This is a genomic window from Actinoplanes sp. NPDC019969 (assembly GCF_055562375.1).
On record NZ_JBVHFK010000001.1, the window covers coordinates 511,057 to 623,070 of the forward strand.

Sequence of the window (112,014 nt, forward strand, 5' to 3'; positions counted from 1 at the left end):
CGGGACAGGGGCAACCGCCTCGGCGCCGACGGTGAACGCCCCGGCGGCGTCGTCGCGGGCCGCCGGGATCCGCGTCTCGTCGTCGGCGCGCAGCTCCAGCAGCACGTCACCGGCCTTGACCCGGTCGCCCGGGCGGACCTTGAGCTGGACGCCGGCGCCGAAGCTGACCGGGTCCTCCTTGCGGGCGCGGCCGGCGCCGAGACGCCAGGCGGCGATGCCGATCCCGTACGCGTCGATCGCGGTCACCACCCCGTCCTCGGTGGCCCGCAGCACCTCGGTGTGCGCTGCCGTCGGCAGTGCCGCCTCCGGGTCGCCGCCCTGGGCGCGGATCATGTCGCGCCAGGTGTCCATCGCCTTGCCGGACGCCAGGACCTTCTCCGGGTCGGCGTCCACGCCGGCCGCGGCCAGCATCTCCCGGGCCAGGGCCAGGGTGAGCTCGACGACGTCGGCCGGGCCGCCGCCGGCCAGCACCTCGACCGACTCGGCCACCTCGTTGGCGTTGCCGACGGCCAGGCCGAGCGGGGTGCTCATGTCGGTGAGCAGCGCGACCGTGGTGACGCCGCTGTCCTTGCCGAGCTGGACCATGGTGCGGGCCAGCTCCTGCGCGTTCGCCAGGTCTTTCATGAACGCGCCGGTGCCGACCTTCACGTCGAGGACCAGCGCGCCGGTGCCCTCGGCGATCTTCTTGCTCATGATCGAGCTGGCGATCAGCGGGATCGCCTCGACCGTGCCGGTGACGTCGCGCAGCGCGTAGAGCTTGCGGTCGGCCGGGGCCAGGCCCTCGCCGGCGGCGCAGATGACCGCGCCGATCTCCTGCAGCTGGCTCTTGAACTGGTCGTTGCTGATCCGGGCCTGCCAGCCGGCGATCGACTCCAGCTTGTCCAGGGTGCCGCCGGTGTGGCCGAGGCCGCGGCCGGACAGCTGCGGCACGGCCACCCCGCACGCGGCGACCAGCGGGGTCAGCGGCAGGGTGATCTTGTCGCCGACACCGCCGGTGGAGTGCTTGTCGGCGGTCGGCCGGGTCACCGAGGACAGGTCGAGGCGCTCGCCGCTGGCGATCATCGCGGCGGTCCAGCGGGCGATCTCGGCGCTCGTCATGCCGCGCAGCAGGATCGCCATGGCCAGCGCCGACATCTGCTCGTCGGCGACGATGCCCTTGGTGTACGCGTCGACGACCCAGTCGATCTGGGCGTCGGTGAGGACATGCCCGTCCCGCTTGGCCCGGATGACGTCCACTGCGGTAAAGGCGCTCACGCCCGGTCCTCCCAACGCTGCGGGATCCCCTCGGGAGCCTCGCCCTCACCAGCCCAGGACAGTGCGCCCTCGGCGTCCACCACCACGACCCGCGGAGTGCGGACCAGTCCCCAGGCCACCGCGGCGGACGCGCTGGCCAGGTTCGGCCCTTCCTCCAGGATCCCCTTCTCCTCGGTCGAGCCGGGCTCGCCGGACGACCGTTCCCAGTACCCGGTCCATATCGTCTCGCCCCCGGACAGGTCCGGGTGGACGAACACGGTTCCGCGGCCACGCCATCGGGCCAGGTCGGCCGGCACGTCGGCGCCGCCGACCGGGCCGGTGACCCGTTCCATGTCCTCGTAGCCGAAGGCGTGCGGCAGCAGCTCGGTCATCCGCAGCGGCCGGGGCAGCGCCTCGACCAGCAGCTCCGGGCCGCCGTGCTCCCAGAGGAGCTGCCGGCAGCGGCCGCACGGCATCAGCGGGGCGCCGGTGGCGTCCACGCACGAGATCGCCACCAGGCGGCCCCCGCCGGTCGCGTGCAGCGAGCTGACCAGGCCGCACTCGGCGCACAGGGTCATCCCGATGGACGCGTTCTCCACGTTGCAGCCGACGACCACGCGGCCGTCGTCGACCAGGCCGGCCACCCCGACCGGAAAGTCGGATATCGGCGTGTACGCCCGCCGCATCGTCTCGATGGCGGCGGCACGCAGGGCCGCCCAGTCGATCTCCATGACACCGATTCTGCCGTAGCGATATGTTTCGTCAGCCGGGGCTCCGGCCGCTTCAGCTCTTGATGTACGGCTGTCCCGACGCGGCCGGCCCACGGACCCGGCCGACCAGACCGGCCACCGCGATCAGCGTCGCGAGGTACGGCAGCATGTTGAGGAACTGGCTGGGTACCGGGCTGTCGATGGCGCTCAGGTACGTCGCCAGCTTCTGCGCGAAGCCGAAGAACAGCGCCGCCCCGAACGCCCCGATCGGGGTGAACCGGCCGAAGATGAGCGCGGCCAGGGCGATGAAGCCGGCGCCCGCGGTCATGTTCTTGGTGAAGCTGCCGGTCGCCACGAGGGTGAAATACGCCCCGCCGATACCGGCGACCACTCCGCCGAGGAGCACGTTCAGGTAACGCAGGCCGCGTACCCGGATGCCGACCGTGTCGGCAGCGGTCGGGTGCTCGCCGACGGCCCGGGTCCGCAGGCCCCACCGGGTCCGGCCGAGCCCGAAGTGGATCACGATCACCAGGCCCAGCGCGATCCAGACCAGCAGGTTGGCCTCGAACAGCACCGGCCCGATGACCGGGATGTCGGCCAGGCCGGGCACCCGCCACTCCGGCATCTGCGGCGGCTGGTTGTAGGTCTGCGAGTTCGGCTGCATCAGCCGCTCGTAGAGGAAGCCGGTGATGCCGAGGGCGAACAGGTTCAGCACCATGCCGACGACCGTCTGGTCGACCAGGTAGCGGATCGACAGCACGGCCAGGATCGCCGCGATGATCACGCCGCCGACGGCCGCGCTGATCAGACCGGCCCAGACGCTGCCGGCCATGGTCCCGACCAGGGCGCCGGCGAAGGCGCCCATCAGGAACTGGCCCTCGATCGCCACGTTGACCACACCGGAACGCTCGCCGAGCACACCGGCCAGCGCGCCCAGGATCAGCGGCAGGGCCAGTTGCAGCGTGCCGTCGGTGGTGTCCACCAACGGCATGAACTCGCCCGCCACCTGCCAGCACAGGAAGGACAGGACGAAGGTGAGGATGCCCAGGCTGAGCCACACGTTGGCGTACCGCTTGAGCACGCCGGCGAACAGCGCCCCACCGGCGGCCGCGGTCAGCACCCCGAAGAGCACCGCGCCGAACTGGCCGTCGATGGAGAGGGCCGCGCCCTCGGCGTTCTCGGTCAGGGTGAACCGGGCGTCCTCACCGGGGGCCAGCGCGCCGAACACCACGGCGGCCAGGCCGCCGAGCAGGATCAGGGCCAGGCCGAGACGGCGGTACCGGGTCCAGAACGGCTCCGGCGCGGTGACCTCGGCCAGGTCCTCCACAGTCGCGGTCGACATGTCTCAGCCCTTCGCCAGGTTGGCGCCGAGCCCGGTGGCCCGGGCGGCACGCAGTCGGAAGATCGCCTTCACCAGGGCGGGGGCGGCGATGAAGATGACGATGAGCGCCTGCAGGACGGTGACCAGCTCCAGCGAGATACCGGCGTACGACTGGATCCGGTTGCCGCCGGCCCGCAGCGCGCCGAACAGCAGCGCGGCGAAGAAGGTGCCCCACGGCCGGTTGCGGCCGAGCAGGGCGACCAGCAGGCCGTCGAAGCCGATGTTGCCGGCGACCGAGGGGGTGAGGGCGTGCGCGGTGCCGAGCACCTGGGTGGCGCCACCGAGACCGGCCAGGCCACCGGCGACCGCCATCAGCAGCACGTACGTCTTGCCCACGCTGATCCCAGCGGTCTTCGCGGCGTGCGGGTTGGCGCCCACCGCGCGGATCTCGAAACCGAACGCGGACCGGTTCAGCAGCCAGGCAACCGCGATCGTGACCAGCACCGCCAGGATGATGCCGAGGTGCACCCGGAGCACCCCGCCGGGCGAGGGCAGCTGCGCCGTCTCGGCGACCGTCTTGCTGATCGCGTCGCTGCGGCCGGGGGCCTGGATGCCCGACTGGATGACCAGCCAGGACAGGAACAGCGCGGCCGTGTAGTTGAGCATGATCGTGGTGATCACCTCGTGCGCCCCGGTACGCGCCTTGAGCAGGCCCGGGATGAACCCCCAGAGCGCGCCGCCGAGGATGCCGGCGATCAGCGCGACGATCAGGTTCAGCACGAGCGGCAGGCCGAACGAGAAGCCCGCGACCCCCGCGACGATGCAGCCGAGCACGGCCTGGCCCTGGGCGCCGATGTTGAACAGGCCGCCGCGGAACGCGAGCGCCACCGACAGGCCGGTGAAGACCAGCGGCGCGGCGTAGGTCAGCGTCTCGGACAGCGGCGTGAACGCCTGCTGCCAGGTGGCGGTGCCGTTGAACCAGGCCTGGAACACCGCCGGGTCGCCGAACGCGCCCTTCAACAGGTCGGCGTAGGCCGAGCTGACCAGCAGCCAGCTCGCCTCCAGCGCGTCACTCGGACGGGCGGTGAAGTAGGTGAACTTCTCCAGCACCTCCTCGTCCGAGATGATGATCAGAACCGCGCCGATCAGCACCGCGAGCAGGATCGACAGTGTGGTCAGCACGAAGTTGTTGGCGGACCAGAGGTACCGCAGGAAGGCGGGCGCTCCGGGCGTCTTCGGCGCCTTGGTGATCTCGGCGGTCACTTCTCCCCCTCCGCCGTCGCGCCGGTGATGCCGGCCATGAGCAGGCCGAGCTCTTCGCGCGGCGTGTCGGGCGAGACGATGGCCAGGACCCGGCCGCGGTACATCACCGCGATCCGGTCCGCGAGGCCGACCACCTCGTCCAGCTCGCTGGAGACCACGAGCACGGCGGTGCCCTGGTCCCGTTCGTGGATGATCCGGCTGTGGATGAACTCGATCGAGCCGACGTCCACACCCCGGGTGGGCTGCGACGCGATGAACAGACGCAGCGGGCGGGACATCTCCCGGGCCACCACGACCTTCTGCTGGTTGCCGCCGGACAGGGTGCCGACGGCGGTCTCCGCCGACTGGCACCGGATGTCGAACTGGCTGATCCGCTCCTCCGCGTTCACCGTCACGGTGCTGCCGTTGATGGCGAAGGCGTTGCCGTACGGGGCGCGGTCGTACATGTCGAGGATCAGGTTCTCGGCGACGGAGAACTCCTTGACCACGCCGTCGTGGCTGCGGTCCTCCGGGACGTAGCCGACCCCGGCACGCAGGATCTTCTTGGTGCTCAGCCCGATCAGGTCGTCGTCCTGCAGCTTGACGGAGCCGGCCCGGGCCGCGCGCAGGCCCATCACGGCCTCGACCAGTTCGGTCTGCCCGTTGCCCTGCACGCCCGCGATGCCGAGCACCTCGCCGGCCCGGACCTCCAGGTCCACGCCGTCGACCGCGCGGATGCCCCGGTCGTCGTCGACCACCAGGCCGTCGATCCTCAGGACGGCGGCGCCCGGCTCGGCCGGCCCCTTCTCCACCTCGAGGCTGACCGCACGGCCGACCATCAGGGCGGCCAGTTCGTCCTCGCTGGTGTCCGGGCTCGCGGTGCCGACGATCTTGCCGCGACGGACCACGGTGATCCGGTCGGCGATCGCCTTGACCTCTTTGAGTTTGTGCGTGATGAAGACGATCGACTTGCCCATCGCGGTCAGGGACCGCATGACGGCGAGCAGTTCCTCGGTCTCCTGAGGGGTGAGCACGGCGGTCGGCTCGTCCAGGATCAGCAGGTCGACCTCGCGGGTCAGCGCCTTGACGATCTCGACGCGCTGCTGGGCGCCGACCGGCAGGTCCTCGATCAGGGCGTCCGGGTCGACCGGCAGGCCGTATTTCCGGGAGGTCTCCAGGACGTCGCGACGGGAGCGGCGCCGGTCCAGCCAGCCGAGCGGGCCGCCGCGCACCTCCTCCGCGCCGAGCGCGATGTTCTCCGCGACGGTGAAGACGGGCACCAGCATGAAGTGCTGGTGCACCATGCCGATGCCGGCCGCGATGGCGTCGCGGGGGCTCTTGAAGACGACCGGCTCGTCGTTGACGACGATCTGGCCCTCGTCCGGCTGCAACAGGCCGTAGAGCTGGTTCATCAGCGTCGACTTGCCGGCGCCGTTCTCGCCGAGCAGGGCGTGTACCTCGCCCGGTTCGACGGTGATGTCGATGTGGTCGTTGGCCACCAGGTCGCCGAAGCGCTTGGTGATGCCGCGCAGTTCCAGTTTCAGCGGAATCTCCCCCGACGTCGGGTAGCTGCCTGGTGGACGGTGTAATGCGAGCCGCCGCTCGGCCACGGGTGCGGAACCCGTGGCCGGGCGGCGGCCAGATGTTACCTACCCGAGGGTCACTTCGGCGCGTTGGCCGACTCGACCTTCACGGTGCCGGCGATGATGTCCTCGCGCAGCTTGGTGAGCTCGGTCTTCAGACCGGCGTCGACCTTGCTGTCGAAGCTGTGGAACTCGGCGAGCGAGACGCCGTCGTTCTTGAGGTCACCGACGTAGCCCGGGGCGGCTTCGAGCTTCTCGCCCTTGGCGCCCTTGACCACGGCCTCCTTGACGGCCTCCTTGATGTTCTTCACGACGGTGCTCAGGAACACGTCGCAGTACTGCGCGGCGCTGGTGCAGCCGTCCTGGTCGACCCAGATGACCGAGACCTTGCCGGCCGAGTCCTTGGCGACCTGCGCGGTGCCCAGGCCGGTGCCGCCGGCGACCGGCATGACGATGTCGGCACCCTGCGAGACCAGGGTGTTGGTGATGCTCTTGCCCTTGTTCTGGTCGATGAAGCTCTCGGCGAAGGTGCCGTTCTGGGCCTTCTTGTCCCAGCCCAGGACCTCGACCTTCTTGCCCTTGACGGTGTTGTAGTGCGCGACACCGTCGGCGAAGCCGTCCATGAAGATGGTCACCGGCGGGATCTTCATGCCGCCGTAGGTCGCGACCTTGCCCGACTTCGAGTAGCCCGCGGCCAGGTAGCCGGCCAGGAACGCCGCCTGGTGGGTGGCGAACTGCATCGGGTACACGTTGGTGTTGCCGCTGTTGCTGTCGACGATGGCGAACTGGGAGTCCGCGCTCTCCTTGGCGACCTTGGTGGTCACCTCGCCCATCAGCCCGCCGACGGCGAGGATGAAGCTGCAGTCCTGCTGCACGTAACTGCGCAGGCCCGGCTCGTAGTCGGCCTCGGAGGAGGACGCCGTGACCTTCGCCTCGACGTTGCTGGCCTCGGCCTTGGCAGCCTCCATGCCGGCCCAGGCGGAGGCGTTGAACGACTTGTCGTCGATGCCCCCGGTGTCGGTGACCATGCAGGCCTTGTAGGCGGCCGTCGCGGCGCCGCTGCTACCGGTCGTCGGGGTCTCCGCCGGGGCCTCACCACAGGCGGCGGCAGCGAGCGTCAGCCCACCTGCCGCGAGAATCGCCACGATCCGCTTCCCACGTACTGGGCGCAAGACGCCCTCCTTCCGCTGCACACCGAGGTCTCTGTAACTCGGGTGAATCTCAGGTCGGGAGCGTATGCCTCGCGCGCGGAGGACGTCAGGACATCGGTACGGACTGTTGGCGCACTGTTATCCCACCGCAATCACCTGGCGGCTCCCGCGCCGCTTTCGGCTGGTTAAGGAGGGAATCGCGTCTGTCCGGGGAAACAGATAGTTAATCTTCCGCGCCCCGCGAGGCCCGCCGCCAGCACCGTACGCCGAGCACGCCCACGGTGGTCCCGATCGCCAGCGAGGCGGCGATCAGCAGCGCGTGCACCCACAGAAACGAGGTCGGTGAACCGTCCGCGAAGGACCGCTCGTCCTTCCAGATGGCCAGCCCGAACCGGGGCCAGATCAGCCAGGTCCACACCCCGACCGCGATCAGGAACGCCGCCCACCGCTTGTTGATCACCACGGGACGAGTATCTCAGCCGGTCAGCCGGGCCGTTATCCGCCGCCATCCGGCCCGCACCTCGACCGGCTCCGGCGGGATCTCCGGGTACTCCCCGGCCGGCTGCGCCGGGAAGTCCTCCTCCTGCCGGGTCCGCGCGGCCTCGATCTCCCGGCGGATCGCGTCCACCCCGTCCAGCGGCAGCAGCGGCTCGACCACGGCCATCAGGTCGTCGTCGGCGACCACGGCACGGGCCAGCGCGAGCGCGTGGGCGCGCTCGTACGGCCCGCAGACGACGGGCTCCCAGTCCTCCCTGTCGCCGAGCGAGGCGATGGTGATCACCCACGGCTGCTCGGCGATCGGCGAGCCGGGTGGCAGATGCAGCGTCACGAGTGTGCCCACTCCGCCATCATCGCGGGCGGGCATGCCGGATCCAGAGGTTTTGGCCCACCGGGGCGGTCTTGTCGTCGGCGGAGAGGTCGACCACCCGGCCGTGCGGGCTGGTCGCCGCCCAGGCCGCGCCGAACAGCAGCAGCTGGTTGAAGACGTAGAGGTAGACCAGGGCGCCGACGGCCGAGCCGACCAGGCCGTACGCCGGGTTGCGCTGGACGATCTCGACGAACGTCTTGCCGATCGTGTTGAGCAGCATGATGCCGATCCCGACCTGCAGCACCGGCGGGGTCATCCGCCGGGCGGTCATCCGCAGCCGGGGCACCGCGGCCAGCAGCGCGGCGGCCAGCAGCATGTTGACTCCCAGCGTCAGCGCCCAGCTGACCAGTGACAGGATCGTCGGGAAGCCGCCGCCGGCCAGCCAGTTCAGCAGCCGCTCCAGGCCGTAGACGGCGAGCTGGGTGAGCGCCAGCAGGAGCAGCAGCCCGATCAGCACCATCAGGTCGACGGCCTGGCGCACGCCGATGTAGCCGGGCTGCTCCCGCAGCTGCCAGATGAGCCGCTGCGAGGACCGGATCGCCTCGACCCAGCCGATGCCGGTGAAGGTCAGGCCGATCAGGCCGACGATGCCGACGCTCGCCTTGCTCTCGAGGATCGCCTGCACGTCGAGGAAGGGCAGGTTGGCGTGCAGGAAGTCCTGGACCAGGTCGAGCAGCTCGACGTTGTTGGTCAGCAGGAAGCCGAAGACCGAGTAGCCGATCAGCAGCAGGGCGAAGATCGCGAAGAAGCCGTAGTACGCGATGGCGGCGGCCAACCGGCCACCCTGGACGCTCTCGTACCGCAGGATCGTCCGGCACAGGTGGTCGAAGTACGGGGACCGGTACCGAAGGGCCATGATCCGGGCTTCGGTCGCGTCGTAAGCCCGGTCGATCGGATTCACCGGCCGACCGTATCGGACACGTCAGCTCCCGAGTGGGAAGTCCCGGCGTGGCTGCCACGGTCCTTCGCCACCGTGCGAGAAGAGCGTGAAGGAGGAGACCTCGAACCGGGCGGAGAAACCGGCCAGGTCCTCGAACACCGCGTCCAGCGCGGCCGCGGGAACGTCCTGGGCGACCGTCACATGCGGATGGTAGGGGAACCGGGTGTCCCGGTTGATCTCCTCGGACCGGGTGATCGCCGCGGCGAGCAGCTCGCACTCGCTGATGCCCTGCGCCAGGGTCACGAACACCACCTCGGTGACCGGCCGGAACGTGCCGGTCCCGCGCAGGTGGATGGTGAACGGCTGCTGGGCGGTCGCGATCTCGCCGAGGTGCTTCTCCACCGCCGGCAGCGCGTCGGCCGCCACCTCGGTCGGGCCGAGGAGCGTGACGTGCGCCGGCGTGTAGGCGGCCTGCGGGTCGCCGGCCTCCGCGCGCCGGCGGGTGAGCTCCGATCCCCACGGCTCGGGGATGTCGATCGCCACGCCGATGCGCACGATGGAGGGCTGGTCCATCCCGGGTCAGGCCCCGCGGGCGGGGCTGAGGAAACCCACGTTCCGGTACGCCGTGGCGAGGGTCGCCGCGGAGACCGCGCGGGCCTTCTCCGCCCCGATGGCGAGGACCTTGTCGAGCTGGGCCGGGTCGTCCAGGTAGAGCTTGGTGCGCTCCTGGATCGGCTTGACGAATGCGACGAGCACCTCGGCCAGGTCCTTCTTCAGGTCGCCGTAGCCACGGCCGTCGTACGCCTCCAGCAGTTCGTCGATCGCCCGGTTGGTGAGCGCCGCGTAGATCGTCAGCAGGTTGCTGATGCCGGGCTTGTTCACCTCGTCGTAGAGGATCTCCCGCCCGGTGTCGGTGACCGCGGACTTGATCTTCTTGGCCGAGCGGGCCGGGTCCTCGAGCAGCTCGATGATCCCGTTCGGCGCGGAGGCCGACTTGGACATCTTGATCGCCGGGTCCTGCAGGTCGAAGATCTTCGCAGTGTCCTTGACGATGTATGCCGAGGGGATGTTGAAGGTCTTGCCGAACCGGGAGTTGAACCGCTGCGCCAGGTCGCGGGTCAGCTCCAGGTGCTGCCGCTGGTCCTCCCCGACCGGGACCTGGTCGGCCTGGTAGAGCAGGATGTCGGCGGCCTGCAGGATCGGGTAGGAGAACAGGCCGACGGTGGTGCTGTCCTGCCCGGCCTTGGCCGACTTGTCCTTGAACTGCACCATGCGCCCGGCCTCGCCGAACCCGGTGATGCAGCTGAGCACCCAGCCGAGCTGCGCGTGCTCGGGCACGTGGGACTGCACGAAGAGGGTGCATCGCTCCGGGTCCAGGCCCACGGCGAGCAGCTGCGCCGCGGAAATCCGGCTCCGATTGCGGAGGATTGCCGGATCATGGCCCATGGTGATCGCGTGCAGGTCGACCACGCAGTAGAACGCGTCGTGCGTCTCCTGCATCGACACCCAGTTGCGCACCGCACCCAGGTAGTTGCCGAGGTGGAAGGAGTCTGCGGTCGGCTGGATGCCGGAGAGCACACGCGGGCGGCGGGCAACGTCGGACATGGCCGCCATTGTGTCAGCCCCGGCCCGGAATTCGCGAATCCCCTACCCGGGAGCGGCGATGTTCGAACCTGTTGACCTATGAGCGATTCTGGGGGATTCTATGGCCGTATTGACTAGGGAAAGGTCCTGAGCCGTGAAATTGCTCGTCACCGGCGGCGCCGGCTACGTCGGCAGCGTGACCAGCAGGCTGCTGCTCGACGCCGGCCACGAGGTCGTCGTGCTGGACAGCCTGCGCACCGGCTTCCGTGAGGCAGTCGCCCCCGACGCCACGTTCGTCCACGCCGACATCGCCGACGCCGCGCAGGTCCTCACCCCGGACGCCGGGTTCGACGCCGTCCTGCACTTCGCCGGGCTGATCGCGGCCGGCGAGTCGATGGCCCAGCCGGGCCTCTACTGGCACGAGAACATGGTCAAGTCGCTGGCCCTGCTCGACGCGGTGCGCGCCGCGAAGGTGCCCCGGATGATCTTCTCGTCCACCGCCGCGGTCTACGGCAACCCGGTCGAGCTGCCCATCACCGAGTCCGCGGCCAAGGCCCCCACCAGCACGTACGGGTCGACGAAGCTCGCCTTCGACCTGGCTCTCACCTCCGAGACCTTCGCGCACGGCCTGGCCGCGATCTCGCTGCGCTACTTCAACGTGGCCGGCGCCTACATCAGCGACAGCCATGAGATCGGCGAGCGGCACGACCCGGAGACCCACCTGATCCCGATCACCCTGCAGGCCGCCGCCGGCAAGCGGGCGAAGCTCCAGCTGTTCGGCGACGACTATCCCACGGTCGACGGCACCTGTGTGCGCGACTACATCCACGTGGCCGACCTGGCCCGGGCGCACCTGCTGGCGCTGGACAAGACGGTCGCCGGCGAGCACCGCATCTACAACCTGGGCAACGGCAACGGCTTCTCCAACCGGCAGGTCGTCGAGGCGGCCCGCGAGGTCACCGGGGCGGCGATCCCGGTCGAGATCGCCCCGCGCCGCGACGGCGACCCGGCCACCCTGGTCGCGTCGTCGGCCCTGGCCCGCGAGGAGCTGGGCTGGGTCCCGGAGAAGAACACCCTCCCGGACATGATCGGCGACGCGTGGACCTTCTACCGGAAGCACGTGGCGTGAGCATGAGCATTCCCGAGGCCGCCAGGGCGGCTTTTCTCGAGGCGTACGGGGAGGAGCCGGCCGGGCTGTGGGCGGCTCCCGGACGGGTCAACCTGATCGGCGAGCACACCGACTACAACGACGGTTTCGTGCTGCCCTTCGCGCTGCCGCAGCGCACCGTCGCGGCGGCCGGGCCCGCGCCGGACGGCAGGTGGTCGGTCTGCTCGACGCTGGGCGGCGAGCCGGTGACCTTCGGCGTCACCGAGCCGGGTGAGGTGACCGGCTGGGGCGCGTACGTCGCCGGGGTGGTCTGGGCCCTGCAGGACGCCGGCTTCGAGGTGCCGCCGGCCCGCATCGCTCTCGCCTCGGACGTGCCGCTCGGCTCCGGGCTGTCGTCGTCGGCCGCGCTGGAGTCGGCCGTCCTGACCGCGCTGGTCGACCTGGGCGGCCTGGACGTCGCCCTGGAACGCCGGCCGGCCATCGCGCAGCGCGCCGAGAACGTGTACGTCGGCGCGCCCACCGGCATCCTCGACCAGTCCGCGTCGATCCGCTGCCAGGAGGGCCGGGCACTGTTCCTGGACTGCCGCAGCTACGCGATCGAGCAGATCCCGTTCGACCTGGCCGCCGCGGGCCTGGCCATCCTGGTGATCAACAGCAACGCCCCGCACCAGCACGTCGACGGCGAGTACGGCGAGCGCCGCAAGAGCTGCGAGGCGGCCGCGGCGGCCCTGGGCGTCCCGGCCCTGCGCGACGTCTCCACCGCGGAACTGCCGGCAGCCCTGGACCGGCTCGGTGACGACGTGCTGCGCCGCCGGGCCCGGCACATCGTCACCGAGAACCAGCGCGTCCTGGACACCGTCGCGCTGCTGCGCTCCGGCCGGGTCCGCGAGATCGGCCCGCTGCTGACCGCCTCGCACGCCTCGATGCGCGACGACTTCGAGATCACCGTGGACCAGGTGGACGTGGCGGTGCAGGCGGCGCTGGACGCCGGGGCGTACGGCGCCCGGATGACCGGTGGCGGCTTCGGTGGCTGCGTGCTGGCACTGATCGACGCCGGGCGGGCCGAGGTGACCGCGGCCGCGGTCGCGGACGCGTACCGGGAAAAGGGTTTCACCGCTCCCACCAGCTGGGTCGCGACCGCCGGGCCGGGCGCCACCCGGATCTGACGCTTCGGATCGTTCTGCTGCGGGTATGCCCGGTTTCATGACCACCGAACAGCACCCGCAGCAGAACGAGCCCAACGAGTTCGGCTTCGCCGGTGAGGGCACCGGACCGGAGCCGCGCCCGGAGCACACCGGCGACGCCGAGGACATCGCGGTGCCCGCCGACGACCTCACCGGCCCGTTCACGACCGCGATCGAGGACGCCACCGATCGGGACAACGGCTGACCGGAGGACACCCGTCCGGGGTAGGAGATCAGCCGTTCGCCGGACCACCGGCGCCTTTCGCCTGATCACCCGCAGGAGCGAGACCAGGGCCCGGGGAGCGGGCACGGGACTATGGTAACGGCATGGGGGTAAGCCCACCGTATCTTCACGATCACACCGAGCAAGGTGTCAGTGTCAGCGCCGACACTGCCGCGGACGCCGCGGTCTCGCTCCTCACGGTCCGCGGGCCGTGGGACGCGCAGTTGCGCCTGAACGCGTCCGTCTCGCTGCGCCGCTGCTTCACCGACCACCCGGACGGCCTGATCGTCGACCTGTCCGGGCTGCTCGACCCGCGCAGCGAGAGCGCGCCGACCTGGACCACCGCCCGGCAGTTCGCCGCCGACCTGCAGCCGCCGGTCCACATGGCCCTCTGCGTGCCACCGGACCTGCCGCTCGCCGATCGCATGCAGGGGCTGAGCGCCGGCCGTTTCCTGCCGGTCTACGCCAAGGTCGGTCAGGCCCGGGTGGCGCTGGCCGGCCGGATCCCCGGCGACGAACGGCTCACCGCGACGCTGTGCCCCGATCCGGAGGCTCCCAGCCTGGCCCGTGACCTGGTCAGCGACGCTTGCCTGTCGTGGGGCCTGGCGCGGTTGCTGCATCCCAGCCGGCTGGTGATGTCCGAGCTGGTGACGAACGCGGTCGAGCACGCCGGCACCGAGATCCGGGTGACGGTGGCCCGGCGCGGCAACGGGCTGCAGCTCACGGTGGCCGACGGGAACCCGTCGCTGCCCCGGATCGTGCGCCCGTCCCGTCCGCGCCCGGGCGTGCCGCTCGACGAGCGGGGCCGCGGGCTGCGGACGGTGGAGCAGACCGCCGCCCAGTGGGGCGCCGTGCCGGCCGAGACCGGCAAGGTCGTCTGGGCGACGGTCAGGCCCGCTTCCTAGCGGGCCTCGATGATCATTCCGGCGCCGACCGTACGGTTGGTGCTCTCGTCGATCAGGATGAAGCCACCGGTGGTCCGGTTGCGCCGGTACTCGTCGGCCAGCAGCGGCACGGTGGTCCGCAGCTTCACCCGGCCGATCTCGTTGAGCTTGAGCTCACCGGCCGAGTCGTCGCGGTGCAGCGTGTTCACGTCGAGGCGGTACTGCAGGCCGCGGACCACGGTCCGGGCGGTCCGGGTGGTGTGCTTGATCGCGTACTTGCCGCCGACCCGCAGCGGGGCCGACTCGTCCATCCAGCAGACCATCGCCTCGATGTCCTGGGCGACCGCCGGCGCGTTGTTCGGCCGGCAGATCATGTCACCACGCGAGATGTCGATCTCGTCGTTCAGCCGGACCGTCACCGACATCGGGGGGAACGCCTCACCGACCGGGCCGTCGGCGGTCTCGATCGACGCGATCGTGCTGGTCAGGCCGGAGGGCAGGACCATCACGTCGTCGCCGGGCTTGAGGATGCCAGAGGCGACCTGACCGGCGTAGCCGCGGTAGTCGGTGACCGTGGTCGACTGCGGGCGGATCACGTACTGCACCGGGAAGCGCACGTCGACCAGGTTGCGGTCGCTGGCGATGTGCACGTGCTCCAGGTGGTGCAGCAGCGACGGGCCCTCGTACCACGGGCTGTTCTCCGAGCGGGAGGCGATGTTGTCGCCGTTCAGCGCGGAGATCGGGATGATCGTCAGGTCCGGGGCGTCCAGCTTGGCCGCGAACGAGGTGAACTCGTCGGCGATCCGCTCGAACACCTTCTGGTCCCAGTCGACCAGGTCCATCTTGTTGACACACAGGACCAGGTGCGGCACCCGCAGCAGGCTGGTCAGGAACGCGTGCCGGCGGGACTGCTCGACCAGGCCCTTGCGCGCGTCGACCAGGATCAGCGCCAGGTCGGCGGTGGACGCGCCGGTGACCATGTTCCGGGTGTACTGGATGTGCCCGGGGGTGTCGGCGATGATGAACTTGCGCCGCGGCGTCGCGAAGTACCGGTACGCCACGTCGATCGTGATGCCCTGCTCCCGCTCGGCGCGCAGGCCGTCGGTGAGCAGCGCGAGGTTGGTGTACTCGTCGCCGCGGGACGCGCTGGCGCTCTCCACCGCCTCGAGCTGGTCCTCGAAGATCGTCTTGGTGTCGTACAGCAGCCGGCCGATGAGCGTGGACTTGCCGTCGTCGACGCTTCCGGCGGTGGCGAACCGCAGCAGGTCCATGCCGCGGGAGGCGGCGGCGTCAGGCTCGAGAACTGCCTGGCTCATCAGAAGTAACCCTCTCGCTTACGGTCTTCCATCGCGGCTTCGCTGACCCTGTCGTCGCCGCGGGTCGCGCCACGCTCGGTGATCCGGGTGGCGGCGACCTCGTCGATCACCTTCTCCACCGTGTCGGCCTCGGAGAGCACGGCAGCGGTCTGCGAGGCGTCGCCGACCGTCCGGTAACGCACCCGGCGGACCTCCGACGTCTCGCCGTCACGCAGCTGGATGAACTCGTTGACCGCGTAGAACATCCCGTTCCGCTCGACGACCTCACGGTCGTGGGCGTAGTAGATGCTCGGCAGCGGGATCCGCTCCTTGGCGATGTAGTGCCACACGTCCAGCTCGGTCCAGTTGGACAGCGGGAAGACACGGATCGACTCGCCCGGGTGGTGCCGCCCGTTGTACAGCGCCCACAGCTCGGGCCGCTGATTCTTCGGGTCCCACTGGCCGAACTCGTCACGGAAGCTGAACATCCGCTCCTTGGCCCGGGCCTTCTCCTCGTCCCGGCGGGCGCCGCCGAACAGGGCGTCGAACCGGTACTTCTCCACGGCGGCGAGCAGCACCGGCGTCTGGATCCGGTTGCGGGTGCCGTCCGGCAGCTCCCGCACCTGACCGGCGTCGATCGCCTCCTGCACGCTGGCGACCACCAGGTTCAGGCCGAGCGAGGCGACCCGGGAGTCCCGGTACTCCAGGACCTCGGGGAAGTTGTGACCGGTGTCGACGTGCATCACCGGGAACGGGATGCGCGCCGGCGCGAACGCCTTCTCCGCGAGGCGCAGCATCACGATCGAGTCCTTGCCGCCGGAGAAGAGCAGCACCGGGCGCTCGAACTCGGCCATGACCTCACGCATGACGAAGATGCTCTCCGCTTCGAGAGCATCGAGATGTGATACGCGATAGGGCTTCGTCTGGCTCATGGGTTCTGTCCCAGACCTTTCTCCGGTGTCAGCCGGGCAGGGCAGACGTCATTGTGACGGAAGGTGCCTCTGCAGTGCAGCAAGCAACCGAGGAGCGAGATCTTTACGACAAACGACCAGGTCAGGCAACTTGGTGTCGGCCTGGTTGTAGGTCAGCGGAGAGCCGTCGATGCGGGACGCGTGCAGGCCGGTGGCGAGCGCCACAGCGACCGGCGCGGCCGAATCCCACTCGTACTGGCCCCCGGCGTGCACGTACGCGTCCGCCTCGCCGTTGATCACCGCGGCGATCTTCACCCCGGCCGAGCCCATCGGCACCAGCTCCGCGCCGATGTCCTCGGCGAGCGCGGTGACGAAAGCCGGCGGCCGGGTCCGGCTCGCGGCGATCCGGATCGCCCCGCCGGTCGCCGACTCCAGCGGCATCGGCGGGTAGGCGGGCGGATTGTCGGTGGCGAGCGTGCAGTGCCGGGCCGGCATGGCCACCGCCCCCGCGGTCAGCCGGGCCGGCGCCGACGAGTCGGCGGTCCACAGCGCCACATGCACCGCCCAGTCGTCGCGGCCCTCCTCGGAGAACTCGCGGGTGCCGTCCAGCGGGTCGACGATCCAGACCCGGTTGGCACCGAGCCGGTCCGGGCGGGCCAGCGCCGTGTCGCCCTCGGTCCACGCCACCCGGGCGTGCTCGTCCTCCTCGGACAGCACCGCGTCCGCCGGGCGCCAGCGCGCCAGCTCGGCCCGCAGCAACTGGTGGGCGGCCTGGTCACCGGCGGCCTTGAGCGCCTTGCCGTCGGCGTGACCCATCTCGGCACGGACCTGGAGAAGCACCTGACCGGCCCGGTCGGCCAGCCAGCGGGCGAACGCGGCGTCGATGACCGGTGGAGCGCCACCCTCGTGCGGCTCCCGCTGCCCGGCTACGCGTGCGGACTCCTTCGTCTGCTCGCCCATCGTCTCGCTCCTCACTTCTGCACGTCAGTACGCTCCCGACGACCGCACCACCGCGGTCACGGTCCTGAGCAGGATCACCAGATCCAGGCTCAGCGACCAGTTCTCGACATAGCGCAGATCCAGCCGGACCGCCTCCTCCCAGGAGAGGTCCGACCGGCCCGACACCTGCCAGAGACCGGTCATGCCCGGCTTCACGGCCAGGCGGCGCCGCACGTCGTCGGCGTAGGCGGCCACCTCCGTCGGCAGTGGCGGCCTCGGACCGACCAGCGACATCCGACCCGACAGGACGTTGAGCAGTTGCGGCAGCTCATCCAGGGAGAACCGGCGCAACCAGCGCCCGACCGGGGTGACACGCGGGTCGTCGCGGATTTTGAAGAGCACACCGTCGTGCTCGTTGAGGTGCCTCAGCTCGGCAAGCCGGGCCTCGGCGTCGACGTACATGCTGCGGAACTTGAAGATCCGGAAAAGACGGCCATCTCGTCCCACACGCACTTGGCGAAAGAGTACCGGGCCACGGGACGTAAGGCCCACGCAGAGCGCCACGGCGAGAAGCACCGGACCGAGAAGGATCAGCAGCACGGCCGCCCCGATTCGATCGACCAGGTCCTTCACCAACCGCGACCCGCCATGCAGCCGCGGATGCTCGACATGCAGCATCGGCAGGCCGTCGAACGGCCGGATCGTGGTCCGCGCGCCGGCCACGTCGACGAGCGCGCTGGCCACCACCAGATCCACCTCGTCCCGCTCCAGCCGCCACGCCAGCCGGCGCACCGCCGCGCCGTCCAGCTCCGGGCAGCTCAACACGACGACGGTGTCGGCGTCGGCGCGTTCCACGGCGTTCGCCACATCCTCGAACGTGCCGTACACCGGCGGATCGGTCACCCCGATCCCGTCCGCGCCCGGCGGCAGGCACGCGCCCACCACCTCCAGCCCGTGGTACCGCTCCCGGCGCAGCTGCCGGGTGATCCCGATGACAGACAGCTCATGACCGACGACGATCACCCGGCGGAGGTTCTCCCCCCGCGACCGGGCCAGATGCAGCCGCTTCCGCAGGACGAACCGCAACACCACGATCGCGGCAATCGCCAACGGGAACGCGACAAGGACATACGACCGGGCAAGATCCAGATTGAGGGCGTACGACACCACGGCCGCCCCGCCGATCAACCCGGTGCCGCCCCGCAGCACCCGCTGATACTCGTCCGAACCGACGAACAGATAGCGCCGCTCGTACGCCCGGGCCGCCACCAGCACCAGCAACAGGACCACCGGCAGCAGCGCCGACCAGATCAGGTACATCCGGTTCCACTCGGTGACCACATCACCGAACCGGACAGCGAACGTGCCCGCCCCCGCCGCCACCCCGGCGCCCAGATCGGCGAGGACGAGAGCCCGCACGTACCGGCGCTCCCAGTCCTGCCGCCGCGACATCGCCGCGTGCCGGCCCGGGACCCGGACGAACGGCCGGTTCGCCGGGCGGGTCGCCATCGACCGGTTACGGGCCCTGGTCAGATGCCGGTCGACGGCCTGGTTCCGGGCCGGCTCCGGGCTCTCCCGCACGACCCGGGGCGGCGCGTTCTCCACGCCCCCCGCCGGGCCGGGGATCCTGCTGTTACGGCCACTGCGATGAGCGGCCGGCCGGCGCTGCGGCCCCGAGTTCAGTGGACGGTCGCCGGTGAACGCGTCCGTCCGATTCTCGGACACGTCCTGCGACATCCCTGATCCCCCGTCACCTCGGCCCGCGCACCGCTCTCGGGCGCCCGTGTGACCAACGGACGGATGGCAGCCGCGTCACGGGATGGACAGATCAGACCCCGTGGTACTTGTTCTGCGCCCACTCGACGCCCTCGAGAACAACCGCCTCGACCACGTCCGCCGCCCGGTCCACCAGGAAGTCCAGCTCCTTGCGCTCCACCGCGGAGAAGTCGGAGAGCACATAGTCGGCCGGGTCCTGGCGGCCCGGAGGCCGGCTGATCCCGAACCGGACGCGCGCGTACTCCTTGCTCGCCAGCGACTTCGACATCGAACGGAGCCCGTTGTGGCCGCCTTCGCCTCCGCCCCGTTTGGCACGAACCTGCCCGAACGGCACATCCAGCTCATCATGCACGGCGATCACCTGAGCCACCGGCACTTTGAAGAACTGTGACAACGCCACCACCGGCGCCCCCGACAGGTTCATGTAGGTCAGCGGCTTGAGCAGGATCAACTTCGGCCCGCCGAAGCCCAGCCGACCCTCGGCAACCTCGGTCTGCGCCCGCTTCGCCCGGCCGAACTTCCCGCCGATCCGCGACGCCAGCAGATCAGCCACCATGAAACCCACGTTGTGCCGGTTACCGGCATACTCCCGGCCCGGGTTGCCCAGCCCGACAACCAGCCAGGGCGACTCGTCGCTCAACCCTCTCGCCTCCACATACACATCAGGGAAAGTGCCGGACGGCACTTTCCCTGATATCTGGCTTACCGCTGCTGCGCGACAGAATTACTCCGCGCTGTCACCCTCGGCCGGAGCCTCGTCCTCAGCCGGAGCCTCGTTCGACTGGGCCGCGTTGATGACCGCGAGCACGGTCTCCGCGTCGACCGCCAGCTCGACACCCTTCGGCAGCTTCACGTCGCCGGCGGTGATGTGCGAACCGGCCTCCAGGCCCTCGATCGACACCTCCAGCTCACCCGGCAGGTGCAGCGCCTCGGCGACCACCGCGACAGTGTTCGACTCGTGCACGATCAGGGTGTTCTTGGCGGCCTCACCGGTCAGCACGACGGTGATGTCCACCTGGATGCGCTCGCCACGCTTCACGATGAGCAGGTCGACGTGCTCGAAGGTGTCGCGGATCGGGTCACGCTGAATCGCCTTCGGCAGGGCCAGGGTGGCCGCCGCGTTGCCGGCGATGTCGATCGTGAAGATCTGGTTGATGCCGCCGTGGCGGATGGCGGCAGCGAACTCACGGGCCGGGAGGGCGATGTGCTGCGGCGCCTCGCCGTGGCCGTACAGCACGGCGGGCACGAGGCCGGCCCGGCGCGTGCGGCGGGCACCACCCTTGCCGAACTCGGTACGGGGCTCGGCGCTGATCTTTACCTCGGACACGGGGAAACTCCTGAAACTCTTCGATGCGGGCTGCGGCTTAAGTCTGCGGCTGCGGTATCCGGCAGTGCTGCGGTGGACCTTCGACGGCAGTGAATACCTTCGAGGGTGACGGTGTTTCTGGCGCTGCCGGGCAAGGGGGCGCGCTGGGCACAGGCCCGGAGCACCGCGTCGATGACGGCACCTCGAGTGGACTGCGAACCTCAGCAGACCACGAGGCACCCTCGCCGTGGCAACCGCACTAGCTTACCTGCCACGATCGTGCATCGGTCAGCGGGTCCGCCCGGCAAGCGACGCCTGCGAAAAAATCACCCTACTGGTGCAAGTTGCACCAGTAGGGCAGGGACGTCCGGAGAACTACACCGATCAGCTCAAGCCACCGAACAGGGTGGTCACCGAACCGTCGTCGAACACCTCACGAATCGCCCGCGCCAAAAGCGGAGCAATCGACAACACCGTGATCTTGTCCAGCCGCTTCTCCGGCGAGAGCGGCAACGTGTTCGTCACCACCAGCTCGCTGATCCGGCTGTTCTTCAACCGCTCCGTCGCCGGATCCGACAACAGCGCGTGCGTCGACGCCACGATCACATCCGCCGCACCCTCCTGGAACAGGATGTCGGCAGCCTTCGCGATCGTGCCACCGGTGTCGATCATGTCGTCGACGATCAGGCACACCCGGCCCTCGACCTCACCGACCACCCGGTTCGCCACCACCTGATTCGGCTTCAGCGGATCACGCGTCTTGTGAATGAAAGCCAGCGGGCAACCACCCAGCCGGTCCGTCCAGCGCTCCGCCACCCGCACCCGGCCGGAATCCGGCGCCACCACCGTCATCGGACGACCCGCGTACTTCTTCTGCACGTAGTCCGCCAGGATGTCCATCGCGAACAGGTGATCCACCGGCCCGTCGAAGAAACCCTGAATCTGCGCGGTGTGCAGGTCGACCGTGAGAATCCGGTTCGCACCGGCAGTCTTCAACAGGTCAGCGACCAGCCGGGCGGAGATCGGCTCCCGGCCACGGTGCTTCTTGTCCTGACGCGAATACGGATAGAACGGCAGAACCACGGTGATCCGCTTCGCCGACCCCCGCTTCAAGGCGTCGATCATGATCAGGGTCTCCATGACCCACCGGTTCACACCCTCGGTCACCGACTGGACGACAAAAGCGTCCGAGCCACGCACCGAATCCTTGAACCGGACGAAAATCTCCCCGTTGGCGAACTCGTACGAATCCGCCGGCGTCGGCGCGACGCCGAGCACCTGACCGATCTCCTCCGCCAGCTCGGGGAAACCCCGGCCGGAGAAAAGCATCAGACTCTTACGGTTCTCGGCGACGATGCTGCCCATCGGCTCGCTGCTCCCGTGGTTAGGGGGTAGGGGGTTCGCATGAAGTATCCCTTGCGGCAACGTAACCGCCACGTTTCCAGGCCCCCAGGTGGGATGCCTCACCCCGGCTGGATCACTCCAGCTCAGGGGTGATATTCGCGGCCTCGGCAGCCGCCGCCGACACCGTCCCCGGACGCTTCCGGGCCACCCAGCCCTCGATGTTGCGCTGCTGCGCCCGCGTCACCCCCAGGTGACCCGCCGGGACATCCTTCTGCACAGCGCTACCAGCGGCCACGTACGCCCCCGGGCCGATCTCCACCGGCGCGATCAACACCGTGTCCGACCCGACGAACGCCGCCTCACCGACCGTGGTGTGACTCTTGTTCACCCCGTCGTAATTCGCGAAGATCGTGCCCGCGCCGATATTGGCCTTCGCCCCGATCGTCGCGTCACCCACATAGGTCAGATGCGGCACCTTCGCACCCTCACCCAACTCGGCGTTCTTCGTCTCCACGAAACCGCCGACCTTCGACTTGCGGGCCAACCGGGTCCCCGGGCGCAGGTACGAGAACGGGCCCACCGTCGCCTCCGGCCCGATCTCCGCACCGATCGAGTGAGTCCGCAGCACCGTCGCACCCGCCGCGACAGTCGTGTCGACAAGCGTGGTGTCCGGGCCGATCACCGCACCCGTCGCCACCGAACTGACACCCAGGATCTGCGTGTTCTGATCGACCACCGCATCCGGCTCCAGAGTGGCCGTCACATCGATCCACGCCGTCGCCGGGTCCAGGATCAACACACCCGACCGCATCCAGCCCGCATTCACCCGATCGCGCATCAGCACCCGCAACTGCGCCAGCTCGGCCCGGTCGTTGCAGCCCAACGTCTCGTACGCGAACTCGGCCACCTCGATCGCCACCGGATGTCCCTCGGACGCCAGAATCCCGAAGACGTCGGTCAGGTATTCCTCGCCCTGCGCATTGTCCGTCGACAACTTGCCCAGAGCCGCCCGCAGCAACTCGGCGTCGAACGCGTAGATCCCCGAGTTGATCTCCCGGATCCGCCGCTGCTCGTCGCTCGCGTCCTTGGCCTCGACGATCCGCTCAAGATTGCCGTCAGCGCCCCGGACGATGCGGCCCAGCCCGCCCGGCTCGGCCACCTCCGCACTCAACACGGTCGCCGCCGCGCCGGCCCGCTCGTGCCGGGCCAGCAGCGCCTCCACCGTCTCCGGGCGCAGCAGCGGCACGTCACCACTGAGCACCACCACGGTGCCGGTCAGGTCGGGGGTGGCGTCCAGCGCGATCCGCACGGCGTGGCCGGTCCCGTTCTGCTCGGCCTGCAGCACCGGCGTGGCAGCCGGGGCCGCCTCGGCCAGGAACGCGCCGACCTGGTCGGCCTTGTGCCCGACGACGACCACGGTGCGATCGGTGTTGATCGCCGACGCGACGTGCAGGACGTGACCGAGCAGGGTGCGGCCGAGCAGCGGCTGCAGAACCTTGGGCGTCGCGGACTTCATCCGCTTGCCCTCACCGGCGGCGAGGACGACGACGGTACGGCTGGGGGCCTGGCTCACGCTGGACTCCATGGGTCGCGGTGGCATCGTGCATGCGGCGTCACATCAACCGCCCGGCCAACTGAGGGGCCTATATCATAAATTTGCTCGGCTGTCAGGACTCGAACCTGAAATGAGCGAGTCAAAGTCGCTAGTGTTGCCAATTACACCACAGCCGAATAGTGCTGAAGACAGACTAGCGCCCCTCCTCCCCGACACCGAAAGCGGACGCTGCCTGCCGGGCGATGGCCCGGGCCACGCCCTCCATCCGCCAATACAACAAGCGGGACTTGGGCGCCTCGATGACCAGACAGCCGTGGTAGTCCGCGCCAACGTTGCCCCGCCTGGTCAGCGGCTTGTGCTTCTTGATCGTCGGCGACCGGAAGCGCTCGAGGGGGATCGCCAGCCGCTCGGCCCACCATTCGGCAGCCGCCCCCGCGTCGGCTGTCTCATGGATGTGCACGCGGTAGTTGAGGCCGTCCGGCCTGAATCCACCCAGTTGCAGGAAGCGCAGATGCAGCTGGAGCAGGCCAGGATCGCTGTTGATGATGACCAGCCGATCGTTACGTGCCCACGGCTTGGATTTCGAGCCCTCACACCAGTAGGCGACGGCCCCCAGCAGCAACACGTCCCGCTCCGAAAGCCGGCCGACATCATGGGCAGCCTCTTCCCACACCTCGGCCTGCCGCCGATCGCGATCAGTCCGGTAATCGTCCCAGCGCCCGGCGATCCGCTTCTCCGCCTGCTCACGTTTCTCCCGGGCCCGTTCCGTGTCTTGATCGAGCGGAATGTGACCGGCCCACCTGAACGCTGTCGATTTTGCGACACCCAGCTTGGCAGCGATGTCGTTGATCGACCATCCGGCCTCGCGCAGCGCGGCAGCTTCGCGCCGCACATCGTCCTTCGCGTTCGGCCGGCGGGTCCACTCCGGCGGCTCGATGCCGCGCAACCAGTCCGTCAGCGTCCCGTTGCTCACCCCGAAGATCTTCATCAGTTGTGATCGCGACAGCCCCGGGTCGACCCGCAGCCGGCGCGCCTCGTCACGCATCTCTTTCTTGTCCACAAGAGCCCCCGCTCTCTAGCTGTGCAGAATCTGAACACTCAGCACCTAGCTGCATATCAGCTAGGCGCATAGCTAGGTTACAAGGGGCGTGATTCGGTTGGCAAGTCGATCGATGTGCCGCTGCTGGCAGGATGGGCCGGTGACTGAGCGCGGGGACTCCATCGACAGGCAACGACGGATCAGGATGCCGGCTGCCCAGCGCCGCGAGCAGCTGATCACCGTCGGTCGTCAGCTGTTCGCCGAGCGGGGCTATGACGCGACCAGCGTGGAGGAGGTCGCGGCCCGGGCGAAGGTGTCGAAGCCGGTGGTCTACGAGCACTTCGGCGGCAAGGAGGGCCTGTACGCGGTGGTCGTGGACCGTGAGGTGCGCGCGCTGCTGGATCGGATCGCCGCGGCGCTCACCGCGGGTCATCCGCGGGAGCTGCTGGAGCAGGCGACGTTGGCGCTGCTGGATTACATCGACGAGGAGCCGCACGGTTTTCAGGTGCTGGTCCGTAATTCGCCGTTGTTGTCGGCGTCGGGCAGCTTCTCGAGCGTGATGAACGACGTGGCTCATCAGGCGGAGCACATTCTGGGCGCCGAGTTCAAGAGCCGGGGTCTGGACGCGAAGCTCGCGGAGCTCTACTCACAGGCGCTGGTGGGGATGGTGGCGCTGGTGGGGCAGTGGTGGCGGGAGGCGCGTAAGCCGAAGAAGGAGGTGGTGGCCGCGCATCTGGTGAATCTGGCCTGGAACGGCCTGTCGCACTTGGAGCCGAAGCCGGAGCCGCTGACCCGCCGGGTCCGCTGAGGGACCCGGCGACGGATCAGTGGTCAGGCGGTGCGGCCTTCGCGTACCTGGCGCGGGGCGCCGGCCTGCGATTGCGGCGCCGACTTGCTGTAGAGGCTGACGGTGATCAGCAGCAGGCCGACGAGGTAGGTGACGATCACCGTGGACATGGTGAATCCGAAGAAGTTCACGTTGTCGGTGCGGAGCACGCACAGTTCGTAGCTGCCGAGGACCAGGAGGCCCCAGCCCAGGTACTGGTCGATGGCCACGTCGATGTTGCGGCCGACGGCGGTGCCGAGCAGGACGATCGCGCCGAGTGCGAGCGAGACGATCGACCAGGCCATGTTGCTGCCCTGGCCGAGGACGCGCGCGCCGGGCCCGGTGAAGGCCTCACCCGAGGTGGTGATGAACCCGATGATGCCGAACGCCACCAGGTAGGCCCCGGTGATGAAGCCGACGATCCGGTAGATCGGCCGAAGCGGGTGATTGACCGGGGTGTGCGCCATGGTTCCGTCTCCAAGGTCAGGTGTCTTCGCGTCGATTCTCGCGTATCCCCGACAAGCGGCGCAGGCACACCCCCCGGATCACGAATTACGACAACTGTTCCGCGAGTTCGAGCCAGGCTTCTTCGGTGTCGGCCTTCTCCTGTTGCACGGCTTTGAGCTGAGCTTCCAGTTCGACGAGCTTGTCGTAGTCGCTGCCGTGCACGGCCAGGCTCTCGTTGATCTTGGCTTCTTTCTCGGAGAGCTTCTCCATCTGGCGTTCGAGCTTCGCCAGATCCTTCTTGGCCTGGCGCAACTCACCGGAGGTGAGGCCGTTTCCGGTCTGCGCCGCTTGCGGCGCACCCTTGGGGGGTACGCCCGGAGCAGCCGGCGTGGCCACCCGGGCCAGGTATTCGTCGACGCCGCCGACGAGGTGGACCATCTTCCCGTCGCCGAACATGCCGTAGACGGTGTCGGTGACCCGCTCGACCAGGTATCGGTCGTGGCTGGCCACGACCATCGTGCCGGGCCAGGAGTCGAGCAGGTCTTCCAGCGCGGCCAGGGTGTCGGTGTCGAGGTCGTTGGTGGGCTCGTCGAGGAGGAGCACGTTGGGTTCGGTGGCGAGCAGGCGCAGCATCTGCAGTCGCCGCCGTTCGCCGCCGGACAGGTCGCTGACGGGTGTCCAGATCCGCTTGTCGGTGAATCCGAAGACTTCGGCGAGCTGGCCGGCGGAGAGTTCCCGGTCGCCGAGTTTCACCCGTTTGGCGACTTCCTCGACGGCTTCGAGCAGGCGCAGGTGCCCGGGCAGCTCTTTGAGCTCCTGGGAGAGGAAGGCGGGCCGCACCGTCGATCCGGTGATCAGGCGGCCGCCGTCGGGGGTGGTGACGCCGGCGAGCATGCGCAGCAGGGTGGTCTTGCCGGCCCCGTTGGCGCCGAGGATGGCGATCCGGTCGCCGGGCCCGACCTGCCAGGTCAGGTCCTGGAAGATCGGTTTGGGTCCGGCTTTCAGTTCGACGCGTTCCAGGTCGTAGACCTGTTTGCCGAGCCGGGTGGTGGCCAGGCGCTGGAGGCTGACCTGGTCGCGGGCGGGGGGCACGTCGGCGATCAGCGCGTTGGCCGCGTCGATGCGGAATTTCGGTTTCGACGTGCGGGCCGGTGGGCCGCGGCGCAGCCAGGCGATCTCTTTGCGGAGCAGGTTCTGCCGGCGGGCCTCGACGGAGGCGGCGATGCGCTGGCGTTCGGCGCGCGCGAGGATCCAGGCGGCGTATCCGCCTTCGTAGGTGTGCACCTGCTCGTCCACGACCTCCCAGGTCATGGTGCAGACGGCGTCGAGGAACCAGCGGTCGTGGGTGACGACGAGCAGGGCGCCCCGGCGGGTCAGCAGGTGTTTGGCGAGCCAGTCGACGCCGGCCACGTCGAGGTGGTTGGTGGGCTCGTCGAGGATCAGCAGGTCGCTCTCGCGGACGAGCAGGGCGGCGAGGGCGACGCGGCGGCGTTCGCCGCCGGACATCGGCCCGACGGGGGTGTCCAGGCCGAGGTGGCCCATGCCGAGCCCGTCGAGGATGGTGCGCACCCCGGCGTCGCCGGCCCACTCGTGTTCGGCGCCCATGCTCTGCGGCAGCCAGGCGGTGCCGAGCACGACGTCGCGGACGGTGAGTTCGCCGGCGAGGTCGAGCGTCTGGGGCAGGGTCGCGACGCGGAGGTCACGGCGGTGGGTGACCCGGCCGGAGTCGGGCTCCTCGGTTTTGGCGAGCATGCGGAGCAGAGTCGATTTGCCGGCGCCGTTGAGGCCGACGATGCCGATGCGGGCGTCGTCGTCCAGGCCGAGCGAAACGTCGGTGAGCAACTGGCCGGCGGCGCCGTAACCTTTGCTGACCCGGTCCAGGTTGATGATGTTGGCCACGATGCCTCTAGGTTACCCGCGCGCCGGGCTGGGGTCCGCGGGCGGTGACGGCGGCCCGGCAGACGCGTGCCGCGGTGAGCCCGTCGGCGATCTCCTGGGCGTGTGCGGCGTCGGCGGCGAGGAAGACGCAGGTCGGACCGGAGCCGGAGACGATGCCGGCGATCGCGCCGGCCTCGTGGCCGGCTTTGAGCACGTCGGCCAGTTGCGGGCGGAGGGAGAGGGCGGCGGCTTGCAGGTCGTTGCCGAGGGCTTCGCCGAGCACTTCGGGGTCGCGCTGGCGCATCGCGGCCATGAGCCGGTCGGTGCCGCCGAGGGGGACGGGCGGCGCGGGCTGGTCGGTGGCGCGGAGCCGGTCGAGTTCGCGGTAGACGGCGGGGGTGGACAGGCCGCCGTCGGCGATCGCCACCACCCAGTGCCAGACGGTGGGGCGGGCCAGGATGGGACTGACCGCCTCGCCGTGGCCGGTGCCCAGGGCGGTGCCGCCGTGCAGCAGGAACGGCACGTCGGAGCCGAGTTCGGCGCCGACCTCGGCCAGTTCGTCGCGGGACATGCCGAGGCCCCACAGCAGGTCGCAGGCGATGAGGGTGGCGGCGGCGTCGGCGCTGCCTCCGGCCAGGCCGCCGGCCAGCGGGATGCTCTTGCGCAGGTGCAGCCGGGCGTAGGCGGGCACGCGCCGGCGGGCGGCGAGCGCCCGGGCGGCCCGGATGATCAGGTTTGACTCGTCGAGTTCGAGTTCGCCGGTGCCCTCGCCTTCCATGGTGAGGGTGAGGGTGTCGCCGCGGCGGGCGGTGAGCTCGTCGAACAGGCTGATCGCGTGGTAGACGGTGTTGAGCTCGTGGTAGCCGTCGGGTCGTAGCGGGCCGACCCCGAGGTGCAGGTTGATCTTGGCCGGGACGCGCACCTTGACCGGGCCGCGGTGCGGGCGGGGCTCGTCGTCGTCCGGTCCCCACGCCTCCGTCACGGAGTGCTGTCCCGGGTCGCGAACGGCTTGCTCAACACCAGCTCCGTATCGGATTCGCCGGGCGGCACGGCTGTCATGAGTCGACCTCCTCGGGCTCTGCGCGGGACGGGGTGAGCTTACCGCCGTACCCCGACAGTTTTGCCTCCGCCGCGATCGCGGCGAACTCGCCGACCGTGAGGGACTCGCCGCGCGCCTGTGGGCTCACGCCGGCCGCCCGCAGCACGGACTCGGCCTTGTCGGGGCCGCCGGCCCAGCCGGCCAGTGCGGCCCGCAGGGTCTTGCGCCGTTGCGCGAACGCGGCGTCCACCACGGCGAACACGGCGGCCCGGCCGGCGGCTGCGGCGGGCTGTTCCCGGCGGGCGAAGAAGACCAGGCCGGAGTCCACGTTGGGCACCGGCCAGAACACCGCCGGCGGCACCTTCCCGGCCGGTTTGGCGGCGGCGTACCAGGCGAGTTTCACCGACGGGACGCCGTACACCTTCGAACCCGGGCCGGCGGTGAGCCGGTCGGCGACCTCTTTCTGCACCATCACCAGGCCGCCGCGGAGCGTGGGCAGTTCGGCGAGCAGGTGCAGCACCACGGGGACCGCCACGTTGTACGGCAGGTTCGCCACGAGCATCGTCGGCGCCGGGTCGAACCGGTCGCCGGTGACCTTGAGCGCGTCGGCGAGGTGGACCGTGAGGTGCGGCGCGGCGACGGTCTCCGGCAGCGCTTTCGCGAGGGTGGGGTCGATCTCCACGGCGTGCACGTGCCGGACCGCGCCGACCAGGCCGAGGGTGAGCGAGCCGAGCCCGGGGCCGATCTCCAGCGCCACGTCGTCGGGTCGGAGCTGGGCGGCGGCGACGATGCGCCGGATGGTGTTCGGGTCGTGCAGGAAGTTCTGGCCGAGCTTCTTGGTCGGCGCGACTCCGAGGCGCGCGGCCAGGTCCCGGATCTCCGCCGGGCCGAGAAGTGAATCAGCCATGTCGCAGAGCCTACGGTGGCCGGCCCGGGCGGCTGGACACCGCCGGGTAGGAATGGAGTGATGGTGGAGTTGCTGGAACTGCGTGGAGTGGTGGAAGCGACACCGGACGAGGTCGCCGCGGTGCTGCTGGACGCCCGGCCCGGCGGGCGGTCACCGCTGGCGGCGCCCGGCCCGACCGAGCTGACCGAGGACGGCGGCGACGAGTTCGTGATGATCCGGGAGGGCAGCCGGGTCACCGTTTCGATCGATCACCAGGCCCGTTCGGTGACGCTGCAGGGCGAATGGTGGTATCGCGGGGTCACCTCGATCGAGCCGGATCCGCGTGGCGCGCTGGTGGTCCACCGGATCTACAACGTCGCCCCGGGTCATCGCTGGGCGGTGCGGATGGTGGCCCGTGGCCCGCTGCACGCTGCGCCGACCGGTTTCGCCACCCAGCTCGAGCAGCTCAGCCGCGAGCTGGGCACCGCCGCCTGGGTCGAACCCGACTGACGCAGCGTGTGGAGTTGCGGCGCGCATAGCGGCCGAACTCCACACACGGGCAGGAGGCCGGAACCGGTGTGTGGAGTTGCGGCGTGTAGGACGGCCGAACTCCACACGCGGGGTCAGCGCCAGCTGCCGAAGACGGTGTCGCCGTTGGCGGAGATGGTGGCGCAGAGGGTGTCCAGGTCGGCGCCGGTGGTCTCGGCGAGCAGCCGCATGGTCAGCGGGACGAGGTAGGACGCGTTGGGGCGGCCCCGGTACGGGATCGGCGTCAGGTACGGCGCGTCGGTCTCCACCATCATCTGCCCGGGCGGGGTGATCGCGGCCGCTTCGCGCAGGTTGGCGGCGCTGGCGAAGGTGACCGTCCCGGCGAAGCTCAGGTAGTAGCCGCGGCGTACGCATTCGGCGGCGAACTCGGCGTCGCCGGAGAAGCAGTGCAGCACCACCCGGTCCGGGGCGCCCTCGGAGTCCAGGACGCGCAGCACGTCGGCGTGGGCGTCCCGGTCGTGGATGACGAGGGCCTTGCCGTACCGCTTGGCGATGGCGATGTGCGCGCGGAAGCTCTCCTCCTGCGCGGCCCGCCCGTCCTCGCCGGTCCGGAAGGTGTCCAGTCCGGTCTCGCCGACGCCGCGGACCCGGGGCCGGGCCGCCAGCGATTCGATCTCGCGCAGTGCCTCGTCCAGGTCGGACAGCCGGGGCGCCTCGTTCGGGTGCAGGGCGACCGTGGCGAGCACGGCGTTGTTCGCCTCGGCCAGGTCGGCGCCCCACCGTGACGAGGTGACGTCGACTCCGACCTGGACCAGCCGGTCCACTCCGCTCTTGGCGGCTGCCGCGATCAGCGCCTCGACCGGGTCGCCGGCGGCGTCGCCGGGCACTCCGGCCTCCTGGACGGTCAGGTCGAGGTGGGTGTGGCTGTCGAAGACCGGGACGGCGAGCGGCTCGGGCGCGGGCGGGAACTCCCCGGAACGGCGGGAGTCCTTCTTGCGGCGCGATTCCGATGGCGAAGGCATGTGAGACATTGTGCACGCCCCGTTTTTCGGTAACCGGCCGTTCATCCGATATCCACCGCCGTCACTTACGTTGCGCCCCGTGACCGTGACCGGTGAGGACAGTGAGCTGGGTTCGGACCCGCTCGACCCACCCCTGATGGCGCCGCTGCGCCGGGACATCAGCTGGCAGCAGGTGCAGTCGATGAGCCAGTCGGTGGGGTACCGCGACGATCCGGTGCTGCGCGGCATCCGGGCCACGGCGGCGATCCGCCGGGGCACCCGGATGACCAAGGTGCTCTCCCCGGCCCAGGTCGCCGGTCATCTCGGGGGCTGGCTGCCGTACGGCTTCTGCTACCGCTCCAGCGACATCGCGCACCTGCGCGAACCCGACCAACTGGGCCTGCTGCGGACCGACGGCGCGACCGACGGGCAGGTGACGTTCGCGTTGCGCTGGCGGGCGATCGACCCGCTGGACTACGAGGTGCCGGCGGCGCCCGCGCACCCGGGGCTGGCCGCGTTGCCCGGTCATTCGCGGATCGGGGCGATGGTGCTCGGCACCGGTTTCACGCCGAGCACCGACGATCTGATCCCGGAGTATGTGACGGCCGGGTTCGCCGATCTGCCGCTGCCGGCGAACGCGCAGATCCTGGCGTACGTTCCGGGCGGTGACGAGGTGGTGCTCTACACCTTCCAGCCGGAGCAGAACGGCTGGCTGCGGCTGGCCGGGCCCCGGTGGCGCGGCCTGCTGTCGGAGATCCCCGGCGGCAGCCCGGACCGCGAGTACGTGCCGTGCACGGCCCCGGGTTCGGCGCGTCTGGTGGGCCGGATCAACGATCAGGAGTACGAGGCGGTCGCCGATCCGCCGGGCGAGTTCCGGGTACGGGCGCTGACCCGTGCCGCCCGCTATCCGGTGCAGACCCTGAGCCGCCGCGCCGAGCAGGCCCGCTGGCGTGGCGCGGCCTGCTGGGTGCTGCAGCGCGACGAGACGTGGGCCCGGCTGCGGCTGCTGCGCCCGGACGCCGACGCGATCAACGCGACCGGCGCCCGGTGCTACGAGCGGGGTATCTACGAGTCCTGGGCGCCGGTCGACGAACTGGCCGATCACCACATCGCGGAGATCGCGTACCAGATCTGATCAGTTGCCTTCGCCGAGGCGGGCCAGTTCCTCCTCGACGACCGACGGCTCGAGCTTGCGGAAGACCGGTTTCGGGGCGGCCAGCGGGGTGCCCGGCACCACCGGCACCGACTCCCAGCGGGCGCCGACCTTGTAGTCGCCGGTCAGCACCGGGTAGGACGGGCCGCCGTCGAGGTCCTCGACCTCTTCGATCCGCGGCATCGGGGCGTGCACGCCCTCACCGCCGAGCAGCTCGAACACCTTCTGCGCGGAGTGCGGCAGGAACGGGGTGAGCAGCGTGTTGGCGTCGCTGATCACCTGCAGGGCGACGAACAGGACGGTGGCCTGGCGGGGCTTGTCCTCGTCGGACTTCAGCTTCCACGGGGCCTGCTCGGACAGGTACTTGTTGGCCTCGGCGACGACCCGCATCGCCTCGCCGATCGCGGCTTTCTGCCGGTGTTTGCCGATCAGCTCGCCGACCGTACCGAAACCGGCCTTGGCGACGGCGAGCACCGCCTCGTCCTCGGGTGTCAGCGGACCCGGTGCGGGGATCGCGCCGAAGTTCTTCGCCGCCATCGAGATGGACCGGTTGACCAGGTTGCCCCAGCCGGCGACCAGCTCGTCGTTGTTGCGGCGGACGAACTCGGCCCAGGTGAAGTCGGTGTCGTTGGACTCCGGGCCGGCGGCGGCGATGAAGTAGCGCAGCGCGTCGGCGTCGTAGCGCTCCAGGAAGTCGCGCACGTAGATGACCACCCGGCGCGACGAGGAGAACTTCTTGCCCTCCATCGTCAGGTACTCGCTGGAGACGACCTCGGTCGGCAGGTTCAGCCTGCCGAAGCCGCCGGCCGTGCCGCCCTTGTCGCCCTCGCCGGAGTAGCCGAGCAGCAGGGCCGGCCAGATCACCGAGTGGAAGACGATGTTGTCCTTGCCCATGAAGTAGTAGCCGAGCGCGTCCTTGCCCTGCGCGTCGGCGGACCACCACTGCCGCCACGCCTCCGGGTCGCCGGTGCGCCGCGCCCACTCGATGGACGCCGACAGGTAGCCGATGACGGCGTCGAACCAGACGTAGATCCGCTTGTCGTTGCGGTCGCGCCAGCCGTCCAGCGGGATCGGGACGCCCCACTCCAGGTCCCGGGTGATCGCGCGGGGCTGCAGGTCGTCGAGCAGGTTGCGGGAGAACTTGAGGACGTTGGGCCGCCAGTTCTCCCGCTGGTCGAGCCAGCCGCCGATCGCCTCGGCGAAGGCCGGCAGGTCGAGGAAGAAGTGCTCGGTCTCGACGAACTGGGGGGTCTCGCCGTTGATCCGGGAGCGCGGGTTGACCAGCTGCTCCGGGTCGAGCTGGTTGCCGCAGTTGTCGCACTGGTCGCCGCGGGCGCCCTCGTAGCCGCAGATCGGGCAGGTGCCCTCGATGTAGCGGTCGGGCAGGGTGCGGCCGGTGGACGGGGAGATCGCGCCGAGGGTGGTGCGGGCGACGATGTACCCGTTGGCGTGCAGGCCCTCGAACAGCTCCTGGACGATCGCGTAGTGGTTGCGGGTGGTGGTGCGGGTGAACAGGTCGTAGGAGAGACCGAGCCCGTGCAGATCCTCGACGATGACCCGGTTGTAGCGGTCGGCGAGCTGGCGCGGGGTGACCCCGTCGGCGTCGGCCTGGACCTGGATCGGGGTGCCGTGCTCGTCGGTGCCGGACACCATGAGCACGTCGTGGCCGGCCATCCGCATGTACCGGCTGAAAACGTCGGACGGAACGCCGAAGCCGGAAACATGGCCGATGTGGCGCGGGCCGTTGGCGTAGGGCCAGGCAACCGCGGCGAGAACGTGACTCATGACGTACAAGCGTAGTGACCGCCCGGCGGAGCCCGCCAACGGATCGTCCGTGTGCCGATTTGTCCCGACACGCCCGATCAGTGACGTGCTCCCGGCGGGACCGCGTCGTTCAATGGGCGGGTGACCGGAAACGTGCCGCAGCCAGGGGAAACGCCCCGCAGTCAGGGCAACCCGTGGACCCTCTCCGACCCTGACGTCACCTGGTGGCGCAACGACGGCCGGGACGGTCCCGTCATGGACGGCCTGCCCGCCGTCGCCCACGCCGCCGGGGCCCGCGACCTGACCGGGCACCTGAACAACGAGCGGCTGGCCACCGTCGACGAGCTGATGATCATCGACGCGGAGCCGGTTGCGGAGAAGCCGGCGCAGGCGACGCCGCTGCCGGAGGTGACCGGGTCACCGGTGGTCGAGGCCCGGCTGGAACGGATGGAGAACTCGCCGTTCTGGCTCAGCGAGGAGGAACGCGCCGCGACCGAGGTCGCCGTGGTCGACCGGCCGCCCGGCCGGCGCCGTCGCCGGCCGGCCCACAACCCGCTGTCCGCGCTGCTCTCCCTGGTGCTGCTGAGCCTGGTGGCCGCGTTCTTCGGCTGGGTCAGCGCGGAGCCGTTCTGGCTGGCGGTGGGACACGGCGACACCGGGTACGCGACCACCACCCGCTGCCACGGCGACGGCCTGACCCAGCGCTGCACCGGGCGGTTCGCCACCGCCGACGGCGGCTTCACCGTCTCCCGGGTGACCCTGCTGGGCATCGCCGGCCCGGCCCGGCAGCCGGGCGCGATCTCCCCGGCCCGGATGGTGAGCCCGGGCAGCACCCAGGCCTACACCGCCCCGGCCGGCCCGCTAATGCACCTGCGCTGGGGGCTGGGCTTCCTGCTCGTGCTGATCTGCGGGTACGGCATCGCGGAGACGACCGGGGCACGCCGGCTGCCGACCAGGGCCCGGCGCACCGCGGTGATCGCCAGCTTCCTCGGGCCACTGCTGCTGCTGGGCGGGTTCCTCGTGGCCGCGTACTGACTCAGCTCTTGTCGTGGACCAGGGCGTAGACCTCGCGTCTGCGCAGACCGTACGCGTCGGCGACCTCCTGGATCGCGTCCCGCCGGGACGTCCCGGCCGCCTCCCGCCGGGCCACCTCGGCCCGCAGCTCGGCGTCGTCCGGCGCGGCCGCCGGCCCGGCCGGCGCACCCGCCACCACCAGGGTGATCTCGCCGCGCGGTGGATCCGCGGCAGCGCCCGCCGCCAGCGCGCCGAGGGTGTCCCGGCGGATCTCCTCGTACGTCTTGGTCAGCTCCCGGCAGATCGCGGCCGGCCGGTCGGCGCCGAAGATCGCCGTGAGGTCCTCCAGCGCGCCGGCGATCCGGTGCGGGGCCTCGAAGAAGACCAGGGTGCGCGGTTCGGCGGCGAGTTCACGCAGGCGGGAGCGCCGGTTCGAGCCGGAGCGGGGCAGGAAGCCCTCGAAGACGAACCGGTCGCTGGGCAGCCCGGAGAGGGCCAGCGCGGTGGTCACCGCGCTGGGGCCGGGCGCCGCGGTGACCGGGAAGCCGGCGTCGAGCGCGGCCCGGACCAGACGGAAGCCGGGATCGGAGACGCTCGGCATGCCGCCGTCGGTGACCACGGCGACCACGGCGCCCTCTTTCAAGGCCTCGACCAGTTCGGGCGTACGCCGCTCGTCGTTGCCCTCGAAGTAGGAGACCACCCGGCCGCCCACCGTGACGCCGAGGTCCTTGGCGAGCCGGCTCAGCCGCCGGGTGTCCTCCGCGGCGATCACGTCCGCCGAGGCCAGGACCTCACGGAGGCGGGCCGAGGCGTCGCCGGTGTTGCCCAGCGGGGCCCCCGCCAGGATCACCCGGCCGCCGGCTTCTTCTGCATCTGGCATCGCAAAAGTCCATCACATGGCAGGACGCGCCGACGGCGGGCATCGGTTCTCAGAGTCGCAGCCTACGATCGCGGGGTGACGACGGCGGCGACAGCTGAGACAGACACCACCACCGCGGACTCCCCCGCCGGGGCGGGGTCGCCGGGCGTGCGTGCCATCCCCCAGATCGTCCGGCGTCGCCTGTCGACGCTGGACCGGCGCTTCGACCCCTATTCCTGGCTGGTGACGCTGGCCATCACGGCGGCCGCCGGCATCCTGCGGTTCTCCGGCCTGGACCGGATCAAGGGCCACATCTTCGACGAGGTCTACTACCCCACCGACGCCTGGGACATGCTGCAGCACGGCGTGGAGTGGGACGAGAAGGTGGACGGCGCGGCCTATGTCGTGCACCCGCCGCTGGGCAAGTGGCTGATCGCGTTCGGCGAGCACTTCTTCGGCGACAACGAGTTCGGCTGGCGGTTCTCCACGGCGGTGGCCGGCACTCTGATGGTGCTGATCCTGATCCGGGTCGCTTACCGGATGTTCCACTCCATCGTGCTGGCCGGGACCGCCGGCCTGCTGATGACGCTGGACGGCTTCCAGCTGGTCCTGTCCCGCACGTCGCTGCTGGACATCTTCATCGGCCTGTTCATCCTGATGACGTTCGCCGCGATGGTGCTCGACCGGGACCATTACCGGCGCAGCTGGCAGCGCGCGCTGGAGAGGGGTTTCGACCCGGACGCCACCCCGCACATCCCGCGGATCGTGCCGTGGTGGCTGCTGGTCTCCGGGATCACCTTCGGCATGGCCTGCGGGGTCAAGTGGAGCGCGCTGTTCTTCGCCCCGTTCTTCGCCGGCCTGGTGCTGGTCTGGCGGGTGCAGGCGCGGCGTTCCGCCGGGGTCCGCGGGCCGATCGTCGCCGGCATCCTCGGCGACCTGGGCTGGCTGATCCTCAGCTTCGTGCTGACCGTCCTGGTCTACCTGGCGACCTGGACCGGCTGGTTCGTGACCGACGTCGGCTACTTCCGGCACTACCGGGCGGACAACGGGTGGAGCGAGCCGCCGGTCATCGGCCCGCTGCTCAACCTGATCCACTATCACCAGGAAGCGTTCAACTTCCACACCGGACTGACCCAGAAGCACACCTACCAGTCGTGGCCGTGGCAGTGGCTGCTGCTGGGCCGGCCGGTGGCGTTCTACTGGAGCTCGGCCGGCGGGTGCGGCACGGCCAGCTGCGCGGCCGAGATCCTGCTCCTGGGTACGCCGATCCTGTGGTGGGCGTTCATCCCCGCGACGTTCGTGGTGGCATGGTTCGGCATCGCCCGGCGCGACTGGCGGGCCTACGCGATCATCACCGGGGTGGTCGGCGGCCTGCTGCCGTGGTTCTACTTCGCGGTCAAGGACGGCCGGACCATGTTCTCGTTCTACGCGATGCCGGCGCTGCCGTTCCTCATCCTGGCGGTCGTCTACGCCCTCGGGGCGATCATGACGCCGCCGGACGGGATGGTGTCGGGGGCGGCGCGCTCGGACCGGCAGATCGTCGGCACCGTCGTGGCGGCGACCTTCGTCATCCTGGTTGCGCTGTGTTTCGCCTACTTCCACCCGATTTTTGTGGGCACGCTCATGCCGTACGACGACTGGTCGGTTCGCATGTGGCTGGGCGGCCGCTGGATCTGAGATCGGGCCCGCAAACGAAAGGGCGCGCCCCGATCGCCTGCCACGGGGGAAGCGGGCGATTGGGGCGCGCAGGAGAAGCTTAACGAGGCGGGATGGCGTGCACAACGGGTCACGGCGCGAGATTGTCGTGTCGCTGCCTCCATCCCAGCGATTCGGACATTATGCTCTTACCTCGCTTATAGGTTTTATCGTTTTGCGAGAATCGCTCGGTAAATGAGTCGGGAATGCGACAGCAAATTGCTGCCGATCAGGGCGTAACGTCTTTTGGTTTCCCCTCGCGCCGCAGCTCAGCGAAACGGTCTCCGGGAACCGGCGCACCTGTCCCCACCGGGTCGAACAGCCCAGCTCACCATTTCGTCCTATTTCAGGTGATCAGTCGGCTGTCCCCCTTGTGAGTGATGTGTGACAAGATCGCGATAAATGTTCTTAGGCTTCGCCGCGTGACTTCGCAGGAGCCAAAGAACTCGCACCACGTCGACCCCGCCGGTCCGACCGAGGTGATCGCCGTCCCGGCGCCCGCACCGGTGTTCGTGGACTCCACCGGACGACGCAGCCGATTCCTCCGGCGCCTCGCGTTGGCCTTCGGTGTCGTCCTCCTCGGGTACGGCGCGCTGATCAGCGTCAGCCTGGCCGGCGGTCCGGTGAGCATGAGCGCCGTACTGCCGCTGCCCGGCATCGAGGACGACCGCGACGAGAAGAAACCTCAGCCCGCGCCCAAGACCACACCCACCCCCGACCCGGCGCCGAGCACCACCCCGGCCCGCCGGATCGTGGAGTCGGCGAACCGCGGCGAATCCGTGCCGCGCCGGCCGGTCACCACCGCGACCTCCCGCAAGGCGCCCGCCACACCGTCGAGGTCGGCCAGTCCGACGCCGTCGAAGTCGACGTCGTCCACCCCGGTGGTCACCAAGCCGGTCGAGTCCGGCACCGTCAGCCAGCCGCCCAAGCCGAACCCCGGCACCAGCACCACCACCACGCCGCCACCCGGCCCGGTCCCGCCCCCGGCGGGAACCAACGACGGCGGCACCGGCGGCGGCGGACCGGTGGCCCCGGTCCCGCCGCCCGTCACCGACAAGCCCGTGGCCGACAAGCCCGTCGCCGACAAGCCCGTCGCCGACAAGCCCGTCGCGGAGGAGAAGCCCACGACCAGCGGCGGATCGGGCGGAGGCGGGCCGGCGCCGGAGAGCACCGCGCGGCCCGAGCCGGCGGTGACCACCCCGCCGGCCCCGGCCCCCTCCCCGGAGGTGGCGGAACCCGCCGGCAGCGCCGCCCCGCCGACCCGGGCGGCGCCGTGACGGCCGCCCCCGCGCCGACGCCCGGCCGCCGGGCCCGCGGCCGCAGCCGGCGGCGGCTCCTGCCCCGCCCGCGCGTGCTCCTCGGCTCGCTGCTGGTCCTCTCGTTCGTCGCGGTCCTGGTCGTGCAGGCGTACATCAACGCCGAGTTCACCAACGACCACGTGCAGACCGAGGTCGGCGACCAGGCCGGGGTGCCCGCCCAGATCCTCAAGGGCGGCCCGATCATCAACACCACCGGCGGCCAGGAGAGCACCACCCGGCTGCCGGCCAAGACGATCGCGCTCACCTTCGACGACGGCCCGGACCCGGAGTGGACCCCCAAGGTGCTCGAGGTGCTGCGCAAACACGACGCCCGCGGCACGTTCTTCGTGGTCGGGTCGCAGGTGGCCCGCAACCCGGAGGTGGCCGGCCGGATCGTCGAGGGCGGCAACGAGCTCGGGCTGCACACCTTCACGCACCCGAACATGCAGCGGCTGGCGCCGTGGCGGCGGGCGCTGGAGCTGTCCCAGACGCAGATGGCGATCGCGAAGGCGACCGGCGTGCGCACCAACCTGGCCCGGTTCCCCTACTCGTCGAAGAACGCCGCGATCGACGAGGAGAACTGGAAGCTGGTCAAGGAGGCCGGCGCGCTCGGCTACCTGGTCGTCGTCAACGACACCGACAGCGAGGACTGGAAGCGCCCCGGCGTCGACCGGATCGTCGCGAGCGCGACCCCACCCGGTGGCCAGTCCGCGGTGATGCTGTTCCACGACGCCGGCGGCGACCGTTCGCAGACCGTCGCGGCGCTGGACGAGTTCATCCCGAAGATGAAGGCCCAGGGCTACCGGTTCACCACGATCACCGAGGGCCTGAACCTGAGCATCGCCGAACAGGCCGCGCGGGCCGGCAGCGACCGGCTGGAGAGCACCGAGGCGCTCACCCCGCTGCCGCTGAACCCGGCGGCGCCGGCGCACGACGAGTGGCGGGGCCTCGCGCTGATCTGGACCGTGGACCTGGCCGACGGGATGGTCACGGTGATCGCCGGGCTGTTCCTGGTGGTCGGGACGCTGACGATCGGCCGTACCCTGATGCTCCTCCTGCTCGCCACCCGGCACGCCCGGCAGCGCCGCAAGCCCGGCTGGAGCTGGGGCCCGCCGGTCACCGAGCCGGTGTCGGTGATCGTGCCCGCCTACAACGAGAAGGAGGGCATCGAGGCCGCCGTCCGGTCGCTGGCCTGCGGCGACCACACCGAGATCGAGGTGGTGGTGGTCGACGACGGCTCCACAGACGGCACGGCCGACATCGTCGACCGGATGCGGATGCCGAACGTACGGGTGGTCCGGGTCCCCAACGGCGGCAAGCCGAACGCCCTCAACACCGGTGTCGCGATGGCCCGGCACGACCTGATCGTCATGGTCGACGGCGACACCATCTTCGAGCCGGAGGCGCTGCGGCTGCTGGTCCAGCCGTTCGCCGACCCGGAGGTCGGGGCGGTCGCCGGCAACGTCAAGGTCGGCAACCGGGAGACCACCGTCGCACTGTGGCAGCACATCGAGTACGTGATCGGCTTCAACCTGGACCGCCGCCTCTACGAGGTGATGAACTGCATGCCGACCGTGCCCGGCGCGATCGGCGCGTTCCGGCGCAAGGCTCTCGCCCAGGTCGGCGGGGTCAGCGACGAGACGCTCGCCGAGGACACCGACGTCACGATGGCGATGTGCCGGGCCGGATGGCGGGTCGTCTACGAGGAGAACGCGCGCGCCTGGACCGAGGCGCCGGCCACCCTGGAGCAGCTGTACCGGCAGCGGTACCGGTGGAGCTACGGGACCATGCAGGCGATGTGGAAGCACCGGAAGTCGCTGTGGGACTCCGGGCCCTCGGGACGTTTCGGGCGGGTCGGGCTGCCGTTCCTGGCCCTGTTCGGGGTGGCGCTGCCGATGCTCGCCCCGGTCGTCGACATCATGCTCGTCTACGGCCTGGTCTTCTGGGAGCTGGGCGAGACGGTCACTGCCTGGCTCGGCATGCTGGCGCTGCAACTGTTCACCGCGGCCGTCGCGTTCCGGCTGGACCGGGAGTCGTACAAGCCGCTGCTGCGGTTGCCCTTGCAGCAGTTCGCCTACCGGCAGCTGATGTACCTGGTGCTGCTGCAGTCGGCGACCACCGCCCTGACCGGCGGCCGGCTGCGCTGGCACAAACTCAACCGGGCCGGCCTGACACCCCGGTCACCGTCCCCGGCGCCGCCGCCACCCGGGCCCGCCGTGGCCCCGCTGGTCGACACCTGGCCACCGGCGCTGGACGACCGGCCGCCGGCGCCGCACGGCATCGGCCGGGCCGTCGCGCCGCCGGTCGTGCCCACCCAGCAGACGCACCAGGACCTCCACGAGAGGTTGTGAGACGGACCCGCCCTCGATCGAACTGCAGCCGATCGAGGGCGGGTTTCCCGTTGTCAGGCGACGGCCAGATCCCGGATCAGCTCGGCCGGGGTCAGTTCGGCGTACGGGAAGACCACGTGCAGCGAGGTCCCGTCACCGGGCCGGTCGGAGAGCGCCACCGTGGCGTGGTGCGCGTCCAGGATCCGCTTGGCCACGGCCAGTCCCCGGTCCGGGCCGGGCACGTCGGCCGGATTGGCGATGGCGCCGTAGTACAGGTGCGGGAACAGGTCGGGCCGTATGCCGTCGGGCAGGTCCATGTCGTCCAGCCGTACCGTCGGCCCGGACTCCATCTCCGTGCCGACCCGCACCCGGCCGCCCTCCGGGGTGTACTTCACCGCCGCGAACAGCAGGTGCGTCAGCACCTGTTCGAGGCGCACCGGGTCGGCGATGATCGGCAGCGACGGCCCGCCGGCCTGGTTCAGGATCCAGATGTGCTTGCTGGCAGCGATCGGCCGGACCGCCTCCACCGCCCGCTGGGTGACCCGGGTCAGGTCGCACTGGCGCATGTGCAGGCTGTCCCCGCCGAGCCCGGCGTCGGCCATCGTGGTCAGGTGGTCGATCAGCTCCCGGAAGCCGCGCACGTGCGCCGCGGTGGCCCGGGCGACCAGGTCGGCCATCTCCACGTCGTGGTAACCGGTGTCGCCGAGCCGGTCCAGGTACGCCGACATGAGCCGCAGCGACGACCGCAGCTCCCCGCCGACCAGCCCGGCCAGGTCGTCCTTGCGGCGTTCCAGCTCCTGCAGCCGGGCCGTGGTGTTGGCCAGTGCGAAGGCGTACCGCCGCAGTTCCAGCTGGGCGGTGACCTGGCGGGCCAGCGCGCGCAGCGCCTGCTGCTGCTCCACGTCCAGCCGCCGGGGCACGGTGTCCATCACGCAGAGCGTGCCGAGGGCGAACCCGTCGGTGGTCATCAGCGGCGCGCCCGCGTAGAACCGGATGCCGTTCTCCGCTGTCACCGACGGATTGTCGGCGAACCTGCCGTCCTCCCGGGCGTCCGGCACCACCAGCAGGTCCCGGCCGAGGATGGCGTGGGCGCAGAACGAGACGTCCCGTGCCGTCTCGGCCACCTCCGACCCGGTCCGGGCCTTGGCCCACTGACGGTCCGCGTCGACCAGGCTGACCGAGGCGATCGGCGCCTCGCAGACACCGGCGGCCAGCGCGACGATGTCGTCGAAGTCCTTCTCCGGTGGACTGTCCAGGATGTCGAGCGAGTACAGCGCGGCCAACCGCTCGATCTCGTTGTCGGGCAGTGGAGCTTTCATGGGGCGTCACCTCCGAGACTTGCTTCAGAGGTACCACTCAAAAGTAGCAATTCTCGCATTTCCCCCAGATCCGGTGGCCGGGGAAGGGCCGCTGACAAGCCGTTATGCTTCCCGCCCATGAGCACCGAGCAGTTCGCCTGCGGCACGTGCGGCGCCATCCACGACGGCCCGCCGCTCAGCTTCGCCGCCCCGGCCCCGGACTACTGGCTGCCGGAGATGGCGAACCGGGAGGACTGCCTGCTCGACGCCGACCTGTGCGTGATCGGCGGCGAACAGTTCTTCATCCGCGGCATGATCGAACTGCCGGTCTGGGACACCGGCGACGTCTTCACGTACAGCATGTGGGTGTCCCTGAGCCGCGCCAACTTCACCCGCGCCGTCGACGTCTGGGAACACCCGGGCCGGGAGTCCGAGCCGCCCTACTTCGGGTGGCTCTCCAACGTCATCGCCGGTTACGAGCCCTCCACCCTGAACCTGCGAACCAACGTGCACACCCGCCCGGTCGGCCGCCTCCCGTACATCGAGCTGGAGCCCACCGGCCATCCCCTCGCGGTCGAGCAGCTCGCCGGCGTCACCCGGGCGCGGGTGGAGGAGATCGCCTCCTTCCACCTGCACCGCTAGGCGCCTACCACTCGTCCTCGTCGTACGGATAGCCCTCGTCGGAGTCGCTCCCCTGGTCCTCGCCGGGGTCGCCCTCGACCGGAACCCACTCCTGCCCGTCGCCCTCGGTGCCACCGGTTCCCGAACCGTTCCCCTTACCGGTCCCGGACAGCGCCTCCTTGGCCGCTTCCCGCAGCCGCTCCTCGAGATAGTCCGAAGCCCAGTCGCCGGCGTCGTCCCGGACCCGCTGCGCCGTCTTCGAGCCGTCCTCCCAGGCGTCGTCCGCGGCCTGCAGAACGCTGTCCCGCACCTTCTGCGAGCCGTCCTCGACGTACTTCACGGCGTCATCCACCGGCGCCGCCGCAGCCGCAGCCGCCGCGGTGGCAGCCGCTGCAGCCGCCGCAGCCGCCGGCCCGGACAGCGGCGATCCCCCGCCCCCGGTCCCCCCGAGAACGGTGTCCCGGGCGTTCTTCAGCTCCCGCGAGATGTCCCCACCGGCCTTCTCACCGGCTTCGACCACATCCCCGACACCGGGCAGCTTGCAACATTCCGCCGCCACCGCCGGCCCCGCGCCGATCATCGCCCCGGTCACCAGCCCGATCCCCAGCCCAAGCGCGCGCGTCATTCTCCGGCTCATCGCTCCCCCTCGACTCGGCGTTCCTCGGGACAGCCGACCACCGCCGACCAGCAACGAGCCGAAGTTCCACCACCCACGAGCCGATCATCGGCGCCATCGAGCCGGACAGCCCGAAAACCGGGAATCAACCCCGCAAACCCCATTCCCGGGGTACGCGGCCGGCCGTCCCCGACCGCACACCCTCCGGGCGCCCGCCCCGGCTCTCGTGGGGCGTCAACGCCGAGTCAGGGACTGGTCGTCACCGATGGCGCGACGCCGGTGAGCATCGCGCCGATCCCGCCCATCGCGAAGATCGCCACTGCCGGGAGGACACACACGTACCCGAGGATCAGCCCGGACACCGCCAGGCCCCGCCCGCCCTTGACCCCGGTCCGCGTCTCGGACATGCCGATGTGCCCAGCGATGATCGCGAGAATGCACGGGATCCCGACCAGGCACCATCCACCCAGGATCCCGAGGATCCCCAGCACGAGCGACGCCGTCGCCCACCCTGACGTGGGCACCGCCTGAATGATCACCGGCTGCGGGTAGGCATACACCGGAGGCGGCGGAGACACCTGCCGGTAGTGCCCGTGGTACTGCGGCGGGTACGGCTGCTGCGGGTTCTGGTGGTACTGCTGCCCATACGGGTCGTAGCTCATCGTCATCCTTCACGATCGTCAGGAAAGCGTCATACCGCACCGCTTCTCCCCGCGCGATCCCGTACGGATGTTCGTCCCACTGATCCACCCGAAAAGCCGATGCCTGTGCTCCTAATCAACCGGCGTCGTACAGCATGAGGGAACTGCGAGCCGGAGCGCTCACCCACGCCGCCCGCAGCGCCGGGTGCTGAGGCTGATACCGGCCCTTCTCAGCACCCACGTCGACGGCGAACTCCCGGGTGAAGCTGAGACTGGACAACCGGTCGTTCCAGCCGTACCGGCCCCACTGCACCATGAAACCGTCGGCGTTGTGCTCCAGCGGCTCCAGGCCGTCGACCGGCAACGCCAGGAACTCGGTGAACGCCTGCCATGCCGCCGCGACGTCGTGCACACAGTCGGGGTCCACGCCACGCCGGCGGAGCAACCCGGCCAGCATCTGCGCCGCGTCACGCCACACGAGTCCCACAGCGGGCAACGCTACCGAACCCGGACCGCGCCACGGCATTCCCGGCTGCGGGCCCAACGAATAACGGCCAGCGTTTCCGCTGGCCGTCGTAAATAAGGGTGGAGCTGTGGGGATTTGAACCCCAGACCCCCTCGATGCGAACGGGGATTCCAGGGATTTTTATCGATGTACCTGATCCTGATTCTGCCGCTAAAGTGCAGTTCAGGGCATCGAACGTCATGTTGACCAGTGATGGCTGATACCGGCCGGTAGCGCTCAGTCCACGGTCAAACGACGGTCAAACGATCTTGATCGGGTACGGGGTGATCGCGATGGGGTTCTCACGGAAGCGAACCGGCCGCGACGGCAAAGCGCGGTACACCGCCTACTACTTGGACATCCGGGGCATCGAGCGCTCGGCCGGAACCTTCCCCAATAAGAAGGAGTCCGACAAGGCCTGGCAGCGAGCCGAGACGAAGGTCGCCGAGGGCCGCGCCGGTGATCCTCGACGTGGGCGGCAGACCTTCGCGACGTACGTGGCCGACGAGTGGCTGCCCAACCACATGATCGAGCTGCGCACCCGCGAGAACTACACCTACTACCTGGACAAGGTCATCGTCCCTCACTTCGGGCCGATGAAGATGGTGGAGATCCTCCCGTCGCACGTCCGCGAGTGGATCGCCGATCTGGTCATCCAGGGCGTAAAGCCGCCGACCATCCGCTACTGCATGACCATCCTCAGCGCCATCTTCACGACCGCCCTGAACGACCAGGTCACCTTCCTCCACCCGTGCAAGGGCGTCCGCACGCCGGCCATCCCGAAGAAGATCCGCGAGATCGTCACCCCGGAACAGTTCGACACCCTGTACGCGGTCCTGCCGGAGAACGAGTTCCGGCTCCTGATCGAGACCGACATCGAGACCGGCCTCCGCTGGGGCGAACTCACCGAGTTGCGCCCCAAAGACATCAACTTCGCCAGCCGTACGCTCGTCGTGAGCCGAGTCGCCGTCGAGTTGAGCAAGCGGTTCCATCCCTCAAATGACCGCTTCCTGGTGAAGGAGTATCCGAAGGACGAGGAGCACCGGCGTTTGAAGCTGAGTCCTCAGATGTCCACCAAGCTCCAGGCTCATGTGACCGAGAACGGCCTCCGCCCGGATGATCTCCTGTTCGCCATCCGTGATCCGGAGAACGTGTCGGCCCCGCGGCTGCGCGCCGTCCCCGACCCCGACTCCCTTGGCCTCACCGACCCGAACGAGCAGGGCCGCCAGTATCGGCACGGCACCCTGAGCGCCTACACCGCCGGAAAGTGCCGCTGCCAGCACTGCAAAGACGCCTTCTCCATCTACCGCGCCCAGCGCCGCGCCAACGGCAAGGACTCCCCGCGAGGCAAACGCGGCCTGACCACCGACGGCCACATCCCGCGCTCCTGGTTCCGCACCGCCATCTGGTACCCCGCCCTGGAGAAGGCCCAGATCGGCAAGGTCCGCATCCACGACCTCCGCCACGCCCACGCCTCATGGCTCCTGGCCGGCGGCGCCGACCTCCAGGTAGTGAAGGAGCGCCTCGGCCACGCCAACATCTCCACCACCCAGAAGTACCTCCACACCCTCCCCGAAGCCGACGACGCCGCCGTGGACGCCTTCGCTCGGATCCGCAACCGCTAAGCTCGAATCGCGAATCTTGCAGTATTCAGCCCAAACCGACCGGGCAAACCACGCACCGCAACAACTCACCTGGCAAGACTTCCAATCGTTGCATCGCTCCGCGACTATGAACGTGTGTCCAAGCGGAAAATCGCAACGATCGCCGGCCCTATTCTGATCTTGATTGCTTCAGCGGCTTTCTCGATCATGCTCCGCAGCCAAGACAAGACGACTTCAGCAACTTGGGTTGCCGTCGCTGGCCTCATAGTCGCCACTCTTGCCCTCATCGTGACGTGGTTGACCTGGGTTAACCCCCAACCCCCGGTCCGAACGCCTACTGCGACTACAACCCCTGCTAGTACGGTGATCAAAGTGAAAGGCAACGGATCAATCGGATCCGCTCAAAACAGCTTCATCATCACGGGCGAAACGGGCGCAACCGACGAAAGTGCCCGCTCGTGACAGGTAGAGACAATTCGACTCAGCGGCCGAACAAGATAAAGGTAGAAGGCGACGGCAGTATCGGAAATGCGCAGGGCTCTTTTATCAATCAGGGCATTTTCACCGTATGGAACACTCCGGAGGGATCACCCGCCGACAACTCCAGCAGTGAAGACGACGAGAGCGACACGCCGCCAACCCCTTTGCCCGACATCAAAAAGATCTTCGCAGGCATAGCCATTGTCATCGCGGGCCTTTGCTTTCTAGTGAATATCATCCCAGAAGCCAAACCTTCGCTACCCGAAGAGAACGGTGTCAGGCCAGCGGGATCGAACGATGCAGCAGTGCTTCAAGCTACAATATCAACTCTCAAGAATTGCGCTAAATCGGTCGTCCTCGAGCCCGTCAATTGCCCGCAGCGTGTGAGCGACTGGAGCGGTGGCGCGGACGACGTAAAATGGAACATACACGGAAATCCGAGTGAAGGCGCGATCGTCAGATACAACGGCGAAGAAGGCCGTTTCCACGTACTCGGCACCGCGCCGATGTCGGCCACCTACCGAACAGCTTCAGGACCACAGATATCCCTGACAGTAATCGACTATTGGGCTAGGGTCGAATGGGTAAACGGTAAAGCTGTAGTCGCCGAGCTCGGCAACTACGACGAATCACCGAAGCCGGACACGCTGAAAACGGAGCCATCGATCGACCCAAACGAGCTTCGCTACCTAGTGGGAACTACGTTCAAGAAGTGCGCTGCTGCCAAGCGTTCCCCGCTGCCGCCAGAATGCCCGCCGGGAAGTGCCGCAACACCGTCCGATAAAGCGAGTTGGACACTTCATGGCGATCCAACACTGAACTCCGAAGACACTTTCGATAAGACTACCGGCCTATTTCATGTAGTCGGCGACTACTCGATGACGCTCGTCTACGACGTATTTCTCCTCGGATCGACTACCGAAAAGCACAGGGGAAGGTATGACGCCGTAATTTCTGTCGACGATGGAAAGCCACGCCTGCTGCTCATCACCGAAAAGGACTGAAATACGTCTCGAGGCTACGGCGCCAGAAGCGAACAGAGACATTGCTGGTAGCCACGCCAAAGGGAAAATAGCAGCCGCGCTGCTTCTCTGCCGGAGACGCACGATAGATTGCCATGAGCAATCTCCGAATGGTCTAACCCAAACGCGGGCCGCTCTGTTGCGCCGAACTCGCTGGAGGCCGGGAACTGATGGCGTCGTCCGAGGTGAACGAGCCGGCACCTGCCTGGCGAGTCCATGGCGAGAAGAGGATCTACGAGAACCGGTGGGTGACCCTGTCTCGCGTCGACATCGAACCCCCTGGTGTCGATCGATTCGAGCACCATGTCGTCCGTCTGAACAGCGCCGCTATCGCTGCGGTCGTTGACAGCCAGGATCGGGTGCTTATGCTGCGCCAGTACCGCTTCGTGCCGGACAAGTGGGCTTGGGAGCTACCCGGCGGTCTCCTGGATCCTGGCGAAGATGCAGCCGTTACAGCCGCCCGGGAAGTCGAGGAGGAGACCGGGTGGCGGCCTCATGCTCTTCGGAGAGTCCTCGCCTATCAACCGATCATCGGCATGGTCGACGCACCCCACGTGATCTTCGTCGGCCGGGGTGCCGACCTGGTGGGCGAGCCTGAGCGTGGCGAAGAGTCCGGCGAGGTTGCCTGGATCCCGCTGGCAGTTGTCCGTGACCTGATCGCGAAGGGCGAGATCCTCAGCTCTGGAACGCTGCTGGCGCTGCTCCACATCCTGGCCTTCGGCATCGAGCCGGGACGGCCTTAAACCGCCCGCATCAACCGCTCTACCCGGCGGCGATGCCGCACCGACCCGGTCTGGCCGGCCAGACGTCGTGCCGTGAGTAGGCACGATCGTGCGTCTTCGGCTTCCTCTCGAACGAGGTGAGCCTGGGCCAGGTGGCTGTACACCCCGGCACGAGCCCGGACAAAGGTCGGGTCCATCGTCTCGAGCACCCCGTATAGCTCTCCGACGGCGTTGTCGTCGCCGATGAGAGCCAGCGTATTGCCGCGCCATCGATCGAAATGGCTTCGGTTCAGGAAGATGCTGACCATCTCCGGGTCTCGATCGTCGCTGTCCGGCGGCAGGTCAGCTACGGCGCGATCAACGGCGCGCCGGCAGTCCTCCGGAAGACCAGCCAGCGCGCACAGCTCCCCTTCCACCGCGTTCAACCATGCGGAAAGTCGGCTCGATACTCGGCTGCCCCCGGTTCGCTGTGCTTCCCGTGCCAGCGAGACAGCCAGATCGTGCCTTCCGGCCTCGACGAGGACGTATGCCTGCTCCGCCATAGCGTGCGCCAGGTATGCGATCTCATCGGCGTCTCGGGCCGCCGTCTTCGCAAGCTCGTAGTGGCGCCAGGCTCTATCCGCCGCACCGACGTCCAGCGCTTGCCAAGCCGCCAGGGTGGCGGCCCCGGCGAGCGCGATCGCAACAGGCCTCCGGGCGTCCGGCAGAACGGCGAAAGTCAAGACCTCTTGCAGAGCGGCCAGATGTGAGCCCATCTGATCGACGAGGGATGCGGCTCCGGCTTGCCGGTCCATGGTGCGCAGCAACTCCGTCTGGGCGAGCAGGGTGCCAACCATCCCCCGGCCCACGCTACGCGCGGAGTCGATCGACTCAAGCAGCTGGACGTAGCCGTCCGAACTGAGTGGCACCGGACCGGGGTCATCGCCGAACAACTCTCCGTCGGTGACTCCGAGAACGGCGCGAAGGATTACGGCATAGGAATCGGACAGCGCCCTCCGCCCGTTCTCCCATTCCGATACATAGACGATGAGGCTCGGAGTGGACGCGATTCCGAGGCCTCGGCGTCGTGCATACTCTTCGATTCCAGCCACGAGACGGCGCTGGGACCATCCACGCGCGTTGCGCGCCTCCCGTAAGCCGATCGAGTACATCCCGCCCTCCTGAACTCGCGAGACTGCCAGGTCTCAGGATGCCGAGACTTCCTGCTCAAGCCCAGGGGTTAACCCTGATCTGTTAATAGCTATTGGCTTTCACGGTCTCCCGGCAGGAGCTTGCCTTGGTTGATGCCCAACCCGCCTGAAGCGCAAATGATCAAGTAATTCGTCTCAATCGACGGCAGGCGCAGGGATTGGAAACGGCACGTCCCCGAGGTCTTGGAGGCCCTGCATGTCCGGGAACACGTACTACGCGACATCGGCGGAGCGGCAGCTCAGCGAGGCACAGGCGATTCTCGACGAGCATGTGACATCGAGCGCGACCGGACGCTGTCTGGCCTGCGATTCGCTGGGTCCGTGCTGGCGGCGGGAGAACGCGGTGGTGATCTTCTCGCGCACGCTGAGGTTGCCGACCCGGCAGCCTGGCGCGACACGCCCTGAACTGGTCGGTGCCGTCCGCGTCGGTGCTCCGGGCCTGCTGGCCGGGCAGTCATGATCGCGAGCACCTGCGTGGCCCTGTCGCAAGCGGGGAGAGAGCAACGATGACGACGCTCCCGGTAGACGGCCCCGCGGTGGTTGGCGACGGTCCCCCGAGGCTGCGCGTGGTGACGAGGGCTGCCGCAGCGTGGGACGCCGCGGTGATCGGGGCCGAACAACGTCGGCAGTGGGCACGAGCTGATCAGGCACGGGTGCACTGGGTGTTGGCCTTGCATGGCCTTGGCTGCTGTGAAGACGCGGTGGCGGTTCTCCGGCAAGCGTGGGACGGCACGATCATCGGACAGCGCGACGGCGTCGTGATGGCGGCGATCCTGTGTCTGAGACTGCTGGAGCGGTGCGGCCGTCACGACGAGGCAGGCTTGCTGTGGGCGGAGATGGAGACCAGCACGACAGGAGAGATGCGGCGGCGGGCACTCGACGTCCTGACGGGTCCTCGGAACAAGTGGCTGAACGAGGACGACGCTCGATCGCACCGCGCGGTTTGCGCCTATCGCCGGCACAAAGAGGCGACTGAGACCTGCTGACCCACCCAGATCACACTCATCAGTGGCAAGCCGGGCTCGCCCGGCGCGGCAGCACCTCAGAGCGCACCCCGACGCCTCCCGGCCCGTGCCGATGATTTAGACGTTTCCGCGCATGGCGTCAGAGTTCTCAGGACTCGGAAGCACCGGCGCGGACTGCCCAACACGAGTCATCACGCGCGAGCACCGACCCGGATCCGCGGCCGCCTCGGGATCATTTCCATTCACTTGCATCATTACCTGTGGCTCGTACTTTTGAAGGCAGCGGCCGAGCGACCCCTCGCATGGGTCAGAGCGTCGCGGGAAGGGGGTTCTCGATGATGCATGGTGGCAACACCCCGTAGCACTCAACCGCGGTAGCACCGAGGCATTCTCTCCTCTGAAAAGCTCACGACGGCGTAATCGGCCGCCTGGTGCCGGGTTGCGGGCGGCCGGTCATGGCGGTTCGGCCCGGCACCGGTCGTCCGGATCCGGTCGTCGGAACGGTCCACCGGAAGCCTCCTGCTGTCGCGCCTGCCTGCGCCCTGCCCCTACGGGCGGGAGGGGGACCGGCCGAAGGCCGCAGGCCCCTCCCCGCACCCACACCCCTTCCCTTCTCCCGGTCTGACCTCCTTGACCAAGTAGGGAAAGTTGTACGCACTCCGACGGTCCCGTTCCGTCTCCAGCGATCAGGCGGGCACCTTCCCGTACCGCTGATCAGCGCATCCGGGGATTCGGACCCCTGCACCCGGTCAAGGGCCTGCCACTGCCTCCAGCCGGTGACCTCACGCCCTCCGTGGCGTCAAACGACGGACCCATCCAACACAGGAGTTGATCAACGTATGCAGAGCAACATCCCGATCGACATGACACGCCTGACCGGCCTGATGTGCGTCTCCGCGCCGGAGCAGCGCACCGACATGGATGGTCAGGTCCGCAAGGACCGCGACGGCAACACCCTCTGGGTGACCGGTGTAGCGCTCCGGCGCACCGGCACCCGGAAGGCGTCTGTCATCGACGTACAGACCGCTGCCGAGCCCGTCGGCGTCACCGAGGGCACCATGGTCGGCCTCACCGAACTGGACGTGTCGCTGTGGGAGATCGAGGGCCGGCACGGCCTCTCCTACCGCGCCGCGTCGATCTACGCCCGGCAGCCCGAGACGACCCGATCGGCTCGGGGCGCCAAGGCGGAGGCTTGATGGCCCCACCGAACCCCGTCACTGGCCCTGCGCTGCAGCTGGATCACCTGGCCGAGCTGGGGCGCACGCTGATTCCGTACGCAACCATCGCCGTAGGCCTCTGGGCCCTCACCGGGGTGCTCCTGGCGTGGAAGGCTCGCCGAGCCTGGTGGTACCTCTACGGCTTCTGGTTCCTACGGCTACGTATGGCCCGGTCATGGCGCCGACTGTGCCTGAACGCCGGGCTGACCGCCATCGCCACCGGAGTCCCTCATCGCGCGGGCTACGGCATTAACAGCCGGCCGATCATGCCGCTGTTGTTCAAGGTCCGGCCACGTTCCCACGGCGCAAACGCACTGATCAGCTTCAATGCGGGTCAGACTCCCACTCAGTTCATCGAAGCGGCCGACGCGATGGCGCACGCATGGCGGGTCCACGCGGTCCGCGTCCTCGCCTCCGGGCGAGGCCGGGTCAAGGTGACCATCCTCAAGGAGGATCCGCTGCAGGGCCTCCCGGAGAGCCTCGGCCACTACCTGCATCGAGCCTCGCTCAAGCAACCGGGCGAGGTGCCGACCATGGACGACCTGATCGCCACGGTCGGTGCCCGTGAGGACGGCGAGCCCTGGACCATCGACCTCGGCGTCTTCCCGCACTGGCTGATCACCGGGGCCACCCAGTCCGGCAAGTCCACGCTGATCAACGCTGCGGTGTCGCAGTGGGCGACCCGGCCGATCGCCCTGATCGGCATCGACTGCAAGGGCGGCATGGAACTCGGTCCGCACGCGCCACGACTATCGGCTCTCGCCACCGACCGTCAGCAGGCGGCGTTCCTGCTCGAACGGCTACGCGAGGAGGCCACGCGCCGGATGCAACTGTGCAGGGAACATCGGCAGCGCAGCATCTGGCTCCTGCCGAATCCGATACGTCCCGTACCGATCATCGTCATCGTCGACGAGCTCGCTGAGCTGTACCTGGTCGCCTCCCGGCAGGAGAAGGAGACGGCCGCGAACGCTACGGCGAACCTGCTGCGCCTGGCCCAGCTCGGCGCCGCACTCGGGATCCACCTCGTCGTCGCCGGCCAGCGGGTCGGCTCCGACTTCGGCAACGGCGTGACGGCGCTGCGCGCCCAGCTCGGTGGCCGGGTCTGTCTCGCGGTCAACGACAAGGAGACCGCGGTCATGACCCTCGGCGACCTCTACCCGGACGCCGTCGAGGCCGCCCAGCAGATCAGTCCGGCCGAGAAGGGTGTCGCGATCACCACCGCCGACGTCTTCGGCTGGGTCCGCGCCCGCTCGATCAAGTTTCCACCCGAGGTCCTCGACACCGCGATCGAGGCCACCGCACATCTCACGCCGGATCTGCCCGGCATCGACCATCCAGCCCTGTTCTGACACCTGAGAAAGGAGGCTCCATGCCGCTGAGCAGCCACGCCCGACAGCAAGGAGCACGACTATGCGAGAACACTACGACGGGATGTCGTTCACCGATCATGAAGTCCTGACCACCGCCACCCACCCTGACTTCCGCGCCTGGCTCGCCCGCATCAAGCACATCGGCGGCTGCCAGCACCCGATCCACCTCGTCGGCCACACCTTCGTTCTGGAGGCCGGCACCGGTCGGCTGCTGTCCGCGCTCACCTCGGAGTCGCAGCCCCACAAGCGGCTCACCATCGCCTGCGGCAACCGGCGTATCTCCCGCTGCGAGCCGTGCGGACGACTCCACCAGGGCGACACCTACCACCTCATCGCCGCTGGCCTGGCAGGCGGCAAGAACGTCCCGGGCACCGTGCGCACCCACCCGCGCGTCTTCGCCACCTTCACCGCACCCAGCTTCGGCGCGGTCCACCGGCACAGCGCCGGCGGCCCCTGCCGTCCCCGCAAGATCACTGTCACTTGCTCGCACGGTCAGCCCTTGGCCTGCACCGACCGGCACACCTCCGAGGACCCGATCATCGGCTCGCCGTTGTGCTCCGGCTGCTACCACTATCGGGCCGCGGTCCTGTTCAACGCCCACACCCGCGACCTGTGGCAGCGCCTCAACCGCAACCTCTACGAAGACCTCGCCCGTACGATCGGCGTCTCCCGCAGCGTCATGCGCCGCAGCGTCCGGGTCTCCTACGCCAAGGTCGCCGAGTGGCAACGGCGCGGCACGATCCACTTCCACGCCGTGATCCGCTTCGACGGCCCGGAGGGTCACGCCGACCCTCCACCGGCCTGGGCCTCGACCGGGCTCCTCATCAGCACGATCCGGGCTGCCACCCGGCGAGTCTCCTTCACCGTTCCCGGCACCTCGACGGTGCTGCGTTTGGGTGCACAGCTCGACATCCGGCCCATCGCACCCGGTAGCACCGGCGAGGACCTGACCGAACGAGCGGTCGCCTCCTACATCGCCAAGTACGTCAGCAAACCCGACATCACCGGGGTCACCGTCGACCGGCCCGTCCGCGACCTCGCCACCATCGCGATCCTCCCGGTCACCCAACACACCCGCACCATGATCCGAACCTGCTGGCTCCTCGGCGGCTTGCCCGAGCACCGGCCGGCCAACCTCCGCCGTTGGGCACATCAGCTCGGCTACCGCGGCCACACCGCCACCAAGAGTCGCCGCTACTCCACCACCTACACCGCACTCCGCGCCGCCCGTGCCGATCACCGCCGGACTAGCAACGGCGAAGTGGGGCACGGCGACGACGACGTCACCGAGAAGCACTGGCGCTACAGCCACACCGGACACACCGCCGGGCAAGCCATGTTCGCGGAGGACATCGCCGCGGACCTCAAGGCCTCGCGGGAGGGCGGTGAGGGGTCCTGAGGCGGAGGCATTGGACCGAGGAGGCGGTCCGCGAACTCGGGCTCACCACCGACATCGAAACAGCGGCGTCCGTCCTGGGAATCGGTCGGAGTAAGGCCTACACACTCGCCAGGGAGGGTGAATTTCCCGTACGGATCATCCGGGTCGGCCGGAACTATCTCGTGCCTGTCCCGGCGATTCTGGAGCTTCTCGGCGTCCCGGGCGGTCGATCCACGCCGGGGAGCGGTGATTTCCGCCACGGTCAAATGGCGGTCAAATGATCAACGGGCTGGTTGCCAGATTCGGCTACCAGCCCGTTTACCAGGTGTTTCTTGTGGAGCTGTGGGGATTTGAACCCCAGACCCCCTCGATGCGAACGAGGTGCGCTACCAGACTGCGCCACAGCCCCTTGGAACTGATGAAAGGCTAACAGGTCGGCTGGGCGGCCCGCGAACCACCCCCACCCCGTACCCCGAAGATCAGGAAGCGTGGTGGTGACGCCCACCGGCTTCGTAGGGGCGACCGCGCAGCCCGCCCCGCCGGCGGTAGGAGACGGAGCCGCCGTTGGCGGCGACCGGAAGGTCGGAGGGCTCCCGGTCCAGGCCCATCGCCGCACGCCGTACCGCTTCGCGCTGGGCGGCGAGGCGGCGCTGGGCTTCCCGGCGGGCGGCGGCGCGGCGGGCCTGTTCACGGCGGACCTCGGCCTGGCGGGCGGCGAGCCAGGCCGCTTCCCGGGCCTGGACGCGCCGGCGGCGGCGGTCGGCGATGGCGTGGTTGCGCAGGTGTACGAGGTACAGCCCGAGCAGGCTCCCGGTGACCGCGAAGCTGATCCAGAACCCGGGCCCGACGGCCACGACACCGACCAGTTCGATCGCGTTGAGCAGCACGAGCGCGGCGAAGACCCGGCGGCGGCGGACGACGGCGGGTGCGCCGCGGCGTTGCGGTGCCCGGCGGGGCGGGCGTTTGCCCGTGACCAGCCGAAGCCGGCGTTCGGGCGCCGCACCCACGCCGGGGTCACCCTTTGGAGCGGGGACCGTAACCGTGACCTGGCGGGCGGGGTTGATCGGTCGGCGTCCGGGCACGGTGCGGCGACGGCGCCGGCGCTGGAGCACCCGAGCCGTCGACGACGCCCGCTCCGCGGCGAGTCGCTCGGTGGCGTCGTACCGGCGTACCAGCGCCGGGGCGAGGGCGAGCAATCCGGCCGCGGCGAGGACGGCGAGGAGCACCGAGGTCGGCACCCTCACCCCTCCGATCCGCCACGGAAAAAGACACGACGAAGGCGAGGTTACGGGCGGTAGCGGTGATATCTCGCGCGCCGCGCCGGTAGCGTTCTGACCTACAAGATCAATTCGCCTTGCGTACGCGTCTCCAGCGCGCCATCAGGCCACCCTCGGCGGCGACCTCTTCGCTGGTCATCGCATAACCGAGGTGATCGCGCCAGCCGCCGTCGATGTGCATGTAGCGCTGGTGGTACGCCTCCTCGCGGAACCCCAGCTTCTCCACCACCCGGCGGCTCGGCCCGTTCTCCGGCCGGATGTTGACCTCGATGCGGTGCAGCCCGCCCGGCCCGAACGCATGGTCGACAGCGAGCGCCAGCGCCGTCGGGATCACCCCGCGCCCGGCGACCCGGTGATCGACCCAGTAGCCGGCGTACGCCGACGCGAACGCCCGCCGCACGATGTTGCCCAGGTTGACGTGGCCGACCAGCCGTTCCGTGCCGTCCTCGACCAGGCAGACGGCGAACGGCATGCTGTCACCGGACCGGGCGGCCCGTTTCATGTCGCGGTACACGTAGCCGTACGCCCGGGGTGAGTTCATCTCGGCCCACGGCCCGGGCGGCGCCGACTCCCACGGGGCCAGCCAGGCCTGATTCGCGATCCGCACCTCGGACCAGGCCCGCGCGTCACCCCGCTGGTACGGCCGTAACAGCACAGCCCCGTCCGCCAGCACAGCGGGCCAGCCGGGCGTGGCAGCCCCCAGCATTCATCGCCTCCGGTCGAGCAACAGCACGTCGACGGTCGAGCCCGCGGCCGCTGTGGTGACTCGTTCGCCGAGCACCAGCAGGCCGTTCGCCTCGGCCAAACCGGAGAGAGTGTACGGCCCGCCCGCCAGTGGCTGCACCGTGTAACCGCCGCCACGTCGTTCCGCGACGTGCGCGGGCCGGAACTCGCGCAGCCCGCCGGGCGACGACACCGTCTCCAGCAGGTGCGCCTTGACCCCGGGCCGGAACACCGGCTCCGCCCCGGCGAGCACCTGGATCACCGGCCGGGCCAGCACCTCGAACCCGATCAGCGCGGCGCCCGGCTCGCCCGGCAGGCAGACGACCGGCACCTCCTCGCCACCGACGGTGCCGAAGCCGAGGGCGGTGCCGGGGCAGAGCGCGACGTCGGTGAACTCGACGGTCCCGCGGCCGGAGCCGGGCCGGGACAGCACCCGGCGCAGCATGTCACCGGGCCCGGTGCCGGTGCCGCCGGTCGTGATGATCAGGTCGGCCCGCAGCGTCTGGTCCTCGAGCAGGCCGCGGAGTCCTTCCGGGTCGTCGTCGCAGATGCCGATCCGGTACGCCAGGGCGCCCGCCTCCACCGCGGCCGCGGTCAGGGCGTGCGAGTTGGCGTCGACGACCTGGCCGGGCTGGCTGGGCCGGCCGACGTCGACGAGTTCGTCGCCGGTGGCCACGACGACCACCCGCGGGCTGGGCCGGACCAGGACGTGCCCGATGCCGGCGGCGGCGAAGACGGCCACCATCGGCGGGGTGACGTACGAGCCGGCCGGGGCGAGCATCTGCCCGACGGCGAGTTCCTCACCGGCGCGGCGTACCCCCGAACCGCGTTTCGGGGCGTGCAGGATCTCCACCGCGGCCATGCCCTGGTCGGTCCAGTGCACCGGGACGACCACGTCGGCGCCGATCGGCAGCGGCGCCCCGGCCGCCACCGAGAAACAGGTGCCCGGCGTGATCCGGACCGGGCGCCAGTGCGCGGCGCCCATGTCACCGACCACGTTGAGCCGGACGCTGCGGGCGCCCGGCTCGAACTGCCCGAACGACGGGTGCGACCCGATGCGCCCGGCGCCGGCCAGGTCTTCCCATCGGGCCGCGTACCCGTCGATCGCGGCCTGGTCGAACGCCGGGAACGGGTGCGGGGCGACCACGTCGGCCGCCAGCACGTTCCCGTGCGCCTGCGTGAGATCGAGGTCGAGCGGAGGCAGCGCGCGGAGCCTGCGCAGCACGCTGCCCAGGTACTCGGCGAGAGGCATCAGCTCGTTGGCGGCCGCCTCACGATCGGCCGTCGCGGTCATCCCTTCCGGCCGCCGACGAATTCGGTGAGCCAGGCCAGGAACTCCTCACCGAGGTCGGGCCGCTTCACCGCGAGCTGGACGACGGCCTGCAGGTAGCCCAGCGGCATGCCGGTGTCGTACCGGTGGCCGCGGTAGACGATGCCGTGCACCGGCACGCCGTCGGCGAGCATCGTCGCCATCGCGTCGGTCAGCTGGATCTCGCCGCCGGCGCCGGGCTTGGTGTCGGCGATGACGTCGAAGATCTTGCCGGGCAGCACGTACCGGCCGAGGACCGCCAGGTTGCTCGGAGCCTCCTCCGGGGACGGCTTCTCGACCAGCCCGGTGACCTCGACGACGTCCGGGTCGCCGGTCTCCTTCACCGAGGCGATGCCGTAGCGGGAGGTCTCGTGCGGGGCGACCTCCATGAAGGCGAGGACGATGCCGCCGGTCTTGGCCTGCAGGTCGAGCATGGCCGGGAGCAGGGGCTTGTCCTCCTCCACGAACTCGTCGCCGAGCAGCACCGCGAACGGCTCGTCGCCGACGTGCGCGGCGGCGCGGCCGACGGCGTGCCCGAGGCCGAGGGCCTCACCCTGCCGGACCGTGTAGACGTCGGCGATCTCGCTGGAGCGGCGCACCGCGGCGAGACGCTCCTGGTCGCCCTTCTTCTCCAGCCGGTCCTCGATGTCGGGCCGGCGGTCGAAGTGGTCCACCATCGCGGTCTTGCCACGGCCGGTGACCAGCAGGACGTCGGTGATGCCGGCGGCGGCCGCCTCCTCGACGATGTACTGCAGAACCGGCCGGTCCACGACCGGCAGCAGCTCCTTGGGAACGGCCTTGGTAGCCGGCAGGAAGCGGGTGGCGAGTCCCGCTGCCGGGATCACCGCTTTGACGGCGCGCTTCGTCGTCATTCGTCACTTCACCTTCGCTGTTTCATGCCCGGACATGCGCCGAGACTAGCGGCCTCGGCCGTGTCTCGGCGGTTGCGGCCCACCGGTGACAGCGGGCGCGGCATCCAGATGCCCCCCGGGCACGGCTTCAGAAACCCGTTCGGCGAGACGGTACGTGTCCCGGCCGGCGTTCTTCGCCGCGTACAGCGCCTCGTCGGCGGCGTCGAGCACCTCCTGGGCGGTCGCCCCGTGCTCCGGGAACACCGCTATCCCGATCGAGACGCTGATCGAGATCCGGTCGTCGAGGTCCGGCCGGCGAGGATCGACCGGCACCGGCCAGTCCCGTACCGCGGCGCCCAGCCGCTCGGCGACTATCACTCCGCCGTACGCGTCCGTCTCCGGCAGCAGCACCACGAACTCCTCACCGCCCTGACGGAACGCCACGTCGACCTCACGCAGGCCGATCCGGATCCGCCGGGCGAACTCGCCCAGCACCTGGTCACCCGCCGTGTGCCCGTACGTGTCGTTCACCTCCTTGAAGTGATCCAGGTCGAGGACCAGGACGGTGAGCATCCGGCCGAACCGGCTGGCCCGCTCCACCTCGCGGCGCAGCACCTCGCGCAGATAACGGTAGTTCCACAGACCGGTCAGCGGGTCGGTCAACGACAGACGCTGCGCCTCCTCGTGCACCCGCACGTTGTGCACCGCCACCCCGGCCTGCCCGGCGAACGTCCGCAGGGTCCGCAGGTCGCTGTCCTCGAAACCCGGCCCGCCCAGCCGGTCGTAGAGGGCCAGCACGCCGAGCACGCCCGGCTCCGGGTCGGCGTCCTCGTTCGGCGGGGCACAGATCGGCACAGCGAGATACGACTCACATCGTGGCTCGTCCGGGGCGGCGCCGCTCGTACCCCGCAAGGGTGACCCGGTCGCCGCGACCGTCCCCAGCACGCCGCGGCCCGGCGCCAGCCGCCGCTGCGACAGCTCGGCGGCCGGCACGTCCCAGTCCCCGGTCAGCCCGGAGCCGCAACGGACGGCCAGCCTGCCGTCCGCCGGATCGGCCAGCACGATCAGCCCGGCCCGGGCGCCGGTGGCGGTCATCGCGGTCCGCAGGATCACCGGCAGGATCCGGTCCAGATCGTGGGTGCTGGACAGGGTGTCGCCGAGGATCGCCAGATGCCGCCGGAGCTGGTCCCGGCTGGCGGTCAGCGCCTGCACGTAGGACTGCAGCTCCCGGGTCATCCGGTTGAAGGTGCCGGCCAGCCGGCCCAGCTCGTCCGGGCGCGGGATCGGCACACGGGTGTCCAGGTCGCCGTTGGCCACCCGGTCCGCGGCCCAGGCCAGGTCACCGAGCGGGCGGGTGGTGGAACGGGCCAGCCAGCGCGCGGCCAGGATCGCCACGGCGGCGGTGACCAGCACGATCAGCGGCAGCAGCGCGAACCGCAGCGGGGACTCGCGGGCCGGCACGCTCAGGCTCAGGGCGAGCGGGCGGCCGGGGGCGGCGGCCAGGTGGCGGTGGGTGGCTCCGGCGGCGTCCGGCGGTCCCGCGCCGAGCGCGACGCCCGCGCCGGCGATCTCCCCCAGCCGGTTCAGCAATGCGGCGTCGATCCGCTGGGCTGCGGTCACTGTCGCTTCTGCGGCGTACGCCGACGCAGCGATCGCCGTGGCCCTCTCCCCTGTTCCCGCGGCCGTCTGCCCGTTTCCTCCCGCGGCTGCCGGCCCGGTTTCGCCCGTTCCCCCTTGCTCGTCAACTCCCGTGGCCGCGCGCCCGTCCTCCCCCGCCGCGGCCTGGCCGGGGTCTGCCGGAGATGCCTGGCCCGCCGCTGCTGTCGGCGCCGGGTCCGTGCAGTTCTGCCAGCCGGGTGTGCCGGAGTCGCCGAAGGTGCCGGAACGGCCCATGATCGGCTGATCTGGATCGGTCACGGTGATCGCGGTGGCCAGCCCTCGGGCGACCAGCTGATCAACGACCGCGGCCCGGCTCTCGGCCGGGACAACGGCAACGGCGTCAGCGGCGGCCTGCAACTGGCGGCAGATCGCGCCGACCGAGGCGTTCACCGTCGCCTCCGCGTGATCGAGACGCTCTGTGGTCCGCTCCCGGTTCACAGCCCCGACGGTCAGCGCGACGAAGATGGACCCCAGCAGGACCGGACCGAGCACGACCACCAGGAATGCGCTGGTCAGCCGGCCACGTAGTGTCACACATCCTCCCGGGAGTGGCCCTCTCTTCCAGCGATGCTGACATAGTGTGTGCCGTTTGCCGGTTTCCGTAAGGGGGTGTTGCATGTCGGATTTAACCGCTGATGCGGAAAAATCACGGCAAATCAAGATCGCGCTCCGCACTCGCCTACTCACGGCGCGTCGATCACTTTCCGCCAGCGTCCGACTCGCGGCTGCCGCCCAACTGCAGGATCAAACCCTTGCCCTGGTACGCCGTACCCGCCCCCGCATCATCGCCGCCTACGTCCCCGTCGGCTCCGAACCCGGCGGCCCCGACCTGCCCTTCCTCCTCGCCGCCGAACTTCCGCCGGACGGCCGCCTCCTGCTGCCCGTCCTGCTCCCCGACAACGACCTGGACTGGGCCGCCTTCACCGGAACCCTGGCCGACGCCCCTCGCGCCCTCCGCGAACCGACCGGCCCCCACCTCGGCCCCGACGCGATCCGCTCCGCCGACCTGGTTCTCGTGCCCGCCTTGGCCGTCTCCCACAACGGCACCCGAATGGGCCGGGGCGGCGGCTCGTACGACCGCGCCCTCTCCCGCCTCCTCCCCTCACCCCCGTCCGACCTCTCTCCTTCCGGCCCGCCAACCGCGACGCACTTGCCCGGCCGACCTTTCTCAGGCCCGCTGACCGTGGCGCTTCTCCATGACGGCGAGGACGTCGAGACCGTCCCCGCCGAGCCGCACGACCGCCGCGTCCAGGCCGTGATCACCCCCAGCGGCGGTTTCTCCCCGCGCCCGCTGTGACGACAGCCACCGGCCGCTTCTCCCTCAGGCTGGGCGTCGAGTGGACGAATTGACCTCCGATGCCGCAACATTGGCACTCGGAGTTGGCGAGTGCCAGCAGCCGAATGATCCGGAGGAGCCGTGCCTACCTACCAGTACGCCTGCACCGAATGCGGTGAGCAGCTCGAAGCCGTGCAGTCGTTCTCCGACCCGGCGCTCACCGAGTGCCCGAACTGCCAGGGCAAGCTCCGCAAGGTCTTCAACTCGGTCGGCATCGTCTTCAAGGGTTCGGGTTTCTACCGCAACGACTCCCGCGCCGGCAGTGTGAGCGCCGAGAAGTCCTCGACCAGCGAGCCCGCCAAGAAGGCCGACTCCACTTCGTCGTCTTCGTCCGCATCCTCGTCGACGCCTTCGTCGAGTTCGACCACCTCGTCGTCCTCGTCGTCTTCCAGCGGCGGAGCGAAGACGCCGGCGTCTTCTTGACGCCCCTTCGGGACGCGGCCCCCGCTGCTCAGTGATCGCGTGCCGCCCCGGCGCACGGGCTTGAGCTCCAACTGCCCCGGCCACTTGATCGAAATGGCCCGGCCAACTGGCCGGGCCATTCTCATGGGGCGCCGCCGCGGCCGGCCCTGGCCACGCCCATCCGCCTCTTCCTCAACGCCCCTCCTACGCCTTCCCGCGGCCCTCGACGCTCCTTCCAGGCGTGGCCCGCGCGCTTCCCGATGCTCCTTCACGCGTCGCCTGCACCTACCAAGATCCGCTGATCGCTCGCTGGTTCTCCACAGCACCTGGCTGCCCACAGGGACGGATCCATAGCCGGACGGCGGCTGCCTAATCTCGGCGCGTTCGCTCCCGCAGCGCCCCGAGCAGCCGCCCCTTCCGGAAAGCCCGGTTCGGCAATTGGATCCTGGAGGTCAGATGCCTCGCCCCGACACGGCACCACCCGACGAGCGCCTCGACCCGGTGCGCTGGCGTCGACCGGGTCGCGGCACCCTGCTTCGCCTGGCTTCGGTGGCCGTGCTGTTGGTCACGGCCGCAGGTGTCCTCTGGATCGAGCCGACCGGCTGCACACCGCTCTCGACGCCATCGCCGCTCTCCGTGTCCGCCGGCAGCCCTTCGGCGCCGCCGCCTGGCGCGGCCCGGCCCGCACGCGCGATCCCACCGGGCAGCGTCGGAGTTCCGGTGCGGCTCGCCGATCCGACCGCGCTGACCGTGGTACGCCCCGGCAACCGCGTCGACCTGCTGCGCATCGACAACGACCGGGACCGGAGCGTCCCGGTCGCGAGCGGCGCCCTGGTCCTGGAGGTCACCGGCGCCGACGATCCCGTCACCGGTGGCCTGCTGCTCGCATTGGCCCCGGCCGAGGCCGACCGCGCGATCTCCACCGCGGGCCGCGGCTTCGCCATCGTGATCCGCCCGAGCTGACCCCCGGTGCAGCGGGAACTCTCCGCCCGGGCGGCGGAAGGCCAGTCCCAGTGCGGCGGAAGGCGCCGGTCCCGGCTCGGCAAGGGGTATCGATTCCATCACCGGGCGGTGGGTATCGGTGCCAACACCAGGCGCAGGCGGATGTCAGCCCTCACCCGGCGCGAGGCATCGATCCCAGGGCGGGACGAATGGTTCCAGCCTCGACACGGCGAGAGGGGTCAGTCCCAGTGCGGCGGGCGGTCCTCCAGCAGCCGGTCGTCATTGGAGTAGGAGCGCTCGCCCCAGCCCCGCTCGGTGTCGTCGCGGGTCTGCTCGGGCAACACCGGCGCCCCTTCGGACTCGAAGTCCACCTCACGCTCGGCGTCGTTGTCCCGTTCAGGGCCCTCCAGGATGTCCACGACTACGAGGGTAAGCCGACAGCGGCGCAGCCGTCGTCCCCCTCCGGCTGTACCGTCGGTGAACGTGAGTTCCCCCACCGGTCTTCCGGACGACGACGCCTACTGGCAGCGGCCCGATTCTGCCGCCGAGTCACTGGGCCGCCCCGATCCCGCGCCGCCGGCTCCCGAGCCCCCCGGCTACCAGGGGCCGCCACGCGCCGCGCCGCCCCCGGCCGACTGGCGCCCGCCGACGATCGCGCATCCGCCGCCGCCGCGCCGGATGCCGGTGCAGGACAACATCGCTCTCGACGAGGCGGAGGGCTCGGCCCGGACCGTCACCTACGGCATCGGCCTGGTCGCCGGCGCCATCGCCCTCGTCGTCATGTGCCTGCTCTGCGCCCGCCTCGTCTTCTGACCACACCCTGGTGGGGCCCACCTCGGCCGATCGCCGCAGACCACCCGGATCGTCCTCGCGGCCACGTCCGGTCGACCCCGAGCGCGGTATGACCGCCTCCAGAGCATCCCGCCCACATCCGGACCTGCCCGGACCACCCCAGCCCAGTCCGACCACATCCGGACCACCCCGCGCACTCTCGACCATGCCCGAATCGCCCGGCACCGTCCGACCACGTCCGAACCGCCGGAGACCCACCAGTGACAGCGCCCGAACCGCCTTCGAAAAAACAGGCCCGCCCGCGCCCTGACGGTGCCCAGCGCACCGGTCAGTAGCTGCCCCACACCGCCGTCGCGCCCGAGTCGCCGGTCTCGTAGAGGTAGTACACGCTGACGGCGGCGAGCACCACCAGCACGAGAGCGATACCCAGGTCGGCGAACTTGGGCAGGGCCCGCGGGTTCCGGGCGGTCAGGACGACCAGGATCAGGCTGACGACGCCGAGCGCCAGGGTCAGCCAGAAGGTGACCGTCCCGTTCTCCATGTGCCCGTCGAGGATGATCTTGCCTTTGGGGGAGACCCGGTTCTCGCTGAGCAGCCGGTTGTAGAACTCGGTACCGGAGAGCTTGGTGATCAGGGCGGCGATCGGCGCGGTGACGGACAGCAGCGCCACAGCCCAGCCGATCTTGGGTCGCCAGGACGCCACGAGGCCGTAGACGATCGCGCCCAACGCCAGCAAAGGCACGAAGATGACCGCGGCGTGAAGCACGAGCACATGTACCGGCAAACCGTTGAACTGGTCTAACACCATTCCTCCTCGATCCGGGCGAAACGATCCGGGCGAAACGATCCGGTAGAACGATCCGGGAGATCCCGGTCCGGGGTGACCGCCAGCTTAGGAGTCTTCTGACGGCGCAAACATCCCCTGCGACCCAAGTCGTGATCGAACCGCGCCGTACCGGTTGGTGAATCCGTGCTGTCATGGACGCATGTCGACCGGTACGGAACTGCTGCGTGAACACGGGTTGCGGGTCACCCGTCCGCGGCTCGCCGTGCTGGAGGTTCTCACCGGCGGCGGTCACCTGGAGGTCGACGAGATCGCCCAGCGGGTGCGCGGGCGTCTCGACTCCGTCTCGACCCAGGCGGTGTACGACGTACTGGGCGCACTGACCCGGGCCGGCCTGGCCCGCCGCATCGAGCCGGCCGGCAGTCCCGCCCGTTTCGAGGCCCGGGTCGGCGACAACCACCACCACATCGTGTGCCGTGGCTGTGGCGTGATCGCCGACGTCGACTGCGCGGTGGGCCGGCGGCCCTGTCTGACCCCGGTCGAGACGCACGGTTTCGAGCTGGACGAGGCCGAGATCACCTTCTGGGGGCTGTGCCCCTCCTGCCGTGTCCGCCGCGACGGCGACCGGTTCGCGCCGCCGGGGTGACCGCGACGGGCACGCATGAGTGGCACCCGGCGACGGTCGTGAGGGAACGCCTGCGGCGGCTCGGGAGTGCCACGGGACCTCGCGTGGCCCGTACCGGGAAGAAAGCGTGATCGGCGAGGGCGTGGCACGCTGGAGGTATGACGGGAGACGTGGGGCTGTTCGGACCGGATTCGGTCACCTGGAAGCTGCACCGCGAACCCATCCTGATGCTGGGTGGTCTGCGGTCGCTGTACCTGCAGGCGCTTCACCCCCGCGCGGTCGCCGGCGTGGCACAGAACTCGGGTTATCAGGCCGACCCGTGGGGCCGGCTGCTCCGCACGTCGCACTACGTCGGCACGGTGATCTTCGGCAGCACCGCGGAGGCGGAGCAGGCCGCGAGCCGGTTGCGGCGGCTGCACGCCACGATGACGGCGGTCGACCCGCGGACCGGCGAGCGGTTCCGCATCGACGAGCCGGACCTGCTGCGCTGGGTGCACGTGGCCGAGGTCGAGTCGTTCCTGACCACGGCCGTGCGTGCCGGGGTGAGCCTGACCCCGGACGAGGTGGACGGCTATTACGCCGAGCAGCTGCGGTCCGCCGCGCTGGTCGGCCTGGACCCGGCGACCGTGCCGTCGACCGCCGCCGAGGTCGCCGCCTATTACGAGGCGATCCGGCCGGAGCTGGGCCTGACCCGGGACGGCGCGGAGGCCGCCCTCTTCCTGACCGTGCCACCGGTCCCGGAGCGCTGGGGCGGGCTGCCGCTGCGGCTCAGCCTGACTCTCGGCCCGACCCGATGGGCGTACCTCGGGATCGCCGCGACGGCTGCGGGTCTGCTGCCGCCATGGGCGCGGAAGATGTACGGCGGGCTCGGCTGGCCGACCACCGACCTGGCCGCCGACCTCTCCACCCGCAGCCTCCGCGCCCTGATCTCGGGCGTCCTGGCCGCGCTGCCGCAGCAGTACCGCATCGCCCCGCTGCACCGCGCCGCCCTGGAACGCGCCGGCCTGGCCTGACCGGTCAGGCGCTGAGGTGCTCGACCGCCGTCCACGGATCCTTCGCCGGCGCCGAGGCTCCGGCCGGGCACACCTTGCGGAAGTCGCACCAGCCGCAGAGCGACCCCGGGTTGACCGGGAACTGCTCGTCGGGGTCGGCGCCCGCGGCGACCGCTTTCTCCGCCGCCATGATGTCGAGGGCGGTCTCCTCGGCCCGTCGCACCTGCCGGGCCAGGGACTCCTCGGTGTGCTCGTGCGCGACGACGGTGCCGGTCGGCAGATGGTGCAGCTCGACCCGGCGGCATGGTCGGCGGAAGACCCGCTGGGCGGCGAACGCGTAGAGCGCGAGGGCCTGGGAACCGCGGGCGTCGTCGGCGGAGAGCCCGGACCGGCCGGTCTTGTAATCGACGATCACGCTCTCCGGGCCCTCCGGTCCGACGCGCTCGTCGATCCGGTCGGCCCGCCCGTTGAGCGCGAGGACGCTGGTCTTGGCGGCGACCACCCGCTCGACGCCGAGTGGCTGCTCCTCCGGGTCGAGCCCGGTGAGGTAGGTCTCGAGCCAGTCGAGGGCCCGGCCATAGGTGGCCCGCTCCTGCTCGACGTCGCGATATCCCTCTCGCACCCAGGTGGCTTTGAGCAGGGTCGGCGCCGCGCTGGGGTCACGCCGCTCGGGCGGGAGCATGTACCAGTTCTTCATGGCGGTGTGCACGCTCGCACCCAGCGAGTTGTGCGCCCACGGTGGGCCCTTCGGCGGGGTGGGCCGGTCGACATACGAATATCGATATCGGCGGGGGCAGTCGGTGTAAGCCCCGAGCTTGCTCGGCGTGCAGACGAACAGTCTCTCGGGCATGCCGGTGAACCCGAGCTGCTCGGGAACCGCGGCCTTGCTGGTGGCACGTGATCGAGTGGGGGGCACAGACCCATGGTGCCAGCACCCCCCGACAGAAACCTCAGCCCCGCCCGGTGTAGAACTCCACGAAATCGAAGATCGCATCGGCCATCAGCTGCACCGCGATGGCCGCCAGCAGCAGGCCGGCGATCCGGGTGAGCACCTCGATGCCGGCCGGGCGCAGCAGCTTGACGATGACCCCGGAGAAGCGCAGCACGAGCCACACGCAGAACATCACGGCGAGGATCGCGGCGGCCAGGACGAGGTATTCGTCGAGGCTCTCGGCCCGCTGCACGAACAGCATGGTGGCGACGATGGCGCCCGGGCCGGCCAGCAGTGGCGTACCGATCGGCACGAGCGCGACGTTGCTGGTCCCGGCCTGTTCCGACGGTTCGTCGGTCTTGCCGGTGAGCAGCTGCAACGCGACCAGGATCAGCAGCAGGCCACCGGCCGCCTGCAGGGCCGGCAACTGGACGTGCAGGTAGTCGAGCAGGGTCTGCCCGGCCACGGCGAAGCCGACGATGACCCCGAGGGCCAGCAGCACGGCCTGGGTGCCGGCCCGGTTGCGGGCCTTCGCCGGCATGGATCCGGTGAGCGCGAGGAACACCGGGACCATGCCGGGCGGGTCGACGATCACCAGCAGCGTCACGAAGAACTCACCGAACAGCTTGACGTTCACCCGAGCAGGTTAGGTGGCGTCACCCGGCGGCGCAGGCGGGTGCGGCGAGCGTCACCCGCCGAGGACGGGCACTCCGGTGGCGGCGGCGACGATCTTCTCGTACGCCGCAGGGTCTGTGGTGAAAGCACCGAGCTGGACAGTCTTGTGCGTACCGTGGAAATCGGACGATCCGGTCGCCACCAGCCCGAGCCGTTCCGCCAGCGCCCGCACCTGGGCCCGCTCGGCGGGCGTGTGATCCTCGTGGTCGGCCTCCAGGCCGAAGAGGCCGGCCCGCGCGAGGTCCACGATCAGCTCGTCGGGCACCACCCGGCCGCGCACGGTGGCCCGGGGATGGGCGAAGACGGCGACACCACCGGCTTCCCGGACGGCCCGGACCGCATCGAAAACATCAAGATCTTGCTTGGGTACGAGATAACGCGCGCCCAGCCACGCCGAAGCGAAGGCCTCGCTCGTGGTCGTGACCAGGCCGGCCCGGATCAGCGCCTGCGCGATGTGCGGCCGGCCCACCGAGCCGCCGGCCGCGTACCCTCGCACCTCGTCCCAGGTGATCGGCACCCCGTCGGCGCGCAGCTTGGCCACGATCATCTCGCCACGCCGCTCCCGGTCCTCCCGCAGCCGGGTCAGCTCCGCCGCGAGCACCGGCTCGGCCGGATCGAAGAGGTACGCCAGCAGATGCAGCGGGATCGCCGGCTCGACGCCGTGCCAGCGGCAGGACAGCTCGGCGCCACGAACCAGCCGCAGACCCTCGGGCCGGGCGGCGGCCGCCTCGGCCCAGCCGCCGGTGGTGTCGTGGTCGGTGATGGCCATGACGCCGAGCCCGGCAGCGGCGCCCGCCCGGACCAGCTCGGCCGGGGTCAGCGTGCCGTCGCTGGCGGTCGAGTGGCAGTGCAGGTCGATATCGGTCACCGCTGCAACGCTACCGTCAGGCGTCGTCGCCTTCCTCTTCCTTGCCGAGCCGGGCCTCGACGGCCTGCGGCTCATACATCTCCTCGACCACGCGGAGGTAGAGCTCGTTGGGGTTGGGCAGGTGCTTGACCTCGCGGAGCGCCTGATCCTGACCGGCCGACTCGAGGACGAACGTGCCATAGCTGAGCATCCGGCCGAGGGCGGACTGCTCGTACTTCATATCGGTCACCCGGGCGAGCGGCATCATCGCGACCTTGCGCGTGACGATGCCGTTGACGACCATCACCCGCTTGTTGGTGAGGATGAACCGGTCGAAGTACCAGTCGAAGACCTCCCACGCCACCCAGCCGATCACGCCGAGCCAGATCAGCACGGCAACGGTGACCAGGCCGTCGATCTCCTGCCGGGTCAGGAAGCCGGCGAGATAGCCGAGGACGAGCGTGGCGCCGGCGCCGATGGCGAGGGGCCTGGACAGGTGGATCCAGTGCCGCTTCCACTCGCCGCGATACCGCTCGGTGGGGAACAGGTAGCGGGCGACCAGTGTGGTCGGTTCGTCCTCGAGCGGCAGGAACCGGCGCGGACCGCCGCCACGGTCGAGCCCTTCGAGCTCCTCCGCGGTGAAGGTGGGCGCCTGGTACTCGTCGGTCTCGTCGAAGGAGTCGCCGGTCGAGTGGCGGCGAGCGCGCGCGAACGCCGGATCCTCCCCATAGGGGTCGGCGTCCGGGTAATCAGGATCGTCGTCGAAGGCCGGGTCTCTGTACCCATAGCTCTCATCGTCGTCCCGAGGGCGACGAGCGCCCTCACCTCGCGGGTCGCGCGGCTCACCAGGATCCATAGAGAGATGCTATGCGACGAGGTCGGTGAAGAAGGTGCCGAAGCCCCGCGCGATGTCCGCGATCGTGCCACCGAGTGACTCGAACACCGCCGCCGCCGAAGACGGGTTGAAGGCGATGAAGAAGATCAAGAATGCGATACCAAGCCAGGTGAGGACCTTCTTGACCATGGGGGCCTTCTCCTCCGGTGCGAGTTACGTTCTGCGCCGCAGCAGTACTGACGGTATCAGCTTCGTCGCTTCGTGTGAACAAAGTGGCCAGAAAGTCGATTGCCAAAACCGCAGGTCACACCTAGGAGTTAGGCGCGTCCATGCAGGTAGGGCGACGGTGCTCCGAACAAGAGCTCGGGTGGCACGCCCTCGGAGAGGTCGTGCAGGACGACATGCTCCGCGAGAAGATAGCCCGCGCTCGCGGGCCACGCTACCGCATAGAGCCACATTCCCTTGGCCTCACTCACGTACGCGCTCCGATCCTCGGGTGATTTGACACACCACAATGGAGTGGGATGCCCGGCCGCCCGGATCTTCGCATGTGGACCGGCATGTGCCCCCCGCTCGCCGAGCGCCTCGGAGAGCAGGTGGCCCGGGTCGATCCCGGGGATGCCGGCGAACCGCGTGCCCAGACCGACGCCGGGTTGCTCGGCGATCAGCACCAGGTCCGCGGGCCCGCCGCCGAGCGGCTCCGGACCGCTGCAGGCGAGCGCCGTCGCCCGGACCCCGAAACGATCGTCGCCGGACCACCCCGCCCCGGTGACCATCCACCCGGACGGCAGCGGCCAGGGACACCAGAGCGGTATCCGCTCCGCGCTCGACGCCGACTCCCGCAGCACCGTTCCGACGATCTCCGCGCTGATGTGCTCGGCGACGTGGAACGGCGGAACGTCACCACAGTTGTCGCACCGCCAACTGCTGTGCATCAGGTCCGGCTTCCGAACCTGAGCCGCACACCTGGGGCAACTCACCGTGACACCCACACTCCATACCGTGCTGGTCGGGCGGGCTCGCGTCAAGCGAATCGGCAGAAGACGGGCCGATCCAGGCAACAGGTCAGTCCGGCGGCGGACCCGCGTGCGAGCGGATCCAGGCATGCATGGCGATTCCGCTGGCGACCCCGGCGTTGATCGAACGGGTGGAGCCGTACTGGGCGATCGAGAACAACTCCGTGCAGGCCTTACGGGCCGGCTCGGACAGCCCGGGACCCTCCTGGCCGAAGAGCAGGACACACCGGCGCGGCAGCACCGTCGTCTCCATCGGGCGCGAGCCGGGCAGGTTGTCGATCCCGATGACCGGCAGGCCCGCGGCCTCCGCCCAGGCGACGAACTCCTCGATCGTCGGGTGGTGGCGCACGTGCTGGTACCGGTCGGTGACCATGGCGCCCCGCCGGTTCCACCGGCGCTGGCCGACGATGTGGACCTCGGCGGCCAGGAAGGCGTTGGCGTTGCGTACCACCGTGCCGATGTTGAAGTCGTGCTGCCAGTTCTCGATGGCGACGTGGAAACCGTGCCGGCGGGTGTCCAGGTCGGCGACGACGGCTTCCCGGGTCCAGTACCGGTAGCGGTCCACCACGTTGCGCCGATCGCCGTGCGCCAGCAGCTCCGGATCCCAGTGATCGCCGCTCGGCGGGTCGCCCACCCAGGGGCCCACGCCGACCTCGGTGGATTCGTCCTCGCCCGCCGTCATGAGGCGTTAGGCTACCCATCCGGCTGCGGACCGCGATCAGGTGATCGAGCGGGCAACCTTCAGGAGACGCAATGAGCGGCGGGGCCCTCCCCGGCACCCGCCGCCCACGCTCTGTTGGGAAAGAGTTTGCCTTACCGTCCGTATCCATGTGAAGGACTTTCAGATGTGAGCCAGCTCACATTTAACTAAGTTTACTAATACTTCGGCCGACCGGGATCGCTCCCACAGCCGTCGCACAGCCAGGGCAAATCACCTAGATCACACGATCTTGGAAGTAAACGGCAACCCGATCGTGTCAGCAACCGGACACTAAGCGCCTACTTTCAGTTACCATGAGTTGCCCATGGTCGTTTGACGGTTCAGACCCGGAGGGTGCCGCACGCCACGTGTCACGGCCCTCAGCGCGGGAATGAGGAGTGGGTGCCCGGAGTTTCACCCGACGAAAGCGATTCCCGCAGACGGAGGCATCATGGCGACAGTTGCGCTGACCGCAGCGAACTTCGACGAGGTCACCAATAAGGACGGCATCGTCCTGGTCGACTTCTGGGCCAGTTGGTGCGGGCCCTGCGTCCGCTTCGCGCCGACCTACGAGCGCTCCTCGGAGAAGCACCCGGAGATCACCTTCGGCAAGGTCGACACCGAGGCCGAGCAGTTGCTGGCGGCGAAGTTCGACATCCGCTCGATCCCCACGATCATGGCCGTCCGCGACGGCGTGGTGGTCTTCGCCCAGCCCGGCGCGCTTCCCGAGTCGGCTCTGGAGAGCCTGATCGAGAAGGTGCAGGAGCTCGACATGGACGAGGTGCGCGAGCAGATGTCGGCGCACCGCAAGTCCGCCCACGGCGACACCGCCGCCGAGGCGCCGGCCAAGGACGAGCCGGCCGCCGCACGCGGCTGACCAGCCAGGACGAGAGGCCCGCGGACCGGTTCGGTCCGCGGGCCTTTTGCATGCCGGAATTTCTCGTACGCTCGTTCGAGAAGAGCCATGGACAGGCTCTCGAACGTGTGTACGATTCCTGCCATGCGATGGTCCACTCTGTCGGCTCGGCCCGGCGGCGACCCGCTCCAGGACGGGGCGGCGCCGGCCGCCGCGCCTCTGCCGCTGGCGCTTCCCGGGGCGACGGTCCGCACCTTCTCCACGCCCGGCTTCGCCGGCATGACGTTCTACGAGGTGCGGGCCAAATCCCTGATCAACCGGGTGCCGGGCACGTCCCGGGTGCCGTTCCAGTGGACCGTCAACCCCTATCGGGGCTGTTCCCACGCCTGCACCTACTGCCTGGCCGGTGACACGCCGATCCTGCTCGCCGACGGGTCCACCCGGCCGCTGGCCCAGCTCCGGCCCGGCGACGCCGTGATGGGCACCATGGGCGCGGGCGCAAGCCGCCGCTATGTGCCGACCACCGTCCTCGACCACTGGGCGACCACGAAACCGGCCTTCCGGGTCACCCTGGCCGACGGCACCCGGCTCGTCGCCAGCGGCGATCACCGGTTCCTCACCGACCGCGGCTGGCGGCATGTCAGCCCCACCGAGCCGCATCTGCCGGCGCTGGCCGTCGGTGACCTGATGTTCGGGGTGGGCCGGTTCGCCGAGCCGCCCAAGGAGTCCCCCGACTATCAGTCCGGGTTCGTCTGCGGCCTGATCCGGGGCGACGCCGCCGGTGACGGCACCGCCGTCGAGAGCGACGCCTGGATCCGCGCCGACGGCTACCTCGACGACGTCTCCCTCACCGAGGCGGTCCGCTGGCCGGAGCTGCCGACCGGCGACTGGTTCCGCGGGTTCCTCGCCGGCGCGTTCGGCGCCGCCGGCCGCACCGACCGGCTGGCCGTCGTCTTCGAGAGCGGTGACACCGCCTATCTGCACCGGATCGTCCAGGCGCTCACCCACCTGGGACTGGTCGCCCGCGGGCCCGGCCGGGTCCGTCCCGGCGCCGTCGGCCGGGTGGAGACCGAGCGGCACCTCGAGGCGGCGCTCCGCTTCCGGCACCTCACCGGCGCCACGATGACCCCGCTGGACGCCTCCGGGGTCGGGGTGCGCCGCGAGCGGCGGCTCGCCGTCGCCGACATCGAGGACCTCGGGCTCACCCTGCCGCTCTTCGACATCTCCACCGGCACCGGCGACTTCATCGCCGACGGCGTGGTCAGCCACAACTGCTTCGCCCGCAACACGCACACCTACCTCGACCTCGACTCCGGCCACGACTTCGACAGCCGCGTCGTGGTGAAGGTGAACGCCGGCGAGCTCCTGCGCCGCGAGCTGGCCGCCCCACGCTGGTCCGGCGACGCCATCGCGATGGGCACCAACGTCGACGTCTACCAGCGCGCCGAGGGCCGTTACCGGTTGATGCCGGAGATCCTCGCCGCCCTGCGCGACCACGCCAACCCGTTCTCCATCCTCACCAAGGGCACGCTGATCCTGCGCGATCTCGACCTGCTCCGGCAGGCCGCCGAGGTGACCCGCGTCGGCCTGTCCTTCTCGGTCGGCTTCGTCGACGAGACGGTCTGGCGCTCCGCCGAGCCCGGCACGCCCAGCCCACACCGCCGCCTCGACGCGATCCGCCGGCTCACCGACGCGGGCTTCGCCGTCAGCGTCCTGATGGCCCCGATCCTGCCCGGCCTGACCGACACCGAGGAGTCCATCGACGAGACCGTGGCCGGCATCGCCGCCGCCGGGGCCACCAGCGTGTCTCCCCTCGCGCTGCACCTGCGCCCCGGCGCCCGCGAGTGGTATGCGGCATGGATCGCCCGCGAGCATCCCCAGCTGCGACCTCGTTACCGCGAGCTCTTCGGCAACGGGTCGTACGTGCCCCGCGCCTACCAGGAAGAGATCAACGCACGCGTCCGGGTGGCGTCCCGCCGGCACGGCCTGCCCCGGCCGGAGGCCGCAGCCGAACACCGCCTCACCGACAAGCCACCGGCGGCGCCGCGGGCCCCGCAGGCCGACCAGCTCACGCTGCTATGACCCGCGGCCGCTCCGGAACAGCTACGCAGGCCGTCGCACCGGCGTCCGCCGTCTTGACGTTCCGCCGCGCCGTGGGGGTTACGCGGGGAGCCGTCGGGCCGGCCCGTATGCGGATACACGCCACCGTCACAGCATCAGATGCGCACGGTTCCGGCGCAGTGCCTCGGGCGCTCGTGGAACGACGACCGAGCTGTGCGCCGGAAGGGCCGGGGAAACCGCCGAGCGTTGCTTCGGGTTACCCGTTGGAGGGCGGTCCGGACGACGGTGGGTCCTTCGTGGGTTGGCGCTTCGGTTTACTTACGGCCGGACTCCATGGGGGGGGTGAGCATCGGCCTGCGGTTCTGCGGCCGGGCCGAAGCGTGGGTGACCTCTGCTCGCCGTCTTCCGGCCACGCAGAGGCCGGCGTGAGCATCCGCCCACCCTGCTCCGGCCGCGCAGAGGTCGGGCAAGCATCCGCTCATGGTGTTCCCACCGGACAGGGGCGGAGTGCGATGCGCATCCGCCAGTGGTTCGGGGGTGAGGCCGACGACGGCTGCATGAGACGGGCGTCTATACGCGGTGACGATCACTCGCGGGAGAGGCCGCGGATAGAGTCGATGTATGCGGAATGCTCAGCAGATCCTGGCCGAGGCGAAGGTCATCGCGGTGGTCGGCGTGTCGCGGGATCCCTACAAGCCCGCCCACACGGTGCCGTTGCAGATGATCAGGCACGGGTGGCGGATCATTCCGGTCAACCCGTTCGTGGACGAGGTGTTCGGAGTTCCCACGGTTCCCACGCTGGCCGATCTCGGCGAACCGGTCGATCTGGTGAACGTCTTCCGGCCGTCCCGGGACGCTGTCGACGTGGTCCGGCAGGCCGTTGCCATCAAGGCGCCGGCCGTGTGGCTGCAGAGTGGCATCTTCTCGGCCGAGGCGCGGCAGATCGCCGAGGAGGCGGGCATCGACTACGTCGAGGACCGCTGCCTGGCCGTCGAGCGCGCGATCGGCCGCCTCACGAAACTCTCCTGATCCCTCAACCGGGCAGGGTTTCCCAACGACCCGGGCCTTCAATCGAGCCGTGCTATTCACGGGTCAGGCTCTCGCCGGGTCAAGGCTTCCCATGGGGCCGGATCCCCCTGGGGTTGGACTCCTCACGGGGGCCAGATTCCCTTGGGGTCGGATTCCCCACCAGGCCGGGTCCCCATGGGGTCGGGCTCCCCACGGCGGCGGCATTTCCTTGGAGTTGGACTCCTCACCAAGCCCGGACCCCATGGGGTCCGGGCTCCCCACCAGACCGGGTCCCCCATGGGGTCGGACTCCCCAGCGAGTCGGGTTCCCATGGGGCAAGACTTCCCACCGATCCGGGCTCCCACCCGGCCGGACTCCCCACCAGGCCGCGATCTACCACCGGGCCAGGCATCGTTGGTGGACGCGGGTGGAGGTGACGGGCGGTTCGGCGAGCGGCCGAAGTTGGGCGGTTCGGTGAGAGAACGACGAACGGTTCGGCGACAGGCAAAGCTGGGCGTTCGGTGAGAGAGCGACAAGCGGTTCTGCGACAGGCAAAGCTGGGCGTTCGGTGAGAGAGCGACGAACGGTTCGGTGGAAGGCGGGGGCCGGAGGCGGGAGGCGGGATTTGGTGGTGGCGGGGAAGATGGGAGGCCACCGGAGTTCGCTGGCGTGAAAGCCGGTCGAAATCACCATGAAAGCGGCAGATTCACCGTGAGGTAGACGCTCCGGCGCTGACGCTCACCTCGACCGGGCTGTACGGTGCGAGGACTTCAAGGAGGACGTCCATGAGCTACCCGCCGGCCGACGGCACACCGGACCCGTACCGTAACCCGGAGATTCCGCCCGCCGACCCGACTCTGCCTTACCCGCCGCCCTACGCGCCGCCGACGAGTCCGGCGCCGTCCAGCGGGTCCGGCTATGCTCCGCCGCCGCCCTACTCGCCGCCGCCGGCTTACGCGCCGCCGCCGCCGAGCGCTTCGGCGTACTCTCCGCAGCCCCCGGGCTTCGGTCCGCCGCCGGGGTATCCGCCGGGCGACAAGGGTCAGTTCGCCGGCCCGGGATATGCGCCGCCGTATGCGTACGGTGTTCCGCAGCCCACCAACGGGCTGGCCATCGCGTCGCTGGTGTGTTCGCTCGCCGGGCTGGTGACCTGCATCAGCGCTCCGGTCGGGATCGTTCTCGGCCACGTCGCGAAGAACCAGATCCGGCAGACCGGTGAGGGCGGCGACGGGCTGGCCACGGCCGGTCTCTGGGTGGGTTACATCCTCACCGGCCTGACCCTCGCGTTCATCATCTTCTACATCGTCGTGGTCGTCGCGGCGGTCGGCGGCAGCGCCATGATCACCTCGACCACGTAACCGGCGCCGGGAGCGCGGAAGCGCGCTGAGACGGCGACCGGCAGCGCGGCAGGCCGGTTTGGTGGCAGAGGCGGGAGACGGGCCGGGCCGGGAGGGCCGGCCCGTTCTCGTACGCCGGGATCAGCGGAACTGGGCCTCGCGGACGCTGTTGCCGCCGTCGACGACCAGCATCTGGCCGGTGATGTAGGAGGCGGCGGGTGAGCACAGGAAGGCGATGGCCGCGGCGACCTCGTCGGGGGTTCCGGGGCGGCCGATCGGCGTACCCAGACCCTGCTTGATCTCGGTGACCGTGGAGGCGGCCGTGTAGATCGTCCCGGGGGCGACGCAGTTGACGTTGATGCCGTCGGCGACCAGTTCCATCGCCAGAGCCCGGGTCAGGCCGACCACGCCCGCCTTGGCCGCCGCGTACGCCGCCTCGGTGGGCAGCGCGTTGACCGGGCCGGCGGTGGCGGCCAGGTTGACGATCCGGCCCCAGCCGCGCTCGGACATGCTGCCGCAGAACGCCCGGCTGCACAGGAACGCGGTGCTCAGGTTCCGGTCGATCTCCGCCTTCCACTCGTCGTAGGTCAGCTGGGCGACCGGGCGGAGCACCTCGGGGCTGGCCCGGCTCGCCAGGCCGGCGTTGTTGACCAGCACCTCGACGTCGCCGAGCTGGTCCGAGACGGCGTCGGCGAGCGCGCCGACCTCGGACTCGTCGGTGAGATCGGCGACGAAGCCGGTCACGCCGAGCTCGGTGGCACGGTCGTGGATGCGGCGGGTGGTCGACACGATGGCCACCCGGGCGCCGAGGTCACGCAGCCGGCGGGCGGTCGCGTAACCGATGCCGTCGGGGCTGCCGGCGCCGGTGACCAGGGCGACCTTCCCATCCAGGCGGAGCGTGACCGGGCCGTCGGCGGCAGCCTCGATCTCCGCCTCGACCAGTTCCTGCATGTCGGTGGCGGGCGGGATCGCGCCGGGTTCGGCGGCAAGATCCGGGGCGCCGGAGCGCGGTGGTCGGCCGTCGGAGGGGCGTGTGGTGTCGCGCCGGGACGGACTGCCCCCGGTGGAACGGGCGTCGAAGACCATGCGGGAATCCTGCCTGCTCCACAAGCCCGGGGCAAACATGGTGTCACTGTGGCGTTCCCGGCGTTCGCCCGCACAGCGGTGAATCCGCGCAGGTGATGACGGCTTTCCGACACGGCTGGGAAACCGCTGAGAAGATCATTTCAGGGTCAGCGGGCGGACCGGTCCCTCGTCCACGAAGATCAGTGGCGCCTGCTCGCCGTACCGCGCCGGCAGTTCCCGGCGGGCCCGGTCGAGGTCCTCGGTGCCGATCTCCACGCCCGCGCCGTCGTGCCGGCTGCCGACCGTGGTGATCCGGAGGTGCTGGGCCGTCCAGTACGCCAGGTCGGCCACCACCCGGTCGTGCCAGGTGGTCAGCTCGGTGACCCCGTGGGCGGCGTCGCGCACCACGATGCAGCTGCCGTCGGCGTTCTCCCGGATGAAGTCGTCGAAAGCGCCGGAGGGCACGCGGTAGACGATGGCGCGTACCCGCGGCTGGTCGACCTCGAGACCTGCGAAGCTGTCGCCGAACCGCTCACGCCCACCCCGGTCGATCCGCTCCATCGCGGCGGCCAGCCGCGGCGGGGTCACCGGAAGCCGGTGGCCGCCCGCCTCGGTGAACTGCGCCGGACGGGTGAACTCGCAACCCGGGGTCCGCCAGCCGCCCAGCGGCCCGGACCGGCCGCCCGGATCGTCGCCGCCGGTCTCCCCGCAGGCCGGGGCCGTCATGACGAGCGCTCCGGCGAACAACAGCCGGACGAATCGATGCATGGCATCCCCCTTCAATACCCCGGCCCGCCGTCCGGTGCCAGCACACGGACAACGACATTGCGCGGGTGTGGGGACCGCCGTGCCGCGATCAGCGGCGAATCACCTGGAAAGAGGCCCGTTGCAGGATCACCACCGCGACACCGGCCAGCAGCAGCACCAGGCCGGGCAGTGAGTTCGCCCGTGGCGCCTGGTCCAGCCACCACCAGGCGATCAGCGCCGCGCCCGGCACCTCCAGCAGGATCAGCACGCTGACCGTGGTCGCGGAGACGTGCTGCAGCGCGTAGTTGAACATGGAGTGCCCGAGCAGCTGCGCGCCGGCGACGATGGCCAGGATCGCGGCCCAGGTGCGGCTGTCGTAGCCGCTCAGTCGCACCCCGCCGGCCAGGCAGACCCCGAGCAGCACGACCGCGCAGGCGCCGTAGCAGATCCAGGTGTAGGTGGTGGTGCTCAGCTCGGTCCGGGCCCGTTCGCCGAGCGCGGTGTACACGGCCGCCGCGATCGCGCCGAGCAGCGCCAGCACGTCGGCGAACACGGCCTGCGCGGACACCCCGAGATCGACGCCGGTGGCCCAGGCGGCGCCCGCGACCGCCAGGCCGATGCCGAGCCAGCCGGCGGTGTTGGGGCGGCGGCCCTGCGCGGCCGCGATCAGGCCCTGCCACACCGGCTGGGTCGCCACCAGCGCGGTCGCGGTCGCCACCGAGCCGAGTTGCACGCTCGGCATCCAGGTGGCGAAGTGTGCGGCCAGCGCCAGGCCGGCCAGCAGACCGAACATCCCGGCCCGGCCGCGTACCGCCCGGCGCACCTCGGCCCGGCGCGGCCCGAGCGCGATCGGGGTCAGCGCGACGGTGGCGAGCCCGTTGCGCCAGAACGCGATGGCCAGAGCGGGTGCGGCAGCGAACGCGATCAACGGGGCCGACGAGCTGACCGCCAGGACCGCGACGGTCAGCGCCGCGACGGTAGGGGCCGGTGAGCGCATATTCATCCCCGGCCGTCGGTTCTCGCACAGTCGTACGCCACAGTTTGCAACTGTCTATTGGCGGACAGTGACGGAGTCAGTACAGTCACCGACGGCTCATCGCCCGTTTTCACCCCTCGATGCCCTGGAGGCCGATTAGCATGCCCGCGTACCGTGCGGTCGTGTTCGATTTCTTCGGCACTTTGACCCGTTCTGTCCAGCGAGGTCCGCAACACGCGGACATCGCACGGTCGCTCGGCGCTGACCCGGAGGCCGTCGTCGGCGTCCTCAACCGCACCTTCCGGGCCCGCGCCTGCGGCCGGTACGGGTCCGCCGAAGCCACGCTCCGCTGGGTGATCGAGCAGGCCGGCGGCCACCCCCGCCCCGGCGCCATCCGCGCCGCCATGCCGGCCCGCGTCGACGCGCTCCGCGCCGACACCCAACTGCGACCGGAAGCGATCAGCGCGCTCACCGCCATCCGCAGCCGCGGCGTCCGCACCGCCGTCGTCAGCGACTGCACCCACGAGCTTCCCGCCTTCCTGCCCGGTCTCCCCGTGGCGCCGCTGCTGGACGCTCAGATCTACTCGGTCGAGCTGGGTGTCTGCAAACCGGACCCGGAGATCTACCTGGCCGCCTGCCGACGGCTCGGCGTCGCCCCGGAGGACTGCCTGTACGTCGGCGACGGCGGCAGCCACGAACTCACCGGCGCCGCGGCGGTCGGCATGACCCCGATCCGGCTGGCGGCCCCCGACCTCGCCAACCACCTGGTCTTCGACGCCGACACCAACTTCGCGGGGCGTACGGTCCGCTCCCTCACCGAGGTCCTCGGTTTCCTGGATCCGGTCCCGGCGCTGGCCTGATGCTTTTGGCGTACGCACGGAGCCGTCCCCATTCGTCACGCGCGCGTTCGTCTCCTCGTTCGCAGAGTCCGCCCTGATGGCCGCGTTGTCACCCCTGCGCGGGATCTTGTGCCGCTCATACCGGCGCCGCCCGCCCAAGATCGGCAAGGCTGGCAATCTTGGGCTGGCGGCACCCGGAATCGAGTCTTCTCCTGGGGTGCTGAACGGCGAGTGGTCAAGCCTCGGCCCGGACGATGCCGTCACGACTACGGCCGGGGGTCCCCGGGCTGGTTCCCGATCTTGTGGACTCGACGCCGGAGCCAAGTGCACAAGATCGAATCCCCGCCCCTTCTTGTGCGTTGAGCTGCGGAAATCCGGCACCTCCTCCCCAAGATCGCGGGCTTTGTCGATTTTGGGGAGGAGGTGCCGGGCCGCATCGCACAAGAACGCCGGCCGCGGGTCGATCTTGATGACCAATGGGGCGAACGGACTCACCCGCCCGAGGCCTGGCGGATACGGACCTGAGTAACCGAGAGAAAGGCTCCATCGCGGAGCTGAGTCCACATCGTTGGAGCGCCTTGTGATCTTGTGCGATGCGCTACCGCGTCCGGTCCACAGGATCGAATGGCGGGATGTCGTAGCCGGAGTATCGGGAACCGCGGGCGCAGCCGGTCCAGCAGGCGGCTCCAGGCGTGGGAGGATGGCCCGGTGAGCTCTGGAGTGCTGGAAGAGGCGATCAAGAAAGCGGCCATCGCCTGGATCTCCGTCGGGGACGGGCCCGCCTACGCCCTCTGGTGCATGCCGGCCGAGGCCTCACTCGTGGTGGTCAGCGGACCGGGAGAACAGTTCGCGCCCGGGCTCGCCGAGGCCGGGACGGCGACCGTCCGGCTGCGTGGCGATCATGGTGGCCTGATCGTGCAGACCGAGGCCACCGTTGCGCGGCTGACCCCCGGCACCGACGAGTGGACCGAGATCGCTCCGCAGCTCGCCGGCAAACGGCTCAACGCCAGCGGTTCCGCTGACGAGGTGGTGGCCCGGTGGGTGGCTGACGGGTGCGCCCTGGTCCGGCTCACGCCCGCGGTCGACACGGTCGTCGGGGCGTCCGGTCTGCCGGCCGAGTCGCAGGCGGCAGCGCCCCGGGAGACGCCGGCTCGTGTCGAGACCCGCCGGCCGTTCCGGCTGCACAGGGTCCGCAAGCCGAAGTAGCGGGTCCGCAAGCCGGGCCGGCGGGCCCGCTCAACCGATGAACGGCGGGATCACGATCCGGCCCGAGGCGACCGGCTGCACGTGACCCGTGACGGTGGCCGACGTGGCGGTTCCGGCGACGGCGTCGACCGTGCAGTCGAGGCGGGACGGCCGTTTCATCTCGATGCCCTGGTGGATGCGGTAGGCGGAGGTCCCGTCGGCCGGCAGCCAGCCTCCGGCGACCAGCCACACGCCCAGCGCCAGCGCCGCCGATCCGGTCGCCGGATCCTCGGGGACCGCGCCGCCGGCGACGAAGACCCGGGCGTGCGCCTCCCCCGCGAAACCGTTGCCGGGCTCCGGGGACCAGGAGATGACGGCGATGTCGCAGAAGCCGTGGGTCTCCGGGAGGCGTGGGTCGATGCGGACTTTCGGGAGTGCTTCCCGGCGTACCGGAAGAAAGACCCAATCAAGACCACAGCTTGCCATCCGGGGTACGGCGACCTCGTCCCCCGCATAGTCCGCGGCCGTCAGGCCCGCGGCGGCCAGCAGCGACGCCGGGTCGAGGGGATCGCCGAGCCGGGGCGCGGCGCCGGTGAGGGTCGCCGCACCCGACGCGGTGACGGTGAGCGGCAGCAGGCCCGCGCCGCATTCCTGGACGACCTCGCCGGGCGGGAAGAGGCCGTGGCGCATTCCGGTGACCGCGGCCCCGACGCTGGGGTGCCCGGCGAACGGGATCTCCGACTCGGGTGTGAAGATCCGCAGCCGGTACGTCGCCTCCGGCACCGTGGGTGGCAGCAGGAAAACGGTCTCGGAGTAGTTGAACTCGCGGGTCAGGGCCTGCATGTGCCCGGTCGCCAGGTTCTCGCCGCCGAACACGACGGCGAGCTGATTACCGGCGAACGGACGATCCGTGAACACGTCAACGGTTTCGTACGCCACGGTGGACATGTCCGGACCCTAACCTAGTCTGGGGGCGTGACCATGGGGACGAGGGTTTATCTGGCTCGCCTCGCCGGTCTTCCGGTGTTCGACCCGAACGGTGAGCGTGTCGGGCGGGTCCGGGACGCTGTCGTCCGTCTGCGCACCACGAACCGGCCGCCGCAGGTCGTCGGGCTCGTCGCCGAGATGGCCCTGCGCCGCCGGATCTTCCTGCCGATCGGGCGGGTGACCAGCATGGATGCGGAGGCGGTCGTGCTCAGCACGGGCACTCTGAATCTGCGCCGGTTCGAGAAGCGGCCGAACGAGCTGCTGGTGCTGGAGGATCTGCTGGACCGCCGGGTGACGGTGGCGCCGGAGCAGGGCGGCGGGGCGGGCCATGTCGGGACCGTGCTGGACATCGGCATGGAGCTGAACCGGAACACCGAGTGGATCATCACGCGGGTGGCGGTGCGCGAGCACACCGGGCGGCTGACCCGGCGCGGGCACGTCTATCAGGCGGAGTACGACCGGGTCCGCGGCCTGGTCGGCCCGGCTGACGCGCAGGGCACCGCGAATCTGATCGCGCTGCTCGATCAGATGCGCCCGGCCGACGTGGCGAACGCGCTGCAGGACATGCCGGACGGCCGCCGGAACGAGGTGGCCGCCGCGATGGCCGACCGGCGGCTGGCCGACGTGCTGGAGGAGCTGCCCGAGCACGACCAGGTGGACATCCTGGTGGCGCTGGACCGGGAGCGGGCCGCCGACGTGCTGGAGCGGATGGATCCGGACGACGCCGCCGACCTGCTCGCCGAACTGCCGAAGACCGAGCAGGCGGTGCTGCTCGACCTGATGGAGCCGGAGGAGGCGGCGCCGGTCCGGCAGCTGATGAACTACCGGCCGGGCACCGCGGGCAGTGTGATGACGTCGGAGCCGGTGATCCTCACGCCGGATGCCACGGTCGCCGACGCGCTGGCCCGGATCCGGAACCCGGAGCTGTCGTCGGTGGTCGCCGCGCAGGTCTTCGTCGCCCGCGCGCCGATGGCCACGCCGACCGGGCGGTACCTGGGCATGGTGCACTTCCAGCGGCTGCTGCGGGAGCCGCCGGCCTCGCTGGTGGGCATGCTGGTGGACAGCGGGATCGAGCCGTTGCGCACGGACACCGGGCTGCTGGAGATCACCCGGCGGATGGCGACGTACGACCTGGTCGCGATGCCTGTCGTCGACTCGACGAGCCGGCTGCTCGGCGCGGTGACCGTGGACGACGTGCTGGACCATTCGCTGCCCCGCGACTGGCGTGACCGCGACGCCTCAGGAGAAGACGCCCCGGAAGAACAGGTGAGCCCGTGAGCGAGAACCGCCGGGACCGGCTGGACCAACCGCGCGATCCCGGGCGGGTGCAACTGCCGAAGTTCGATCCGGAGGCGTTCGGCCGCTGGTCGGAGGGCATCGCGCGATACATGGGCACGGCGAAGTTCATCGTCTACATGACGGTGCTGATCGCCGCCTGGTTCGCGTGGAACGCCCTGGCGCCGAAGGACCTGCGGTTCGACCCGTACCCGTATCAGTTCCTCACGTTGATGCTGTCGCTGCAGGCCTCGTACGCCGCACCTCTGATCCTGCTGGCGCAGAACCGTCAGGCGGACCGGGACCGGTTGGCCATGGACGAGGACCGCCGCCGCGCGGCGATGCAGAAGGCGGACACCGAGTTCCTGGCCCGGGAGATCGCTTCGCTGCGGATCGCGCTGAACGACGTGGCGACCCGGGACTTCCTGCGTTCGGAGCTGACCCGGCTGGCCGACGAGCTGGACGAGGCGGCGCTGAGGCGGGAGAAACGGGCGCGAATGGAGTGAGTCTCACCTAACGTAGAACGGCTGTGACCTCGACGTAGCATGGGCTCCATGTCCGCTCCCGCCAACACGCTCGAGGATGCGATCCAGGCCGCTCTGGCGACCGTGGACGACCCCGAGATCCGCCGCCCGATCACCGACCTCGGCATGGTCTCGGGCTTCACCGTCAGCGACGGCCTGGTCAAGGTCGATCTGCTGCTCACCGTCGCCGGCTGCCCGCTGCGGGACAAGCTGAACGCCGACATCACCGCCGCCGTCACGAAGATCCCCGGCATCGACCGGGTCGAGATCAACTTCGGGGTGATGAACGAGGAGCAGCGCAAGGCGCTGCAGACCACCCTGCGCGGCGGCGGGGAGTCCGCGGAGCCGGTCATCCCGTTCGCCCAGCCCGGTTCCCGGACCAGGGTGTACGCGGTGGCGTCCGGCAAGGGCGGCGTCGGGAAGTCGAGCGTCACCGTGAACCTCGCCGCGGCGCTCGCGAAGCGGGGCCTGTCGGTCGGTGTGATCGACGCGGACATCTACGGCCACTCGGTGCCGCGGATGCTCGGCGTGGAGGGCAAACCGACCCGCGTCGAGGAAATGATCATGCCGCCGCAGTCGCACGGCGTGAAGGTGATCTCGATCGGCATGTTCACCGCCGGGAACGCCGCTGTGGTGTGGCGTGGCCCGATGCTGCACCGCGCGCTGCAGCAGTTCCTCGCCGACGTCTACTGGGGCGACCTGGACGTGCTGCTGCTGGACCTGCCGCCGGGCACCGGTGACGTGGCCATCTCGCTGGCCCAGCTGCTGCCGAACGCGGAGATCCTGGTCGTCACCACCCCGCAGATGGCCGCCGCCGAGGTGGCCGAGCGGGCCGGCGCGATCGCGCTGCAGACCCACCAGCGTCTGGTCGGCGTGGTGGAGAACATGTCGTGGCTGGAGCTGCCGGACGGTTCCCGGATGGAGGTCTTCGGGGCCGGCGGCGGTGAGACCGTGGCCGACTCGCTGTCGAAGACGATCGGCGCCCGGGTCCCGCTGCTGGGTCAGATCCCGCTCGACACCCGGGTGCGGGAGGCCGGTGACGGCGGCAACCCGATCGTGCTGGCCGACCCGGAGGCCCCGGCCGCGAAGGCGCTCGACGGTGTCGCCGACAAGCTCGCCGTCCGCCGGGAGTCCCTGGTCGGCAAGCCGCTGGGCCTCATGGTCAACGCGCGTAAGCCCTAGGTCGCGTCCAGGTCGTAACGCTGCGCCGGTCGGGGAGCCTCTGCGGGGGCTTTCCCGGCCGGCGCGCTGCTTTTGCGGATGTCGACGGCGGAGGCCACGTCGTCGAGTTCGGTCTTGACCCCGTTGAGGTCCTGCTTCACGTCGTCGAAGAGGGTCTGCAGGGGCTTCCGGATCGCGTTCTCGTCCTCCTCGCTGAGGAGGTGCTTGCGGATGAACGCCTTCGGGTGCAGGTCTTCCAGCTGGATGTCGGTGCCCAGCTCACGGCTCAGGTCGGCGGTCGCGCCCTGGGCCATGTTGCGCAGGCCGCGGACCATTTTCAGCCCGTCACCGATCACCTTGGGCAGGCGCTCGCCGAAGATCAGGAGCGCGAGCATGAGCAGTGCGCCGATCTCCCACCAGTTCAGATTCTCGAACACGTCCGGCCTCCCAGGGTTCCCGGGCCAAGACTACGCACGCTTGCTGTGCGCACGCAGCCCGGCCGGACGGTCACTTCGCGTCCGCGGCCAGGGTCACCGAGACGGATGCGGTCGCGCTGCCACGCTTGTATTCCACGGCGACCACGGAGCCCGGCGCGTACTTGCGGACCAGCGCGATCAGGTCGGTGCCCTCTTCCAGAGGGTGCCCGCCGAGCTTGGTGATGACGTCGCCGGCGCGCAGGCCGGCGACGGCGGCCGGGCCACCCGGCTGCACCGAGCGCAGCCGTGCGCCACCCGCGGTCTCCCCGGTCCTCACCTCGGCGCCGATCACTGTTCGCCGAGCCCTACCGGTGTCGATGATGTCCTGTGCGACCCGTTTCGCCTGGTTGATCGGGATGGCGAAGGCAAGGCCGATGTTGCCGGCCTCGGTGTCGCTGCCGCCGACCGAGCGGATCACCGAGTTGACCCCGATGACCTGACCGGCCCCATTGACCAGAGGGCCGCCGGAGTTGCCCTGGTTGACCGCGGCGTCGGTCTGGATGGCCGCGTAGTAGCGGGTCGTGCCGCCCTGCTCGCCGGCCTGGATGGTGCGGTCCAGCGCGCTCACGATGCCCTGGGTGACGGTGTTGACGAGGGCCAGCGGGGAGCCGAAGGCGAGCACCGGGTCGCCGACCGCGATCTCGTCGGAGTTGCCGAGGGCGACCGGGGTCAGGCCGCTCTTTGCGACTTTGATCACGGCGACGTCGGACTCGGGATCACGCCCGACGAGTTTCGCGGTGGCCGTGGAGCCGTCGTGGAAGGAGACCGAGAGGGTCTCGTCGGCGCTCTCCACCACGTGGTCGTTGGTGATCACGTAACCGTCCGCGGAGACCACGAAACCGGAGCCGATCGCCCCGGCCACCCGGACCGTGACGACGCTCGGCATGACCCGCTCGGCCACCCCGGCCAGCGACTCGGGGTCACGCTGGGTGCTCTCCGGGACCTGCGAGCCGGAGGCGCCGAGCTGGGTGCGGCCGGCGTCGACGTAGCCGCCGCGAACCGCGAAGACGAAGCCGAGAGTGCCACCGACACCACCCGCGAGCAGGGCCGTGACCAGGCAGATCGTCATGATCATGCCGAAGCCGCGGCGCGGCGCGTCGGGATTGGGCGGCATGTCCAGCGGGGTTCCCACGGACGGCGCCGGTGGCGGCTGCAGAACCACTGATGACGGAGCGTAAGGGTCACGCCAAGGGTCGGATTCGCCGCCTTCCCACCAGTGCGGGGGCTGCCGCTGGGGGTCGCCCTGGGCAGGGGACACCGGTGGCCGGCGCCAGTTCCAGCCGTCGGTCACGTCGGTGCCTCCACTCCGCTCGACCGGCTCCGCGCCTCCAGAATGACACGGATCCACCGGTACACACCTTGCCACGGGTCCGCACTGGCGCCGAGTGGGCCGTTTATCCCATCGACGGCACGGTGCATCACCGGACACCATCGCTCTACTCTCTTATCCGATGTGCGCGGTTCCGTCGTGGCATCACCAGCGCTGTACGGAGGTCGTCATCATCGGTCCCGCTCGTTCATTCGGTCAGCCGGCGGCACAGTCCACCCCGTTCGCCGAGACCTACGCCACCGAGGACCCGGTCCTGCAGACCGCGCGTGCCCTCGCGCACGAGCTCGGCCTGCCCTGCGTCTCCCCCGGCGCCGGTTCGGTGCTGAGCCTGCTGGCCGCCGCGGGCAGTGCCAAAGCGGTGGTGGAGATCGGCACCGGCACCGGCGTGAGCGGCATCTGGCTGCTCCGCGGGATGCGCCCGGACGGGGTCCTCACCACCATCGACGTCGAGCACGAGCACCAGCGGATCGCCCGCCGGATCTTTCTCGAAGCCGGGTACGCCTCCTCGCGTACCCGGATCATCAGTGGCCGCTCCCTCGACGTGCTGCCCCGGCTCGCCGACGGCGCCTACGACCTGATCTTCGTCGACGCCGACACCACCGAGTTCGAGGCCTGCACCGCGGCCGCCCTGCGGATGCTGCGTCAGGGCGGGATCCTGATCGTCAACGGCGCCCACGCGAACGGCCGGATCAACGACCCGTCCGCCCGGGACGTGGACACCCTCACCATCCGGGAGACGGTGAAGGCGATCCGCGAGTCGGAGGACTGGATCCCCGCGATCATCCCGTCAGGCGCCGGGCTGCTCGCCGCCGTCAAGCGCTGACAGGTATCGCAGGAGAGTGCGGGCGCCCCAGCCGGTGGCGCCCTTGGTCAGTTCCCGGTCGTCGGCCTCGGCCCAGCTCGGCGCCGACATGTCGAAGTGCGCCCAGCGGGTGTCGCCGAAGAAGTCGCGCAGGAACAGCGCGGCCATCACCACTCCCGGGCCGGGCGTGGCGTTGATCCGGTCGGCGATGTCGCTGCGCAGGTGCTCGGTGTAGTCGGTGGCCAGCGGCAGCCGCCAGATCTGCTCGCCGGCTGCCGCCCCGGCCGCGGTGAGCGCCGCGGCCAGCTCGTCGTCCGGGCTGAGCAGGGCGGCGGTGCGTTTGCCCAGCGCGACCGCGTTCGCCCCGGTCAGGGTCGCCACCGTGATCGTCAGATCGGGGCGCAGGTGCTCGGCGGAGTAGGCCAGCGCGTCGGCCAGCACCAGCCGGCCCTCGGCGTCGGAGTTGGTGTTCTCGCTGGTCGACCCGTCGTAGTGGGTGATCACGTCGCCGGGGCGGAAGGCGGCGGCGCCGATCGCGTTCTCGGCCAGCGGGGTGAGTGCGGTGACCCGTACCGGAAGGTTCAGATCGGCGGCGCCCAGCGTCGCGGCGATGACCGCCGCCGCACCGCCCATGTCCTTCTTCATCAGCTTCATGCCGTCGCGCGGCTTGATCGAGATGCCGCCGGTGTCGAAGGTGATGCCCTTGCCGACCAGGACCACGTGGGTGGTCGCGCCGGGCGGCTGCCAGGACAGCTCGACGAAGCGGGGCGGGGACACCGAGCCGCCGCCGACGGCCCGCAGACCGCCGAAGCGCTTCAGTCCGTCGCCGGCGAGCACCCGCACGGTGAGGCCGTCGCGGCTCGCGGCCTCGATGACGACCTGCTCGGCGAGCCACTCCGGATTCTTCACCGAAGCCGGGGTGTTGGTGAGGTCGCGGGCCAGCCACACGGCGCGGGCGACGGTCGCCGCCTGCGCGAGAGCCTGCACAGTGTCCGATTTATCAGAACAAAGGAGTACATCAGCGGTACGGGGCGGCTTGACTCCGTCGCGATACCGATAACCGCCCAGCCACAGACCCTCGGCCAGGCCGCGCACCGCGGCAGGCGAAGCTCCGGAGGGCAGGTGGATCTCGAGAACCTCGTCGCCGGAAGCGGCTCGGACCACGGCGGCCCCGGCCGCCCGCCAGGACGCCTCGTCGCCCGCGCCGACCCCGGCCAGCAGCACCGTGGACGGCGCCCGCAGCGGTCGCGGGAAGACCGTGATCCGGCCCGGCTCGTCGGCTTTCTCGGTGGCGGCGACCAGTGCGGACGACTCGGCGTCCAGGTCCGGGCCGATGGGGACGACCCGGGTGACCGTGTCGTCGGGAGCGTCCGTGAATCGGATTGCGAACACGGGAGGATGACCTTTCCGTAAGACGTGGAAAGCCCGCCGGTACGGGCGGTACCGTACCGGCGGGCTCGCGTGAAACGTCAGCCGGCGATCGACTTCAACGCGTCACCCAGCGCGCTGGCCTCGTCCGGGGTCATCTCCACGACGAGACGGCCACCACCCTCCAGCGGGACGCGCATGACGATGCCACGACCCTCCTTGGTGACCTCCAGCGGACCATCGCCCGTCCGCGGCTTCATCGCCGCCATCTTGTCTCCCCTCAGACCTACGTCAGGGTCGGTGGGTTGCCCCACAGCCACTTGCTCCTGGAATGCCAGCAGCCACGTCACGTGCTCAGCCCCACATGACGCGGTGCTCGTTTCCGACCGGCGGCCGTACAGGCCGTTTCACGTGTTCACGCGTTGCGGCCCACCGTGCCGATCAAACATTTTCCCTGATGAACACCGGCGAACCCAAACCCAGCCCGGGCGGATGTGACAGCGTCTAGCATATCGTCTTTTGGCCTGTCACAATGTGCGGTCATGCAGGCGCGGTCCGCACTCTTCGACCTGTACGGCGACTACCTGCGCGCTCGTGGCTCACGAGCCCCGGTCTCCGCCCTCGTCCGGCTGCTCGCGCCCCTCGACATCGCGGCGCCCGCGGTCCGTACCGCAGTGTCGCGAATGGTGCGACAGGGATGGCTCCACCCGTTACGTCTGGCCGCCGGACCGGGCTATCTGCTCACTCCGAAGGCCGCACGCCGGCTCGACGAGGCCGCCACCCGGGTGTACCGGACCGGTCGTGGCGGCTGGGACGGCCGCTACGACATGATCCTGCTGCACGAGCCGGCCGCGCGGCAGGACGCGGACCGGCTCACCTATCTGGGCTACGGCCCGCTGAGCGAGCAGGTGTGGGTGGCGCCCCGGGCCTCCGAAGAGGTCGCGGCGGCGCTGACCGGGACCGGGTACGAACGGTTCAGCGCCAGCCACACCGCCGGGTCGGACATCGTCGGCCGCGCCTGGGACCTCGGCCGGATCGGACAGTCGTACGAGGAGTTCGTCGAGTCGTTACGCCCGGTCATGAAAGCGGTGACTCCACGTAGCACCGATGAGGAGGCGTACGCCGCCCGTTTCCGCCTGGTGCACGCCTGGCGCTCGTTCCTGTTCCAGGATCCGCAACTGCCCGCCGCGCTGCTGCCGCCGGGCTGGCCGGGCGTCAAGGCCGCCCTGTTCTTCGACAAGCACGCCACCCGGCTGCGCCCGGCCGCCGACCGGCACGTGGAACGTTGCCTGCAAGCGGCCACCCGTGGAGGACGTGTGGGATTCTCAGACTCATGACCGACTCGCTCCTCGTCGACCGCACTGACGCCGTCGTCACCCTGACCCTGAACCGCCCCGAGGCGATGAACTCCTTCACCGTCGACCTCAAGGAGGCGCTGCGGGACACCCTCGCCGCGCTGGAGAGCGACCGGTCGTGCCGGGCGATCGTGCTGACCGGCGCGGGCGGCGCCTTCTGCGGCGGGCAGGACCTCCGGGAGCACGCGGCGCTGCTGCAAGCCGGCAGCACCGATCTGAACACGGTTCAGGTGCACTACAACCCGATCGCGCAGCGGCTGGCGAACATGCCGAAGCCGGTGATCGCTGCCGTGCACGGGATGGCGGCCGGGGCCGGCGCCTCGCTGGCGCTGCTCGCCGACTTCCGCATCGGCGGCCCGGCGACGAAGTTCCTGATGGCCTTCGCGAACGTGGGCCTGGCCGGGGACAGCGGCATCTCCTGGTCGCTGCCGCGGATCGTGGGCCACGCCAAGGCGGTCGAGCTGCTGCTGCTCGCCAAGCCGGTGAAGGCGGACGAGGCGGCCCGGATCGGGATGCTGACCGAGCTGCTGGACGATGACGCGAAGGTACTGCCGGCCGCCCAGGAGCTGGCCGCGCGGCTGGCGGCCGGGCCGACCGTCGCCTACGGCGCGATCAAGCGGGAGTTGTCCATCGCCACCGCCGGCACCCTGTCGGACGCGCTGGCGGCGGAGGCCCAGGCCCAGGCGATCTGCGGCGCGACCGCGGACCACCAGGCCGCGGTCAGCGCCTTCCTGAACAAGCAGAAGCCGGATTACCAGGGCCGCTGACGAGTCACTCGTCCTCGTCCTCTTCCTCGGGGTCCTGGTTCGCCTCGGCCCCGAGGACGAAGGCCTGCATGGCCAGCTCGTCACCGGACGGCCAGACGTACGTCGGCAGTTCCGCCGGGCCCAGCTCCAGCACGTGCGACCAGAACTGCCGGACCGCCTCGGCGGGGTTCACCGCCTCGATCGGCATCGCCACGCTGACCAGCCAGGCCTGCTTGTCGGCCGGGCCGCCGAGCCGCTCGGCGAACCGCCGGAACGCCGCCTCCTCCAGCGGGCCTGAAGCGAGGTCGGCCGGAATCGGCTCGTCGAAGGCCCGGCGCAGGTACCACAGGGACAGCTCGCCGCCGCCGGACTTCTCCACCCGGGCGAGAGCCACGACCTGACCCTCGGCGACCAGCAGCACCTCGTCGCCGACAACGGCATCGACAGAGGCCGGCACCGTCACCGCGTCGTGCTGGAACAACCGCTCGGTCGCCCACTGCGCTTCCGGAATGATCACCACGAACTGAGCCATGGTGTCATCTCACCACGGGCACCCAGCAGTCCGTGAGGTGGTCGTCCACCATGCCGGTGGCCTGCATCAACGCGTACGCCGTGGTGGGACCGACGAACTTGAACCCGCGTTTCTTCAGCGCCTTCGCCATGGCCGTGGACGCGGGTGTGACCGCCGGGACGTCGGCCCGGGTCCTCGGCCGTGCCGACGCCTCGGGCGCGAACGACCAGAGCAGATCCGTCAGGTCCAGTTCCGCCGCCACCCGGGCGTTGTGCAGGGCGGCGTCGATCTTCATCCGGTTGCGGACGATGCCGGGATCGGCCATCAGCCGGGCCGCGTCGTCCTCGGTGAACGCCGCCACCTTCGCGATCGCGAAACCGGCGAAGGCCGTCCGGAAGGCCGGCCGCTTGCGCAGGATGGTGATCCACGACAGGCCGGACTGGAAGGCCTCCAGGGTGAGCCGCTCGAAGAGGGCGTCGTCGCCGCGGACCGGCTTGCCCCACTCCTCGTCGTGGTAGATCGCGTAGTCGGGCGTGCTGCCGCCCCAGAAGCACCGGGACCGCCCGTCGGGCCCGGTCACCAGGTCGGTCACGGCAGGCGGCCCTGCTCGACCAGGCGGGCGAACCGCTTCAGGGCGCCGGTGAACGCCGCCTTCGATCCGGGCCAGAGCACCGGCCAGGCGAGCTTGCCGACCGGGCCGGCCGGGAGCTGGAACCACTCGTGCAGGACCACCTGGGTACGGTCCCCGGACATCGCCGTGCACCGCATCGCGCCGGGTCCCTTCAGCACCTTGCCGCAGTGCATGACGCGGACCTCGTACGGCGCGTTGACCTTGATCACCCGCAGCTCGTCGAGAACCATCGGCGGGCCGACCGCGGTGGCCACCTCGACCAGGCTGCCCTCGCCACCGTCGCCCTCCACCACCCGCACCCTGGTGAACGGGATCCACTCGGACTGGGCCTCCCAGTTCAGGAACGCCGAGAAGACCTTGGGCGCGGGCGCGTTGACGATCACCGTGGCGGTGAACTCCCCTGGCCCGGCCTCCGCATCGTTGCTCATCGTTTCTCCACCGGCTCCTGTTCCTCCGACGGCGCCATCGGGATGACCGGCGGCTCGGGCTCGGCCGGCACGGGCACCGGCGGCACGGACGCGGCCGGGGCGAGGGCCGCCTCCCGGGCGCGGCGCAACGCGTCGGCGTCGTCCATCCGGCCGTCCCGCAGCGCGGTCACCTCGGCCTCCAGGACGCTGATCAGCTCGCCCTTGTAGCCGATGTCGTACGCGGCCCGCTGCAGCGCCTGATCCACCTGTGCCATCCGGTACCCCCGGAAGACGGTGTCGAACTTCGTCCGGGAGATGTCGTCCTCGCCGAGCGGCCGGTCGCTGGGCAGCGGCACCGCGCGCCCGTCCGGCTCGACCGGGGTCAGGCCGGAGTCGCCTCCGCTCAGCAACACGGTCACGCCGAAGACGATCGTCGCGACGATCAGTGCCACGACAATGAAGAGCAGAAGCTGACCCATGCGCACGATGTTGACATGTCCGCCTTTCGGTGGCGAGCCCGCCACCCGTCCGGCGGGATCCGGCCTACGTCCAGGTGAGGATCTTCTTCCGCCAGGCGTAGAGGATGCCGAGGGCCAGCACCGCCACGAAGATGCCCATCTCGGCGATGGACAGACCACCGAAACCGGGACGATCGAAGATCAACGCCCAGGGGAAGAGAAATACGGCTTCCACGGCGAAAAGCACATAGAGGTACGCGTACACGTAGTACCGGATCTGCGCCTGCGCCCAGTCCCCGCCGACCGGGTCGATGCCGCTCTCGTAGGAGATCCGCTTGCCCGGCGGCTCCGCCGGGCGGGCCGGCCTGAGCAGCCGGTTCGCCCCGAACGCGGCCACGAACAGCAGAACCCCGGCGGCCAGTACCAGACCGAGGACGGCATAGGAGCCCAGATATCCCGCCACGATCGTGCAGCCTACCGAAGACCACTAGTCGACCGTGGTATCGGATCGCTACGGTGGGCAACGGTCCGCGGCCGCTTCGTAAGGAGCGGCGACGTAGTGTGGAAGTGACGATTTGCGGGCCGGCTCATCGACAGTTCCTGTTGTGGCCGGACCGCGCCCTATGGAGGTTGAATCGTGGCCGCTCCCGCGAAGCGAGTCGAGCAGCTGGACCGGGTAGTCATCCGATTCGCCGGCGACTCCGGCGACGGCATGCAGCTCACCGGCGACCGGTTCACATCGGAGACCGCCCAGCTCGGTAACGACATCTCGACACTTCCCAACTTTCCGGCGGAGATCCGCGCACCCGCAGGGACGCTTCCCGGTGTCTCCAGCTTCCAGGTGCACTTCGCCGACTACGACATCCTGACCCCGGGTGACGCGCCGAACGTGCTGGTCGCGATGAACCCGGCCGCTCTCAAGGCCAACCTGGCCGACCTGCCCGCCGGCGCCGACGTCATCGTCAACACCGACGAGTTCACCCGCCGCAACCTGGCCAAGGTCGGTTACGCCGTCAGCCCGCTGGAGGACGGCTCCCTCGCCGAGTACGCCGTACACCCCGTCGCCCTCACCTCGCTGACCCTCGGCGCGCTGGCCGAGCTCGGCGTCGCGAAGAAGGACGGCGAGCGCGCCAAGAACATGTTCGCGCTCGGCCTGCTCAGCTGGATGTACTCCCGGCCGTTCGAGTCCACGCTGCGGTTCCTGGAGCGCAAGTTCGCCAAGCGGCCCGACCTGGTCGCGGCGAACAAGGCCGCCTTCCAGGCCGGGTGGAACTACGGCGAGACCACCGAGGCCTTCTCGGTGCGCTACGAGATCAAGCCCGCGAAGATGCGCCCCGGCACCTATCGCAACATCACCGGCAACCAGGCGCTGTCGCTCGGGCTGGTGGCCGCCGCGGTGCGCTCCGGGCTGCCGTTGTTCCTCGGCGCCTACCCGATCACCCCGGCTTCCGACATCCTGCACGAGCTGTCCAAGCACAAGCGGTTCGGCGTCACCACGATGCAGGCCGAGGACGAGATCGCGGCGATCGGGGCGGCGCTCGGCGCGGCGTACGGTGGCGCCCTCGGCGTGACCACCACCAGCGGGCCGGGGGTGGCGCTCAAGGGCGAGACCATCTCCCTGGCGATCGCGCTGGAGCTGCCGCTGGTCATCGTGGACGTGCAGCGGGCCGGCCCGTCGACCGGCATGCCGACCAAGACCGAGCAGGCCGACCTCAACATGGCACTGTTCGGCCGGCACGGTGAGGCGCCGCTCGCGGTGATCGCCCCGAAGTCGCCGTCGGACTGCTTCCACGCCGCCCTGGAGGCGGCCCGGATCGCCCTGACCTACCGCACCCCGGTCATCCTGCTGTCGGACAACTACGTGGCCAACGGCTCCGAGCCGTGGCTGCTGCCGTCCGTCGACGAGCTGCCGGACCTGCGGGTGGAGTTCGCCACGGCGCCCAATGCCGAGGACGGGCGCTTCCTGCCGTACCTCCGCGATTCGGAGACCATGGCCCGGCCGTGGGCCGTGCCCGGCACGCCCGGCCTGGAGCACCGCATCGGTGGCCTGGAGAAGGCCGACAAGACCGGCGACATCTCCTACGACCCGGCCAACCACGAGTTCATGGTCCGCACCCGTGCCGCCCGGATCGAGGCGATCAGCGTGCCGGACGTGGACGTCGAGGACCCGTCCGAGGCGGCCCGGGTGCTGGTGCTCGGCTGGGGCTCGACCTACGGCCCGATCGGCGCGGCCTGCCGGGCGCTGCGGCAGCGTGGCCTGACCATCGCCCAGGCGCACCTGCGTCACCTGGCGCCGCTGCCGGCCAATCTGGGCGAGGTGCTGAAGTCCTACGACAAGGTGGTCGTCCCGGAGATGAACCTCGGTCAGCTCGCCGGCGTGATCCGGGCGCGCTACCTGGTCGATGCGGTTCCGTTCAACCAGGTCAGCGGCCTGCCGTTCACCGCCGCGACGCTGGAGAGCATGCTGGAGGACGTGGTCAAGAATGGCTGAGACGGTCGCGCTGAAACTGACCGCCAAGGACTTCAAGTCCGACCAGGAGGTCCGCTGGTGCCCCGGCTGCGGGGACTACGCGATCCTCGCCGCGGTGCAGGGCTTCATGCCGGAGCTCGGCATCCCGCGGGAGAACATCGTGTTCGTCTCCGGGATCGGCTGCTCCTCCCGCTTCCCGTACTACATGAACACCTACGGGATGCACTCGATCCACGGCCGGGCCCCGGCGATCGCAACCGGCCTGTCCGCGTCCCGCCCGGACCTGAGCGTCTGGGTGGTGACCGGCGACGGGGACGCCCTGTCGATCGGCGGCAACCACCTGATCCACGCGCTGCGCCGCAACGTGAACCTGAAGATCCTGCTGTTCAACAACCGGATCTACGGGCTCACCAAGGGGCAGTACTCACCGACCTCGGAGATCGGCAAGATCACCAAGTCGACGCCGGCCGGGTCGGCGGACTCGCCGTTCAACCCGCTGTCGCTGGCGCTCGGCGCGGAGGCGACGTTCGTGGCCCGGACCATCGACTCGGACCGCAAGCACCTGCAGTCGGTGCTGCGGGCCGCGGCCCAGCACGAGGGCTCCGCGTTCGTCGAGATCTACCAGAACTGCAACATCTTCAACGACGGCGCGTTCGACCTGATCAAGGACGCGGACACCCGGGACGCCCATCTGATCCGGCTCGAGCAGGGCCAGCCGATCACCTTCAACGGGCTGAACGTGGTCCATCCGGAAGGCAGCTTCGGCCTCAAGGTGCAGGAGGGCGGCACGCCGATCGTCCACGACGCGACGGTCGACGACCCGGCGTACGCGTTCGCGCTCAGCCGGCTCTCCGGCTCCGACCTGGGCACCACCCCGATCGGCGTGTTCCGGAGCGTGCAGCGCCCGTCCTACGACGAGATCGTCCGCAAGCAGGTGCTCGACGCCAAGGAGCAGGCGACCGGAACCCCTGAGGAGATGCTCGACGGCCTGCTGAACGCCGCCGACACCTGGACGATCCTCTAGAGCTTCTTAGACCGACACCCCGTTGGTCGCGGTCTCGTCGTCGCGGATGTAGACGAGCAGGTCGCCGGTCTCGATCGTGACGGCCTGCTCGCCGCCGAGCGGCAGCACCTTGCCCCGGCGGATCAGCGCCACCACCAGGGTGGACAGCTCCCGCGGGTTGCGGCCCACCTCGGCGCGCTCGGCCGAGCGCATCGCCAGCGCCATGCCCTGACCGGGGGTGAGCAGGTCCTCCACCACGTCGATCAGCGGCGGCGCGGTGGTGGTGAGGCCGAGCAGGCGGCCCGCCGTCGACGACGAGACGATCACGTGGTGCGCGCCGCTCTGCTTGAGCAGGGCGGCGTTCTCCTGCTCCCGGACCGCGGCGATGATCCGCACCTGGCCGGCGGTCAGTTGCCGCACGGTCAGGGTAATCAGCACGGACGCCTCGTCCCGGTCGGTCGCGATGATCACCGACTTGGCGTTCTTCACGTCCGCCTCGTTCAGCACCGCCGACCGGGTGGCGTCCCCCTCGATGACCACGAACCCGCTGGCCTGGGCCTGCCGGACACCGGCCTCCCGGCTCTCCACGATGACGATGCGGTTCTTCTCGTACCCGGTCTCCAGCAGCGCGGCGACCGCGGCCCGGCCCTTCGTGCCGTAACCGCAGATGATCACGTGGTCCTTCAACTTGCTCCTCCACCGGGCGACCCGCAGGCCCTTGCGGTACTGGTCGGTCAGCACCTCCAGTGTGGTGCCGACCAGGATGATCAGGAAGAGGACCCGGGCCGGCGTGATGAACAGGACGTTCACCAGGCGGGCTGCCTGAGTCTCCGGAGTGATGTCGCCGTAGCCGGTGGTGGAGAGCGACACGACCGCGTAGTAGAAGCAGTCGAGCAGGGTGAGGCCGTCCTCGTTGACGTCCCGGTAACCGTCCCGGTCCGCGTAGATCACCGCGACGGCCAGCAGAACCAGGGAACACGCCATCACCACGCGAATGGCGAGGGCTCTCAGCGGTCCCTGCCGGACCAGAGGTAGATGAATCATGGAACCGCCTGCACGCGATCACCTTAACGGTCAAGCTGAAGGTCGTAACCGAAGGACACCACAACACCAACCGGCAGGGCGCCGGAGGTCCCATGCGCCATCTCGCGGTCACCGCGCTCCTGATCACCGTCGCGCTTCCGGCGCACGCCACACCGCCCCCGCCGCCGACCGGCACGCGGACCGCCGACCGGGCGGCCGTCCTGCGCTCCTGGACCGAGCCGACCGCCACGAGCAGCACCGCCTGGAACACCGCGCGCCTCCAACGTTCCCGCTGGTCGCACTATGGATTCGACTGGTCGACCGACCTGTGCAGCCGGGTTCCGGAGACGCCGTTCGGCTTCGACTTCACCGACGCCTGCCGCCGCCACGACTTCGGTTACCGCAATTACCGGGCCGCCCTCGCCGGCCACAAGTCCCGCGTCGACGAGGCCTTCCGCGCCGACCTGCGCCGCACGTGCGACGGCCATCGCCTGGCGGCTCAGCCCCTGTGCAACGCGGTCGCCTTCACGTACTTCGAGGCTGTTCGCCTACTGCCAAAAACCTGAAAATTCGCATTTGGTACGCCGTACGCCGCCATCAACCGCAACCACCCCGTCCCGTGACCCCCGGCACGCCGGACGTTCAGCGGGCCATCTGGGCGAAGCGGGTGGCCCCGTCCTCCAGGTCGGGGTGCTCGACAGCCAGCGCCATCGCGACTATGCGATCGAAGCCCAGCCCGGCGCCGTCCGCGTACGCCGCATCGAAGGCGACGTCGCCCAGCGCGGACCGTAACGACGTCTGATGCGCCGACCAGAACGCGCCGAACGATGCGGTGCGGCGGGCGCCCCGCGCCGCCTCCGCCCCGCCGAAGAGGACCGCCGCGGTCGCCGGATCACCGCCGAGGGCGCAGCGGACGGCGATCGCTGCCACCGCGTCGGCCGCGGCGCCCCGGAAACCGTGCCGCAGCCGGGAACGTAACGCCACCACCAGGTGATCGTGGGCGGCCACCAGGTCACCCCGGCGCAGCGCGACCATGCCGAGCAGCCAGTCGACGGTCCGGCGGCCACGGTCCTCGGGACGGGCCGCCTCCACGTGCCGGGCGGCACCGAGCAGATCCGCGGCCTCGGTCAGGGCGTCCCGGCGCCAGAGCAGCTCGGCCAGGGTCAGGATGGCGGGAAGGGCGGCATTCGGCACGCCGGAACGCTCGGCCGCGGCGATCACCTCCCGGCAGTCCCGCTCCGCGCCGGCCGGGTCGTCACCGGGCTGGTTGAGGCGGGCTGCCCGGACCCGGACCAGCACCGACGGGTCGCCGGACCGGCCGGCCTCGGCCTCGGCCCGGGCCAGGAACCGGTCGCGTTCGGCACGGTCGCCGGTGAGCCGGGCATGCACCAGACAGGCGCCGGCCAGATCGGCCGCACCCAGCGCCCGGGCGTGTCCCGGGGCCTGCGCCGCGGTGGGCAGGTGCTGGAAGAGGGTGGCGAGCAGCTCCCGGCCGGCGTGGACCTCGTTGTGCTCGCGCCACCACGGCTCCAGGGCGGTGGCCAGGCGCAGACCGGCCGGCACGTCACCGGTGGCGGCGGCCCAGCGCAGCGCGGCCTGCCACTCCGGCACGTACGGGCACAGTTCGGTGAGCGAGACCGTCCGCACCTGGTCGTCGGTGTCCACGGTGATCCGGTCCAGGCTGTGCAGCGACCAGGTCAGATGCAGGTCACGGACCGCGGGTTCCTCGCCGGTGGCGGTGAGCTGGCGCAACGCGTACGCCCGCACCTGGTCCGACATCCGGTACAGCGGGCCGGGCGCCACCTCGATCAGCGACTTGTCGGCGAGTTCGGAGAGCGCGCCGAGCGCCTCCGGGTCGCACCACTCGACGGTCGGCAGTTCGACCGGCCCGGCGAAGACGGCGAGCCGGCGCAGCAGCCGGGCGGCCCGGCTCCCGAGGGTCCGGTACGACCAGGCCAGATTGTTGGCCAGGCTGGCGTGCCTGCCCTCCCCCGCGGCGTCGTTGTCGAGCGCGCCGAGCGGGTCGTCGAGGCGGCGGGCGAGATGCTCGGCGGGCAGCAGCCGCAGGCGCGCGGCAGCGAGCTGAATGGCCAGCGGCGAGCCCTCCAGCCGCGCGGCCAGCCGGGCCAGCTGCGGGTCGCCGTCGTCGGGCCGGCCACCCTGCGCGGCCGCGGCACGGTCCCGGAGCAGCGCGAACGCGTCGGCGGGCGCGAGCGGCGGAAGCCGCCACACGGTCTCCCCGGCGAGGGCGAGCGGCGCCCGGCTGGTGGCCACGATGTCGAGACGGCGGCACCGGCTGAGCAGGCGGTGGGCCAGGGCGGCGGTCAGCGTGGGCGCCGCGTCGCAGGTCTGCAGGAGCACCAGCATGCGGCGTTCGGCGCACTGCTCGGTCAGCGTGTCGATCATCGGCCGGCCCGGTTCCGGGCGCAGGCCCAGAGCGGTGGCGAGGGCGACGGGCAGGCCTTGCGACGCGGTTGCGGCGTCGATCGTCCAGATCCCCCCGGGGTACGCGGCCAGCAGCTGCTCACCGACCGCATGGGTGAGCCGCGTCTTGCCGGAGCCACCCGGGCCCACGACGGTGACCAGGCGGTGGTGGCTGATCAGCTCGGCGAGTTCGGTGAGCTCGGCGCGCCGGCCCACGAACGGGCTGTGCTCGGCCGGAAGGTTGTCCCGGGGCGCCTGGGCGGTCCGGGGCCGCGGGAAGTCCCGCTCCAGGCCCGGCGCCATCACCTGGAAGATCCGCTCGTCGTCGTCGAAGCCGCGCAGCCGGTAGGAGCCCAGGTCGAGCAGGTCCACGGTGGCCAGGGTGGCGGCGGCCGCGGCGCCGGCCCGGCCACCGGCGACCGCGGCGTGGGTGGCGGTCACGGCCAGAGCCGTCGCCTCCGAGCAGAGCACCTGCCCACCGTGGGCGGCGGCGGACACCCGGGCGGCACGGTGCACCTCGGCGCTGGCGTACTCCTGGCCGACCGGGATCGCCCGCCCGGTGTGCAGTCCCATCCGGACACGCGGCACCGCGTCGGAGCGTGGCCAGTCGTGTGCGGACAGACGCCGCTGCGCCTCGACACAGGCCGCCACGGCCGCGTCCGCGCTCGAGAACGCCACGAAAAACGAGTCACCCTCCGTAAGGAGTTCGACACCATCAAAATCAGTAAACACAGCGCGTAGCACTGCTCGATGCGCTCCGAGGACACTGCGGTACGCCTCACCAAGCATGCGTGCAAGCCGCGTCGAGCCTTCGATGTCGGTGAACATAAAGGTCACGAGGCCACTGGGTAGCTCGATCCGTCCCGACACGGTGGAACCTCCGCCCCCTTTGGGAAGTCGCGACTCATGCTGCCGTATCTCTGTGTCACCGCCCATCGTAGAAACGGACGGTAATCACTTGCCCGCCACGGCCGACCCCTTACGGAGGACGCCCCACCGTGCACGACCCCCGGCCGGGATCGACCGGAGGCATACGGGACTACGCGTCTCGTAACGAAAGAGATCGAACGCGGAAACGCTGCTCACGGCCAAAACCGGCAGGCCGTTCGGGTGTACCCGGAAGAGACAACGAGATCTGCACCGCCTGCAAGGGCCACGTCACCGGCCGAAGTCGACAGTGATCAAGCTCGCTGCCGGAGGCCGCGCGGCCGAGGGGGACGACCGCGCGACCCGAGCCGTCAGCAGCAGCCGCCGCCACCGCAACATCCGCCGCCACCACCGGCCGGGGCGGGCGGCGCCACGGACACGCCACCACGGCCCGTGACGGCGACTGTGGACAGCAGCTTCACGGTGTCGTCGTGGCCCTGCGGGCAGGCCGCCGGGTCCGCGGACTCACGCATCGGACGGCTGACCTCGAAGGTGGTGCCACAGGCACGGCACCGGAACTCATAACGCGGCATTCGACCAGCGTAGGACCCCTACGACCGGCTTCGCACGGGGGTTTGTCCACAGCTGGCCGGCGACCTTCTCGAGGGTGTTTCCGGCGGGTAGGGTCTAGTCGTGGCGGAGGCACCGAACAACCCAGCACAGCAGTCGGAGCTGCGCTCCTCAGTCCCGCATCAGGGCGGCCCGCTGCGCAGCTCAGGCGCGGCCCCGGCCGGCCCGCCCTCGGCTGCGCCTTCGACCACCGCGCCCGACACCGAACCCGCTGCCTCGACGGACATCACGCCCGGCGCCTCACCGGCCACCGCCTCCCCCGCGACCGCGCCGTCTTCCACCACGACGCCGCCCGCCACTGCATCGCCTGCCACCACACCGCCCGCGGTCGCCACATCGCCCGCTACCGCGCCGCCCTCCACCGCTCCGGTGCCCGCCGTTGTTCCGTCCGCGGACGGGAAAGCAGCGGGAGGGAAGGCGGAGGACGCGAAAGCCGGATCTCTGCCGTTGGACGGCGTGAAGGCGACCAATGCGACACCAGGCGCCACTGAAGCGGATGGCAACAAGGCGGCCGCAAAGGCAGACACCACCTCTCCGGAGAGCGTGAAGGTATCGCCGGACACCGCCACTCCCGGAGGCCTGAAGGCAGGCGCAGTCACGCCGGACGGCACGAAGACGAACACCGCCAAGCCGGACGCCGCCAACGCGGACGGGGCGAAGGCGGACGGTGGGAAGAAGCGGCGGTTCAGGCCGTTGCATGCGACCGGGCGGGCTGGTCGGGCCGTGTTCGCCTGGGCCAAGGGGCCGACTGGGCGCGTGGTGATTCCCGGGCTTCTGGTGGGGGGCCTGGTCGTGGCCGCCGGGACAGCCGGTGTCTATCTGGTGCCCAAGGCGCTGGAGGCCGCCCCCGTGCCCAGCGCGACGCCGAACTTCGGGAGTGTGCCGGCCTCGGTTCCGCCCGCGGGGCCCGGGGCCGGGGCGAGTGGGCCGGCGAGCTTCCCGGTTCCGGGGGCGACCGTCGGGGGCGGGCTGCCGGGCGTGACCACCGCGCCGGGGCTGCCGGGTGTCACCCAGCCCACCACGGCCGCCACCCGGCCGGCCGACGCGCTGGCGCCCTGGGCGTCGCAGGTCGGCACCCAGGTGGGGATCCCGGTCGTCGCCGTGCAGGCCTACGGGTACGCCGAACTGGTGACCGCCCAGACCACCCCCGCCTGCCACCTGAGCTGGACCACGCTGGCCGCGATCGGGCAGGTCGAGTCGGCGCACGGCAGCCACAACGGCGCGGTGCTGGGCGCCGACGGGGTGGCCGAGCCGAAGATCTACGGCCTGCCGCTGGACGGCCAGGGCGGGCGGCAACTGATCGCCGACACCGATCGGGGTGTGCTGGATCAGGACACCGGCTACGACCGGGCGATCGGGCCGATGCAGTTCATCCCGGCGACGTGGCAGGAGTCGGCGATCGATGCCGACCGTAACGGTGTCGCCGACCCGAACGACATCGACGACGCCGCGATGACCGCCGCGGCGTACCTGTGCAAGGGTGGCCGCGACCTGGCCAGGCCGGATTCCTGGTGGGATGCGATCCTGTCGTACAACGCGGTCCGCCCGTACGCGCAGAAGGTCTTCACCACCGCCGACGAGTACGGCAGGCGCAGTCAGTGAGGCCGGAGTCCCGCGACGCTGCGTGAGCGCCGGCGTACTTTTGCGTGGCGAGCACTTCCCTCAAGGTCTCACAAACGGCACGATGTACCCGTGAGGGTGCGTGAATGGGATCCCCGCTCCGCGTCCGCGGCCGAGGTCAACTCGCTCGTGGAGACAGTGAACGCGGTCCTGGCGGCTGATCTCCCCGATGATCCACCCTGGCGGGACGTGCAGGTCCGGGAGTACCTCGCCGAGACCATGCCCGGCGAGCGGCGGATCACCTGGGTGGCCGAGGACGACCGGCTCCCGGAGGGGCAGAGCCAGATCTTCGCCCACGTCAACATTCTGCTGCTCGGCGACATCGGCGTGCTCGAGGTGGTGGTCCGCCCCGGGTTGCGGCGGCGCGGGCTGGGCCGGCAGCTGGTGGCGATGGCCGTACGCCGCGCCTATCTGGAGGGTTTCTCCTCGATCGGCGTGGAGGCGATCGGCGGCACGTCGGCGATCCCGTTCTACGAGTCGCTGGGCTTCGAGCGGGAGTATGTGGAGACCCGCAGCGTGCTCAACCTGGAGTCGGTGGACTGGCTGGCGCTGGGCGGCATGGCCGGCGGGATCAGCCCCGGGTACCGGATCGAGTACCATCCGGGCGGCCCGCCGGATCATCTGCTCGACGCGTACGCGCAGGCCAAGGCGGAGGCGCAGCGCGATGACGACGACCTGGACCTGGCGCCGCGCTCGTCGGATCCGCAGCGGCTCCGGGAGTCGCTGGAGACGCTGCACAAGCGCGGGCTGAAACCTTACATAGTGCTGGCGATCCACGAGGCGACCGGCGCGGTGGCGGGCCTGACCGAGGTGGTGGTTCCGGCGCAGCATCCGGAGCGTGCCGATCAGTACGACACGATCGTGGTCCGGGAGCACCGGGGCTACGGCATCGACCGGGCGATCAAGGCGCGGATGCTGTTCGAGCTGCGGGCCGCCGAGCCGACGCTGCGCCAGGTGCAGACCTGGAACGCCCAGCACAACGAGTCGATGCTGAAGGTGAACGCGGAGCTGGGTTACCAGTCCGACCGCGACTGGTACGAGTACATCGCCGACGTCACCCAGCTCGTCCAGCGCTTCGAGTTGATCTAGACCGAACTCCGGCTGGTTCGCAGGGCTGTCTCGGCGCGCTTGAGACAGCCCTGCGAACCAGCCGGAGAAGGTCAGTAGCGGTCGCGGAGCAGGCCGGCGGCCTCGGTGGCCCAGTACGTCAGGGTGATCTGGGCGCCGGCGCGTTTGATGCTGGTCAGGGACTCCAGGATGGCGCGTTCCCGGTCGATCCAGCCGTTGGCGGCGGCGGCCTCGACCATGGAGTACTCGCCGGAGACCTGGTAGGCGGCGACCGGCACGGTGACCCGCTCCCGGATGGCGGCGATGATGTCCAGGTAGGGCAGGCCGGGCTTGACCATGACGATGTCGGCGCCCTCGGCGATGTCGAGTTCGACCTCGCGCAGGGCCTCGCGGACGTTCGGCGGGTCCTGCTGGTACTGGCGGCGGTCGCCCTGCAGGGTGGACTCGACGGCCTCACGGAACGGGCCGTAGAAGGCGCCGGCGTACTTCGCGGAGTAGGCGAGGATCGCGATGTCCTGGTGCCCGGCGGTGTCGAGGGCCTTGCGGATGACCCCGATCTGGCCGTCCATCATGCCGGACGGGCCGACCATGTGGGCACCGGCTTCGGCCTGCGCGACCGCCATCTCGGCGTAGATCTTCAGGGTGGCGTCGTTGTCGACGGAGCCGTCGGCGGCCAGCACACCGCAGTGGCCGTGCGAGGTGAACTCGTCGAGGCAGAGGTCGCCCATGATCACCGTCGCGTCGCCGAGTTCCGCGCGAAGGTCGCGGAGGCCGACGTTGAGGATGCCGTCCGGGTCGAGGCCGGCCGACCCGGTCGCGTCCTTGTTGGCGTCGTCGGGGACGCCGAACAGCATCAGGCCGCCGACACCGGCGCTGACCGCCTCGGCGGCCGCCTTGCGCAGCGAGTCCCGGGTGTGCTGGACGACGCCGGGCATCGAGCTGATCGGTTTCGGCTCGGTCAGGCCCTCTTTGACGAAGAGCGGCAGGACCAGCTCGGACGGGGCGAGACGGGTCTCCTCGACCAGACGGCGGATCGCGGGGGTACGCCGCAGGCGGCGCGGGCGGATGTCGGGGAAGGACATCGGTACTCCCTAAGAAGATGGGCCGGCTGTGGAAGCCGGCCCATCAGAGATCAGCGGAAACGGAGAGCCGTCGGCCCCTGGACCTTGGAGCCGCGGCGCTGCTTCGCCGGCATCGCGGCCAGCTTCTCGCGCAGCTCCAGCGCGTACTCGGCGAGCGCCTCGACCAGGTCGGGCACCGACGCGTTCTGCGGCTGGGTGTCGACCCGGAGGCCGAACTCGACGGCGGTCTCGGCGGTCTTCGGGCCGATCACCGCGACGACCGTACGGGCGTGCGGCTTGCCGGCGATGCCGACCAGGTTCCGGACGGTCGAGGACGAGGTGAAGAGCACCGCGTCGAAGCCGCCGGACTTGATCGCGTCGCGGATCTCGGCGGGCGGCGGGGCGGCGCGGACCGTCCGGTACGCCGTGACGTCGTCCACCTCCCAGCCCCGCTCGATGAGCCCGGCCGCGAGGGTCTCGGTGGCGATGTCGGCGCGCGGCAGCAGAACCCGGCCGACCGGGTCGAGGATCTCGTCGTGCGGCGAGAACTCGGCCAGCAGGCCGTCGCTGGACTGCTCGCCGGCCGGGATCAGCTCGGGCTGGATGCCGAAGGCGCGGACCGCGTCGGCGGTGGCCTCACCGATGCAGGCGATCTTCACGCCGCCGAAGTGGCGGGCGTCGAGGCCGTGCTCGCCGAACTTCTCCCAGACCGCGCGGACGGCGTTGACCGAGGTGAAGATCACCCAGGCGTACCGGCCGTCGACCAGGCCCTTGACGGCCCGTTCCATCTGGGCGGGGGTGCGCGGCGGCTCGACGGCGATGGTCGGCACCTCGCACGGGATCGCGCCGTAGGCACGCAGCCGGGCGCTCATCGCGCCGGCCTGCTCCTTGGTGCGCGGGACGAGGACCTTCCAGCCGTACAGCGGGCGGTTCTCCCACCAGCTCAGGGTGTCGCGCTCGGCGACGTCGGAGCCGACGGTGAGGACGACCCGGCCGGTGAAGCCGAGCGCCGCCGCGACGAAGCTGTCCACGGTCGAGGTGGTGGTGTACTGCGTCTCGCCGGTGCCGTCGCCGGTCACGCCGACCGGGACACCCGGCTCGACGCCGGCGGCGAGCAGGCCGTCACGGACCGCGGCGAGGTCGCCGGCGTCCACGGCGACCGCGAACGAGCCCTTCTGGGCGGCCGCGGCGAGCGCGTCGAAGTCGAGCGTGGTCACGTCGTCGACGTCGGCGGCGACCCGGACGCCCGGCAGCGGGACACCGGCGTACGCGGCGACGCCCTCAGCCTGGCCGATGCCGGGGATGACCTCGAAGTGCACGGCGGTCCGCGCGACCGACTGCACCTCCTTGACCACCGCATCGTGGCCGAACGGGTCGCCGGCGACCAGGTGCACGGCGGAGAGGCCGGACTTGGCCGCGGAGAGCAGCACCTTGGCGACGTCGCCGGGCGCGCCCTCGGCCGGGCTGAACTGGGCGTCCTCCTTGGCATCCGCACGGATCGCGCTGAGCAGGGTTTCGGGCACGCCCCGGTCGTAGACCACCTGGTCGGCATCGGTCAGCGCCGCATACGCGCGGCGGGTCAGCAGCTCCGGGTCGCCGGGTCCGGCGCCGATGAACGCGATGCGTCCGGCTGGCTTACGGGCGGTGCGGGTGGTCATTCTGTGCTCCCCATCAGGGTATCGGCTCCGGCGTCGAGGAGATCGATGGCAAGCGCCTTGCCGATCTCCGCCGCGCCGGCGGGCGTTCCGGTGCGCGACAGCCGGATGGCTCGGACTCCATCCGGGCTGATCACCGCACCGCGCAGGTAAATCTCGTCACCGTCGTCGCCCTCGGCGATTTCGGCATGTGCCGCGACCGGGGCGGAGCACCCGGCCTCGAGCGTGGCAAGCATCGACCGTTCCGCCAGCACGGCGGCGCGGGTCGGTGCGTGATCGAGAGCGGCCAGCAGCTCGATCAGGTCGGTGTCGCCGGCCCGGCACTCCACCGCCAGCGCGCCCTGGGCCGGGGCGGGCAGCATGAGCATCGGGTCGAGCGTCTCGGTGATCTCCGCGGACCGGCCGAGACGTGCCACACCGGCACGGGCCAGAACGACGGCATCGAGGTCGGCCTCGGGTCCGAGCACCCGGGCGATCCGCGAGTCGACGTTGCCCCGAATCGGCGTGACCTGCAACTCTAGGCCGAGAGCGTGCAGTTGCGCGATTCGGCGCACCGCACCGGTGCCGATGACCGAGCCGGGCGGCAGCTCCGCCAGGGTCAATCCGTCCCGGGCGATCAGGGCGTCCCGCGGGTCCTCCCGGGGCGGCACCGCGGCGATGTGCAGCTGCGGGTGCTCGCCGGTGGGGAGATCCTTGTACGAGTGGACGGCGAAGTCGATCTCGCCGGCCACCAGGGCGTCGCGCAGCGCGGAGACGAAGACCCCCACGCCGAGCCGGGCGACCGGAGCGTCGGAGCGGTCACCGGGCGTGACGATCCGGACGAGCTCGACCGCGCGGCCGGTGGCGGCGGTGAGAGCGTCGGCGACCATCTGCGACTGGGTGAGCGCCAGGGTGCTCCCCCGGGTGCCGAGGCGAAGAGTGGTCACGCGTTTCCCCCGATCTCCGGTACCGCGTTCGCGCTGGTGGCGAGCGGAATGTCCAGGTCGAACAGCTGGCGGAGCAGGGCCGCGTACTGATCGCCGCCGGGTTCGGCGGCGAGCTGGCGCACCCGCACGGTCGGTGAGTGCAGCAACTGCTGGACGACCCGGTGCAGGGTACGGGATACATCGCCCCGCTGCTCCTCGGTGAATTCCGGCCGCCGCGAGATCAGCTTGCGCATCTCCGCCGACACGACCTCCTCGGCCCGGGTCCGCAGGGCCGCCACCGTGGGCGCGATCTCCGCGCCGCGCAGCCAGCCGAGGAAGCTGTCCACCTCGCCGGCGACGATCTGCTCGACGGCGGCGGTCTCGGCCGCGACCGGGTGGGTACGGCGGCTGGCGGCAAGGCTGTCGATGTCGATGACCACGATCCCGGGCAGGCCGGCCACGTCCGGGGCCACGTCCCGCGGCACGGCCAGGTCGAGGACGACCAGGTCGCGGCCCACGTCCTCAAGGCGGGCGCGGGTCAGCACCGGCTCGGTGGAGGCGGTGGCGCAGACCACCAGGTCGACCTCGCGCAGGACCGAGGTCAGGTCGTCGAACGGGACCGCGGTGGCGCCGTACAGCTCGGCGAGACGGGCGGCCCGTTCGTGGCTGCGGTTGGTGATGCGCAGCGGGCCGACGCCGCCGCGGGTGAGCGTCGCCACCGACAGGGCGCCCATCGCGCCGGCCCCGATGACCAGCGCGGACCGGCCGGACAGGTCGGTGCCGAGGTGCTCGGCGGCGAGGTCGAGGGCGGCGGTGACCACGCTCTGGCCGGCCTTGTCGATGCCGGTCTCGGCGTGCGCCCGCTTGCCGACGCGCAGGGTCTGCTGCATCAGCTCGTGCAGCAGCCGGCCGGCCGAGTCGACCTCGGTGGCGGCGTGGTACGCGTCGCGCAGCTGCCCGAGGATCTGCGCCTCGCCGACGACCATCGAGTCGAGACCGGACGACACCCGGAACGAGTGCTGCACGGCGGCCTCGCCGTAGTGCACGTACAGGTGGCCGGCGAGCTCGTTGGCGGGGATGCCGGAGTGCTCGGACAGCACGTTGCAGATGTCGCCGAGACCGCCGTGGAACCCGCTGACCGCGGCGTAGACCTCGACCCGGTTGCAGGTGGAGACGACGACGGCCTCGCCCACGTACGGCTGGGCGACGAGGCGTTGCAGCAGCTCCGGGACGTCCGACTCGGCGATGGCGAGGCGTTCGAGGACGGCGACGTCGGCCGTGCGGTACGACGCGCCGATGCTGAGGAGATTCACGACCCGACCGCCTCCTGATCGCTGTTCCCGGTCGCGGGGACGCGGCCGCCGGGCAGCGCGGTCAGCGACGCCTTGCGGTGCTCGTGGAAGGAGAGGATCTGCAGCTCGATGGCGAGATCCACCTTGCGGACATCGACGTTGGACGGCACCGACAGGACCCCCGGGGCGAAGTTGAGGATGCTTGTCACACCCGCGGCCACCAGCGCGTCGGCGACCGACTGCGCGGTGCCGGGCGGCGTGGCTATGACACCGATCGCGATGGACTCCTCCGCCGCGACCCGCTGCAGATCGTCGATGTGCTGCACGGCGAGGCCGTTGATGTCCTCACCCACCTTCTTCGGGTCGGCGTCGAAGAGCGCCACCACCCGGAATCCACGGCTGGCGAATCCGGCGTAACCGGCCAGCGCATGCCCGAGATTTCCGACGCCAACCAGGCAGACGGCACGATTCTTGTCGAGGCCGAGAATGTACTCGATCTGGTCGACCAGAAGGGCCACGTCGTAACCGACGCCACGGGTGCCGTAGGAGCCGAGGTGCGACAGGTCCTTGCGCAGTTTCGCCGAGTTGACGCCGGCGGCCGCGGCGAGTCCTTCGCTGGACACCGTCTCCGCGCCGGTCTCGGCCAGGTGGTGGAGGGCACGCAGATATTCCGGAAGTCGCGCGATGGTCGCCTCCGGTAGATCCGGGAAGGCCGGGACGCCATCGGCTTCGCCGGGCGTGCTTCCGTGACGCTGCTGGCTCATCTGACTCCGTGCCGACGAGGCGGACCTGCGGTGAGCCCTGTCTGTGCGGTACCGGTGGAACCCTCGTGGGGTGGCTGTGGTAGCGGGCTCGTCGGAGTCACAGAGTAGGCGCTTGTGAAGGCGTGCACAAATCGCGATCTTGTCGGGACAATTGGACAACATCGACTCGGCTGTGTTAGCCGAGCCGACTTGTCGAGTATTACCGCACCACCCCCGCCAGGGCCACACGGTTCAGAGTGACATGGCCGTCTTTACCGCTTCCACCAGCGTGTCGGCGACCGGACGACCGGATTCCCGGAGGCGCACCGGGTCGGTGAACCCGCCGGTGTAGAGCACCGCCCGGCCACCCAGCGACTCGGCGGCGTCGGCGTCGTCCAGGGAATCACCGATCAGGATCACGTCGCGGCCGTCCACGCCGAGTTCCTCCAGGTGGGTGGCGAGATGGGCGGCCTTGAACCCGCCGCCGAGCTCGGCGCGCAGCCCGTCGATCCGGGTGAACAGGCCGGTCAGGCCGTACCCCTCGACGGCCGGGACCAGCTCGCTGTGGAACCACATGGACAGCAGCGACTGGGTGCCGGGCCAGGTCTTGATCGCGGTCTGCGCGTCGGCGGCCAGCGAGATGCCGGTCAGCCCGACCCGGTACGCGTCGTGGAAGATCCGGTCCAGCCGGCCGAACTCCTCCTCGTCGATCGCCCGGCCGAGCATCTCGGCGTAGAACTCGGCGACCGGCCGCCGGAAGGCCCTCCGGTGCTCGTCGGCGCCGACGTCGCGGCCGCCGACCGAGGCGAAGGCGGTGTTGGTCGACGACACGACCAGGTTCAGATCGTCGAGCAGGGTTCCGTTCCAGTCCCAGACCAGGTGCTTTGAAGTCACGAGGAGCGAGGCTACAGCCGCGGCTCACCCGGCGGCCGGGCCAGATCGCGCAGCAAGCGATCCTCCTCGATGCGCCAGTAGCCGTGCTCCGCGCCGTCCAGCAGCAGCACCGGCACCCGGTCGCCGTAGTCGCGTTCCAGCTCGATCGACGACTCGACGTCGACCTTCGCCCACTGGCCGGGCGCGATCCGGTCCAGCGTCTGCTCGGCCACCTCGCACAGGTGGCAGCCGTCCCGGCTGATCAGGGTGAGTCTCACAGGTCCCTCTTGCGGATCTTGCCGATCGCCGTACGCGGCAGCTCGGTCACCAATTCGATCTCCGGCACCTTGAACCGGGCCAGCCGCGCCGCGCAGTGCACCTGCAACTCGGTCGCGCTGGGCGCCGGATCACCGGTCACCGTCACACGGGCGTACGGCCGCTGCCCGGCCGCCGGGTCCGGCACCCCGACCACGGCCACGCCGGTCACCCGGGGATGTGCCGACAGCACCCGCTCGATCTCGGCCGGGTAGACGTTGAAGCCGTTCACCAGGATCAGCTCGCCGATCCGGTCGACCAGCACCAGGTCGCCCTCGGCGTCGGCGTAGGCGATGTCGCCGGTGGGCCACCAGCCGCCGGCGTCCGGGCCGCCCCGTCCGTCCGGCCAGTACCCGGAGAACAGGTTCGGCCCGCGGACCACGATCTCGCCCGGGTCGGTGCCGGGCGACTCGGCGACCTCCAGGTCCTCGTCGATCGAGGCGGTGCCGTCGCGCCACAGCTCGGCGCCGCTCCGGGCACGCAGCAGCAGCTCCACGCCGGGCAGCGGGCGGCCGATCGAGCCGTGCTTGTCCCGGTGGCTGACGGCCGTGGTGGTGAGCACCGGGGCGGTCTCGGTCAACCCGTACCCGATCAGGATGGCCCGCCCGGTCAGCGACCGGAAGCGTGCCGCGACGCGCTCGTCCAGCGGTGCCGCGCCGCACACCGCGGTCCGCACCCGGGTCAGGATTTCGGCGCGGGGATGTGCGAGCCAGCTCTGGTACATCCCCGGGACGCCGACCGTGACGGTCACCGCGTGCCGCTCGATCAGGCCGAGGGTCTCCGCCGGGTCGAACCGCTCGGCCAGCACCCCGGTCGCCGC

The 112,014-nt window shown here is 70.3% G+C and carries 116 protein-coding genes and 2 tRNA genes (2 of these 118 cut by a window edge); 45 read left to right on the top strand and 73 right to left on the bottom strand.

The features are described 5' to 3' along the window. The 11 genes from ACZ3II_RS02365 to trpS all read right to left on the bottom strand — a co-directional run. Positions 1-1,254 carry the 5' portion of a thymidine phosphorylase gene (locus tag ACZ3II_RS02365; RefSeq protein ID WP_465515817.1) on the bottom strand. 24 nt of this gene lie to the left of the window's left edge, so only the first 1,254 of its 1,278 coding nucleotides appear in the window; it begins with the start codon at positions 1,252-1,254; the stop codon falls past the left edge of the window. Then, positions 1,251-1,964, bottom strand: a complete 714-nt coding sequence (locus ACZ3II_RS02370) for a cytidine deaminase (protein ID WP_465515818.1) — start codon at positions 1,962-1,964, stop codon at positions 1,251-1,253. Before ACZ3II_RS02370 ends, ACZ3II_RS02365 begins: the two co-directional genes overlap by 4 nt. A 52-nt stretch (positions 1,965-2,016) precedes the next feature. Continuing rightward, positions 2,017-3,285, bottom strand: a complete 1,269-nt coding sequence (locus tag ACZ3II_RS02375; protein WP_465515819.1) for an ABC transporter permease — start codon at positions 3,283-3,285, stop codon at positions 2,017-2,019. 3 nt (positions 3,286-3,288) lie between these two features. Next, a complete protein-coding gene (locus ACZ3II_RS02380) occupies positions 3,289-4,527 on the bottom strand; it encodes an ABC transporter permease (RefSeq protein WP_465515820.1) in 1,239 nt (412 codons plus the stop codon). Further along, the gene (locus tag ACZ3II_RS02385; RefSeq protein WP_465515821.1) at positions 4,524-6,116 is read right to left on the bottom strand and encodes an ABC transporter ATP-binding protein; all 1,593 of its coding nucleotides are present in this window, start codon (positions 6,114-6,116) and stop codon (positions 4,524-4,526) included. The genes ACZ3II_RS02380 and ACZ3II_RS02385 overlap by 4 nt, the downstream gene beginning before the upstream one ends. A gap of 50 nt (positions 6,117-6,166) precedes the next feature. Then, a complete protein-coding gene (locus tag ACZ3II_RS02390) occupies positions 6,167-7,261 on the bottom strand; it encodes a BMP family lipoprotein (RefSeq protein WP_465515822.1) in 1,095 nt (364 codons plus the stop codon). A gap of 202 nt (positions 7,262-7,463) precedes the next feature. Continuing rightward, positions 7,464-7,703, bottom strand: coding sequence for an SCO4848 family membrane protein (locus ACZ3II_RS02395; protein WP_465515823.1), 240 nt, complete (start codon positions 7,701-7,703; stop codon positions 7,464-7,466). A gap of 12 nt (positions 7,704-7,715) precedes the next feature. Further along, positions 7,716-8,081 (bottom strand): hypothetical protein, encoded by a 366-nt coding sequence (locus ACZ3II_RS02400; RefSeq protein WP_465515824.1) that lies wholly within the window; start codon positions 8,079-8,081, stop codon positions 7,716-7,718. Between the two features lie 7 nt (positions 8,082-8,088). Continuing rightward, a complete protein-coding gene (locus ACZ3II_RS02405) occupies positions 8,089-9,009 on the bottom strand; it encodes a YihY/virulence factor BrkB family protein (RefSeq protein WP_465515825.1) in 921 nt (306 codons plus the stop codon). Positions 9,010-9,030: 21 nt separating this feature from the next. Further along, complete coding sequence (locus ACZ3II_RS02410) at positions 9,031-9,561, bottom strand: 2'-5' RNA ligase family protein (protein ID WP_465515826.1); 531 nt, start codon at positions 9,559-9,561, stop codon at positions 9,031-9,033. Between the two features lie 6 nt (positions 9,562-9,567). Continuing rightward, positions 9,568-10,593 (bottom strand): tryptophan--tRNA ligase, encoded by a 1,026-nt coding sequence (gene trpS / locus ACZ3II_RS02415; RefSeq protein ID WP_465515827.1) that lies wholly within the window; start codon positions 10,591-10,593, stop codon positions 9,568-9,570. 133 nt (positions 10,594-10,726) lie between these two features. Between trpS and galE the strand changes: the two genes are divergently transcribed. The 4 genes from galE (at position 10,727) to ACZ3II_RS02435 (ending at position 13,992) form a co-directional block, all read left to right on the top strand. After that, on the top strand, positions 10,727-11,701 hold the full coding sequence (galE, locus tag ACZ3II_RS02420; protein WP_465515828.1) for a UDP-glucose 4-epimerase GalE: 975 nt from the start codon (positions 10,727-10,729) through the stop codon (positions 11,699-11,701). Between the two features lie 2 nt (positions 11,702-11,703). Then, positions 11,704-12,846, top strand: coding sequence for a galactokinase (galK, locus tag ACZ3II_RS02425; RefSeq protein WP_465516586.1), 1,143 nt, complete (start codon positions 11,704-11,706; stop codon positions 12,844-12,846). A gap of 37 nt (positions 12,847-12,883) precedes the next feature. Beyond that, a complete protein-coding gene (locus ACZ3II_RS02430; RefSeq protein ID WP_465515829.1) occupies positions 12,884-13,069 on the top strand; it encodes a hypothetical protein in 186 nt (61 codons plus the stop codon). A 122-nt stretch (positions 13,070-13,191) separates the two neighbouring features. Further along, a complete protein-coding gene (locus ACZ3II_RS02435) occupies positions 13,192-13,992 on the top strand; it encodes an ATP-binding protein (protein WP_465515830.1) in 801 nt (266 codons plus the stop codon). Here ACZ3II_RS02435 and cysN read toward each other — a convergent pair. The 10 genes from cysN to ACZ3II_RS02485 form a co-directional block, all read right to left on the bottom strand. Continuing rightward, positions 13,989-15,287, bottom strand: a complete 1,299-nt coding sequence (gene cysN, locus ACZ3II_RS02440) for a sulfate adenylyltransferase subunit CysN (protein ID WP_465515831.1) — start codon at positions 15,285-15,287, stop codon at positions 13,989-13,991. The two genes, ACZ3II_RS02435 and cysN, sit on opposite strands and share 4 nt — an antisense overlap. Next, the gene (cysD, locus tag ACZ3II_RS02445; RefSeq protein ID WP_465515832.1) at positions 15,287-16,198 is read right to left on the bottom strand and encodes a sulfate adenylyltransferase subunit CysD; all 912 of its coding nucleotides are present in this window, start codon (positions 16,196-16,198) and stop codon (positions 15,287-15,289) included. The genes cysN and cysD overlap by 1 nt, the downstream gene beginning before the upstream one ends. A gap of 48 nt (positions 16,199-16,246) precedes the next feature. Then, positions 16,247-17,137 carry a 3'(2'),5'-bisphosphate nucleotidase CysQ gene (locus ACZ3II_RS02450; protein ID WP_465515833.1) on the bottom strand — a complete coding sequence of 297 codons (891 nt, stop codon included), beginning with the start codon at positions 17,135-17,137 and terminating at the stop codon, positions 16,247-16,249. A gap of 24 nt (positions 17,138-17,161) precedes the next feature. Then, positions 17,162-18,853, bottom strand: coding sequence for a sugar transferase (locus tag ACZ3II_RS02455; RefSeq protein WP_465515834.1), 1,692 nt, complete (start codon positions 18,851-18,853; stop codon positions 17,162-17,164). 91 nt (positions 18,854-18,944) lie between these two features. Then, a complete protein-coding gene (gene pth / locus ACZ3II_RS02460) occupies positions 18,945-19,532 on the bottom strand; it encodes an aminoacyl-tRNA hydrolase (RefSeq protein ID WP_465515835.1) in 588 nt (195 codons plus the stop codon). Between the two features lie 84 nt (positions 19,533-19,616). Further along, a complete protein-coding gene (locus ACZ3II_RS02465) occupies positions 19,617-20,219 on the bottom strand; it encodes a 50S ribosomal protein L25/general stress protein Ctc (protein WP_465515836.1) in 603 nt (200 codons plus the stop codon). A gap of 363 nt (positions 20,220-20,582) precedes the next feature. Next, entirely contained in the window at positions 20,583-21,563 is a 981-nt protein-coding gene (locus tag ACZ3II_RS02470) for a ribose-phosphate diphosphokinase (protein ID WP_465516587.1), read from the bottom strand. A 112-nt stretch (positions 21,564-21,675) separates the two neighbouring features. Beyond that, positions 21,676-23,115 (bottom strand): bifunctional UDP-N-acetylglucosamine diphosphorylase/glucosamine-1-phosphate N-acetyltransferase GlmU, encoded by a 1,440-nt coding sequence (glmU, locus tag ACZ3II_RS02475; RefSeq protein ID WP_465515837.1) that lies wholly within the window; start codon positions 23,113-23,115, stop codon positions 21,676-21,678. A gap of 86 nt (positions 23,116-23,201) precedes the next feature. After that, a tRNA-Gln gene (locus tag ACZ3II_RS02480) sits at positions 23,202-23,273 on the bottom strand. Positions 23,274-23,290: 17 nt separating this feature from the next. Beyond that, entirely contained in the window at positions 23,291-24,157 is an 867-nt protein-coding gene (locus ACZ3II_RS02485) for a helix-turn-helix domain-containing protein (RefSeq protein WP_465515838.1), read from the bottom strand. A gap of 184 nt (positions 24,158-24,341) precedes the next feature. Here ACZ3II_RS02485 and ACZ3II_RS02490 point away from each other — a divergent pair, with 184 nt between their 5' ends. Then, a complete protein-coding gene (locus ACZ3II_RS02490; RefSeq protein ID WP_465516588.1) occupies positions 24,342-24,944 on the top strand; it encodes a TetR family transcriptional regulator in 603 nt (200 codons plus the stop codon). A 23-nt stretch (positions 24,945-24,967) separates the two neighbouring features. Here ACZ3II_RS02490 and ACZ3II_RS02495 read toward each other — a convergent pair whose 3' ends face one another. From ACZ3II_RS02495 to rsmA, 4 genes are all read right to left on the bottom strand, one after another. Further along, on the bottom strand, positions 24,968-25,429 hold the full coding sequence (locus tag ACZ3II_RS02495) for a DUF4383 domain-containing protein (protein WP_465515839.1): 462 nt from the start codon (positions 25,427-25,429) through the stop codon (positions 24,968-24,970). A gap of 85 nt (positions 25,430-25,514) precedes the next feature. Then, positions 25,515-27,308: an ABC-F family ATP-binding cassette domain-containing protein gene (locus tag ACZ3II_RS02500; protein ID WP_465515840.1), complete on the bottom strand. Its 1,794-nt coding sequence runs from the start codon at positions 27,306-27,308 to the stop codon at positions 25,515-25,517. Between the two features lie 7 nt (positions 27,309-27,315). Further along, positions 27,316-28,269, bottom strand: coding sequence for a 4-(cytidine 5'-diphospho)-2-C-methyl-D-erythritol kinase (locus ACZ3II_RS02505; protein WP_465515841.1), 954 nt, complete (start codon positions 28,267-28,269; stop codon positions 27,316-27,318). A 73-nt stretch (positions 28,270-28,342) separates the two neighbouring features. Further along, complete coding sequence (gene rsmA / locus ACZ3II_RS02510) at positions 28,343-29,233, bottom strand: 16S rRNA (adenine(1518)-N(6)/adenine(1519)-N(6))-dimethyltransferase RsmA (protein WP_465515842.1); 891 nt, start codon at positions 29,231-29,233, stop codon at positions 28,343-28,345. Between the two features lie 60 nt (positions 29,234-29,293). Between rsmA and ACZ3II_RS02515 the strand changes: the two genes are divergently transcribed. Then, the gene (locus ACZ3II_RS02515; protein ID WP_465515843.1) at positions 29,294-29,722 is read left to right on the top strand and encodes a hypothetical protein; all 429 of its coding nucleotides are present in this window, start codon (positions 29,294-29,296) and stop codon (positions 29,720-29,722) included. A 113-nt stretch (positions 29,723-29,835) separates the two neighbouring features. On the opposite strand, the gene ACZ3II_RS02520 is transcribed toward ACZ3II_RS02515, so the two are convergent. After that, the gene (locus ACZ3II_RS02520; protein WP_465515844.1) at positions 29,836-30,732 is read right to left on the bottom strand and encodes a TatD family hydrolase; all 897 of its coding nucleotides are present in this window, start codon (positions 30,730-30,732) and stop codon (positions 29,836-29,838) included. 70 nt (positions 30,733-30,802) lie between these two features. Between ACZ3II_RS02520 and ACZ3II_RS02525 the strand changes: the two genes are divergently transcribed. Further along, entirely contained in the window at positions 30,803-31,837 is a 1,035-nt protein-coding gene (locus tag ACZ3II_RS02525; protein WP_465515845.1) for a hypothetical protein, read from the top strand. Here the strand turns inward: ACZ3II_RS02525 and metG are convergent, their stop codons facing one another. Beyond that, positions 31,838-33,640, bottom strand: a complete 1,803-nt coding sequence (gene metG / locus ACZ3II_RS02530; RefSeq protein WP_465515846.1) for a methionine--tRNA ligase — start codon at positions 33,638-33,640, stop codon at positions 31,838-31,840. It lies immediately after the preceding gene. A gap of 120 nt (positions 33,641-33,760) precedes the next feature. Here metG and ACZ3II_RS02535 point away from each other — a divergent pair, with 120 nt between their 5' ends. Beyond that, positions 33,761-34,654: a hypothetical protein gene (locus tag ACZ3II_RS02535; RefSeq protein ID WP_465515847.1), complete on the top strand. Its 894-nt coding sequence runs from the start codon at positions 33,761-33,763 to the stop codon at positions 34,652-34,654. A 1-nt stretch (position 34,655) separates the two neighbouring features. Here the strand turns inward: ACZ3II_RS02535 and rsmI are convergent, their stop codons facing one another. After that, positions 34,656-35,513 (bottom strand): 16S rRNA (cytidine(1402)-2'-O)-methyltransferase, encoded by an 858-nt coding sequence (rsmI, locus tag ACZ3II_RS02540; protein ID WP_465515848.1) that lies wholly within the window; start codon positions 35,511-35,513, stop codon positions 34,656-34,658. A 75-nt stretch (positions 35,514-35,588) separates the two neighbouring features. On the opposite strand from rsmI, the gene ACZ3II_RS02545 reads away from it, so the two are divergent. The 3 genes from ACZ3II_RS02545 to ACZ3II_RS02555 all read left to right on the top strand — a co-directional run bounded on the left by ACZ3II_RS02545 (position 35,589) and on the right by ACZ3II_RS02555 (position 40,836). Then, positions 35,589-37,169 carry a dolichyl-phosphate-mannose--protein mannosyltransferase gene (locus ACZ3II_RS02545; RefSeq protein WP_465515849.1) on the top strand — a complete coding sequence of 527 codons (1,581 nt, stop codon included), beginning with the start codon at positions 35,589-35,591 and terminating at the stop codon, positions 37,167-37,169. A 440-nt stretch (positions 37,170-37,609) separates the two neighbouring features. Further along, entirely contained in the window at positions 37,610-38,464 is an 855-nt protein-coding gene (locus ACZ3II_RS02550; RefSeq protein ID WP_465515850.1) for a hypothetical protein, read from the top strand. Further along, positions 38,461-40,836, top strand: coding sequence for a bifunctional polysaccharide deacetylase/glycosyltransferase family 2 protein (locus tag ACZ3II_RS02555; protein WP_465515851.1), 2,376 nt, complete (start codon positions 38,461-38,463; stop codon positions 40,834-40,836). Before ACZ3II_RS02550 ends, ACZ3II_RS02555 begins: the two co-directional genes overlap by 4 nt. Before the next feature lie 53 nt (positions 40,837-40,889). Here ACZ3II_RS02555 and ACZ3II_RS02560 read toward each other — a convergent pair whose 3' ends face one another. After that, the gene (locus ACZ3II_RS02560) at positions 40,890-42,134 is read right to left on the bottom strand and encodes a GAF domain-containing sensor histidine kinase (RefSeq protein WP_465515852.1); all 1,245 of its coding nucleotides are present in this window, start codon (positions 42,132-42,134) and stop codon (positions 40,890-40,892) included. Between the two features lie 117 nt (positions 42,135-42,251). Here ACZ3II_RS02560 and ACZ3II_RS02565 point away from each other — a divergent pair, with 117 nt between their 5' ends. After that, the gene (locus ACZ3II_RS02565; protein WP_465515853.1) at positions 42,252-42,755 is read left to right on the top strand and encodes a DUF2199 domain-containing protein; all 504 of its coding nucleotides are present in this window, start codon (positions 42,252-42,254) and stop codon (positions 42,753-42,755) included. 4 nt (positions 42,756-42,759) lie between these two features. Here ACZ3II_RS02565 and ACZ3II_RS02570 read toward each other — a convergent pair whose 3' ends face one another. The 3 genes from ACZ3II_RS02570 to ACZ3II_RS02580 form a co-directional block, all read right to left on the bottom strand. After that, the gene (locus ACZ3II_RS02570; RefSeq protein WP_465515854.1) at positions 42,760-43,359 is read right to left on the bottom strand and encodes a hypothetical protein; all 600 of its coding nucleotides are present in this window, start codon (positions 43,357-43,359) and stop codon (positions 42,760-42,762) included. Positions 43,360-43,595: 236 nt separating this feature from the next. Beyond that, the gene (locus tag ACZ3II_RS02575; protein WP_465515855.1) at positions 43,596-44,012 is read right to left on the bottom strand and encodes a DUF4190 domain-containing protein; all 417 of its coding nucleotides are present in this window, start codon (positions 44,010-44,012) and stop codon (positions 43,596-43,598) included. A gap of 115 nt (positions 44,013-44,127) precedes the next feature. Next, positions 44,128-44,478: a hypothetical protein gene (locus tag ACZ3II_RS02580; protein ID WP_465515856.1), complete on the bottom strand. Its 351-nt coding sequence runs from the start codon at positions 44,476-44,478 to the stop codon at positions 44,128-44,130. 311 nt (positions 44,479-44,789) lie between these two features. Here ACZ3II_RS02580 and ACZ3II_RS02585 point away from each other — a divergent pair, with 311 nt between their 5' ends. From ACZ3II_RS02585 to ACZ3II_RS02600, 4 genes are all read left to right on the top strand, one after another. Next, a complete protein-coding gene (locus tag ACZ3II_RS02585) occupies positions 44,790-46,121 on the top strand; it encodes a tyrosine-type recombinase/integrase (RefSeq protein WP_465515857.1) in 1,332 nt (443 codons plus the stop codon). Between the two features lie 114 nt (positions 46,122-46,235). Then, complete coding sequence (locus ACZ3II_RS02590; protein WP_465515858.1) at positions 46,236-46,562, top strand: hypothetical protein; 327 nt, start codon at positions 46,236-46,238, stop codon at positions 46,560-46,562. Continuing rightward, positions 46,559-47,584 carry a hypothetical protein gene (locus ACZ3II_RS02595; protein ID WP_465515859.1) on the top strand — a complete coding sequence of 342 codons (1,026 nt, stop codon included), beginning with the start codon at positions 46,559-46,561 and terminating at the stop codon, positions 47,582-47,584. Before ACZ3II_RS02590 ends, ACZ3II_RS02595 begins: the two co-directional genes overlap by 4 nt. Positions 47,585-47,772: 188 nt before the next feature. Continuing rightward, on the top strand, positions 47,773-48,345 hold the full coding sequence (locus ACZ3II_RS02600) for an NUDIX hydrolase (RefSeq protein ID WP_465515860.1): 573 nt from the start codon (positions 47,773-47,775) through the stop codon (positions 48,343-48,345). On the opposite strand, the gene ACZ3II_RS02605 is transcribed toward ACZ3II_RS02600, so the two are convergent. Continuing rightward, the gene (locus ACZ3II_RS02605) at positions 48,342-49,475 is read right to left on the bottom strand and encodes a helix-turn-helix transcriptional regulator (RefSeq protein ID WP_465515861.1); all 1,134 of its coding nucleotides are present in this window, start codon (positions 49,473-49,475) and stop codon (positions 48,342-48,344) included. The genes ACZ3II_RS02600 and ACZ3II_RS02605 overlap by 4 nt on opposite strands. Before the next feature lie 235 nt (positions 49,476-49,710). Between ACZ3II_RS02605 and ACZ3II_RS02610 the strand changes: the two genes are divergently transcribed. From ACZ3II_RS02610 to ACZ3II_RS02635, 6 genes are all read left to right on the top strand, one after another. Then, positions 49,711-49,974, top strand: coding sequence for a hypothetical protein (locus tag ACZ3II_RS02610; RefSeq protein WP_465515862.1), 264 nt, complete (start codon positions 49,711-49,713; stop codon positions 49,972-49,974). 46 nt (positions 49,975-50,020) lie between these two features. Continuing rightward, entirely contained in the window at positions 50,021-50,500 is a 480-nt protein-coding gene (locus ACZ3II_RS02615) for a hypothetical protein (RefSeq protein WP_465515863.1), read from the top strand. 842 nt (positions 50,501-51,342) lie between these two features. Beyond that, a complete protein-coding gene (locus tag ACZ3II_RS02620) occupies positions 51,343-51,675 on the top strand; it encodes a hypothetical protein (protein ID WP_465515864.1) in 333 nt (110 codons plus the stop codon). Positions 51,676-52,067: 392 nt separating this feature from the next. Continuing rightward, the gene (locus ACZ3II_RS02625) at positions 52,068-53,045 is read left to right on the top strand and encodes an FtsK/SpoIIIE domain-containing protein (protein WP_465515865.1); all 978 of its coding nucleotides are present in this window, start codon (positions 52,068-52,070) and stop codon (positions 53,043-53,045) included. Between the two features lie 61 nt (positions 53,046-53,106). Beyond that, positions 53,107-54,465, top strand: a complete 1,359-nt coding sequence (locus tag ACZ3II_RS02630) for a replication initiator (protein WP_465515866.1) — start codon at positions 53,107-53,109, stop codon at positions 54,463-54,465. A 53-nt stretch (positions 54,466-54,518) separates the two neighbouring features. Then, the gene (locus ACZ3II_RS02635) at positions 54,519-54,725 is read left to right on the top strand and encodes a helix-turn-helix domain-containing protein (protein WP_465516589.1); all 207 of its coding nucleotides are present in this window, start codon (positions 54,519-54,521) and stop codon (positions 54,723-54,725) included. A gap of 54 nt (positions 54,726-54,779) precedes the next feature. Here the strand turns inward: ACZ3II_RS02635 and ACZ3II_RS02640 are convergent. The 6 genes from ACZ3II_RS02640 to ACZ3II_RS02665 all read right to left on the bottom strand — a co-directional run bounded on the left by ACZ3II_RS02640 (position 54,780) and on the right by ACZ3II_RS02665 (position 60,797). Then, positions 54,780-54,853, bottom strand: a tRNA-Ala gene (locus tag ACZ3II_RS02640). A gap of 70 nt (positions 54,854-54,923) precedes the next feature. Continuing rightward, entirely contained in the window at positions 54,924-55,688 is a 765-nt protein-coding gene (gene sepX, locus ACZ3II_RS02645; RefSeq protein WP_465515867.1) for a divisome protein SepX/GlpR, read from the bottom strand. A gap of 100 nt (positions 55,689-55,788) precedes the next feature. After that, positions 55,789-56,427 (bottom strand): GNAT family N-acetyltransferase, encoded by a 639-nt coding sequence (locus ACZ3II_RS02650; protein WP_465515868.1) that lies wholly within the window; start codon positions 56,425-56,427, stop codon positions 55,789-55,791. Continuing rightward, positions 56,428-57,738 carry a molybdopterin molybdotransferase MoeA gene (locus ACZ3II_RS02655; RefSeq protein ID WP_465515869.1) on the bottom strand — a complete coding sequence of 437 codons (1,311 nt, stop codon included), beginning with the start codon at positions 57,736-57,738 and terminating at the stop codon, positions 56,428-56,430. It abuts the gene before it with no gap. Continuing rightward, positions 57,735-58,625 carry a UTP--glucose-1-phosphate uridylyltransferase gene (locus tag ACZ3II_RS02660; protein WP_465515870.1) on the bottom strand — a complete coding sequence of 297 codons (891 nt, stop codon included), beginning with the start codon at positions 58,623-58,625 and terminating at the stop codon, positions 57,735-57,737. Before ACZ3II_RS02660 ends, ACZ3II_RS02655 begins: the two co-directional genes overlap by 4 nt. A 45-nt stretch (positions 58,626-58,670) precedes the next feature. Next, positions 58,671-60,797 (bottom strand): GGDEF domain-containing protein, encoded by a 2,127-nt coding sequence (locus tag ACZ3II_RS02665; RefSeq protein ID WP_465515871.1) that lies wholly within the window; start codon positions 60,795-60,797, stop codon positions 58,671-58,673. 82 nt (positions 60,798-60,879) lie between these two features. On the opposite strand from ACZ3II_RS02665, the gene ACZ3II_RS02670 reads away from it, so the two are divergent. The 3 genes from ACZ3II_RS02670 to ACZ3II_RS02680 all read left to right on the top strand — a co-directional run bounded on the left by ACZ3II_RS02670 (position 60,880) and on the right by ACZ3II_RS02680 (position 62,964). Beyond that, a complete protein-coding gene (locus ACZ3II_RS02670; RefSeq protein ID WP_465515872.1) occupies positions 60,880-61,560 on the top strand; it encodes a 5-formyltetrahydrofolate cyclo-ligase in 681 nt (226 codons plus the stop codon). Between the two features lie 120 nt (positions 61,561-61,680). Next, entirely contained in the window at positions 61,681-62,022 is a 342-nt protein-coding gene (locus tag ACZ3II_RS02675; RefSeq protein WP_465515873.1) for an FmdB family zinc ribbon protein, read from the top strand. 528 nt (positions 62,023-62,550) lie between these two features. Further along, on the top strand, positions 62,551-62,964 hold the full coding sequence (locus ACZ3II_RS02680; protein ID WP_465515874.1) for a hypothetical protein: 414 nt from the start codon (positions 62,551-62,553) through the stop codon (positions 62,962-62,964). Between the two features lie 218 nt (positions 62,965-63,182). Here the strand turns inward: ACZ3II_RS02680 and ACZ3II_RS02685 are convergent, their stop codons facing one another. Then, a complete protein-coding gene (locus tag ACZ3II_RS02685) occupies positions 63,183-63,362 on the bottom strand; it encodes a hypothetical protein (protein ID WP_465515875.1) in 180 nt (59 codons plus the stop codon). Positions 63,363-63,426: 64 nt separating this feature from the next. On the opposite strand from ACZ3II_RS02685, the gene ACZ3II_RS02690 reads away from it, so the two are divergent. Next, a complete protein-coding gene (locus tag ACZ3II_RS02690; protein ID WP_465515876.1) occupies positions 63,427-63,756 on the top strand; it encodes a translation initiation factor 2 in 330 nt (109 codons plus the stop codon). 307 nt (positions 63,757-64,063) lie between these two features. On the opposite strand, the gene ACZ3II_RS02695 is transcribed toward ACZ3II_RS02690, so the two are convergent. Further along, positions 64,064-64,477: a DUF2231 domain-containing protein gene (locus ACZ3II_RS02695; protein ID WP_465515877.1), complete on the bottom strand. Its 414-nt coding sequence runs from the start codon at positions 64,475-64,477 to the stop codon at positions 64,064-64,066. A 244-nt stretch (positions 64,478-64,721) separates the two neighbouring features. On the opposite strand from ACZ3II_RS02695, the gene ACZ3II_RS02700 reads away from it, so the two are divergent. Then, positions 64,722-65,165, top strand: a complete 444-nt coding sequence (locus ACZ3II_RS02700; RefSeq protein WP_465515878.1) for a Fur family transcriptional regulator — start codon at positions 64,722-64,724, stop codon at positions 65,163-65,165. 137 nt (positions 65,166-65,302) lie between these two features. After that, positions 65,303-66,157 (top strand): oxygenase MpaB family protein, encoded by an 855-nt coding sequence (locus ACZ3II_RS02705; RefSeq protein WP_465515879.1) that lies wholly within the window; start codon positions 65,303-65,305, stop codon positions 66,155-66,157. Between the two features lie 4 nt (positions 66,158-66,161). On the opposite strand, the gene ACZ3II_RS02710 is transcribed toward ACZ3II_RS02705, so the two are convergent. The 7 genes from ACZ3II_RS02710 to ACZ3II_RS02740 form a co-directional block, all read right to left on the bottom strand. After that, positions 66,162-66,986 carry a RecB family exonuclease gene (locus ACZ3II_RS02710; RefSeq protein ID WP_465516590.1) on the bottom strand — a complete coding sequence of 275 codons (825 nt, stop codon included), beginning with the start codon at positions 66,984-66,986 and terminating at the stop codon, positions 66,162-66,164. 100 nt (positions 66,987-67,086) lie between these two features. After that, a complete protein-coding gene (locus tag ACZ3II_RS02715; protein ID WP_465515880.1) occupies positions 67,087-67,704 on the bottom strand; it encodes a MarC family protein in 618 nt (205 codons plus the stop codon). Positions 67,705-67,755: 51 nt separating this feature from the next. Next, positions 67,756-68,610, bottom strand: a complete 855-nt coding sequence (locus ACZ3II_RS02720; protein WP_465515881.1) for a PHP domain-containing protein — start codon at positions 68,608-68,610, stop codon at positions 67,756-67,758. Between the two features lie 16 nt (positions 68,611-68,626). After that, a complete protein-coding gene (locus ACZ3II_RS02725) occupies positions 68,627-69,445 on the bottom strand; it encodes a PH domain-containing protein (protein WP_465515882.1) in 819 nt (272 codons plus the stop codon). A gap of 9 nt (positions 69,446-69,454) precedes the next feature. Beyond that, positions 69,455-69,613, bottom strand: coding sequence for a hypothetical protein (locus tag ACZ3II_RS02730; RefSeq protein ID WP_173476757.1), 159 nt, complete (start codon positions 69,611-69,613; stop codon positions 69,455-69,457). Positions 69,614-69,741: 128 nt separating this feature from the next. Continuing rightward, positions 69,742-70,416, bottom strand: coding sequence for a DUF6758 family protein (locus ACZ3II_RS02735; RefSeq protein WP_465515883.1), 675 nt, complete (start codon positions 70,414-70,416; stop codon positions 69,742-69,744). 73 nt (positions 70,417-70,489) lie between these two features. After that, positions 70,490-71,122 carry a TrmH family RNA methyltransferase gene (locus tag ACZ3II_RS02740; RefSeq protein WP_465515884.1) on the bottom strand — a complete coding sequence of 211 codons (633 nt, stop codon included), beginning with the start codon at positions 71,120-71,122 and terminating at the stop codon, positions 70,490-70,492. Between the two features lie 469 nt (positions 71,123-71,591). Here ACZ3II_RS02740 and trxA point away from each other — a divergent pair, with 469 nt between their 5' ends. The 4 genes from trxA to ACZ3II_RS02760 all read left to right on the top strand — a co-directional run bounded on the left by trxA (position 71,592) and on the right by ACZ3II_RS02760 (position 76,423). Next, positions 71,592-72,017: a thioredoxin gene (gene trxA / locus ACZ3II_RS02745; RefSeq protein WP_465515885.1), complete on the top strand. Its 426-nt coding sequence runs from the start codon at positions 71,592-71,594 to the stop codon at positions 72,015-72,017. 123 nt (positions 72,018-72,140) lie between these two features. Then, entirely contained in the window at positions 72,141-74,078 is a 1,938-nt protein-coding gene (locus ACZ3II_RS02750; protein WP_465515886.1) for an intein-containing Rv2578c family radical SAM protein, read from the top strand. 600 nt (positions 74,079-74,678) lie between these two features. Then, positions 74,679-75,086: a CoA-binding protein gene (locus ACZ3II_RS02755; protein WP_465515887.1), complete on the top strand. Its 408-nt coding sequence runs from the start codon at positions 74,679-74,681 to the stop codon at positions 75,084-75,086. Positions 75,087-75,850: 764 nt separating this feature from the next. Then, positions 75,851-76,423 carry a DUF4190 domain-containing protein gene (locus ACZ3II_RS02760; protein ID WP_465515888.1) on the top strand — a complete coding sequence of 191 codons (573 nt, stop codon included), beginning with the start codon at positions 75,851-75,853 and terminating at the stop codon, positions 76,421-76,423. Positions 76,424-76,543: 120 nt separating this feature from the next. On the opposite strand, the gene ACZ3II_RS02765 is transcribed toward ACZ3II_RS02760, so the two are convergent. The 3 genes from ACZ3II_RS02765 to ACZ3II_RS02775 all read right to left on the bottom strand — a co-directional run bounded on the left by ACZ3II_RS02765 (position 76,544) and on the right by ACZ3II_RS02775 (position 79,217). Beyond that, positions 76,544-77,488 (bottom strand): SDR family NAD(P)-dependent oxidoreductase, encoded by a 945-nt coding sequence (locus ACZ3II_RS02765; protein WP_465515889.1) that lies wholly within the window; start codon positions 77,486-77,488, stop codon positions 76,544-76,546. A 135-nt stretch (positions 77,489-77,623) separates the two neighbouring features. Further along, on the bottom strand, positions 77,624-78,235 hold the full coding sequence (locus ACZ3II_RS02770; protein WP_465515890.1) for a hypothetical protein: 612 nt from the start codon (positions 78,233-78,235) through the stop codon (positions 77,624-77,626). A gap of 88 nt (positions 78,236-78,323) precedes the next feature. Next, positions 78,324-79,217: a DMT family transporter gene (locus ACZ3II_RS02775; RefSeq protein WP_465515891.1), complete on the bottom strand. Its 894-nt coding sequence runs from the start codon at positions 79,215-79,217 to the stop codon at positions 78,324-78,326. Positions 79,218-79,351: 134 nt separating this feature from the next. Between ACZ3II_RS02775 and ACZ3II_RS02780 the strand changes: the two genes are divergently transcribed. Continuing rightward, the gene (locus tag ACZ3II_RS02780) at positions 79,352-80,050 is read left to right on the top strand and encodes an HAD family hydrolase (RefSeq protein WP_465515892.1); all 699 of its coding nucleotides are present in this window, start codon (positions 79,352-79,354) and stop codon (positions 80,048-80,050) included. Between the two features lie 687 nt (positions 80,051-80,737). Next, entirely contained in the window at positions 80,738-81,235 is a 498-nt protein-coding gene (locus ACZ3II_RS02785) for a hypothetical protein (protein ID WP_465515893.1), read from the top strand. Between the two features lie 30 nt (positions 81,236-81,265). On the opposite strand, the gene ACZ3II_RS02790 is transcribed toward ACZ3II_RS02785, so the two are convergent. Further along, complete coding sequence (locus ACZ3II_RS02790; RefSeq protein WP_465515894.1) at positions 81,266-82,162, bottom strand: PhzF family phenazine biosynthesis protein; 897 nt, start codon at positions 82,160-82,162, stop codon at positions 81,266-81,268. 27 nt (positions 82,163-82,189) lie between these two features. Here ACZ3II_RS02790 and ACZ3II_RS02795 point away from each other — a divergent pair, with 27 nt between their 5' ends. From ACZ3II_RS02795 to ACZ3II_RS02805, 3 genes are read left to right on the top strand one after another with little or no spacing between them, the layout of a single operon-like run. Continuing rightward, on the top strand, positions 82,190-83,479 hold the full coding sequence (locus ACZ3II_RS02795) for a magnesium transporter MgtE N-terminal domain-containing protein (RefSeq protein ID WP_465515895.1): 1,290 nt from the start codon (positions 82,190-82,192) through the stop codon (positions 83,477-83,479). Then, the gene (locus tag ACZ3II_RS02800; protein ID WP_465515896.1) at positions 83,476-83,982 is read left to right on the top strand and encodes a DUF1003 domain-containing protein; all 507 of its coding nucleotides are present in this window, start codon (positions 83,476-83,478) and stop codon (positions 83,980-83,982) included. The genes ACZ3II_RS02795 and ACZ3II_RS02800 overlap by 4 nt, the downstream gene beginning before the upstream one ends. A gap of 48 nt (positions 83,983-84,030) precedes the next feature. Next, positions 84,031-85,182, top strand: a complete 1,152-nt coding sequence (locus ACZ3II_RS02805; protein WP_465515897.1) for an Mrp/NBP35 family ATP-binding protein — start codon at positions 84,031-84,033, stop codon at positions 85,180-85,182. Here ACZ3II_RS02805 and ACZ3II_RS02810 read toward each other — a convergent pair. Next, the gene (locus ACZ3II_RS02810) at positions 85,179-85,598 is read right to left on the bottom strand and encodes a twin-arginine translocase TatA/TatE family subunit (protein ID WP_465515898.1); all 420 of its coding nucleotides are present in this window, start codon (positions 85,596-85,598) and stop codon (positions 85,179-85,181) included. The two genes, ACZ3II_RS02805 and ACZ3II_RS02810, sit on opposite strands and share 4 nt — an antisense overlap. 70 nt (positions 85,599-85,668) lie before the next feature. Continuing rightward, positions 85,669-86,928: a S1C family serine protease gene (locus tag ACZ3II_RS02815; RefSeq protein WP_465515899.1), complete on the bottom strand. Its 1,260-nt coding sequence runs from the start codon at positions 86,926-86,928 to the stop codon at positions 85,669-85,671. Between the two features lie 160 nt (positions 86,929-87,088). On the opposite strand from ACZ3II_RS02815, the gene ACZ3II_RS02820 reads away from it, so the two are divergent. After that, positions 87,089-87,790 (top strand): O-methyltransferase, encoded by a 702-nt coding sequence (locus ACZ3II_RS02820; RefSeq protein ID WP_465515900.1) that lies wholly within the window; start codon positions 87,089-87,091, stop codon positions 87,788-87,790. Here the strand turns inward: ACZ3II_RS02820 and ACZ3II_RS02825 are convergent. Continuing rightward, positions 87,755-89,161 (bottom strand): leucyl aminopeptidase family protein, encoded by a 1,407-nt coding sequence (locus tag ACZ3II_RS02825; RefSeq protein WP_465515901.1) that lies wholly within the window; start codon positions 89,159-89,161, stop codon positions 87,755-87,757. The genes ACZ3II_RS02820 and ACZ3II_RS02825 overlap by 36 nt on opposite strands. A 77-nt stretch (positions 89,162-89,238) precedes the next feature. Further along, complete coding sequence (locus tag ACZ3II_RS02830; protein WP_014694782.1) at positions 89,239-89,406, bottom strand: DUF3117 domain-containing protein; 168 nt, start codon at positions 89,404-89,406, stop codon at positions 89,239-89,241. Between the two features lie 273 nt (positions 89,407-89,679). Here ACZ3II_RS02830 and ACZ3II_RS02835 point away from each other — a divergent pair, with 273 nt between their 5' ends. Together ACZ3II_RS02835 and ACZ3II_RS02840 are read left to right on the top strand one after the other, a co-directional pair. Beyond that, positions 89,680-90,474 carry a PaaX family transcriptional regulator gene (locus ACZ3II_RS02835; protein ID WP_465515902.1) on the top strand — a complete coding sequence of 265 codons (795 nt, stop codon included), beginning with the start codon at positions 89,680-89,682 and terminating at the stop codon, positions 90,472-90,474. Continuing rightward, on the top strand, positions 90,471-91,259 hold the full coding sequence (locus ACZ3II_RS02840) for an enoyl-CoA hydratase-related protein (protein ID WP_465515903.1): 789 nt from the start codon (positions 90,471-90,473) through the stop codon (positions 91,257-91,259). Before ACZ3II_RS02835 ends, ACZ3II_RS02840 begins: the two co-directional genes overlap by 4 nt. A gap of 4 nt (positions 91,260-91,263) precedes the next feature. Here ACZ3II_RS02840 and ACZ3II_RS02845 read toward each other — a convergent pair whose 3' ends face one another. The 5 genes from ACZ3II_RS02845 to ndhC all read right to left on the bottom strand — a co-directional run bounded on the left by ACZ3II_RS02845 (position 91,264) and on the right by ndhC (position 93,708). After that, positions 91,264-91,770 (bottom strand): hypothetical protein, encoded by a 507-nt coding sequence (locus ACZ3II_RS02845; RefSeq protein WP_465515904.1) that lies wholly within the window; start codon positions 91,768-91,770, stop codon positions 91,264-91,266. 4 nt (positions 91,771-91,774) lie between these two features. After that, positions 91,775-92,341: a DNA-3-methyladenine glycosylase I gene (locus ACZ3II_RS02850; RefSeq protein WP_465515905.1), complete on the bottom strand. Its 567-nt coding sequence runs from the start codon at positions 92,339-92,341 to the stop codon at positions 91,775-91,777. After that, entirely contained in the window at positions 92,338-92,808 is a 471-nt protein-coding gene (locus tag ACZ3II_RS02855; protein WP_465515906.1) for an SRPBCC family protein, read from the bottom strand. The genes ACZ3II_RS02850 and ACZ3II_RS02855 overlap by 4 nt, the downstream gene beginning before the upstream one ends. Further along, the gene (locus tag ACZ3II_RS02860; RefSeq protein WP_465515907.1) at positions 92,805-93,266 is read right to left on the bottom strand and encodes a DivIVA domain-containing protein; all 462 of its coding nucleotides are present in this window, start codon (positions 93,264-93,266) and stop codon (positions 92,805-92,807) included. Before ACZ3II_RS02860 ends, ACZ3II_RS02855 begins: the two co-directional genes overlap by 4 nt. A gap of 64 nt (positions 93,267-93,330) precedes the next feature. Beyond that, a complete protein-coding gene (gene ndhC, locus ACZ3II_RS02865) occupies positions 93,331-93,708 on the bottom strand; it encodes an NADH-quinone oxidoreductase subunit A (protein ID WP_465515908.1) in 378 nt (125 codons plus the stop codon). 174 nt (positions 93,709-93,882) lie between these two features. Here ndhC and ACZ3II_RS02870 point away from each other — a divergent pair, with 174 nt between their 5' ends. After that, on the top strand, positions 93,883-95,736 hold the full coding sequence (locus ACZ3II_RS02870) for a 2-oxoacid:acceptor oxidoreductase subunit alpha (RefSeq protein WP_465515909.1): 1,854 nt from the start codon (positions 93,883-93,885) through the stop codon (positions 95,734-95,736). Next, positions 95,729-96,739, top strand: coding sequence for a 2-oxoacid:ferredoxin oxidoreductase subunit beta (locus ACZ3II_RS02875; RefSeq protein WP_465515910.1), 1,011 nt, complete (start codon positions 95,729-95,731; stop codon positions 96,737-96,739). Before ACZ3II_RS02870 ends, ACZ3II_RS02875 begins: the two co-directional genes overlap by 8 nt. Before the next feature lie 6 nt (positions 96,740-96,745). On the opposite strand, the gene ACZ3II_RS02880 is transcribed toward ACZ3II_RS02875, so the two are convergent. Beyond that, entirely contained in the window at positions 96,746-97,762 is a 1,017-nt protein-coding gene (locus ACZ3II_RS02880) for a potassium channel family protein (protein ID WP_465515911.1), read from the bottom strand. 92 nt (positions 97,763-97,854) lie between these two features. On the opposite strand from ACZ3II_RS02880, the gene ACZ3II_RS02885 reads away from it, so the two are divergent. Next, positions 97,855-98,307 (top strand): phospholipase, encoded by a 453-nt coding sequence (locus tag ACZ3II_RS02885; RefSeq protein ID WP_465515912.1) that lies wholly within the window; start codon positions 97,855-97,857, stop codon positions 98,305-98,307. 76 nt (positions 98,308-98,383) lie between these two features. Here ACZ3II_RS02885 and ACZ3II_RS02890 read toward each other — a convergent pair whose 3' ends face one another. The 3 genes from ACZ3II_RS02890 to ACZ3II_RS02900 form a co-directional block, all read right to left on the bottom strand. Beyond that, complete coding sequence (locus ACZ3II_RS02890; RefSeq protein ID WP_465515913.1) at positions 98,384-101,035, bottom strand: ATP-binding protein; 2,652 nt, start codon at positions 101,033-101,035, stop codon at positions 98,384-98,386. 368 nt (positions 101,036-101,403) lie between these two features. Next, complete coding sequence (locus ACZ3II_RS02895; protein ID WP_465515914.1) at positions 101,404-101,625, bottom strand: FmdB family zinc ribbon protein; 222 nt, start codon at positions 101,623-101,625, stop codon at positions 101,404-101,406. 159 nt (positions 101,626-101,784) lie between these two features. Then, a complete protein-coding gene (locus ACZ3II_RS02900) occupies positions 101,785-102,225 on the bottom strand; it encodes a hypothetical protein (RefSeq protein WP_465515915.1) in 441 nt (146 codons plus the stop codon). Between the two features lie 193 nt (positions 102,226-102,418). Between ACZ3II_RS02900 and ACZ3II_RS02905 the strand changes: the two genes are divergently transcribed. Both ACZ3II_RS02905 and ACZ3II_RS02910 read left to right on the top strand, forming a co-directional pair. After that, positions 102,419-103,264, top strand: a complete 846-nt coding sequence (locus ACZ3II_RS02905) for a lytic transglycosylase domain-containing protein (protein ID WP_465515916.1) — start codon at positions 102,419-102,421, stop codon at positions 103,262-103,264. 90 nt (positions 103,265-103,354) lie between these two features. After that, positions 103,355-104,371 carry a GNAT family N-acetyltransferase gene (locus tag ACZ3II_RS02910; protein ID WP_465515917.1) on the top strand — a complete coding sequence of 339 codons (1,017 nt, stop codon included), beginning with the start codon at positions 103,355-103,357 and terminating at the stop codon, positions 104,369-104,371. Between the two features lie 71 nt (positions 104,372-104,442). Here ACZ3II_RS02910 and hemB read toward each other — a convergent pair whose 3' ends face one another. The 8 genes from hemB to ACZ3II_RS02950 all read right to left on the bottom strand — a co-directional run. Further along, on the bottom strand, positions 104,443-105,432 hold the full coding sequence (hemB, locus tag ACZ3II_RS02915) for a porphobilinogen synthase (protein ID WP_465515918.1): 990 nt from the start codon (positions 105,430-105,432) through the stop codon (positions 104,443-104,445). A 50-nt stretch (positions 105,433-105,482) separates the two neighbouring features. Then, positions 105,483-107,069, bottom strand: coding sequence for a bifunctional uroporphyrinogen-III C-methyltransferase/uroporphyrinogen-III synthase (locus tag ACZ3II_RS02920; protein ID WP_465515919.1), 1,587 nt, complete (start codon positions 107,067-107,069; stop codon positions 105,483-105,485). Continuing rightward, on the bottom strand, positions 107,066-107,992 hold the full coding sequence (gene hemC / locus ACZ3II_RS02925; RefSeq protein ID WP_465515920.1) for a hydroxymethylbilane synthase: 927 nt from the start codon (positions 107,990-107,992) through the stop codon (positions 107,066-107,068). Before hemC ends, ACZ3II_RS02920 begins: the two co-directional genes overlap by 4 nt. After that, positions 107,989-109,284 (bottom strand): glutamyl-tRNA reductase, encoded by a 1,296-nt coding sequence (locus ACZ3II_RS02930; protein ID WP_465515921.1) that lies wholly within the window; start codon positions 109,282-109,284, stop codon positions 107,989-107,991. Before ACZ3II_RS02930 ends, hemC begins: the two co-directional genes overlap by 4 nt. Further along, positions 109,281-110,027 carry a redox-sensing transcriptional repressor Rex gene (locus ACZ3II_RS02935; protein ID WP_043533259.1) on the bottom strand — a complete coding sequence of 249 codons (747 nt, stop codon included), beginning with the start codon at positions 110,025-110,027 and terminating at the stop codon, positions 109,281-109,283. The genes ACZ3II_RS02930 and ACZ3II_RS02935 overlap by 4 nt, the downstream gene beginning before the upstream one ends. Before the next feature lie 231 nt (positions 110,028-110,258). Next, on the bottom strand, positions 110,259-110,900 hold the full coding sequence (locus ACZ3II_RS02940; RefSeq protein WP_465515922.1) for an HAD family hydrolase: 642 nt from the start codon (positions 110,898-110,900) through the stop codon (positions 110,259-110,261). Positions 110,901-110,911: 11 nt separating this feature from the next. Further along, positions 110,912-111,157, bottom strand: a complete 246-nt coding sequence (locus ACZ3II_RS02945) for a glutaredoxin family protein (RefSeq protein WP_465515923.1) — start codon at positions 111,155-111,157, stop codon at positions 110,912-110,914. Beyond that, positions 111,154-112,014: the 3' portion of a class I adenylate-forming enzyme family protein gene (locus tag ACZ3II_RS02950; protein WP_465515924.1), read on the bottom strand. It continues 567 nt past the right edge of the window; the window shows 861 of its 1,428 coding nt (coding positions 568-1,428); its start codon lies beyond the right edge, outside the window; its stop codon occupies positions 111,154-111,156. Before ACZ3II_RS02950 ends, ACZ3II_RS02945 begins: the two co-directional genes overlap by 4 nt.

Bases quoted from the DNA above. Each gene is read 5' to 3' on its own strand.
- ACZ3II_RS02560 (WP_465515852.1), bottom strand. From the start codon at position 42,134: ATGAAAGCTCCACTGCCCGACAACGAGATCGAGCGGTTGGCCGCGCTG.
- ACZ3II_RS02615 (WP_465515863.1), top strand. From the start codon at position 50,021: ATGACGACGCTCCCGGTAGACGGCCCCGCGGTGGTTGGCGACGGTCCC.
- ACZ3II_RS02410 (WP_465515826.1), bottom strand. From the start codon at position 9,561: ATGGACCAGCCCTCCATCGTGCGCATCGGCGTGGCGATCGACATCCCC.
- ACZ3II_RS02625 (WP_465515865.1), top strand. From the start codon at position 52,068: ATGGCGCACGCATGGCGGGTCCACGCGGTCCGCGTCCTCGCCTCCGGG.
- ACZ3II_RS02375 (WP_465515819.1), bottom strand. From the start codon at position 3,285: ATGTCGACCGCGACTGTGGAGGACCTGGCCGAGGTCACCGCGCCGGAG.
- ACZ3II_RS02605 (WP_465515861.1), bottom strand. From the start codon at position 49,475: ATGTACTCGATCGGCTTACGGGAGGCGCGCAACGCGCGTGGATGGTCC.
- ACZ3II_RS02430 (WP_465515829.1), top strand. From the start codon at position 12,884: ATGACCACCGAACAGCACCCGCAGCAGAACGAGCCCAACGAGTTCGGC.
- ACZ3II_RS02855 (WP_465515906.1), bottom strand. From the start codon at position 92,808: ATGAGCAACGATGCGGAGGCCGGGCCAGGGGAGTTCACCGCCACGGTG.
- ACZ3II_RS02600 (WP_465515860.1), top strand. From the start codon at position 47,773: ATGGCGTCGTCCGAGGTGAACGAGCCGGCACCTGCCTGGCGAGTCCAT.
- ACZ3II_RS02520 (WP_465515844.1), bottom strand. From the start codon at position 30,732: ATGTCTCACATGCCTTCGCCATCGGAATCGCGCCGCAAGAAGGACTCC.
- ACZ3II_RS02660 (WP_465515870.1), bottom strand. From the start codon at position 58,625: ATGACGACGAAGCGCGCCGTCAAAGCGGTGATCCCGGCAGCGGGACTC.
- ACZ3II_RS02710 (WP_465516590.1), bottom strand. From the start codon at position 66,986: ATGCCCGAGAGACTGTTCGTCTGCACGCCGAGCAAGCTCGGGGCTTAC.
- ACZ3II_RS02805 (WP_465515897.1), top strand. From the start codon at position 84,031: ATGTCCGCTCCCGCCAACACGCTCGAGGATGCGATCCAGGCCGCTCTG.
- galK (WP_465516586.1), top strand. From the start codon at position 11,704: ATGAGCATTCCCGAGGCCGCCAGGGCGGCTTTTCTCGAGGCGTACGGG.
- ACZ3II_RS02575 (WP_465515855.1), bottom strand. From the start codon at position 44,012: ATGAGCTACGACCCGTATGGGCAGCAGTACCACCAGAACCCGCAGCAG.
- ACZ3II_RS02750 (WP_465515886.1), top strand. From the start codon at position 72,141: ATGCGATGGTCCACTCTGTCGGCTCGGCCCGGCGGCGACCCGCTCCAG.
- ACZ3II_RS02885 (WP_465515912.1), top strand. From the start codon at position 97,855: ATGCGCCATCTCGCGGTCACCGCGCTCCTGATCACCGTCGCGCTTCCG.
- ACZ3II_RS02435 (WP_465515830.1), top strand. From the start codon at position 13,192: ATGGGGGTAAGCCCACCGTATCTTCACGATCACACCGAGCAAGGTGTC.
- ACZ3II_RS02470 (WP_465516587.1), bottom strand. From the start codon at position 21,563: ATGGGCAGCATCGTCGCCGAGAACCGTAAGAGTCTGATGCTTTTCTCC.
- ACZ3II_RS02840 (WP_465515903.1), top strand. From the start codon at position 90,471: ATGACCGACTCGCTCCTCGTCGACCGCACTGACGCCGTCGTCACCCTG.
- ACZ3II_RS02455 (WP_465515834.1), bottom strand. From the start codon at position 18,853: ATGTCGCAGGACGTGTCCGAGAATCGGACGGACGCGTTCACCGGCGAC.
- ACZ3II_RS02770 (WP_465515890.1), bottom strand. From the start codon at position 78,235: ATGCATCGATTCGTCCGGCTGTTGTTCGCCGGAGCGCTCGTCATGACG.
- ACZ3II_RS02670 (WP_465515872.1), top strand. From the start codon at position 60,880: ATGTCGGATTTAACCGCTGATGCGGAAAAATCACGGCAAATCAAGATC.
- ACZ3II_RS02780 (WP_465515892.1), top strand. From the start codon at position 79,352: ATGCCCGCGTACCGTGCGGTCGTGTTCGATTTCTTCGGCACTTTGACC.
- ACZ3II_RS02370 (WP_465515818.1), bottom strand. From the start codon at position 1,964: ATGGAGATCGACTGGGCGGCCCTGCGTGCCGCCGCCATCGAGACGATG.
- ACZ3II_RS02585 (WP_465515857.1), top strand. From the start codon at position 44,790: ATGGGGTTCTCACGGAAGCGAACCGGCCGCGACGGCAAAGCGCGGTAC.
- ACZ3II_RS02860 (WP_465515907.1), bottom strand. From the start codon at position 93,266: ATGGGTCAGCTTCTGCTCTTCATTGTCGTGGCACTGATCGTCGCGACG.
- ACZ3II_RS02875 (WP_465515910.1), top strand. From the start codon at position 95,729: ATGGCTGAGACGGTCGCGCTGAAACTGACCGCCAAGGACTTCAAGTCC.
- ACZ3II_RS02755 (WP_465515887.1), top strand. From the start codon at position 74,679: ATGCGGAATGCTCAGCAGATCCTGGCCGAGGCGAAGGTCATCGCGGTG.
- ACZ3II_RS02630 (WP_465515866.1), top strand. From the start codon at position 53,107: ATGCGAGAACACTACGACGGGATGTCGTTCACCGATCATGAAGTCCTG.
- ACZ3II_RS02570 (WP_465515854.1), bottom strand. From the start codon at position 43,359: ATGACGCGCGCGCTTGGGCTGGGGATCGGGCTGGTGACCGGGGCGATG.
- ACZ3II_RS02700 (WP_465515878.1), top strand. From the start codon at position 64,722: ATGTCGACCGGTACGGAACTGCTGCGTGAACACGGGTTGCGGGTCACC.
- ACZ3II_RS02490 (WP_465516588.1), top strand. From the start codon at position 24,342: ATGCCGGCTGCCCAGCGCCGCGAGCAGCTGATCACCGTCGGTCGTCAG.
- ACZ3II_RS02835 (WP_465515902.1), top strand. From the start codon at position 89,680: ATGCAGGCGCGGTCCGCACTCTTCGACCTGTACGGCGACTACCTGCGC.
- ACZ3II_RS02775 (WP_465515891.1), bottom strand. From the start codon at position 79,217: ATGAATATGCGCTCACCGGCCCCTACCGTCGCGGCGCTGACCGTCGCG.
- ACZ3II_RS02450 (WP_465515833.1), bottom strand. From the start codon at position 17,137: ATGGGCGAGCAGACGAAGGAGTCCGCACGCGTAGCCGGGCAGCGGGAG.
- ACZ3II_RS02765 (WP_465515889.1), bottom strand. From the start codon at position 77,488: ATGGTCTTCGACGCCCGTTCCACCGGGGGCAGTCCGTCCCGGCGCGAC.
- ACZ3II_RS02760 (WP_465515888.1), top strand. From the start codon at position 75,851: ATGAGCTACCCGCCGGCCGACGGCACACCGGACCCGTACCGTAACCCG.
- ACZ3II_RS02655 (WP_465515869.1), bottom strand. From the start codon at position 57,738: ATGACCGCGACGGCCGATCGTGAGGCGGCCGCCAACGAGCTGATGCCT.
- hemB (WP_465515918.1), bottom strand. From the start codon at position 105,432: ATGTCCTTCCCCGACATCCGCCCGCGCCGCCTGCGGCGTACCCCCGCG.
- ACZ3II_RS02650 (WP_465515868.1), bottom strand. From the start codon at position 56,427: ATGCTGGGGGCTGCCACGCCCGGCTGGCCCGCTGTGCTGGCGGACGGG.
- ACZ3II_RS02790 (WP_465515894.1), bottom strand. From the start codon at position 82,162: ATGTCCACCGTGGCGTACGAAACCGTTGACGTGTTCACGGATCGTCCG.
- ACZ3II_RS02705 (WP_465515879.1), top strand. From the start codon at position 65,303: ATGACGGGAGACGTGGGGCTGTTCGGACCGGATTCGGTCACCTGGAAG.
- rsmI (WP_465515848.1), bottom strand. From the start codon at position 35,513: ATGCCAGATGCAGAAGAAGCCGGCGGCCGGGTGATCCTGGCGGGGGCC.
- ACZ3II_RS02725 (WP_465515882.1), bottom strand. From the start codon at position 69,445: ATGGATCCTGGTGAGCCGCGCGACCCGCGAGGTGAGGGCGCTCGTCGC.
- ACZ3II_RS02820 (WP_465515900.1), top strand. From the start codon at position 87,089: ATGTGCGCGGTTCCGTCGTGGCATCACCAGCGCTGTACGGAGGTCGTC.
- rsmA (WP_465515842.1), bottom strand. From the start codon at position 29,233: ATGGCTGATTCACTTCTCGGCCCGGCGGAGATCCGGGACCTGGCCGCG.
- ACZ3II_RS02845 (WP_465515904.1), bottom strand. From the start codon at position 91,770: ATGGCTCAGTTCGTGGTGATCATTCCGGAAGCGCAGTGGGCGACCGAG.
- metG (WP_465515846.1), bottom strand. From the start codon at position 33,640: ATGAGTCACGTTCTCGCCGCGGTTGCCTGGCCCTACGCCAACGGCCCG.
- ACZ3II_RS02610 (WP_465515862.1), top strand. From the start codon at position 49,711: ATGTCCGGGAACACGTACTACGCGACATCGGCGGAGCGGCAGCTCAGC.
- ACZ3II_RS02935 (WP_043533259.1), bottom strand. From the start codon at position 110,027: ATGAGCCAGCAGCGTCACGGAAGCACGCCCGGCGAAGCCGATGGCGTC.
- ACZ3II_RS02830 (WP_014694782.1), bottom strand. From the start codon at position 89,406: ATGGCGGCGATGAAGCCGCGGACGGGCGATGGTCCGCTGGAGGTCACC.
- ACZ3II_RS02880 (WP_465515911.1), bottom strand. From the start codon at position 97,762: ATGATTCATCTACCTCTGGTCCGGCAGGGACCGCTGAGAGCCCTCGCC.
- ACZ3II_RS02895 (WP_465515914.1), bottom strand. From the start codon at position 101,625: ATGCCGCGTTATGAGTTCCGGTGCCGTGCCTGTGGCACCACCTTCGAG.
- trpS (WP_465515827.1), bottom strand. From the start codon at position 10,593: ATGTCCGACGTTGCCCGCCGCCCGCGTGTGCTCTCCGGCATCCAGCCG.
- ACZ3II_RS02620 (WP_465515864.1), top strand. From the start codon at position 51,343: ATGACACGCCTGACCGGCCTGATGTGCGTCTCCGCGCCGGAGCAGCGC.
- ACZ3II_RS02730 (WP_173476757.1), bottom strand. From the start codon at position 69,613: ATGGTCAAGAAGGTCCTCACCTGGCTTGGTATCGCATTCTTGATCTTC.
- ACZ3II_RS02515 (WP_465515843.1), top strand. From the start codon at position 29,294: ATGGTGGAGTTGCTGGAACTGCGTGGAGTGGTGGAAGCGACACCGGAC.
- ACZ3II_RS02920 (WP_465515919.1), bottom strand. From the start codon at position 107,069: ATGACCACCCGCACCGCCCGTAAGCCAGCCGGACGCATCGCGTTCATC.
- ACZ3II_RS02495 (WP_465515839.1), bottom strand. From the start codon at position 25,429: ATGGCGCACACCCCGGTCAATCACCCGCTTCGGCCGATCTACCGGATC.
- ACZ3II_RS02565 (WP_465515853.1), top strand. From the start codon at position 42,252: ATGAGCACCGAGCAGTTCGCCTGCGGCACGTGCGGCGCCATCCACGAC.
- cysN (WP_465515831.1), bottom strand. From the start codon at position 15,287: ATGAGCCAGGCAGTTCTCGAGCCTGACGCCGCCGCCTCCCGCGGCATG.
- trxA (WP_465515885.1), top strand. From the start codon at position 71,592: ATGGCGACAGTTGCGCTGACCGCAGCGAACTTCGACGAGGTCACCAAT.
- cysD (WP_465515832.1), bottom strand. From the start codon at position 16,198: ATGAGCCAGACGAAGCCCTATCGCGTATCACATCTCGATGCTCTCGAA.
- ACZ3II_RS02740 (WP_465515884.1), bottom strand. From the start codon at position 71,122: ATGACGGCGGGCGAGGACGAATCCACCGAGGTCGGCGTGGGCCCCTGG.